The sequence below is a fragment of the Streptomyces sp. NPDC002133 genome (assembly GCF_040296405.1).
Taxonomy (GTDB): domain Bacteria; phylum Actinomycetota; class Actinomycetes; order Streptomycetales; family Streptomycetaceae; genus Streptomyces.
Genome location: NZ_JBEOXF010000002.1, coordinates 114,858 through 215,806, shown reverse-complemented (window position 1 = coordinate 215,806; position 100,949 = coordinate 114,858). Strand labels below are relative to the sequence as shown.

The following is a 100,949-nucleotide window of genomic DNA, read 5'->3' as shown; positions in this document are numbered from 1 at the left end:
GCGGACGCCCGGGCCCGCCGGGCGGTACCGGCTCACTCCGAGCCCGCCCGTCGCTTGGGATACCGGCGTACGGAGCCTGTCCGACGCTTGAGGACGGACGCCCGGGCCCGCCGGGCGGTACCGGCTCACTCCGAGCCCGCCCGTCGCTTGGGATACCGGCGTACGGAGCCTGTCCGACGCTTGAGGACGACGCCCCCGCCCACCGGCAGCACCGGACACACCCCGAGCCCGCCCGGCACGTGAGCTACCGGCATGTGCGGAGCCCGTCCCGCACTTGGGGACGGACACCCCGGCCCGGCGGACGGTGCCGGGCGCCGCCCGGGGGCCCGGTTCTGCCCGCCGCGGGCAGGGGAAGGCCCGTCGCAGGCGGCGGCGCCTCAGGGCGTCGGTGTGAAGCCGATGCGGGTCAGCGTCGTCGCCGCGTCGCGGTCGAGGAGGGTGGCGGAGGCGCAGCCCGCGGGGAGGTGGCCGCGCTCCGCGTCGCGGACGAGCCGGGACACGGCATACCGGTGCCGGCTGAATGCGTACGGCGACACGCCACGGCCCCGGTCCCGCTGACCCGCACGGGCGACCGCAGGGCTGACGTCGAGGAGCAGCAGATGCAGCGCCCGCCCGCGCCGCCGTGCCTCGTGGGCCAGCCAGCGACGCACCCAGGACTGGGTGCCGCAGTCGTGGACGACCACACCCGCGCCGGAACGCAGCGCGCGCCACAGCCCGACGTAGTGGGCGACGCGGACCAGCGGGCGGTACACCGCGTACGGCACGAGCCGCGGCATTCGCTCGTCCCAGCGGTCCCGGGTGTCCTGGGAGTCGATCCCGCCACCCTCGGCGGCGCCCCGGATCAGCGTGGACTTGCCGCTCCCGGGCAGCCCGGAGATCACGACCACGTCGCCGGGGGCGAACATCAGGCTCCGCGGGCCGCGCCCCCCACGCTCCCGCAGGTCACGCACCACGGGCGCGGGCATCCCCAGCAGCCCGCGGGCGGGCACGCCGGTCTGCACGCGCACACCTGATGTTGTCGTCATATAGGCACCTGACCGCTGCAACGTCATCGCTCTCCCCCTTGTCGGGTCATCGGGACCCTGCCCAGGAAGCTTAAAGAAAAGGTAATGACCAACAAGTGATTTGCCGATCGGAGCGCCCGTGCAATGATGTCCGCGCAAACTGCATACCGGCCGCTTGAATCCGCGCGGGAGAGTCCTGGCCACTTTGTGCGCCGGGCGCCGAAGGAGCAAGTACCTCCCTTGAATCTCTCAGGCCCCGTACCGCGCGCGATGAGGCAGATCTGAAAAGCGAGTCGCAGGTCCTGTGACTCCACCCAAGGTGCAAGTCGCGATCACCCGCATACGTGGTCGTGATGAACCTCTCAGGTTTCGATGACAGATGGGGAGGATCGTCCTCGCCAGTCATGCCCTGGGAGCCCTATCCATGAGCACCACCCCCCGTCTGACCGCCCTCGATGCGCTGCACCGCTCACTGGGCGCGACCATGACCGATTTCGCCGGCTGGGACATGCCGCTGCGGTACGGCAGTGAGCGTGACGAGCACACCGCCGTCCGCACCAAGGCCGGTCTCTTCGACCTCTCGCACATGGGTGAGATCACCGTCACGGGACCGCAGGCCGCCGCTCTTCTGGACCACGCGCTCGTCGGCAACATCGGCGGGGTCTCGGTCGGCCGCGCCCGCTACACGATGATCTGCCGCGAGGACGGCGGGATCCTGGACGACCTGATCGTCTACCGCCTCGGCGAGGCGGCGTCCCCCGAGTACCTCGTCGTCGCCAACGCCTCGAACGCGCAGATCGTCCTCGACGCCCTCACCGAGCGTGCCCAGGGCTTCGACGCCGTCGTACGCGACGACCGTGACGCCTATGCGCTCATCGCCGTACAGGGACCCGAGTCACCCGGCATCCTCAAGTCGCTCACCGACGCCGACCTGGACGGACTGAAGTACTACGCCGGCCTGCCCGGCACCGTCGCCGGCGTCCCCGCGCTGATCGCCCGCACCGGCTACACGGGTGAGGACGGCTTCGAGCTCTTCGTCGAGCCGCAGCACGCGGAGAAGCTGTGGCAGGCGCTGACCGAGGCCGGTGCGTCCGCCGGGCTCGTGCCCTGCGGCCTGTCCTGCCGCGACACGCTGCGCCTGGAGGCGGGCATGCCGCTGTACGGGCACGAGCTGACCACGGAGCTCACCCCCTTCGACGCGGGCCTCGGCCGGGTCGTGAAGTTCGAGAAGGAGGGTGACTTCGTCGGCCGTACGGCCCTGGAGGCCGCCGCCGAGCGCGCCGCCACGAACCCGCCGCGCAAGCTGGTCGGCCTGATCGCCGAGGGCCGCCGGGTGCCGCGCGCCGGGATGCCCGTCGTCGCGGGCGGCGAGGTCATCGGCGAGATCACCTCGGGCGCACCCTCCCCGACCCTGGGCAAGCCGATCGCCATGGCCTATGTCGACGCGGCGCACGCCACGCCGGGCGCCGAAGGCGTGGGCGTCGACATCCGCGGTACCCATGAGCCGTACGAGGTCGTGGCGCTGCCCTTCTACAAGCGCCAGAAGTAGCCCTCGTAGTTCACTCCAGCAGCCCCCATCAGCAGCACTCCCCCGCGTACAGGAGAATTCAGGCCATGAGCAACCCCCAGCAGCTGCGCTACAGCAAGGAGCACGAGTGGCTGTCGGCCGCCGAGGACGGCGTGTCGACGGTCGGCATCACGGAGCACGCGGCGAACGCACTCGGCGATGTCGTGTACGTCCAGCTTCCGGAGGTCGGTGACACGGTGACCGCGGGCGAGTCCTGCGGCGAGCTGGAGTCGACCAAGTCCGTCAGCGACCTGTACTCCCCGGTGACCGGCGAGGTCGTCGAGGCCAACCAGGACGTGGTGGACGACCCGTCGCTGGTGAACTCCGCCCCGTTCGAGGGCGGCTGGCTGTTCAAGGTGCGCGTGGCGGAGGAGCCGCAGGAACTGCTCTCCGCGGACGAGTACACCGAGTTCGCCAGCTGACCAGACACCCTTAGGGATCGCGTGATGTCGCTTCTCAACACCCCTCTCCACGAGCTCGACCCGGACGTCGCCGCCGCCGTCGACGCCGAGCTCCACCGCCAGCAGTCCACTCTGGAAATGATCGCCTCGGAGAACTTCGCTCCGGTCGCGGTCATGGAGGCCCAGGGCTCCGTCCTCACCAACAAGTACGCCGAGGGCTACCCGGGCCGCCGCTACTACGGCGGCTGCGAGCACGTCGATGTCGTCGAGCAGATCGCCATCGACCGCATCAAGGAGCTCTTCGGCGCCGAGCACGCCAATGTGCAGCCGCACTCGGGCGCCCAGGCCAACGCCGCCGCGATGTTCGCGCTGCTGAAGCCCGGCGACACGATCATGGGTCTGAACCTCGCGCACGGCGGGCATCTGACCCACGGCATGAAGATCAACTTCTCCGGCAAGCTCTACAACGTGGTCGCGTACCACGTCGACGACGCCACCGGCCAGGTCGACATGGCCGAGGTCGAGCGGCTCGCCAAGGAGTCCAAGCCGAAGCTGATCGTCGCCGGCTGGTCCGCGTACCCGCGCCAGCTGGACTTCGCCGCCTTCCGCCGGATCGCGGACGAGGTCGGCGCGTACCTGATGGTCGACATGGCCCACTTCGCGGGCCTGGTCGCGGCGGGTCTGCACCCGAACCCGGTGCCGCACGCCCATGTCGTGACCACGACCACCCACAAGACGCTGGGCGGCCCGCGCGGCGGTGTGATCCTCTGCACGGCCGAGCTCGCGAAGAAGATCAACTCCGCGGTCTTCCCCGGTCAGCAGGGCGGCCCGCTGGAGCACGTGATCGCGGCCAAGGCGGTCTCCTTCAAGGTCGCGGCCTCCGAGGAGTTCAAGGAGCGCCAGCAGCGCACCCTGGAGGGCGCGAAGATCATCGCCGAGCGCCTGGTCCAGGACGACGTGCAGCAGGTGGGCGTCTCGGTCCTGTCCGGCGGCACGGACGTCCACCTGGTCCTCGTCGACCTGCGACACTCGGAGCTGGACGGCCAGCAGGCCGAGGACCGGCTGCACGAGGTCGGCATCACGGTCAACCGCAACGCGATCCCGAACGACCCTCGCCCGCCGATGGTCACCTCGGGCCTGCGGATCGGCACGCCGGCGCTCGCGACCCGTGGTTTCCGGGCCGAGGACTTCCGTGAGGTCGCCGACATCATCGCCGAGGTGCTCAAGGCGCCCTCTCCCTTCGGGGCGGCCGACGGTGAGGCCCTCAAGGCACGCGTCTCGGCGCTCGCCGCGAAGCACCCGCTTTACCCTGGTCTGTAACAGCCTCTGACGGCTGCCGCACCAGCCCGAAGGAAAACAAACGGGGCACCGCACACACTTACCGGGTGAATGCGGTGCCCCGCACCACGTACCGCCCGTTCGTTCTTCTGCACCACCCTGGCGGACAACGGCGTCTACCACCCCTAGGAGTACCCCCGTGGCCATCTCGGTCTTCGACCTGTTCTCGATCGGCATAGGCCCGTCCAGCTCCCACACGGTCGGCCCGATGCGGGCGGCCGCCCTGTTCGCCCGCCGTCTGAAGAACGAGGGCCTGCTGGCCCACACCACCGCGATCCGGGCCGAGCTGTACGGCTCCCTGGGTGCGACCGGCCACGGCCACGGCACCCCGAAGGCGGTCCTCCTGGGCCTGGAGGGGGAGTCCCCCCGCACGGTCGACGTCGAGACCGCCGACGGCCAGGTCGAGCGGATCAAGAGCAGCAAGCGGATCAGCATCCTCGGTGTGCACGAGATCGACTTCGACTTCGACGAGGACCTGGTCCTGCACCGCCGCAAGGCGCTGCCCTACCACGCGAACGGCATGACCCTCTGGGCTTACGACGCCGAGGGCCAGTCGCTGCTGGAGAAGACGTACTACTCGGTCGGCGGCGGCTTCGTCGTCGACGAGGACGCGGTGGGCGAGGACCGGATCAAGCTCGACGACACCGTGCTGAAGTACCCCTTCCGCACCGGTGACGAGCTGCTGCGGCTCTCCCGCGAGACCGGTCTGTCGATCTCCGCGCTGATGCTGGAGAACGAGAAGGCCTGGCGGACCGAGGAGGAGATCCGCGAGGGGCTGCTGGAGATCTGGCGGGTCATGCAGGCCTGCGTCTCGCGCGGCATGTCCCGCGAGGGCATCCTGCCCGGCGGCCTCAAGGTCCGCCGCCGCGCCGCCACCACCGCGCGCAAGCTGCGCTCCGAGGGCGACCCGCAGGCCCTCGCGATGGAGTGGATCACCCTTTACGCGATGGCGGTGAACGAGGAGAACGCGGCGGGCGGCCGCGTCGTCACCGCCCCGACGAACGGCGCCGCGGGCATCATCCCGGCCGTCCTGCACTACTACATGAACTTCGTGCCCGGCGCGGACGAGGACGGGGTGGTCCGCTTCCTGCTCGCGGCCGGTGCGGTCGGCATGCTCTTCAAGGAGAACGCCTCGATCTCCGGCGCCGAGGTCGGCTGCCAGGGCGAGGTCGGCTCGGCCTGCTCCATGGCCGCGGGTGCGCTCGCCGAGGTGCTGGGCGGCTCCCCGGAGCAGGTGGAGAACGCCGCGGAGATCGGCATGGAGCACAACCTGGGCCTGACCTGCGACCCGGTCGGCGGCCTGGTCCAGATCCCGTGCATCGAGCGCAACGGCATGGCGGCGGTGAAGGCCGTCACGGCGGCGCGGATGGCCATGCGCGGCGACGGCAGCCACAAGGTCTCCCTGGACAAGGTCATCAAGACCATGAAGGAGACCGGCGCGGACATGTCCGTGAAGTACAAGGAAACGGCTCGAGGCGGTCTCGCGGTCAACATCATCGAGTGCTGAGGCCGGTCCCCGGTCCTGGACATGGCACGGCCCCCGGCGTGATCGCCGGGGGCCGTGCCATGTCCGCGGGTGGCGTCAGCCCTTGTTCAGGGACGCCCAGAACTCGTCGAAGGTCAGCAGGCCGTCGCCGTTGCCGTCCTTCGCCTTGATGACGGCCTCGGCGACGGGCTCGGTCACGTGGAAGTCGCCCAGCTGCGCCATGACGCTCTTGTACTCGGCGGCCGAGATCATTCCGTCGCCGTTCAGGTCGTACCGCTCGAAGGCCTTGCGCGCCGACTCGATGTCCGCCACTGGACCCACCCCTTCTTCGTGCATTACTGACGGGAGTCAGGTTATCGGCGCGGGCCGGGCGGCATGTCCTGGGGGCGTTGGGAGACCATGGAGGCATGAACGAGGCGCTGGCACGGATCCTGGAGGCGGCGGCGCGCGGCGAGTTCCCGCCGCCGGACGGTACGACCACGGTGATCCCGCAGCCGAATCCCCGGGACGCCGGCGTGCTGGCCTTCACCGCGCACTCCGTGGTGTTCACCGACGAGGATCCCGGGTGGATCCGCGCCGCCCTGACCGCCACGGCCGGCGACCCGCTCGCGGCGAGCATGAACCCCGCGTTCCTGAGCGCGCTGATGGCCAGGACCGGCCGATCCATGAACACGATCGACCTGCTGACGGTCGCCCCGGCCCGCGCGGGCCGTCCTGAGCTCCCGCTGCGTGAGATCCGGGACCAGGCGCATCCCCGCGTGGCGCGCGCCCTCAAGTTCCGTGACGACGTACGCGTCTGGGCCGCGGACGGCGGCGTGCTGGTCCTGGGCCGCGGGGTCGCCGGCCGCTGGGAGGCCGCGGTCGAGGTGGAGCTGGCGGCGCGCGGCGCCGGACTCGGGGTCGAACTCGCGCTGGCCGCGCGCCATCTGGTCCCGGGCGGCGGACACGTGTGGGCGCAGCAGTCGCCGGGGAACGCCCGCAGTGTGCGGACCTTCCAGCAGGCGGGGTTCCGCCCGGTCGGCTCCGAGGCACTCCTGATGGCCGGGTGACGCGGACGCGGTCCCGTCCCTCCGGGCCGGCGGAACGTCCGGGTCAGCGGAACACACCCGTATGGCCGAGCGAGTACCGCCCGGGCTGCGGATAGACCGCGAGGCCGTGAGGGCCGCCGCCGACCGGGATCCGGGCCAGCTGCTCGCCGGTCGTGGTGTCGATGGCGTACACCTCGGAGTGGTAACGCCCGGACAGCCACAGCACCTTGCCGTCGGCGGAGACGCCGCCCATGTCCGGGGAGCCGCCGTCGGGGAGCCGCCACTTCTTGGTGAGGTCGTCCTCGGCGAAGTCGAAGATGGAGATGGTGCCTTCGCCGCGGTTGGTGATGTACATCTCCTCGGAGTCACGGCTGATGTAGAGGCCGTGGGCGCCCTTGCCGGTGGGCAGCAGGGCCGGGGTGGTGAACCGCTCGCCGTCGAGCACCCACACGCCGTGGGCCGTCATGTCGGCGATGTAGAAGGTCTTTCCGTCCGGCGAGATCTTCACGTCCTGCGGCATCGCGCCGTGGAACGGCAGCTTCTGCTGGGCGACCACCTCCATCCGCTCGGTGTCCACCTTGAGCAGTTCGCCGGAGAACTCGCAGGAGACGATGAAGTACCGGCCGTCGGCGGAGAAGTCGGCGTGGTTGACGCCGTAGCAGGACACCGGCTCGGTCTTGGCGATGGCCATGGTGTGCGGATCGCGGAAGACCAGTTCGCGGTCGAGCGATGCCATGACGACGGCGTACCGGCCGTTGGGCGTGAAGTAGAGGTTGTACGGGTCGTGCACGTCGACCGGCTCGCCGGCCCGGCCGGTGGCAGGGTCGATCGGGGTGAGGCTGTGGCCGCGGTTGTTGTTCACCCACAGGGTCTTGAGGTCCCAGGACGGGACGACGTGCTGCGGCTGGACGCCCACCGGGATGGTGTCGACGACCTTGTACGTCTCGGGATCGATGACCGAGACCGTGTTGGAGAGGGTGTTGGGGACGTACACCCGCGACGGGAAGTCCGCGACCACTGGCGACAGCCTGCCGGGACGGTTGGCGGCGTAGACGTCGCTGGGGTCGACGAGCGGCGGCATGCCGGCCAGCCCGGCCGGCACGGCGGACGTCGTCGACGGGACCGGCGGGGCGAGCTCCGTCTCGCGCCGCTCCGCGGGGCCGGTGCAGGCCGCGGCGAGCACGGCGAGTGCGGCGGCGGCGAGAAGCGCCGTGGATCGCTTGGTGGGGTGCGGCATCAGGTCAGCAGCTCCGTGGTCGTCACCGCACGCAGGCCGCGGCGGTCCAGTTCGTCGAGAAGGGCGGGCAGCGCGGCGACCGTGTCCGGGTAGCCGAAGTGCAGGCTCACCACCGAACCGCGCCGGGCCGCGTCGGTGACGGTGCCCGTGATCGCGGGCGCGCCGGGTGCGGTGTGGTCGAGCGAATCGATGTCGTACGAGAGCGTGTGGGGATAGCCGGCCCGGGCGGCGAGGCGCTGGACGAGCGGGGTGGCGTACCGCGTCCGGGAGGGGCGGAACCAGCTGCCGATCGAGCCGGTCAGCCGCCGCAGCCGCTCCGCGCAGCCGGTGATCTCGGCATACGCGTCGGACTCGGCCATCGACGAGATGTCGAGGTGTCGCAGCGTGTGGTTGCCGAGCTCGTGGCCACCGTCGAGGACACGCCGGGCGAGGTCCGGGTGCTCGTCGAGCCAGGTGCCGACGGCGAGCACGGTGATCCGGGCGTCCGCCCGCTCGGCCTCGGAGAGCAGCGCCCGGGCGGTGCCGGGATCGCCCCCGCCGTGGAAGGTGAGGGCGACGGCGGGGCGGTCGCGCGGGCCGTGGGTGATCTCGGCAGGCTGGCCCGGGATGCGGCGGGGGCCGGGCACGGAGGACGACCGGTGCGCGGAGGGCGACGGTGACGCGGCTTCCTCGGGGGCGGCGGGTGGGTGCGGGGCGGGCGGACGGCCGGTCTCCGTGCATCCGGCGGCGAGCACTCCGGCAAGGGCCGTGCCTGCGTGTGCAGCGGCGCGCAGGGCGTCGCGGCGACCGATCCGATTCACGCGATCACGGTAAGTGCGACCAGGCCGAAAGATAACGATTTGCCCACTTCGGGGCCACCACGGGTCGCGACCCGGGATTCGAGGAATCTCCCGAGTCAACTCATACTTATTCGTCGTTTACTAGGTCGGTGGCTCATTTCACCTTGGATTCACCTTCCCGTTGCACCGATATGTAACGAATTGCTCCAGTAGGGACTTTTGGCAGTAAGGCCACCCGTCTGCCATAGTCGGTGCCACGACCCCCATTGACCCGGGCCAGGTCGTCTCAGCGGTCGTGGATCACACCCCCAAGTCCACGGCCGCACGCATGAAGCCCCCTAGGCGCCGCACGACGGCAACAGGGGGCTTTCGTGCCGGCGCCTCGCGCATCCACCACCTCGACACAAACGTGGCCGGTCCGTGCGTCTTCCGTGACCAGGACCAGCGATGATCACTCTTTGTGATCAGAGACATCCTCGCCATCGTCGGCTTGCCCATCCTCATCTGGGCGGTCTACGACGTCACCCGCAAAACACTGCTCCAGCGCAGGGCCAGGTCCGGTATCGACGCCGCCGCCTATGGGCTCGTACCCCGCGAGGAGCTGGACGCGCGGCGGGCCGGGCCGCCGCGGGAGCACGACGACGAGGTCAGCCGGGTCGTCGAGGCGGCCTGGCAGGGCGCGTGGGAGCCTGCCGCGGCGTACCTCACCGATGCCGGGGAGGACTGGGAGCTGCGCTGGGACCGGCTGCAGCTGCTGGCCGAGGTGGCCGCCGAGGACGAGCAGTGGCTGCGGGCGTGGCGCGCGAACCGGCCGGACGACGCGTCCGCCGTCGCCGTGCACGCGGCGGCACTGCTGGGCCGGGCCTGGGAGGCGCGCGGCACCGCATATGCGAACAAGACCTCCGACCAGCAGATGGCGCTGTTCGCGGAGCTGCTGCCGACCGCGATGCACGCGGCGCAGGAGGCGGCCCGGATGGCGCCCCGCGACCCGTCCCCCTGGGTCACGATGGTCACCGCCGCGCGGGGACTGAACCTGCCGCACAAGCAGTTCAGGGAACTGTGGGACGAGCTGGTGGCGCGGGCTCCCCATCACTACGACGCGCACTGGCAGGCTCTGCAGTACTGGTGCGAGAAGTGGCACGGCTCGCAGCCCGACATGTTCGCGTTCGCCGAGCGGGCGATGGAGTCGGCTCCGCCCGGCAGCCTGCTGCCCGCCATGTATCTGCACGCTCTGGACGAGGCGGCGCGACAGCGGGGCAACGCGGTGTACCAGGGCCGCAAGGTGCGGACCAAGGTCACCGAGGTGCGGCAGCGGCTGGCGCTGGTTTCGGCCGACGACCGCGGGCTTCCCGGCGTGCGGCATCTGCTGGCGGCGGCGCTGGTCAAGGGCGGTCGCCATACGGAGGCACTGGAGCAGTTCCGGCTGATCGGACGCTGGTGCGGGGCCGATCCCTGGGCACGCAGCGCCGATCCCGCAAGGGAATTCGACCACTGGCGCACCGTCGCGGCGCTGGGGGCAGGACGGCCGGGCCGATGAGCTCGCGCGCCGCCCGGGTCTGACTCAGCGGTCGGAGACGCGCATCTCGAACCACGTCGTCTTGCCGCGCGGCAGCAGATCGACGCCCCAGCGGTCGGAGAGCTTGTCGACCAGGAAGAGGCCACGACCGCTGGTGTCCAGCTCGTGCACCGGCATCAGACACGGCAGCCCGCGCGAGGGGTCGCGCACCTCGACGCGGATCCAGCCGCGCCGGCGCAGCAGCCGCAGCCCGAAGACCCGTGCGCCGGTGTGCCGCACCGCGTTGCCGACGAGCTCGGAGACGAGCAGGATCGCGTGTTCGGCGACCTGCGGGGAGAGCGCCCACTGGCGCAGCACCACACACTGCGTCAGCCTGCGGGCGGTGGCCGCCGACTCGGGACGGGACGGCAGCCGGACCTCCTCGTCCGTCGGATTCCCGAACAACTCGAGTGCCTTGAGCGCCTGTTCGTCCTCGACGGCCGGCATCCACCGCGCAGCGGTCACACTTCCGCGCTGCCGCGGTTGCTCCGTACCCTCCAGCCCCGCCATGCCCCCCATCATGGCCGCCCAGAGCACCTCGCGTGACCGTTCCGGAGGAATCGGTACCCCGGAATCGGTGATTCCGGGGTACCGGTTTGGCATATGCCAGCGGCAGAACAGAACCCTCCGCAGCCCAGCTGACCTGCGGTGACGCACCGCTTACAAATGATCGCCAAGCGCAGCGGGCAGGATCGCCTTAAGGTTCTCTTAAGGTGCGCTTAAGCCACCCATCGGGTTGACGCGAAGGCCTGAAGTGTCCAACAGGGCCCGCATCAGGGTGACTTCAGAGGAACTTCGCCTTCCCCGGACCCTCCTCGACGAAGCTGCGCATCCCGCGCTCACGGTCCTCGGTCGCGAACAGCCCCGCAAACCAGTTCCGTTCGATCGCCAGACCCGTGTCGATGTCCGTCTCCAGGCCCGCGTCGACGGACTCCTTCGCCGCACGCAGCGCGAGCGCCGGCCCCTGCGCCAGCTTCGCCGCCCAGGCGTGCGCCTGCTCGTACACCTCGGCGGCTGGCACGACCCGGTCGACCAGGCCGATCGCGAGCGCCTCGTCGGCCTTCACATGGCGGCCCGTGAAGATGAGGTCCTTGGCCTTGGACGGGCCGACCAGCCGGGCGAGCCGCTGGGTGCCGCCCGCGCCCGGGATCAGCCCGAGCAAGATCTCCGGCTGGCCCAGCTTGGCGTTGTCGGCGGCGATCCTGTAGTCGGCGCAGAGCGCCAGCTCGCAGCCGCCACCCAGGGCGTAGCCGGTGACGGCAGCGACCACGGGCTTGGGGATACGGGCGACGGCGGTGAACGAGTCCTGCAGGGCCCGGGACCGCTTGACCATCGCGGCGTGGTCCATCACCTGCATCTCCTTGATGTCCGCGCCGGCCGCGAACACCTTCTCGCCGCCGTACAGGATCACGGCCCGCACGTCGTCGCGGTCCGTCGCCTCGGCGGCGAGCTCGCGCAGCCGGTCCTGCGTGGCGATGTCGAGGGCGTTCATCGGGGGGCGGTCGAGGCGGATCGTGCCGACGCCTTCGGAGACTTCCAGAGAAACGGTCATGGCAAGCAGGTTAGTAGGAGGGGGCCCGGGGACGTCCCCCGAGAAGGCGCAGCACGTGGGAGGGCCCGGTGCCGTCCGTCACAGCACCGGGCCCTCCCAAGGGTGTACGTCCTACTTGGACCACTCCGCCCAGGACATGTTCCAGCCGTTCAGGCCGTTGTCCGGGGCGATCTGCTTGTCCTTGGAGTTCTTCACGACCACCACGTCGCCGATGATCGAGTTGCTGTACATCCAGGCCGCCGGGGCGTTCTTGTCCCAGCCGCCGCGCACGTCCCGCAGCCCCACACAGCCGTGGCTGACGTTCGCCGAGCCGAAGGTTCCGGACGAGGCCCAGTAGTTGCCGTGGATGAAGGTGCCGGAGGTGGACAGGCGCATCGCGTGCGGCACGTCCTTGATGTCGTACTCGCCGCCGAAGCCCACGGTGGCGCCGTTCATCCGGGTCACCCGGTACTTCTCGCTGATGACCATCTGGCCGTTGTACGTCGTCGTCGACGGGGCGCCCGCGGTGATCGGGATGGTCTTGATGAGCTTGCCGTCCCGCACGACCTTCATGGTGTGGGCCTTGGCGTCCACGGTGGAGACCTGGCTGCGGCCGATGGTGAAGGAGAACGACTTGGCCTGCTTGCCGTACACCCCGGGCCGGCCCTCGACGCCGTCCAGGTTGAGCTTGACGGTCACCTTCGTGCCCGCCGCCCAGTACTTCTCCGGGCGGAAGTCGAGCCGGTCGTTGCCGAACCAGTGGCCCTCGACCGGGACCGACGGCTCGGCGGTCACCTCGATGGCGTTCTCGACGGCCTCGGGGTCGGTGATGCCACGGGTGAAGTTGATGGAGACCGGCATGCCGACGCCGACGGTGGAGCCGGCCTCGGGCGTGTAGTGGCCGACGAAGGTGTTCTTCGGGACGAGGGTGGTGAAGGTGGTGTCCTTCGCGGACTCACGGCCCTCCGCGTCCTTGGCGACCGCGTGCACCTTGTACTTGGTGGCCGCGGCGAGGTGCGCCAGCGGCTCCCAGGCGGCCCCGTCCGCGGCCACCTTGCCCTCGACCTTGTTGCCCTTGTCGTCCTGGACGGTGACCGCGGTCAGCTTCCCCTTGTCGGCCGTCACCTTGAGGGCGCCGCTGGTGGCCACCGAGGACGCACCGTCCTTGGGGGCGACGGTCACGACCGCCTGCGACGCGGTGGTGCCGACCTTGCCGCTGTCCTTCCGGCCCTTGTCGTCCGTGCCCTTTTCGGTGTCCCCGCCCCCGCATGCCGTCACCAGCAGCAGCAACGCCCCCAGCAGCAGGGCCAGCACACCGGTGCCGCCGCGCCCGCGTGCGCCGCGCATCCCGACCGATGCCCCCGATATCGGCTGCCCGTTCACGATTGGTTTTCTCCCCTCGCACGGCCTGGCCCCGCCACGGCCCGTGGAGCCCGGCGCACGGCCGGGCCACTACCCCCACGCACGCTCCCTGCGCGCCTGGCGATAGATAATCACACCGCGAGCCGTGGCAACTCCCCACGGATGTCACCGTTCAGTCCCAACATGTCCAGGACGGGTGCGGTCCATGCAGGTCAGCGGGGTCAGCTCAGCACCGAACCGGCTTTCCACTCCGCCCAGTCCATGTTCCAGCCGCTCAGACCGTTCCAGGGATCGACCGTCCGGTCAGGGGAATTGACGACTTCCACCACGTCCCCGATCAGAGTCCGGTCGAAGAACCACCCGGCCGGAGCGTCCTGGCTGCCGCCCTGCGCGTCGCGGAGGCCGACACAGCCGTGGCTGACGTTCTTCGTACCGAAGACGGAAGGGTCCGCCCAGTAGTTCCCGTGCAGGAAGGTACCCGAGGTGGTGAGCCGGATCGCGTGCGGCACGTCCTTGATGTCGTACTCGCTCTTGCCCTTCTTGTTCCGGAAGCCGACCGTGGCCCCGTTCATCCGAGTCACGTCGAACATCTCGCTGACCACCATCTTCCCGTTGTACGTGGTCGTTTTCCTCGCCCCGGCCGTGATCGGCAGGGTCGCCAGCAGCTTGCCGTCGCGGCGCACCTCCATCGTGTGGTTGCGTGCGTCGACCGTGGAGATCTGCGAACGGCCCACGGTGAAGGTGGTGGTCTTGCTCTGGAGGCCGAACACGCCCGGCGCGCCCTCCACGTCGCGCAGCCGCAGATCGACGGAGACCTTGGTGCCCGGCTTCCAGTAGTCGCGCGGGCGGAAGTCGAGCCGCTGCCCGTCGAACCAGTGGCCGACGACCTCCACCGGCGGGTCGGCCTTGATGCCGATGGCGCGCTGGACGGCCGCCCGGTTTTCGATCCGCCGGTTGAAGACGAACGAGACGATCATGCCGGTGCCGACGGTGGACCGGTTCTCCGGATTGAAGTAGCCGATGAAGTGGTGCTCGGGAACCAGGGTCGTGAAGGTGGTGTGCCGGGCCGAGCGGCGGCCGTGGGCGTCGAGAGCGACCGCGTCGATCCGGTACTTCGCCGCCAGCGCGAGGCGGGTGCCGGGATCGGGCCGCCAGCTCAGCCCGTCCACCGCGATCCTGCCGGGAATCTCGGCCGGCTGGGCGTCCTCGATCCGGGTGACCCTGACGCGTTCCAGCCGCCCACTGGGCAGCTTCACCTCCAGCTTCCCGTCGGCCGTCACACGTCTCGCCCCGTTCTCGGGGGTGATCCTGATGACGTCTTCGGCCGATCGCGGCTTACTGCCGAGATCCAGCTCACCGCCGGTGCAGCCGGTCAGCCCGGCCAGGATTCCAGTCCAGACGAGGGCGGCGGCCAGCGTGGCCCTCGTCCGCTTCACCGCGTTGCTCACAGAGTCCACCTCGTGGGGTCGCAGAGACACAGCTCGTCCCGCCCAACGACCATCCCCCTCGCAGGGGTACGTGAGCGCGGGTCATGTTGGGAGTAGCACAGCGCGGGCAGAACAGGTGGGAGGACCACGCGCGGGGCGCCGCGGCCGGGACGCCGCGCGCCGCAGCCCGCGGGGCCCGACGAGCCGCGGGAGGCCGACACGTGTCGAGCGCAGCCGAGCAGGAGGCAGTGCGGGAAGGGGGGTTGTCGTCCCCTGAAGTGGGGCGGCGCCCCGCGCTGAACGGACGGCGCAGGGAGGCCGGCGTCCAGGGGCAGGGCCCCGAGGTCTGGCCGGGGGCGCCGACACCGCTGGGTGCCCGCTTCCGGGTGGGGCCCGACGGGGTCGCGGGCACCAACTTCGCGCTGTGGGCGGGCGGGGCGGAAGCGGTCGAGCTGTGCCTGTTCGACGAGGCGGGCCTCGAGACCCGGGCGCCGCTGACCGAACTGACGCACGAGATCTGGCACGGCTTCGTACCGGGCGTACGGCCCGGCCGGCGGTACGGCTTCCGGGTGCACGGCCGCTGGGACCCCTGGACCGGCGCCCGCTGGAACCCCGCGAAGCTGCTCCTCGACCCGTACGCCCGGGCCGTCGACGGCGACTTCACGCTGCCCCCCGAGGTGTACGGGCATGTGCGCGACTGGCCGCAGCAGCATGTCGCCGACACCGTGCGCGACGACCGCGACTCGGCACCGTTCGTCCCGAAGGGCGTCGTCGTCCACGACGACGCCCCCGACGACGAGTGGGCCGACGACCGGCGGCCCAAGACTCCGTGGGCCGACTCGGTCATCTACGAGCTGCACGTGCGCGGCTTCACGAAGCTGCACCCGGACGTCCCCGAGGAGCTGCGGGGTACGTACGCGGGCCTCGCGCACCCGGCCGCGATCGGCCATCTCGTGCGCCTCGGGGTCACGGCGGTCGAGCTGCTGCCGGTCCATCAGTTCGCCCACGAGGACCATCTGCTGCGGCGCAGGCTGAAGAACTACTGGGGCTACAACTCGATCGGCTACTTCGCACCGCACGCGGCCTACAGTGCGTCGGGGACGGCCGGCCAGCAGGTCGGCGAGTTCAAACGGATGGTGCGGGCGCTGCACGCGGCGGGCATCGAGGTCATCCTCGACGTCGTCTACAACCACACGGCGGAGGCGGGCGAGCTGGGCCCGACGCTGTCGCTGCGGGGCATCGACAACCGCGGCTACTACCGCCTCCAGTCCGACGCCCGCCGGTACGCGGACTACACCGGCTGCGGGAACACGCTGCACGTCGTCCAGCCCCATGTCCTGCGGCTGATCACCGACTCGCTGCGCTACTGGGTCACCGAGATGGGCGTCGACGGCTTCCGCTTCGACCTCGCGGCGGCGCTCGCCCGGTCGATGCACGACGTCGACATGCTCTCGCCCTTCCTCGCGGTGATCGCCCAGGACCCGGTGCTGCGCCGCGTGAAGCTGATCGCCGAGCCGTGGGACGTGGGCAACGGGGGCTACCAGGTCGGTGCGTTCCCGCCGCTGTGGACGGAGTGGAACGACCGCTACCGGGATGCCGTGAGGGACTTCTGGCGCGGCGCGCTGCCCGACGTACGGGACCTCGGCTACCGGCTCTCGGGCTCCAGCGACCTGTACGCGTGGGGCGGGCGGCGGCCGTACGCGTCGGTCAACTTCATCACCGCCCATGACGGCTTCACCCTGCGCGACCTGGTCTCGTACGAGCGCAAGCACAACGAGGCGAACGGCGAGGGCAACAGGGACGGCACGAACGACAACCGGGCCTGGAACTGCGGCGTCGAGGGCGAGACGGACGACCCGCGGATCAACGCGCTGCGGCGCCGGCAGATCCGCAATCTCCTCACGACGCTGCTGCTGTCCACCGGCGTGCCGATGCTCGTCGCGGGCGACGAGATGGGCCGCACGCAGGGCGGCAACAACAACGCGTACTGCCAGGACAACGAGGTCGGCTGGCTCGACTGGTCGCTGCTCGACCGGCCGGGGCCGAGCGGGCTGCTGGCGCTGACGTCCCGGCTGCTGGCACTGCGCAGCGCGCATCCGGTCCTGCGGCGCAGGGCGTTCTTCTCCGGGCGCCCGCAGACGGCCGACGGGCTGCGGGACCTGGCGTGGTTCACCCCTCGGGGTGCGGAGATGACGGAGCAGGACTGGTACGCGCCGGCGTCGACGGTCGCGCTCTATCTCTCGGGCCGGGACATCCCGGGCCGGGACGCGCGGGGGGCACAGGTCACGGACGACAGCTTTCTGACGGTGCTGCACGCGGGGAGCAGACCGGTGCCGTTCCGGCTGCCGGGTCCGCCGTGGGCGGAGGCGTACGAGCTGGTCGTGGACACCTCGCTGGAGGATCAGGCGACCGTGCCGGGCACGCTGCACCGGGGCGGCGAGACGGTGACGGTGCCGGCGCGGGCGGTGTGGCTGCTGCGGGTGTGCGACGAGCCGGAACCGCGCGAACGATGACCGCGCGAGCGGCCGCATCCGGGGAGCGGCCCTCGCGCAGACGGCCCGGCGGACGCGTCGGCGTACGCGGGCCCCTGCTCGCGGGGGCGGACGCCCGCGCGCCCGGTCAGCCCAGGATTCCCCGGTCGTAGCCGGCCGCAACCGCCGCCGCGCGGTCCTTGACCGCCAGCTTGGCGTAGATGTGGGTGAGATGGGTCTTCACCGTGGCCTCGCTGATGAACAGTTCGGCGGCGATCTCCCGGTTCGAGGTGCCCCTGGCGACCAGGGCGAGGACCTCGCGTTCCCGGGCGCTGAGGGGTTCGTCGCGCGGGGCCGGGTTGCGGACGCGGGAGACCAGTCGGGAGGCGACCGCCGGGGAGAGGACCGTACGTCCGTCGGCGGCTGCCCGGACCGCGGTGAACAGCTCCTCGCGTGGGGCGTCCTTGAGGAGATAGCCGGTCGCGCCCGCCTCGATCGCGGGGATGGTGTCCGCGTCGGTGTCGTACGTGGTGAGGACGAGGACCCTGGCGCGGGCACCGCGGCGGGCGAGTTCCGCGATGGCCTCGACCCCGCCGCCGCCGGGCATCCGCAGGTCCATGAGGACGACATCGGGGTCGAGCCGTTCGGCGAGCGCGACCCCGGCGGCGCCGTCGGCGGCCTCGCCGAGCACGGCGAATCCGGGCGCCGACTCGAACATGCCGCGCAGCCCGTCCCGTACGACGGGATGGTCGTCGACGATCAGCACGGAGATGGTCTGTTCAGCCATGGCGCACCAACGGTACGCGAGCCGAGACCGCCGTACCGCCGCCCGGCTCGGATTCGACGGTGACCGAGCCGGCGATACGGGCGGCGCGTGCGCGCATACCGTCCAGGCCGAAACCGCTCGTGCCGGTGCGGGCGGGCAGGGCACGGGGATCGAAGCCGCGCCCGTCGTCGCGGACGTCGAGCGTCACTTCGTCGCCCATGTACGACAGGGTCACCCCGGCCCGGTCCGCGCGGGCGTGCCGGTCGGTGTTGGCGAGCGCTTCCTGCGCGATCCGCAGCAGTGTCGCGGCGACCTCGTCGTGCAGCGGCTCCACGGCCCCGGTGAGGATGAAACGGGCCGCCACCCCGCTGCGCTCCGACCATTCGGCGACGGTCTTCTCCAGCGCCACGGGCAACTCGTCGTGGGCGAGGGCGGACGGGGCGAGGTTCTGCACCGAACGGCGGGCCTCGCCCAGGCTGTGCCGGGCGAGGGCGGCGGCCCGCTCCGCGTGCGTGCGGGCGACATGCGAATCGTCGGTGCCGGTGACCACCTGCAGTTGGGCGATGATGCCGGTCAGTCCCTGCGCGAGGGTGTCGTGGATCTCGGCGGCGAGCCGTCGCCTTTCGTCGGCTACGCCCGCCTCCCTGGCCTGGACGACGAGTTGGGCGTGCAGCCCCGCGTTCTCCTCCAGGGCCTGCTCCAGACGGGCGTTGATGCGCTCCAGCTCGACGATGGTGGCGGCCTTCTGCTGCGCGCTCTCGGCCTCCTCGACCGCGATCCGGGCGAAGACGAGCGAAAGGCAGGCGTTGAGGGCGAACAGCGCGCCGAACGCCACCCAGTTCATCGCCGACGCCGGCGGCAGCCCCCCGGACTGCGAGCCCGCCATCGTCACGGCGGTGGCGACCAGCCCGGCGCGGACCCAGCGGCGCGGCAGCAGGATGCCGGCGTCGAAGTAGCCGAGAACCGCGTAGACGGCGAAGAACGGGTTGAGCCAGGTGAGCGCGAACGCGAGGACGGTACGGACGGCGTAGTAGATCCGCGCGGGTACGGCGAACTCGGGCATCCCGGGCCGGGTTCGGCTCCACCACAGCTCCAGGGCGAGTGCCACCGGCAGCAGGACGAGTGCCACGTACCGTTCGGTGCCGGGCGTCAGCGACGGCGCGGTGGCGGCCGCGATCGGGGCGGAGAGGCCGAGCAGGGCGTACGGACCGTGGCGGAAGAACTGCTCCCAGCGCTGTTCGGCGGTGGTCATGCGCCCAGTGTCCCCCGTGCGCCGGGAAAGGCTCACTCCCATCGGAACCAGCGGACCGCGACACCGGTCAGCAGCGCCGTCCACAGCGCGGTGACCCCGATGGCGGTCCAGCTCGGCCAGCCGCCCGCCGCCGCCCGGTCCAGTGCCTCGGACGCCGCGCCGAACGGGGTGAACCGGACGATGTCCCGGAGCATGTCGGGCATGGCCTGCACCGGCACCCACACCCCGGCGGTGAACATCGCCGGGAAGAAGACGACGGAGCCGATCGCCGTCGCGATCTTCTGTGTGCGGGAGACCGCGCACACGGTCGCGCCGAGCGCCAGCGCCCCCGCCGTGGTGAGGACGAGGGCGAGGAGGTAGCCGCCGGGCTGCCCGGGCAGGGCCACGCCGAAGGCGATCCGCCCGACGGCGACGGCGAGCAGCGCCGAGAGCAGCGCGGCGGCTCCGTGGAGCACGAGCTGCGCGGTGAGCAGCGCGGCCGGCCGCACCGGTGTGACCGACATCCGACGCAGGATGCCGCGTTCCCGGTAGCCGGTGAGGACGGGCGGCATGGCCTGCAGGCCGGCCATGATCATGGCGAGGAGCACGGCGACGGGGACGTACAGATCGACCACGCGGCGGCCGCCGATGTCGTCGGACGCCTCCCGGAAGGAGGGGATGAGGCCGATGACCGTGAGCAGGACGGAGGGGAAGACGAGGATCCAGAAGAGGCTGCCGGGTTCACGGGTGAAGAGCCGGGTCTCGGTCCTCAGGACGGCGGTTGCGGGGGACGGCATGTCAGGTCTTCTCCTCAGTGAGGTCGAGGAACGCGTCGTCGAGCGTGGCCTCGGTGACGCGCAGCTGATGGGCGGTGATGCGGTGGCGTGCGAGGAGCGTGATCACGGCGTTCGCGGTCTCGTCGGTGCCGTGGACGACCACCCGGCCGGCCCGGGTCTCGACGTCGGCCGCCTGGGGCAGCGCGGCCAGCTCGCGTGCGTCGAGCGGCTGTGACGGGGTGAACGAGATGACGGTGGCGCCGCTGGTGCGCCGGATCAGTCCCGACGGGGTGTCGAGCGCTGCGATCCTGCCCTTGTCGATGACGGCGATCCGGTCGCAGAGCCGCTGTGCCTCCTCCATGAAGTGGGTGACGAGAAGGACGGTGACGCCGCCGGCCCGGACCTCCTCGATCAGGCTCCAGGTGTCGCGGCGGGCGCGGGGATCGAGTCCGGTGGTGAGCTCGTCGAGGACGACGACGCGCGGGTTGCCGATCAGCGCGAGCGCGATGAACAGCCGCTGCTTCTGGCCGCCGGAAAGCTTGGCGAAGCAGGTGGTGAGCTTCTCGGTGAGGCCGAGACGTTCCGCGAGGGGCCGCCAGTCGGCGGGCTGCGGGTAGAACGCGGCGTACAGCTCCAGGGCCTCGCGCACCGTCAGCTTCGGCTGCAGTTCGCTCTCCTGGAGCTGCGCGCCGAGGAGGCGTGTGACGCGTTCGTGGTCGGCCGCCGGGTCGAGTCCTGCGACGCGGACCGTGCCCGCGTCGGGCAGCCGCAGCCCCTCGACGCATTCGACGGTCGTGGTCTTGCCCGCGCCGTTGGGGCCGAGGATCCCGAAGATCTCGCCTTCCTCGACGCCGAAGGTCACCCCGTCCACGGCCGCCCGGCCGCCGTAGGACTTGCGCAGTCCGTTCACTTCGACAATCGCCATGCGTACGAGAGTGCTGTCAGGCGCCCCGGCGCGGTATCGGCCGACGCGCTCGAAGGCGCATCGGCCGATCGGTTGACGGACTCGTACGACCCTCGCCGCCGTGGCCACCGTCACCGAAAACTCGGTGGGCCGGTGTCAGTGGTGAACCGTAGGCTCGCCCCTGATGCCCAGAACAGATTCAGTCACCAAGGATGACCGGTCCGCCGTTCGCTCGCTGCTGCGGCTGTGGCCCTATGTCCGGCCCGTACGGGCCCGGCTGTTCACGGCGGCGTTCGTCGCCGTCGTCGCGTCCTGTCTGAGCCTGGTGATCCCCCTGGTCCTGAAGTGGATGGTGGACGGGCCGGTCGCGGAGCGGGACACCGGCGGGGTGTGGCTCGGGGCGCTGTATCTCCTGCTGCTCGGCATCGCGGAGGCGGTGCTGTTCGGGTTCCGGCGCTGGCTGGTGGCGCGACCGCTGGCCGGGGTCGAGGCCGCGATGCGGGCGGATCTGTTCCGGCATCTGCAGCGGATGCCGGTGGCGTTCCACGACCGGTGGGCGTCGGGGCAGCTGCTGTCGCGCGGGACGACGGATCTGATGCTCCTGCGGATGTTCCTCGCGTTTCCGCTGACGTTCCTGCTGGTCAATGGCGTGACGATCCTCGTCGGCGCGGGGATCATGCTGGCCCAGCAGTGGACGCTCGGGCTGATCCTGCTGGCGCCGGTCGCTCCGCTCGTGTTCGTGATCGCCAGGTTCGAGGCGCGCTACTCGACGGTCGCGCGGACGGCACAGGACCAGGTCGGCGATCTGACGACCGTCGTCGAGGAGAGCGTGCTCGGCATCCGCATCATCAAGGGCTTCGGCCGCCACCGCAGCCAGGCGAAGGCCTTCCGCGCACTGACCGAGCGGCTGCGTGGCACGGAGCTGGTCAAGGCCCGACTGCTCGCGGGCATCTTCGGCATCATCATGATCGTCCCCGAACTCGCGATCGGCGCGGCGCTGGTCGCCGGCACGATGCAGGTGGCGGACGGAAGCCTGTCGGCCGGCACGCTCGTCGCCTTCCTCTCGACGGCCCTCGCCCTGCGCTGGCCGGTGGACGCGATGGGATTCCTGCTCGCGATGAGCCAGGAGGCGGCGACGGCGACGGACCGGTACTTCGAGGTCCTGGACGCGGAAGAGGAACGGGAGGAGGGCACCGTCTCCTCCGGAACCCGTCACGCCGGGTCCGCCCCGCGTGGCGACGGGCTGCGGTTCGAGGGCGTCGAGTTCCGCTTCCCCGACGCGCCAGCGGGCGCGGAACCGGTGCTCAAGGGCATCGAGCTGCACATCCGCCGCGGAGAGACCATGGCCCTCGTCGGGGGCACGGGCAGCGGCAAGACGACGCTGACGGCGCTCGTACCCCGGCTGTACGAGGTGACCGGCGGACGGATCACGTTGGACGGGCGGGACATCGCCGCGATGCCCCGCGAGGAGCTGCGCCTGCTGGTGTCGATGGCGTTCGAGGAGCCGACGCTCTTCTCGGCGAGCGTCGGGGAGAACGTGCGGATGGGCGCCGAGAGCTCCGGGGAAGAGGAGGTGCGGCGGGCGCTGGACGTGGCGCAGGCCGGGTTCGTGTCGACGCTGCCGCAGGGCGTCCACACCCAGGTCGGAGAGCAGGGCCTCAGCCTCTCCGGCGGTCAGCGGCAGCGGCTCGCACTCGCCCGCGCGGTCGTCGGACGGCCGCGGTTCCTGGTTCTCGACGACCCGCTGTCCGCGCTCGACGTGCACACGGAAGCGCTCGTGGAGGCCGCGCTGCGTCGTGTCCTGGAGGACACCACCGCCCTCGTCGTGGCGCACCGGCCGTCCACGGTCCTGCTCGCCGACCGGGTCGCACTGCTGTCGGGCGGCCGTATCGCCGCCGTCGGCACCCATCACGAACTGCTGCGGGACAACGCCGAGTACGCCTGGCTGATGTCGGGCGGTCATGCCGAGGAGCGAGCCCGATGACGCCATCGACGGCCACGACACCGCAGCCGGACGCCGAGGACGCCGCGGCCGGCGGTTCCGCCGAGGACGCCCGTGCGGACGCAGGGAGCACCGGCGCGCGACGCACGGACACGGGAGGCGATCCCTTCGACCGCGACGCGCTCCCTGCTGCCGACGGCGCCACCGGAGCGCTGCTGCGGTCCCTGCTGGCACCCCGCCGCGCCCGCGTCGTCCTCGCCGCGCTCCTTCTGCTCCTGCAGCAGGCCGCGGCGCAGGCGGGCCCGCTGCTCGTCGCGTACGCCATCGACAGCGGCGTGCCCGCGCTGCGCCGCGGCGACCACGGGCCGCTCGTGGTGGTCGGCGCGGGGTACGCAGTGTGCGCGATCGCGTCCGGCGCGTTCCAGTACGCGTTCATCCGCGCCGCCGCCCGCGTCAACCAGGACGTCCTGCTCGATCTGCGCGGCCGCATCTTCCGGCATGCCCAGGCGCTCAGCGTGGACTTCCACGAGCGGTACACCTCCGGGCGGCTGATCTCCCGTTCCACCACGGATGTCGAGTCGCTGCGCGAACTCCTCAGTGAGGGGCTCCAGGAGCTCATCGCCGTGATCCTCGCCTTCGTCTACATCTCGGCGATGCTGCTCTGGCTGGATCTGGGCATCGGCGGACTCGCCGTCCTCAGCTTCGTGCCGCTGTACCTGCTCGTACGGCTCTACCAGCGCCGCGCGGGCGTCGTGTTCGCCGAGCGGTCCACCGCGATCGCCGCCGTCATCGTGAAGTTCGCGGAGACGATGAACGGTATCCGGCCGGTGCGCGCCTTCCGCCGTGAGCGCGCGAACGACGAGCGCTTCCGGACGCTGAACGACCGGCACGCCCGCAGCAACGGCGACGCGCTGCTGGAGATGGCACGCTATGTCGTCGGCTCCCGTCTGGTGGCCAACACCGCCGTCGCCGGGATCGTCCTGTGGGGCGCGTACCGGGTGACCGAGGGGACGCTGGCGCTCGGCGTGCTCGCGGCCGCTGTGCTGTATCTGCGGCGGCTGTACGACCCGATCGACCGGCTCGGCATGTTCCTCAACTCGTACCAGTCGGCGGGCGCGTCGCTGGAGAAGATCGCCGGCCTGCTGGCGCAGACGCCGTCCGTGCCGGAGCCCGACCGCCCCGCGCGGCTGCACGCACGCTCCGACGCCGCCGGCCCCGGGCGGGAGGTGGTGTTCCAGGACGTCCGGTTCGCCTACCGCACCGGCGGCGAGGTGCTCCCCCGCTTCGGTCTGACGATCCCGGCAGGCCAGACGGTCGCGGTCGTCGGCTCGACCGGCGCGGGCAAGTCCACGCTCGCGAAGCTGCTGGCCCGCTTCTACGACCCGACGGACGGGCGCGTCCTGCTCGACGGCGTCGACCTGCGCGAGCTGGCCACGCCCGAACTGCGTCGCGGGGTGGTGATGGTGACCCAGGAGGCGTTCCTGTTCTCCGGCACGGTCGCGGAGAACATCGCGATCGGGCGGCCCGACGCGACCCGTGAGGACATCGAGCAGGCCGCCAAGGCGATCGGCGCGCACGACTTCATCCGCGCTCTGCCGGACGGCTACGACACGGACGTGCGCAAACGCGGCGGCCGGATCTCGGCGGGCCAGCGCCAGCTCGTCGCGTTCGCCCGGGCGCTGCTCGCCGACCCGGCGGTGCTGATCCTCGACGAGGCGACGAGCTCGCTGGACATTCCGGGTGAGCGCGCGGTGCAGCGGGCGATGGACACGGTGCTGCGCGGCCGTACGGCGGTGGTCATCGCCCACCGGCTGTCGACGGTGGAGATCGCCGACCGGGTGCTGGTGATGGAGCACGGCCGGATCGTGGAGGACGGCACTCCGGCCGAACTCACCCGCGGCACGGGGCGGTTCGCGGGACTGCACCGGGCGTGGCAGGAGAGCCTGGTCTGACGGGTGACCGCCGCGCCGGCCCGTGCGGGTGAAGGGCTCAGGCTCCGGCCTGTGCCCCTGATGGGCCCGGCGTGGCGAGCCTCGCACCCGGACATCGGCGCGGGGCTCGGCTTCGGACGAGGCGATCATCAGCACCGACGGCACCCCGTCGATCCGTGACGGGGCATCAACGGTTCGCTCCGGGAGGTCCTCGTGCCAGGTGTCGGACGGCGAGCGGCGGCAGGGCTCGCGGGACCGGCGATACCGGCCGTGCCGGCCGGTATCGCCGGCGCGACGGCCCGTCCCGCCCCGGCGCATCCTCGCCACCGGCCCGACGGGCAGTCGCCCGTGGTGTGGTGAGGTGGGGACCATGACGACGAGCGACGCGATCGTGGTGCCGGAGCTGTTCGTGGGCTATCCCGGAGTCGCCTTCGGCGGCTATGTGGCGGGGGTGCTGGCGGAGCGGTCCGGTGCGAAGACGGTACGGGTGGACTTCCGCGGACCGGTGCCGGTGGAGGTGCCCGTGCGGATCGCCGGAACGGTGGGCGGTGGCGCGGAGTTGGGAGACGGTGCGCGGCCGTTGGCGACGGCGGTCCCCGCCGAGCTGCGGGTCGATGCGCCCGGCACGCCGTCGTGGGGCGAGGCGGTGGCCGCGGCCGAGGCGTTCCGGTCGGCGCCGCCCGCCGGTCTCGTCGACTGCTTCGGGTGCGGCCTGGACCGTGCGCCCGACCGCGGTCTGCGCCAGCACTGCACGCCCGTGCCCGGCCGGGCACTGGTGGCCTGCGGCTGGGTGCCGGACCCTGCGCTCGCCGACACGGAAGGGCTCCTGCCGGCCGAGCTGGTGTGGGGCGCGCTGGACTGCCCCGGCAACTGGGCGGGCCGTCTGCTCGGCACCCAGCGCCCGGGCGCCGTCACCGCCGCCCTCACCGGGACGCTGCTGCGCCCCGTGACCGCGGGCGAACCGCACATCTCGTACGCCTGGCTCCAGGACGAGTCGGGGCGCAAGCACACGATGGGCGTCGCCCTGGCCTCGGCGGACGGCGAACTGTGCGCCCTCGCCGAGGCGTTGTGGGTGGACCCCAGGCCCACGGCCTGACCCCGGCCGGACCGCACGCCCCGGGACACGGGCCGTCGGCCGACGGGCGGACGGCACGGATCGAGCCAGAGTCCGCAGCGGTCCTCCCGGGTGGCGCGTACCCTCCGCCCACTTCTCCGCCCGACCGGGACGACGCCGTTCCGGATCCCGGCGCGCCCTTCACCTTCAGGCCCGCCCGCCTCCTCGATGGCGTCACGGTGGCGATCGGCCAAACGTCCGCTCAACGAACATGACTTTTCGGGGAACGGACGGTTTCCGGCCAACTTATTGACGCGCTCCTGACATAGGCGCTCATTGCTGCCACTCTTCCCACGATCCCCGCACCACATGCTCCGCACCCGCTCCGTCGCTCTGCCCGGGTGGCCCACCCAGCTGCCCGTAACCCCCCTCGCAGAAGGAGTCCGTGTGAGACCCACCCCCAGACGTCGCCGTCGTGCCACCGCGACCGGTGCTCTGCTCGCAGCCGCGGCCATGCTCGCCGTCGGAGTCCAGTCCGGTTCCGCCACCGCGGCCGACGACGCCCCGGCCGCCGCACCGAAGAAGCAGGCCGCAACGGCCGCCGACCCGGGCGCGCTGCCCGCGCAGCTCAGCCCCGCGCAGCGGGCCGAGCTGATACGCGAGGCCAACGCCACGAAGGCCGCCACCGCTGCCGAACTCGGCCTCGGAGCCCAGGAGAAGCTCGTCGTCCGCGATGTCGTCCAGGACCGGGACGGCACCACGCACACCCGCTACGAGCGCACCTACGCGGGCCTGCCCGTGCTCGGCGGCGACCTGGTCGTCGCCGAGACGAAGGCCGGGAGCACCGAGTCCGTCACCAAGGCATCCCCCGCCGCGCTCGAGAACGTCGACACCAGTGCCGACGTCGCGCCCGCCGCCGCCGAGCAGCAGGCGGTCGCCGCCGCCAGGGCCGAGGGCTCGAAGAAGAGCGCCGCCGACCGGGCCCCGCGCAAGGTCGTCTGGATGGCCCAGGGCAAGCCGATGCTCGCGTACGAGACCGTCGTCGGAGGCCTCCAGCACGACGGGACCCCGAACGAGCTGCACGTCGTCACCGACGCCACCACCGGCAAGAAGCTCTACGAGTGGCAGGCGATCCACAACGGCACCGGCAACACCATGTACAGCGGCCAGGTCACGCTCGGCACCGCGCCGTCGTACACGCTGACCGACACCGGCCGCGGCAACCACAGGACGTACAACCTCAACCGCGGCACCTCCGGCACCGGCACGCTGTTCGCCGGCTCCGACGACACCTGGGGCGACGGCACCCCGCAGAACCTGGAGACCGCGGGCGCCGACGCACACTACGGCGCGGCCCTCACCTGGGACTACTACAAGAACGTGCACGGCCGCAGCGGCATACGCGGCGACGGCGTCGGCGCGTACTCCCGCGTCCACTACGGCAACGCGTACGTCAACGCCTTCTGGTCCGACAGCTGCTTCTGCATGACCTACGGAGACGGCTCCGGCAACACCAAGCCGCTCACCTCCATCGACGTGGCCGCGCACGAGATGACGCACGGCGTCACCTCCAACACCGCCGGCCTGGTCTACAGCGGCGAGTCGGGCGGCCTCAACGAGGCGACGTCCGACATCTTCGCGGCGGCCGTCGAGTTCTACGCCAACAACCCCCAGGACGTCGGCGACTACCTCGTCGGCGAGAAGATCGACATCCGGGGCAACGGCACCCCGCTGCGCTACATGGACAAGCCGAGCAAGGACGGCTCCTCCAAGGACGCGTGGTACTCGGGCATCGGCGGCATCGACGTGCACTACTCGTCCGGCCCGGCGAACCACTGGTACTACCTGCTCTCCGAGGGCAGCGGCGCCAAGACCGTCAACGGCGTGAACTACGACTCGCCGACGTCGGACGGTCTGCCGGTCACCGGCATCGGCCGTGACAAGGCGTCGCTGATCTGGTTCAAGGCGCTGACGACGAAGTTCAACTCGAGCACGAACTACGCGGGCGCGCGCACCGGCACGCTCGCCGTCGCGAGCGAGCTGTACGGGGCGAGCAGTGCCGAGTACAAGGCCGTCGCGGACGCCTGGGCCGGGGTCAACGTCGGCTCCCGGCCCGGCGGCGACACGGGCACATCGTTCGAGAACGCCGCGGACGTCGCGATCCCGGACAACGGCGCGGCGGTCACGTCGTCGGTCACCGTCTCGGGCCGCACCGGCAATGCGCCGGCCACGCTCAAGGTCGGCGTCGACATCGTCCACACCTGGCGCGGTGACCTGGTCATCGATCTGCTGGCCCCGGACGGCACGGCGTACCGCCTGAAGAACTCCAGCGGCAGCGACTCCGCGGACAACGTCGTGGAGACGTACACGGTGAACGCGTCGAGCGAGGTCGCGAACGGCGTGTGGAAGCTGAAGGTCCAGGATGTGGCGGCGCTGGACACCGGGTACATCAACAGCTTCAAGCTGACGTTCCCGTAAGGCGCACGCGTCACCACGGGCCGCCCTGGGGGATGGAGACGCTCCCCCAGGGCGGCCGCACGTGTCCTCCGGCCCCTCCGCCAGGTTCGCGGGTCCGCTGCCAGGACCCGCCGCGGGGAAGGGATGGGACACGGTGGACGAGCAGCAGCTCGTCGACGAGCCCGTCGCGCAGGTACTGCCGGATGGTGGCCGGGCCTCCGCCGAGGCGCACGTCCTTGCCCTCGGCCGCCTCGAACGCCCGACGGAGAGCGGTCTCGGCGGGCTCGTCGGTGAAGTGGAAGGCCGTCCCGCCCTCCGTCGGCAGCGACGGCCGCAGGTGGTGGGTGTGGACGAACACATCGTGGTGGCAGCGGCGGTTCCCCGTGCACTGATGCCGGTGCGACCCCGAACAGCGGGCGGAGGCGGGAGCGTGACGCCGTCCGTGGAACCCGGGCCCGCTCCATGAACACGGGCCCCCGCCCAACTGCCGCAACGGTGTCAGCGCATCAGCACTCCCGCCCTCTCACCCGTCGTCTCCGTCGGCAGCGCAACGAGCCCGAGATCGGCGCCGGACGGAAGCAGCGGGTGCGAGGGCAGCACCCGGACGGTGTAGCCGAAGGGGCCGGTACGGTCCAGGGCGAGCGGGCCCTCGTAGATCCAGCGGCCCGACTCGTCCGGTCCGTCGTCGGCGGGTTTCAGCGGGAAGGCCTGGGCGTCGGCGATCGCGTCGTCGGAGTCGACGCGGCCGGCCACCGCCTGCACCTCCACGTCGTCCGGCTGGAGTGCGCCGAGCCTGACGCTGACCCGCAGGGCGAGCGTCGAGCCCAGCTCCGCGGTCCCGAGCGCCGCGCCCGCCTCGACATGGTCGACGGCGACGCCCGGCCAGGCCGCGCGCACCCGGGACTTCCAGGCCGCCAGCCCCCGGGCCGCGTCCGCGTCCAGTGCGAGGACGCGGTGGGCGCGGGCGGCCGGGGCGTACAGCCGGTCCACGTACTCCCGCACCATCCGGTCCGCGAGCACCTTCGGGCCGAGCGTCGTGAGGGTACGGCGGACCATCTCGATCCAGCGGCCGGGCAGCCCGTCGCGGTCCTGGTCGTAGAAGAGCGGCGCGATGCGCTCCTCGATCAGCCCGTACAGGGCCGCGGCCTCCAGCTCGTCGCGGCGGTCGTCGTCATGGGCCGCCGAGCCGTCGGCCGTGGGGACGGCCCAGCCGAAGTCGGGCTCGTACCACTCGTCCCACCAGCCGTCCAGGACGGACAGGTTGAGACAGCCGTTGAGCGCCGCCTTCATCCCGCTCGTGCCGCACGCCTCCAGCGGCCTGAGCGGGTTGTTGAGCCACACGTCGCAGCCGGGGTAGAGCGTGCGCGCCATCGCGATCCCGTAGTCGGGGAGGAAGACGATGCGGTGGCGCACCCGCGGATCGTCCGCGAACCGCACCAGCTCCTGGATGAGCCGCTTCCCGCCGTCGTCCGCCGGATGGGCCTTGCCCGCGACGACGATCTGCACCGGCCGGGTGGGGTGCAGCAGCAGCTCCATCAGCCGGTCTCGGTCCCGGAGCATCAGCGTGAGACGTTTGTACGCGGGGACGCGGCGGGCGAAGCCGATGGTGAGGATCCCGGGGTCGAGGACCCCGTCGATCCAGCCGAGCTCCGCGGCGTTCGCCCCGCGCTGCCGCCACGACACGTACAGCCGCTTCCGTACCTCCCGTACCAGCTGTCCGCGCAGCTCGTGGCGCAGCTCCCACAGCTCGGCGTCGGGCGTCACCCCCACGGCGTCCCCCAGGCTGCCGATCTCGGGCGCCACCCAGGTCGGGGCGTGCACCCCGTTGGTGACGGAGGTGATGGGCACCTCGGGCGCGTCGAAGCCCGGCCACAGGCCGGCGAACATCCGGCGGCTGACCGCGCCGTGGAGCGTCGAGACGCCGTTGGCGCGCTGGGCGAGGCGCAGACCCATCACGGCCATGTTGAAGACGTTCGGCTCGCCGCCCGGATAGCTCTCCATGCCGAGCTGCAGCACCCGTGCGGCGTCGACTCCGGGCAGTTCGCCGTCGTCGCCGAAGTGGCGGGCGACGAGCTCGCGGTCGAATCGGTCGATACCGGCCGGGACGGGGGTGTGCGTCGTGAACACGGTCCCGGCCCTGACGGCCTCAAGTGCCGCGTCGAAGTCCAGACCGTACGGGGCCAGTTCCCGGATGCGCTCGAGACCGAGGAATCCGGCGTGGCCCTCGTTGGTGTGGAACACCTCGGGCTCGGGGTGGCCCGTCAGCCGGCAGAATGTGCGGACCGCACGCACTCCCCCGATGCCCAGGAGCATCTCCTGCAGCAGGCGGTGCTCGCTGCCGCCGCCGTAGAGCCGGTCGGTGACGTCGCGCTCGCCCGGGGCGTTCTCCTCGACGTCCGAGTCGAGGAGCAGCAGCGGTACGCGGCCGACCTGGGCCTGCCAGACACGGGCGCGCAGCGAACGGCCGCCGGGGAGGGCGAGGACGACCTGGGCCGGACTGCCGTCGGCCTCGCGGAGGAGGGTCAGGGGCAGCTCGTCGGGGTCGAGGACGGGATAGTGCTCCTGCTGCCAGCCGTCGCGCGAGAGGGACTGGCGGAAGTACCCGTGGCGGTAGAGGAGTCCGACGCCGACGAGGGGGACGCCGAGGTCGCTCGCGGCCTTGAGGTGGTCGCCGGCCAGTATGCCGAGGCCGCCGGAGTACTGCGGCAGTGCGGCGGTGATGCCGAACTCGGGCGAGAAGTAGGCGACGGCGGCGGGCAGCGGCTCGTCGTCGGCCTGCTGCTCCTGGTACCAGCGGCGCCCGCGCAGATAGTGGTCGAGGTCGCCGGCGGCGTCCGCGAGCCGGTGCAGAAATCCGTGGTCGCGGGCGAGCCCGGCGAGCCGCCCGGCGGACACGGCGCCGAGGAGCCGCACCGGGTCGCCCCCGGCCTCGCGCCACCCCTCGGGGTCGACGGCGCGGAAGAGCTCTCGGGTCCCGGAATGCCAGGACCAGCGCAGGTTGCGGGCCAGCTCGCTGAGGGGGGCGAGGGGTTCGGGGAGGACGGGGCGGACGGCGAATCGACGAATGGCCTTCACAGGTCCCACCTTCGCAGCGGAGGTACGCATCCGGGGACGCACAACGCTGGGCGCCGGGCCGGATGTCGCCTTCGCCTCCGACGGTAGTGGGGCGGCGGCATCCTCAACCACGGCGCGAGAAGGGGGCGCACGGGCCCTTGCGCCGTCCTGGGCACGTGCGGCGGGCCCACGCGGCGGAGCCGCAGCGTCGGCACGGCCCCCACCCTGCCCTTCCCGGAGGGGGCGCTTCGCCCTCTGCCCGTACCGGGGCTCCGCCCCGAACCCGCGCTCCTGAGACGCCGGAGGGGCTGAATTCAGGCCGTCCGGCGTTCGAGAACGGACACTCGGGCCCACGGGCCGGTACCGGGGGCTGGGGGTGTGCGCCCCGGGTACGCGCGTCACGTCGTACGGCGAGCCCAGGTTCACCGACTCCGCGTCGAAGGCACCGGTCGCCGCGTGCGCGGCGTGGAAGGCGCGCCACGGCGGAAGGCTGTACGGGACGGAATCGGCGAGGAACGCGTCGTACCGCGGGTCGCTCCGCTCGCTCTGCCACAGCGTCAGATCGACCAGCCAGAGCGGCACCTGGGCGGCGGCCGGGCCGAGGTGGTCGCGGCCGCCGACGGACATCTCCTCGAAGTTGGGGCGGAGCACCTGCGCGAAGAAGACAAGTGCCGACGGACAGCGGTGGTCCGGCCGGTCGTGTCCCACGGGGCCCGGGCGCCTGCGGCGGGCCCCTTCGGCGGAGCCGCGAATCGGCACAGTCCCCGCCCTTCCCCTGGCGAGCGGCGCGAGTCCGCGGCTGATGGCGGACGACGGCGCACACGCTTCCGCTCAAGCCTGCGCCGGTCGACGAGTGGGGGTCGCGCCAACCCCGGCAGATCTGGGCGGACGCCGGGACGAACGCGCCGTCCACGGACTGAGGACACCAGGTCCCGTCACCACCCACCGGCCCGCACCCGGGGGAACGACTCCGGGGCGGGCCGTGCGGGTTCGGGGGCCCGCACCGCGAGAGGGGGGGCGCGCGGGTGGCCGTCCGCCCCGCTACCTCCTAGTAGTTAACCGAGCACCGGATTGCCCCCCGGCACTGCGTGGGAAGGCTCCCCCGGTACCCACCGGCGCGCACGCATCCACACGCAGCTATTCGAGTGAACGCGGACAGGAGCGGCCATGCCCGCAGCCCGCCAGTCGTCGACGGAGCAGTTACAAAGAACACCCACACCCCGCGCAGCGGATCCGCCCGCTCAACCCGCCACGCCCGCACAGCCCTCAGGTGATGCCGTGAACCCGCACATTGGCCGCATTCCCGTCCTGGACCTACGCCCGCTCGTCGACTGCGGCAGAAGGCCCGCGAAAGCCGTGGCCGGCGAAACCCTTCCGATCTCCGCCACCGTCTTCCGAGAAGGCCATGACGCGGTGGCCGCCAACGTCGTCCTGCGCGACCCGAGCGGCAGGCCCGGCCCCTGGACGCCGATGCGCGAGCTCGCGCCCGGCACGGACCGCTGGGGCGCCGATGTGACCCCCGACTCCGAGGGCCACTGGACCTACAGCGTCGAGGCGTGGAGCGATCCGGTGGCCACCTGGCGCCACCACGCCGGGATCAAGGTCCCGGCCGGGATCGACACCGCGCTGGTCCTCGCCGAGGGGGCCGAGCTCCATGAGCGCGCAGCCGCCGGCGTACCGAAGAACGACGGCCGCGAAGCGGTGCTCGCCGCGGCGGACGCGCTCCGCGACGGGACGCGGACGCCCGCCGACCGGCTGGCCTCCGCGCTCGCCCCGGAGACGGTCGCCGCGCTCGACCGCCATCCGCTGCGCGAACTGGTCACCGCCTCGCCGCCGTTGCCGCTCCAGGTCGAGCGCACCCGTGCGCTGTTCGGCTCCTGGTACGAGTTCTTCCCGCGCTCCGAGGGCGCCACGGTCGAGGGCGGAAAACCCGTCTCCGGCACCTTCAGGACCGCGGCGCAGCGGCTGCCCGCTATCGCCGCGATGGGCTTCGACGTGGTGTATCTGCCACCGATCCACCCCATCGGCCGCACCTTCCGCAAGGGCCCCAACAACACGCTCGAGGCGAGCCCGCACGACGTCGGCGTGCCCTGGGCGATCGGCTCGCCCGAGGGCGGCCACGACGCGGTCCACCCGGACCTCGGCACCCTCGACGACTTCGACGCGTTCGTGCACTGCGCGCGGGACCTGCGGATGGAGGTCGCACTCGACTTCGCGCTGCAGTGCTCCCCGGACCACCCATGGGTGGAGAAGCACCCCGAGTGGTTCCACCACCGCGCCGACGGCACCATTGCCTACGCCGAGAACCCGCCGAAGAAGTACCAGGACATCTATCCGATCGCCTTCGACACGGACATGCGAGGGCTGGTCACGGAGACCCTGCGGGTGCTGCGCCACTGGATGGACCACGGTGTGCGGATCTTCCGTGTCGACAATCCGCACACCAAGCCGGTCGTCTTCTGGGAGACGGTGATCGGGGAGATCAACCGCACCGACCCGGATGTGATCTTCCTGGCCGAGGCGTTCACGCGCCCCGCGATGATGCACACGCTCGGCGCGATCGGCTTCCAGCAGTCGTACACGTACTTCACCTGGCGCAACACCAGACACGAGCTGACGGAGTATCTGACGGAGCTGTCCGGCGACGCCGCCGCGTACATGCGCCCCAATCTCTTCGTGAACACGCCCGACATCCTGCACGCCTATCTCCAGGAGGGGGGCCGCCCGGCGTTCGAGGCCCGGGCGGTGCTGGCCGCGACCCTCTCCCCCGCCTGGGGCGTGTACGCGGGGTACGAGCTGTGCGAGAACACCCCGCTGAAGCAGGGCAGTGAGGAGTACCTGGACTCGGAGAAGTACCAACTGCGTCCCCGTGACTGGGAGTCGGCGGAACGCACGGGGCGCAGCATCGCCCCGCTGATCACGGCGCTCAACCGGATCAGGCGCCGCCACCCGGCGCTCCAGCAGCTGCGGAATCTCCATTTCCACCACGTCGACAACGACGCGGTGATCGCGTACAGCAAGCGCTCGGGACCGGATGTCGTCCTGATGGTCGTCAACCTCGACCCCCACCACACCCAGGAGGCCACGGTCTCGTTGGACATGCCGGTGCTCGGCCTGGACCGGCACGAGACCGTACCGGTGCGCGACGAGCTCACCGGCGAGACCTATCACTGGGGCAGGGCCGTGTATGTGCGCCTCGAGCCGGGCGTCACGCCTGCGCACATCGTCGTCCTGCGACCGTCCCCGCCGATCGGAGGGTCACCCACATCATGATCGTCAACGAGCCCGTCCACGACCTCTTCGAGGACACCCCCGCCAAGGACCGGGATCCCGACTGGTTCAAACGCGCCGTGTTCTACGAAGTGCTCGTACGGTCGTTCCAGGACAGCAACGGCGACGGCATCGGTGACCTGAAGGGCATCACCGCCAAGCTGGACTATCTGCAGTGGCTGGGCGTCGACTGCCTGTGGCTTCCGCCGTTCTTCAAGTCCCCGCTCCGCGACGGCGGTTACGACGTGTCCGACTACACGTCCGTGCTCCCCGACTTCGGCGACCTCGCCGACTTCGTGGAGTTCGTCGACGCCGCCCATCAGCGCGGCATGCGGGTCGTCATCGACTTCGTCATGAACCACACCAGCGACCAGCACCCGTGGTTCCAGGAGTCCCGCAAGGATCCGAACGGGCCGTACGGCGACTACTACGTCTGGGCCGACGACGACAAGCAGTTCCAGGACGCGCGGATCATCTTCGTCGACACGGAGACCTCCAACTGGACCTTCGACCCGGTCCGCAAGCAGTACTACTGGCACCGCTTCTTCTCTCACCAGCCGGACCTCAACTACGAGAACCCGGCGGTGCAGGAGGAGATCGTCTCCGCCCTTCGCTTCTGGCTGGACCTCGGCATCGACGGCTTCCGGCTGGACGCCGTGCCCTACCTCTACCAGGAGGAGGGAACCAACTGCGAAAACCTCCCGGCGACACACGAGTTCCTCAAGCGCGTCCGCAAGGAGATCGACACCCACTACCCGGACACGGTGCTGCTGGCCGAGGCCAACCAGTGGCCCGAGGACGTCGTCGACTACTTCGGCGACTTCCCGGCGGGCGGCGACGAGTGCCACATGGCGTTCCACTTCCCGGTGATGCCCAGGATCTTCATGGCGGTTCGGAGGGAGTCCCGCTACCCGGTCTCCGAAATCCTCGCCAAGACCCCGGAGATCCCCCAGAACTGCCAATGGGGCATCTTCCTGCGCAACCATGACGAGCTGACGCTCGAAATGGTCACCGACGAAGAGCGCGACTACATGTACGCGGAGTACGCCAAGGATCCGCGGATGCGCGCCAACATCGGCATCCGGCGCCGGCTCGCACCGCTACTCGACAACGACCGGAACCAGATCGAGCTGTTCACGGCTCTGCTGCTGTCACTGCCGGGCTCGCCGATCCTGTACTACGGCGACGAGATCGGCATGGGCGACAACATCTGGCTGGGCGACCGGGACGCCGTACGGACCCCGATGCAGTGGACCCCGGACCGCAACGCCGGCTTCTCGTCCTGCGATCCGGGCCGACTCTATCTGCCGACCATCATGGACCCGGTCTACGGCTACCAGGTCGCCAATGTCGAGGCGTCGATGGCGTCGCCGTCGTCGCTGCTGCACTGGACCCGGCGGATGATCGAGATCCGCAAGCAGAACCGCGCGTTCGGACTCGGCTCGTTCACCGAACTGCCGTCGTCGAACCCGGCGGTGCTGGCGTTCCTGCGGGAGTACAAGGACGACCTGGTCCTGTGCGTCAACAACTTCTCGCGGTTCGCGCAGCCGACGGAGCTGGATCTGCAGAGCTTCAACGGCCGTCATCCGGTGGAGCTGATCGGCGGGGTGCGCTTCCCGGCGATCGGTGAGTGGCCGTATCTGCTGACGCTGGCGGGGCACGGCTTCTACTGGTTCCGGCTGCGCAAGGAGGCTGTGTCCCCCGAGGCCGTGGTGAACGGCGCCGTGCGGAAGGGCGCCACGGTGAGCTCCGCCATGAGCTCCGCGAAAGCCCCCGCAAAGGCCTCCGCGGGCAACTCGGCGAAGAACTCCGCGAAGGGCCCCACGCCGAAGCGGGCGTGATCCGGCACATGCCATGTCGTGTGCGGGGCGGTTGTGACCGCCCCGCACGGGGCACGCTCACCGTCATATCGAGGCTCATGTCGGGACTCGTACCAAGGCTCGGGTCGAGGATGGCCCGAGGCCGTACGGACCATCCTCACCCGACACTCCCCCTGCCTGCGGCAGGGGGACCCCCACGCACTGCCCGGACAGCTATATTTGCCATAATCCGGGACACTCTTCGCATCCTGTGGTGTGCCCGGGGAAAGGACGCGATGCCATGTCGGAGGCTGCATCCACCCGGACCCCGGTGGCACTGCTTCCCTCGCTCACACCGCTGCTGCACCAATGGCTGCCCCGGCAGCGCTGGTTCGCGGGCAAGGGACGCCCGGTCGCCGGTTTCTCCCTGGTCTCGGCGGCCGAGCTGCTTCCGGTCGACTCGACGGGGCCCGGTCTGCTGCACCTGCTGGTCCGCGTCCAGCAGCCGGGGCCGGCGGGCGGGAAGGGCGGAGGAGGCAAACGGGACGACGGCCGGCCGGCCGACTGCTACCAGCTTCTCCTCGGCGTGCGGACCACACTGCCGCCCCACCTCGCCACCGCGCTGATCGGCCGCGTCACCGACGGCCCGCTGGCCGGCCGGACCGTCTACGAAGGTCTGCACGACCCCCGGCTCGCCGCCCTGCTCCTGGAGCGGCTGCGCACGCCAGGCAGGTTCGGCACCCTCCGCTTCGACCGGACCGAGCCCGTGCGGGGCGGGCTGCAGGCCCGCATCCTGGACGCCGAGCAGTCCAACTCCTCGCTGGTGTTCGGCGATGCGTACATCCTCAAGATCTTCCGTCGGGTGTATCCGGGCACCAATCCCGATCTGGAGCTGCCGCTCGCCCTCGCCAGGGCGGGCTGCGACCGGGTGCCCGCGCCCGTCGCCTGGTACGAGTCGGCCACACCCGAGCCCGCGACACTGGGCGTCCTGCAGCCGTATCTGCGCGGCACACAGGACGGCTGGCAGCTGGCGCTGAAGGCACTCGCCGCGGACCGCGACTTCACCGCGGACGCGCGCGCCCTCGGGCAGGCGACGGCGGAGGTGCACACCGCACTGGCCGCGGCGCTGCCGACGATGACGCTCAGCCGGGCACAGACCGAGCATCTGGCGACCGCCATGAACGAACGGCTCGACGCCGCGGTCCGGGCCGTGCCCGCGCTGCTGCCGTACGTACGCGGACTGCGCACCGCCTTCGACGCGATCGCCGAGGCGGGCCTCGACGGCGGCGGACACGCCCAGCGCATCCACGGCGATCTGCACCTCGGCCAGACCCTGCGCACCCCGGGCGGGGACTGGTCGGTCATCGACTTCGAGGGCGAGCCCGCACGCCCGCTCGTCGAGCGCCGCCGGATGCAGCCGCCCGTCCGTGACATCGCCGGGATACTCCGCTCCTTCGACTACGCCGCCCGCTCGCACCGCCCCTGGAACCCGGCCTGGGCCGCGCGCTGCCGAGCGGCCTACTGCGAGGGGTACGCCGAGGCCTCGGGCAGCGACCCACGGGCCGTGCCGGAGCTGCTGCGCGCCTACGAGACGGACAAGGCGGTGTACGAGGTCGTCTACGAGGCCCGGCACCGCCCGGACTGGCTCCCGGTGCCCATGTCCGCGATCCAGCGCCTCGCAGGCCCGACCGGCTGACACCCACCCCGCCCCTTCCCGAACTGGGGCGAGCCCCAGAGCACCGACCCGCGAACCCACCCGCCAAGGAGGCCGCCCCCGTGACCCCCCGCACCCCGTCCGCACAGCCGCCCGACGACCGCCCCTCGCCCCGCGCCAGGGCCACCCGGGAACCCCACGTACCCGCAGCGGCCCGGAAGGCGCCCGGGGCCACCCATGGCGTACGCCCCGCACGGCCGCTGGACGACACCGACCGCGAGCGGCTGCTCGGCGGCTCGCACCACGATCCGCACGCGCTGCTCGGCGCCCACTCGATGCGCGGCGGGGTCGTGTTCCGGGTACTGCGCCCCCATGCGGAGTCGGTGACGGTGCTGGCCAAGGGACTGCGCGCCGACCTGCACGACGACGGCGACGGGTTCTTCTCGGCCGTGCTGCCGCTGCGCAAGGAGCCGGAGTACTCGCTCCAGGTCGCCTACGAGGACGCGACGATCGAGTTCGCGGATCCGTACCGCTTCCTGCCCTCACTCGGCGAACTCGATCTGCACCTGATCGGCGAGGGCCGGCACGAGGAGCTGTGGCAGGCCCTCGGCGCCCACCCGATGATCCACCAGGGTGTGACCGGCACCCGCTTCACGGTCTGGGCGCCGAACGCCCGCGGGGTCAGGGTCATCGGGGACTTCAACTACTGGGACGGCACCGCCCACCCGCTGCGCTCGCTCGGCTCGTCCGGGGTGTGGGAGCTGTTCGTGCCCGGGGTCGGCGAGGGGGCACTGTACAAGTTCGACATCACCCGCCCCGACGGCTCGCACACGGTCCGCGCCGACCCGATGGCCCGCCGCACCGAGGTGCCGCCCGCGAACGCCTCCGTCGTCGCCGAGTCCCACCATGTGTGGCACGACGGCGAGTGGATGGCGCACCGCGGCGACCGTGCGGTGCACGAGGACCCGTTCTCCGTGTACGAGGTGCATCTGCCGTCGTGGCGACCGGGTCTGACATACCGCCAGCTGGCCGCCCAACTCCCCGCCTACGTCAAGGACCTGGGCTTCACACACGTGGAGCTGATGCCGGTCGCCGAGCATCCCTTCGGCGGCTCGTGGGGCTATCAGGTCACCGGCTTCTACGCACCGACGGCCCGCATGGGCACCCCCGACGACTTCCGCCACCTGATCGACGCCCTGCACCGGGCCGGCATCGGGGTGATCATGGACTGGGTCCCGGCGCACTTCCCGCGCGACGACTGGGCGCTGGCGGAGTTCGACGGGCGCCCGTTGTACGAGCACTCCGACCCGGCCAGGGCCGCGCACCCCGACTGGGGCACCCTCGAATTCGACTACGGCCGCAAGGAGGTCCGCAACTTCCTCGTCGCCAACGCGGTCTACTGGTGCGAGGAGTTCCACATCGACGGGCTGCGGGTGGACGCCGTCGCCTCCATGCTCTATCTCGACTACTCGCGTGAGCACGGCGAATGGAGTCCGAACGAGCACGGCGGCCGTGAGAACCTGGACGCCGTCGCCTTCCTGCAGGAGATGAACGCGACCGTCTACCGGCGCTGCCCGGGGGTCGTGACGATCGCCGAGGAGTCCACGGCCTGGGACGGCGTCACCCGGGCCACCCACCATGTCGGCCCCGGCGGCTTCGGTGGTCTCGGCTTCGGCCTGAAGTGGAACATGGGCTGGATGCACGACTCGCTCGGCTACGTCGAGCACGAGCCGGTGCACCGCAAGTTCCACCACAACGAGATGACCTTCTCGATGGTGTACGCGTACAGCGAGAACTACGTCCTGCCGATCTCGCACGACGAGGTCGTGCACGGCAAGCGGGCACTGGTGTCGAAGATGCCCGGCGACTGGTGGCAGCAGCGCGCCAACCACCGGGCGTACCTCGGCTTCATGTGGGCGCACCCGGGCAAGCAGCTCCTGTTCATGGGGCAGGAGTTCGCCCAGGGCGCCGAGTGGTCCGAGGGCCACGGCCCCGACTGGTGGCTGCTGGACCCGTCGTACGAGGCCGAGCCGGACCACCGGGGTGTGCGGGACCTGGTGCGCGAGCTGAACGGCGTGTACGCGGTGACGCCCGCGCTGTGGCAGCGCGACACCGTCCCCGAGGGCTTCGCCTGGGTCGACGGCGGGGCCGCCGAGGACAACGTCTTCGCCTTCCTGCGCTTCGACGCGCAGGGGGCACCGCTGCTGGCGGTGTCCCACTTCTCTCCGGTGGTGCGGCACGAGTACCGGCTGGGCGTACCGTCCGAGGTGCCCGCCTGGACGGAGGTGCTGAACACGGACGCGGCACGGTACGGCGGCAGCGACGTCCTCAACCCGGACCCGCTGAAGCCGGAGTCCGTCGCCGCCCACGGCCACCGTACGAGCGTCCAGCTCACGTTGCCGCCGCTGGCGACGGTGTGGCTGAAACCGGCCTGACGGCGGGGTTCACCCGGGGCCGGGCCGGGCCACCCGGCCCGGCCCCGGGGTGGCTCAGCCCGTCGGGTCGAGCGCCGCGGGCAGCTCGCCCGTGTGGACGAGGCCCAGGCGCTGGGTGGCCCGGGTCAGCGCCACGTACAGGTCGCTGTCCCCGAACCGGGCGGGCTCGACGACGATCACCGAGTCGAACTCGAGGCCCTTGGCCTGGCGGGGATCGAGCAGGACGACGGGCCGGGTCAGATCGACGGGTCCGCCGCCCAGCGCAGCGAGCGCGCCGTGGAGTTCGCGCGGGGCGATCACGGCCAGTCGGCCTTCCCGCGGGGTCTCACGGGCAACCGCGGCCAGGACCGTACCGGCGAGCTCGCCCTCGCTCGTCCGCTCGGTCCAGGGCCCGACGCCCGTCGAACGCACCGAGCGCGGAGGCCGGAAGCCGGGGTACGTCGCGCGGCGGGCGGCGGCCGCGAGGTCCATGAACTCGGCGGGCGTACGGTAGTTGACGCCGAGTCTGGCGTGCTTCCAGCGATCGCCGACGTGCGGTTCGAGGATCTCCTGCCAGGAGCGGCTGCCGGCCGCGTCACCCGTCTGCGCCGGGTCGCCGACCAGGGTCATCGACCGGGTCGGGACGCGCCGCATCAGCAGCCGCCAGGCCATCGCCGACAGCTCCTGCGCCTCGTCGACGATGATGTGCCCGAAGGCCCAGGTCCGGTCGGCGGCGGCGCGCTCGGCGGCGCTGCGGTGGTCGGCCTCCTCGTGCCGGTCGGCGAACCGCTCGGCGTCGATGATGTCGTGCGCGGCGAGGACCTCCGAGTCGTCGTCCTCCTTGTCCTCGAACTCGTAGGTGCGGGAGGCGTACGAGACGTCGAGGACGCCCTGCGCATACGCGATCCGCCGGGACCGCTCGGCCTCGGCGGCGGCCCGGGCGGCCGAGTCGTCCTCGCCGAGGAGTTCGGCGGCCTCGTCGAGGAGCGGCACGTCGGCCGCGGTCCACGGTCCGCCCACGCGGCGGATCAACTCCGCCTCGTCCTCGGACAGATGCGCCGGCTCGGCCAGGTAGTCCGCGAGGAATTCCTGCGGGGTGAGATGGGGCCACAGCGACGCGATCGCGGCGTGCACGTCGGCGCTGGCGGCGACGCCCTTGCCGAGCTGGGCGATGTCGTCGGGACCGAGGAAGTTCGGGCCGCCGTAGGGGTCCTCGCCGATGCGGTCGGCGAGCTGGGTGGTGAGGTCGTCGATGACGTGGAAGGCGAAGTACGGGCGCGCGAGGTTGTGGGGCAGCCCGGTTTCGCGGGCCTTGTGGCGCGCCTCGACCGCGAGGTCCCAGTCGAGGATCAGCTCCCCGTCGTCGTGCGGGATGACGATCGGTTCGCCCTTCTCGGGCACCTCCTGCCGGTCCCGTACGGCTTCGGCGAGTACGCCCGCCATCCCGGCCCGCCCCTTGACCGCGGCGGCCGCCGGGGTGTCGGTGCCGGTGGCGTGGACGCCGGGGAACAGCTCGCCGACCGTCGCCAGCAGCACGCCCGTCTCGCCGAGCGAGGGCAGCACCTCGCCGATGTACCCCAGGAAGGCGGGGTTCGGCCCCACGATCAGCACGGCCCGCTTGGCCAGCTGCTCCCGGTGCGCGTACAGCAGATACGCGGCCCGGTGCAGCGCGACGGCGGTCTTCCCGGTCCCCGGCCCGCCCTCGACGACGAGGACGCCTTGCTGCGGGGAGCGGATGATGTGGTCCTGCTCGGCCTGGATCGTGGAGACGATGTCCGCCATGCGGCCGGTGCGGGCGCTGTTGAGGGCGGCGAGCAGCACTTCGTCGGCGTCGTGCGACTCGTACCCGGTGCGGGTGGTGTCGTTGAGATCCATGATCTCGTCGTGCAGGGCCGTGACCGTGCGCCCCTGGGTGGTGATGTGCCGGCGCCTGCGCAGCCCCATCGGCTCGTACCCGGTCGCGAGATAGAACGGCCGCGCGACCCGTGCCCGCCAGTCGATGAGGAGCGGCGTCCGCTCGGCGTCGTCGCGCCTGATTCCCGTGCGGCCGATGTGGTACGTCACTCCGTCGCGCCGGTCGATGCGCCCGAAGACCAGTCCGGTGTCGGCGGCGTTCAGCGCGGCGAGCGTCGCCGAGTGCTCGATGACGGCGACATCGCGCTCCACGCGCGCCTGGCGCCCGTTCCCGGTCCGCTCGACCGCGCCCTGGACCGCGGTCTCGGCCTCCGCTCTGAGCTGGTCGAGGCGGTCATGGACGAGGGAGACGAATTGCTGCTCCTTCTGCAATTCCTCGGTTGACAATTCAGCTCCAGGCGCGATAGAGTACTTTTATTGAGCTTTTCCGTGCGATCTTCTACGCTCGAACACGGAACTATTAAATATACGCGAGGAAATACCCCGGCCGTCAATTCGGACCGGGGTTTCTTGTGTTCGCCGGGGCGCCTGGGCGCGGCCTGCGCAGCCGCGTCGGGCACGGCACGCAGCCGTACGGGGATGCTCCGCCGCTCCTCGGCAGCGCCCGCGTCGTCCGCATCGCCCAAGGAGTTCGGCGAGCTCCGACTCCGGCGCGAGGATCCGGTCGATCGCCCGCACACCCAGCGCCGGGAGATCCCCGGGCAGCACCGGAACGGGCTCCTCCGGTCCATGGACGGGATCGACCGGCTGCCCACCCGGCAGCCCGGCCGCGGCGAGCGCCGCGGCGGCCAGGGCCTCGTCCGCATCGGGGGCCTCGACGTGCTCCCCCCTGCGCCACCTGGAGCAGCGCGGCCCGTATGTGCCCCGCCCCGGCCGCCGGCTCCAGGTCGTCCGGTGTACCCCCGCCGCCGCCCCGGCGTCGGGGCGTACGTCTCGCCCGTGAACGGTTCCCGGACGGGAGTTCGCGCGCACGCGGCTCGGAAGTGTGGTGCGAGGCGAGGTGACCAGGGCAGTACCTTCGGGGTGTTCGTGCGCGTACCCGACGGTATGGAAGGTCTCGTACGCAGCAGCGAACCGGGCGGCCGGGAGCCGGGGCCCGACGACGAGGTCGACGTCGAGATCACCGCGATCAACGTCCACCGGCGCCGGGTCACCCGCGAGCTGCGGCCCGATGTGGCGGCCGGCTAGAGCACGTCCTCCAGCTCCTGCAGGAGCTTCCGCTTCGGCCGTGCCCCCACCATCGACTTCACCGGCTCGCCGTCGCGGAACACGATCAGCGTCGGCATCGACAGCACCCCGTACCGCATGGTGACCTCGGGGTTCGTGTCGGCGTCGAGCTGGACGACCTTCAGCCTGCCGGCCTCCTCGGCGGCGACCGCGCTCAGCACGGGCGCGAGCTGGCGGCACGGGCCGCACCAGTCGGCGGTGAACTCCACCAGGACCGGGCGATCCGCCCCCAGCACCTCCGCGTCGAAGTCCGCGTCCGTCACTGCGGCGACGCCTTCTGCCTGAATCATCCGCCTCAACCTCCGAGTTCGCACTGTGGGTCCGGGCCGCCCGGCAGTTCCGCCTCGGCCCTGACGAGCTGCGCACCGACCTGGTCCCGGACGGCCTGGAGCCGGCCGATCAGCTCGTCGAGCTCGGCGAGCTTGCGCCGGTACACGGCGAGGGATGCGGGACAGGCGTCGCCGGCCGGGTGGCCGGCGCGCAGGCACTCCACGAAGGGTCGGGTCTCCTCCAGTTCGAAGCCGAAGTCCTGCAGGGTCCGGATCTGCTGGAGCAGCCGCACATCGCCCTCGTCGTACGTGCGGTAGCCGTTCACCGCACGCCGCGCGGGCAGAAGCCCACGGGACTCGTAGTAGCGCAGAGTGCGGGTCGTCGTCCCGGCCCGCTCCGCCAGCTCGCCGATTCGCATGCGTACGACCGTAAGCCTTGACGCCGACGTCAAGGAAAGCCGCCGGCCCTCGGGCACTTCGGTCGGCCGCGTGCGGACGGAGGACGGGTCCGCTTCATCAGGTCAGCGGCGGGTGAGCGCCGTGATCCAGTTGGTGGTCCAGGCCGTACCTCCGTCAACGGAGAACGCCTGCTCCCAGCGGGCCGTCGTGTCCGTGATGCCCGACCGGACGAAGTGCCCCCGCACCGGCCTGCCCGCACAGGTGTCGTCCCCGTGGAACACACCGCGGCCGTCCGCCTCGAACCGGCCGGTGACCGGCGGGAACAGCACGCCGGTCCGGCTGCTGGACCAGGACAGCGACCACTCCTCGCGCGCGGTGTCGTGGAGCCGCAGGGTCAGGCCCCTGGGACCCGGGGTCGGGAACTCGATCTCGTCGAAGTTGGCGCCGCCGGCGGAGTGACGCGAGGCGTGGGTGTGGCCGGGGAACTCCTCCCAGCCGCTCTCGGGGTCGAGGAAGTCGGTGAGACGGCGGTTGTCGACGTGCCGGCGTCCGGTGAGGAAGGCGCCGGCACCGGTCCGCTGTGAGCCGGGGCCGGACGGGCCCCACATGCCGCCGCCGGTCCGCGCGAACCCGACGCCGGGGCCCGTCCTTCACCACCAGCGCGTGCCGTCAACGCGAGGCGTCGTCACGCCCCTTCGGCGACGGTCCTGTACGTGCTCGCCCAGTCGTCCGCCGCGTGCCCCTTGGCGATCGTCCGGTCCGCGACCGCCTTGATGGACTCCAGGTGGGAGACGTCGAGTCCGCGGTGGCGCGCCGCGTGGAGGATGTGCTCGACGCCCGCGGCCATCATGCCGAGGTTGGCCTGGACGCCCGGGTAGCTGTCCGCGTCGATGTTGGCCGCGAAGGACTCCGCGATGGGCGGGAGGATGTGGACGATGGCGCCGAGGAACGGGGTGATGTCGGCTGCCTTGACCCCGTCGGCCTTGGCCAGCGCGTACGCGTGGACCAGGCCCGAGATGCTTCCGTAGAAGAAGTCCAGCAGGGAGAGGTCGTACAGCGCGGCCAGACCGGGGTCGGTGCCGACGAAGACGGTGTTGCCGCCGAGAGCCTTGAGCGTGGACTCGTGGCGCTCGAAAGCCTGCTGGGAGCCGGAGTGGAAGAGCAGCGCGTCGGGGGTGCCGATCACGGGCGTGGGGACCATGACCGCGCCGTCCAGATAGGCGATGGAGCGCTCGGCCGCCCAGGCCGCGGTCTCGCGGCAGCGCTCGGGGGTGTCCGAGGTCAGGTTGACCAGGACGCGGCCCTGGAGCGCGTCCGCCAGGGGCTCGAGGATCGCGTGCGCGGCGTCGTAGTCGACGACGCAGACGACGGTCAGCTCGCCGGCGCGGACCGCCTCTTCGGCGGTGGCCGCGCGGACCGCGCCGCGGGCGACGAGGTCGTCGCCCTTGCCGGGGGTGCGGTTCCAGACGGTGGTGGGGTGGCCGGCGTCGAGGAGGGCTCCGGCGAGGGCCTGGCCCATCGCGCCGAGGCCGATGACGGTGACGGGGGCGGCGGATGCGGTGGTCGCGGTGTTCTCGGTAGGCATACGGATCATGCTTGTGCGCCGCGCACAACCCCACAAGTACCGACAAAAAAGTCAGGTACTCACCTACAGGTGAACATCGAGGTCAACGACCCGTCGACGGTGGCAGGGGCAGCAACGGCTTCCGCCCCCCGGGTGAGGACAGCACGATCGACGTCGTCGTCCGGCCGAGCGAGGACGTCTGCTCCAGGACGTCCTCCAGATGCTCCGTGTCCGTCACGGCGACCTTCAGGATCCAGCAGTCCTCGCCGACGACGTGGTGCGCCTCGATCACCTCCGGCCGGCCGAGCAGCTCCAGCGTCCTCGGGTGCTTCAGCGTGTAGCCGCCGTGCGGGTTCACGCGGATGTAGGCCTGGATGCCGTAGCCGAGCCTGGCCGGAGCCACCTGGGCGCCGTAGCCCGTGATCGCGCCGCACGCCTCCAGCCGGCGCAGCCGCTCGGTGACGGCGGCCGGGCTCAGTTGCACCCGCCGGCCGAGCTCGCTCAGTTTGATGCGGCCGTCGGTCTGGACGAGTTCGAGAATCCGGCGGTCCACCTGGTCGAATGCGGCTGCCGACGTTTCGTCGGCGGTGGCGCGCAGATGCCGTGGTTCTTTCGGTGCGGCGGCCGGAACTCCCAAGTCTCCCCCTTCAGGACGCGGCCCGTCAACGTAACACTGGTGGTCCCGGCGGGAAACGCCGGAAATTCGAGGGGGTCGGAATGCGGGACGTGTGTGTCATCGGCGGCAATCGCTATTTCGGGAAGCGGCTGATCATGCGGCTGCTGAATTCGGGAGCGCACGTCACCGTCGTCAATCGCGGCTCCTCCGCTCCGCCTGCCGGATCCGTTCATCTCGTCGCGGACCGCGACGACGAGGCGGCCCTGGCGGCGGCTCTCGGCTCGCGCACCTTCGACGTGGTCGTCGACCAGGTCTGCTACACCCCGCGCCAGGCGGCGGTCGCCCGGCGGGTCTTCGCCGGCCGCACCGGCCGCTATGTGATGACGTCGACCGTCGAGGTCTACGAACACGAGGACTCGGCGGAGCCGGTCGGCGAGGAGGCCGTCGACCCCCGCAAGGTGGCGGTGGACCTCGCACTGCCCTGGGACGACGCGGAGTTCCGCGACGCGCACTACGGCGAGGGGAAGCGGCAGGCGGAGGCGGTGTTCGCGTGCGATCCCGCCTTCCCTTACGTGGCCGTGCGCGTCGCCCATGTCCTCGGCGGCGACGACGACTTCACCGGCCGGCTGGACCACTACGCCGAGCACATCCGCAAGGGCGAGCCGATCGCCGTGCCCGTCGTGAACCACTCCGCGACCTATGTGTACGTCGAGGAGATCGCCGCGTTCCTGGAGTGGGCGGCGGGTGCGGAGTTCACGGGTCCGGTGAACGCGGCGGCGCACGGGCGGCTCACGACGGCGGACATCTGTGCGGCGGTGGCCGACGCCGTCGGCGGCGGCGCAGCTGCGGAGTTCCGTGCGGTGGAGTCCGGCGAGGTTTCGCCGTTCTCCTTCGCCCGCTCGTACGGCATGGACAACTCCCGTGCCGAGCGGCTCGGTTTCCGCTTCGGCCGGAGCACACAGTGGCTCGCGCAGGCCGTCACCGAGACCGTGGGCGCGCGCACAGCCGGGACCGGGGAGGTGCGGTGAGGGCGGCCAGGCGTCGGATCGGCAGCGCCGCGGCCGGTGGTGTCGAGGTCGGCGCGATCGGGCTCGGTGCGATGCCGCTCTCGATCGAGGGTCACCCCGACGAGGCGCGGGCGGTGGCCACCATCCATGCGGCGCTCGACGCGGGCACGACGCTGATCGACACGGCCGACTCCTACCACCCGCCCGGCGAGCGGCCGGGCGCCGGTGAGCTGCTGATCGCCCGGGCCCTCGCCGCGTACGGCGGGGACACCGGCGACGTGCTCGTCGCGACCAAGGGAGGGCGCGGGCGCACCGCCGACGGCGACTGGTCGGTCCACGGCGACCCGCGCCATCTCAAGCGGGCCGCCGAAGCCTCCGCCCGGCGGCTGGGTGTCGAGACGATCGGGCTCTATCAGCTCCACAAGCCGGACCCGGCCGTTCCGTACGCCGAGTCGCTCGGTGCGATCGGGGAGTTGCTGAACGCCGGCACGATCCGGCTGGCCGGGATCTCCAACGTCGACGCGGCGCAGATCCGGCAGGCCAGGGAGATCCTCGGCGACCGGCTCGTGTCGGTGCAGAACCGCTACTCGCCCGCGGTGCGCGACAGCGAGGCGGAGCTGCGGCTCTGCGAGGAGCTGGGGCTGGCCTTCATGCCGTGGAGCCCGCTGGGCGGAATCTCGCGCAGCTCGCTGGACGGAGCGTCGGCGCAGGGCGTGGACCCGGAGTTCGCGGGCTTCCACCGGGTGGCCCGGGAGCGGGAAGTGAGTCCTCAGCAGGTGGCACTCGCCTGGCTGCTGGCGAGGTCGCCCGCGGTGATCCCGATCCCCGGGGCGAGCAGGCCACGGTCGGCCAGGGATTCGGCGGCGGCCGCCGGTCTCGTACTGACCGAGGAGGAGGTGCGGCTGCTCGCGGCGGCGTGAGCCGGCGGCCACGCCGCACGCTGCGCGGGCGGGCCGGCGTGTGCACACGAGTGGTCTCTGTGGCAGCAGCGGCCCCACCGGCCGCTGCTGCCAACTGCCGTCCGTGTTCGGGAAGTTAAGGGAGCCAAGCCATTGACGGCTGCCCTGGCTCCATCTACAAAACCTTTGAGAGCGCTCTCAAGCCCCCCTCGGCACCATCCACTCCGGAGGTGTTCCTTGAGCACGAGCCGCATCAGACGCACCCCCCTGTTCAGCGCACTCCTCGCCATGGCTGTCGCACTCGCCGGTCTCCTCGCCGTCAGCGGGGCGGGAACGGCGCGCGGGGCCGTACCACCCGCGCCCGGCTGGAATCTGCAGTGGAGCGACGACTTCACCGGGCCCGACCGGGCCCTGCCGTCCTCCGCCGACTGGCAGATCGACACCGGCCACGCCTATCCCGGCGGCCCCGCCAACTGGGGCACCGGCGAGATCCAGAACTACACCTCCAGCCCCGACAACCTCAGCCTCGACGGCGGCGGCAATCTGCGCATCACCCCGCTGCGGGACGGCGCGGGCAATTGGACCTCCGCCCGGATCGAGACCCGCCGCGCCGACTTCAAGGCCCCGGCCGGCGGCACGCTGCGCATCGAGGGCCGGATCCAGATGCCGAACGTGACCGGTGACGCCGCGCTGGGCTACTGGCCGGCCTTCTGGGCACTCGGCGCGCCCTACCGGGGCAACTACTGGAACTGGCCGGGCATCGGCGAGTTCGACATCATGGAGAACGTCAACGGCATCAACTCCGTGTGGGGCGTCCTGCACTGCGGAGTGAACCCGGGCGGCCCCTGCAACGAGACGACGGGCATCGGCGCCAGCCGCACCTGCCCGGGCGCGAGCTGCCAGTCGGCCTTCCACACGTACCGCTTCGAGTGGGACCGGTCCGTCTCCCCCAACGAGCTGCGCTGGTACGTGGACGACCAGCTCTTCCACAGCGTGAACCAGAGCCGGTTCGACGCCGGCACCTGGGCCGGCATGACCGAGCACGCCGGCTACTTCATCCTCCTCAACGTCGCGATCGGCGGCGCCTTCCCGGACGCGCTGGCCGGAAAGACCCCGACCGCCGCGACGGTCCCCGGCCGCCCGATGCTCGTCGACTACGTCGCCGTCTGGACGCGGGGCGGTGGTGGCACGACCCCGCCGCCGACCGACCCGCCGCCGTCGGGCTCCTCGCAGGTCTATCTGCGCACGGGCGGCGGCGCCGGCGACGCGGCCGCGTCGTCCTCCACGGTCACCCTCACGTCCGCGGGCGGCGCGAACCACGACGGCACTCCGCACAACCCGCAGGTGTTCACGTCCGGCCCCGTCACGCGGACGTACGACGGCGGCTCGACCCAGTTCGACCTGTTCGTGGACGCGGGGACATCGGTCGCCAACGGACAGCAGGTGAAGGTGAGTTACGACCGTACGGGCGACGGGACCTGGGACCGTACGGAGACGTACCACTACTTCGCCACCGATCCCGTGCCCGGATACGAGCACTACACACAGGCGAGAGGCCTGCAGTCGGCCACGGGTACGCACGGCAACCTGACGGGCGGCAAGGTGCGGGTCGAGGTGTGGAGTGCCATCGGCAACGGCGGCAGCACGCTCGGCATCGGCAACCAGTCCGTCGTCGGAATCCCCTTCGGCTGATGAGGAGTCGGCGGTGAATCCTCTGTTACGCCGAGTGCTGGCGGGCGCGGCCGCCGTGCTGTTCCTGGCCACGGCGGGGTGTGCGACGGACCGGGACACCCGCTCCGGGCACACCGGCCGCGCGGCGCACGCCGGACACTCGTACACGTACACCAAGGCCCAGCAGGCGGCGATCGTCGCACAGGCGGCGGCCCCGCTGCGCGGAAGCGAGTTCCGCGCGGACTGCTTCTCCAGCCACCGCCGGGGCGACGACCCGATCGTCTTCCCCGGCCAGGCGGGCCGCTCCCACATCCATGAGTTCTACGGGAACAGAACGGCGAACGCCTCGTCGACGCTCCAGTCGCTGAGCGCGGGCACCACCAACTGCACCCCGCAGACGGATCTCTCCTCCTACTGGACCCCCACCCTCTACCAGAACGGAGTCCCCGTGGCCCCCGAGCGGGTCACCGTCTACTACCAGGGCATCACGGACCACACCCGGGCCGTCGCCCACCCGCGCGGACTGCGGTACGTCGTCGGCAACGCCCTGGCCACATCGCCGGACCAGAATCCGGCCGCCCGCTGGTCCTGCGTCGGCCGGACCGAGTCCAGCCGCGACTTCATGAACTGCCCGCCCGGCACCAAGCTCGAGAACTATCTCGACTTCCCCACCTGCTGGGACGGGAAGAACCTGGACAGCGCCAACCACCGCGACCACATGGCCTACGCGACCGGGCCGACCTGCCCGGCCGGTCACCCCGTGGTCGTGCCCCGCCTGGAACTGCTGATCACCTGGCCGGTGACCGGCGGCGGTCTCACCCTGGCGGGCACCCGGAACGGCACGAACGTGACCGACGCGCCCGGCTACACCTTCCACGGCGACTTCTTCAACGCCTGGGACCAGGCGGAGCTGGAGCGCCGGGTGCGCGACTGCATCGTCGCGGGCTACATCTGCGGGACGGACGGCACACCGATCCAGCAGTGAACCGATGAGCCGTCGGCGTACGCAGCACGGCGCGCGGCGAGGGCCTGTCGATCACGACGCCCTCGCCGCGCGCTCGCGGCACTCGGGGCCGGCTCACGCACCCGGAGGGCGGAATTCGACCGACTTCCTGGCTGCGATGTCGATGTCCTCCACGCTGATCAGCGGGACGACCCTGGACTGCACGGCTCCGGTGGCACGGACGGTCATGGCGGTGGAGACCATGCAGATGTCGTCGGGCATGTCGATGACGCAGTAGAGATCGTCGTCGCCGAAGGCGAAGTACATCCAGTCGAGGGTGCCTCCGCACGAACTGATGGCCTGCTCCACGGCCTGCCGGCGGCCCGTGCCGCCTTCCTTGAGCAGGCCCTTGGTTCCCTCTGCGGTGTAACTGGCCTGGACGAGGTACTTCGGCATGCGCCTCTCCCGTTGTTCCGGTGCGCCGCCGGATGCGGCCACGGTCTCACCTTTGGGCATCCGTGGTCCCGCGGCCATCCAGAAACCCCCGCCCGTGGTCCCCCGGCGCTCGCCCTCACGCCGGAAACCGTATGAGGCACGTCGGATACGACACTCGTCCCGCGCTCGGCCCCGGGGTTGGATGCACGGCATGAGCATGGACATCAGCAGCGAAGAGACCCATCCGCAGCACGTCGGTCGTCCGGAGCACGCCGGGCATCCCGATCCTGCCGGTCGTCGCGATCCCGCCGGACATCCGGAGCCCGCGGGCACCCGCTCCCGTACGCACACCTGGGGCGCGCCGGTGCGGGCGACCGCCGACGTGCCGGGGATGACGGGCCGCGAGATCCTCCGGGCCGCGATCGACGGCCGTTTCCCCGCCGCGCCGATCATGAGCACGCTCGGCTTCCGCTTCGTGGAGGTCGGCGACGGGCTCGCGGTCTTCGAGACCGAGCACGGCGAGCACCTCTACAACCCGATGGGCAGTGTGCACGGCGGCTATCTCGCCGCGGTGATGGACGCCGCACTCGGCTCGGCGGTGATGAGCCGGCTGCCCGCGGGGTCCACGTACACCACGACGCAGCTCAATCTGCATCTGGTCCGGCCGGTCTTCGCGGACACCGCGCCGCTGCGGGTCACAGGAACGGCCCTGCACGTCGGGCGTACGACGGCGACGGCCGAGGCGCGGGTCGTGGGGATCGAGGACGGGAAGCTGTACGCGCACGGGACGACGACCTGCGCCGTGTTCTCGTTCCCGGCCGGCTGAGCACGGGTGCGGGCCCCGGCTCGGTGCCGGGGCCCGCTGGGTGGGGATGGGCGGTCAGACCTTCGTGGCGGCCAGCTCGCCCTTCTGGTCCTCCCGCGGCTCGGGTACGTCCACGGCGCCGCCGGCCGGGGCGTGGTCGTCGACGAGGGTCTGCTCGTCGAACGGCACCCGTCCGGCGAGGACCTCGGCGACCCGCGCCTTGTCGATCTCCTTGGTCCAGGTGCCGACGAGGACGGTCGCGACCGCGTTGCCGGCGAAGTTGGTGAGGGCGCGGGCCTCACTCATGAAGCGGTCGATGCCGACGATGAGGCCGACGCCGTCGACGAGCTCGGGGCGGTGCGACTGCAGGCCGCCCGCCAGGGTCGCCAGACCCGCACCGGTGACGCCTGCGGCACCCTTCGAAGCGATGATCATGAAGACGAGCAGCGAGATCTGCTCGCCGACCGAGAGCGGGGTGCCCATCGCCTCCGCCACGAAGAGCGAGCCCATCGTCAGATAGATCGCGGTGCCGTCCAGGTTGAAGGAATAGCCCGTCGGGACGGTGATGCCGACGACGGGCCTGGAGACGCCCAAGTGCTCCATCTTCGCGATGAGCCGCGGCAGCGCGGACTCGGAGGACGAGGTGGACAGGATGAGCAGGAACTCGCGGCCCAGGTACTTCAGCAGCGCGAACAGATTCACCCCGGCGACCAGACGCAGCAGCGCGCCCAGGATCAGGAAGACGAACAGCGCACACGTGACATAGAAACCGATCATGATGACCGCGAGGGACTTCAGCGCGTCGACCCCGGTCTCTCCGACCACCGCCGCGATCGCACCGAAGGCGCCCACCGGAGCCAGCCACATGATCATCGCGAGGATGCGGAAGACGAGCCGCTGGATGTGCCCGATGCCGCGCAGGATCGGCTCACCGCTCGAGCCCATGGCCTGCAGCGCGAAGCCCGCCAGCAGCGCAACGAGCAGGGTCTGCAGCACCTCGCCCTCGGTGAAGGCCGACACCAGGGTGGTCGGGATGACCCCGAGAAGGAAGTCCACGGTGCTCTCGTGCGCCCCCGCCGCCTGCTTCTCGCCCGCTGCCTTCACGGCCTCGGTGAGGTGGAGACTGGAGCCCGGGTCCAGCAGGTTGCCGACAAGCAGGCCGATGGCGAGCGCCACCGTCGACATGACCAGGAAGTAGCCGAGCGCGAGGCCGCCGACCGCGCCGACCTTGGCGGCCTTGCGGACCGAGCCGACACCGAGCACGATCGTGCAGAAGATGATCGGGGAGATCATCATCTTGATCAGGTTCACGAAGCCGGTGCCGAGCGGTTTGAGCTCGACGGCGACACCGGGTGCGGCGAAGCCCACCACGATGCCGAGGGCGACGGCACCGATGACGGCGAGATACAGATAATGGGTGCGGTCCCGCTTTGCGGCTGCTGGTGGGGTTGCCACGGGGATTCCTCCTCGGCCTGACGAACATCCACGTCCCGGCGGATGCCCTCGATGCGGCGACTATTCATCAGCCTGTGACCCCGGTCACCGTTACGTACGTTTCGTTCACACGAAATCGGCCAGGCAGACTTACGGCATGCACGTTCCCCGCTTCCGCAGCCTCGCCGGCCAGCTCTTCGCGATGCAGGTCGTGCTGGTCGCCGCTGTCGTGGCCGGGTTCGCGTTCTTCACGTACGTCACCGACCGCACGCAGGCCGAGGACACCGCACGGCGGCAGGTGACGGCGGCCGCGACGGCGGTGGCCGACTCCCCGTCGGTGGTGGCGGCGGTGCGGACCCCCGATCCGACGGCGGTGCTGCAGCCGTATGCCGAGAGGGTGCGGAAGGACACGGGGGTCACCTTCGTGGTGATCATGGCGCCGGACGGGACGCGGTGGACCCATCCGGAGCCGGACGAGATCGGCCGCACATATCTGGGCCACATCGACGAGGCGCTGAGCGGGCGCACGTACTCGGAGACGTACACGGGGACGCTGGGGCCTTCGGTGCGGACGGTGGCGCCCGTGCGGGACGGCGGCCGGATCGTCGCGCTCGTGAGCGCGGGCATCACCATCGACAGAATCAGCGAGCAGGTGCGGCAGCAGGTGACCGCGCTGCTCGGGATGGCCGGCGCGGCGCTGGTGCTCGGCGGAGTCGGTACGTACGTGAGCAACGCGCGCCTGCGGCGGCATACGCACGGGATGAACGCGGCGGAGCTGAGCGCCATGCACGACTACCACCAGGCCGCGTTGCACGCGGTGCGCGAGGGACTGGTGATGCTGGACTGGCAGCGCCGGATCGCCCTGATCAACGACGGTGCACGGGAGTTGCTCGGCCTGGACGCGGACGCCGTGGGCAAGGGCGTCGGCGAACTGGGGCTGCCGCCCGGGCTCACGGGCGCGCTGCTGGCAAGCGAGCCGCGCATCGACGAGCTGCATCTGACTGCGGACCGGGTGCTGGTCGTCTCCACGCAGCCGGTGGTCGGCGGCGAACGCCGGGGTACGGTCGTGACCCTGCGGGACCACACCGAGCTCCAGTCCCTCACGGGCGAGCTGGACTCCGAACGCGGCTTCACCCAGGCCCTGCGCGCCCAGGCCCACGAGGCGGCGAACCGCCTCCACACCGTCGTCTCCCTCATCGAACTGGGCCGCGTGGACGAAGCGGTCCAGTTCGCAACGGCCGAGCTGGAGCTGGCCCAGGCCCTCACGGACCGCGTCGTCACGGCGGTCGCCGAACCGGTCCTCGCCGCCCTTCTGCTGGGCAAGGCCGCCCAGGCCAACGAAAGCGGCGTCGAACTCGTCCTCACCGACGACAGCCGCCTCGACGACGGAGTCCTCCCGCCGTGGCTCCCCCAGCGCGATCTCGTCACGATCCTCGGCAACCTGATCGACAACGCGGTCGAGGCGGCGTCGGGCACGGGCGGCGTGCCTGCGCAACGTGCCGCCGGGACGGCCCGTGCCCGGGTCACGGTCACCGTCCGCACCGACGAGGACGAGCTCGTCCTGCGCGTCGCCGACACCGGCCCGGGCGTGCGCGCCGGCGACGTGGACGCCGTGTTCCAGCGGGGGTGGTCGACCAGAGGCCCCGGGCGCGGCCTGGGACTGGCGCTGGTGCGCCAGGCCGCGCATCGTGGCCGGGGGACGGTGGAAGTGGCCCAAGGCCCTGACGGTGGCGCGGAGTTCACGGTGCGGCTGCGGCTGCGTGCCACGGAGGTGAGCATATGAACCGGCCGGGGATCCGGGCTCTGCCCCCCGGAAGACACTGCACCGTGCGGATGCCGCTGCGTGCCACGGAGGTGATCGTGTGACCCCGACCGCCGGACAGCCCCAGGGCCCTGACGACGGCATCCGCGTGCTGGTCGTCGAGGACGACCCCGTCGCCGCCGACGCACACGCTCTCTACGTCGGGCGCGTGCCGGGGTTCGCCGTCGCCGGGGTGGCGCGCTCGCGCGCCGAGGCGCACCGGGCGCTCGAGCGGACGCCAGTCGATCTGATCCTGCTCGATCTGTATCTGCCCGACGGGCACGGGCTCCAGCTGCTGCGAGCGCTGCGCGCCACGGGCCACTCCGCGGACGTCATCGCCGTCACGTCCGCCCGCGACCTGGCGGTCGTCCGCGAGGGCGTGTCGCTCGGGGTCGTCCAGTACGTCCTCAAGCCTTTCACCTTCGCCACGCTCCGTGACCGCCTCACCCGGTACGCCGAGTTCCGCGCGAGCGCCGGCGAGGCGTCGGGCCAGGACGAAGTGGACCGGGCGCTCGCGACGCTCCGTACGCCTCAGCCCGCCGCGCTCCCCAAGGGCCTCAGCGGTCCCACGCTCGAAGCCGTGACCCGCACGCTCCGCGACGCCCCGGCGGGGCTCACCGCGGCCGAGGCCGGGGCGGCCGTCGGGATCTCGCGGATCACCGCGCGCCGCTATCTGGAGCACCTGGTCACCGAGGGCAGGGCGGACCGCAGTCCTCAGTACGGCCAGATAGGCCGCCCCGAGCTCCAGTACCGGTGGGTTCCGTCGGGGCGCTGAAACCATCGGCGGGCGTCCGCCACCGGTACGTACCGATCGGTACGTTACGCGTGTCGACCGGTGCGTCTCCGGGGACGGAATATGCTCGACCGGCTTTCTGGACGTTTCTACGAGTGGTGACGTTGGGTGAACGCACCGTAGTCATCACGTCCTCCCGCCTCTTACCGTGTGCCGGTGCACTCCACCCCGCCCTTCAACGCCCCTGCCGCCCGCCGACTGCGCGAGGCGCTGGGGATGGCTCCCGGCCATGTTGCGTACGGCCTCCAGGCCCAGTACGGACTCCAGATCGCCCCGGACATCGTGGTCGCCTGGGAACGTGGGCTGCTGGCGCCGAACTCACAGGAGCTGACGGCGCTGGCCGGGGTGCTGTGGTGTGCGCCCGGTGACCTGCTGGGACCGGCGAGGACCCTGCGCGAGCACCGGATGGCGCGGGCCATGACCGTGGAGGACCTGGCCCGCCGGGTGGGCGTGGACGTGTCCTCGTACCGGCGGATGGAGGACACGAACCGCTGGCGGGGCAACGAACGCCAGACCGCCGCTCTCGCCGAGAACCTCTCCCTCTCCCCGCGCGAGCTGCTCACCGCCACCGGCCGCGACGACGAGCTCGCGGAGCTGCTGCGGAGCGCGGCGACGACGCGGTGGCAGGCATACGTACGCCCCGTCGCAAAACTGCTGCCGATGCCGAAGCGGGAACTCGAGGACGTCCTGCAACGGCTCCACGAGGACTATCACGCGCGCATGGTGACGACGTCCAGCTGGGGCGCGTCGGGCGGCTCGGGCGAGTCGGGCCGGGAATTCCTCGACGGGGTGGTCGACCACTTCTGGGCCCTGGCCCCGGGGTAGCGCGTGCCGCCGAGCCGAGTCCGGGAACCGCGGCGAGCGTTTCCCGACCCGCAATTCGACCGCCCGGCGTTCGAGGACGGACGGACTCGCGGCCCACCGATTCCATGGGACACGTCACCGGCGGCGGACCACAGATGCGGGCGCACCCCGCACCGGCGTCAGAACACCGACTCCGCCTCGAACACCCGGTCTTCCGGCACCGTCTTCAGCTGTGACACCGCCTCCGCCAGCGGCACCAGCGCGACCTGCGTGCCCCGCAGCGCGGTCATCCTGCCGAACTCGCCGCGGTGCGCCGCCTCCACCGCGTGCCAGCCGAAGCGGGTCGCGAGGACCCGGTCGTACGCGGTGGGGACGCCGCCGCGCTGGACGTGGCCGAGGATGACCGGCCGCGCCTCTTTGCCCAGGCGCCGCTCGAGCTCGACGGCGAGCCGGTTGCCGATGCCGGCGAAGCGCTCATGGCCGTACTGGTCGATCTCGCCCTTCTCGTACGGCATCGACCCCTCGGCCGGGTGCGCACCCTCCGCGACGCAGACGACCGCGAACTTCTTGCCGCGCGCGAAGCGTTCCTCGACCATCTTCACCAGGTCGTCGACCTCGAAGGGGCGCTCCGGCAGACAGATTCCGTGCGCGCCGCCCGCCATTCCGGACTCCAGCGCGATCCAGCCCGCGTGCCGGCCCATCACCTCGACGACCATGACCCGCTGGTGGGACTCGGCGGTGGTCTTGAGTCGGTCGATGGCCTCGGTGGCGACCGTGACCGCGGTGTCGAAGCCGAAGGTGCGGTCGGTGGCGGAGATGTCGTTGTCGATCGTCTTGGGTACGCCGACGACGGGCATACCGGCGTCGGCCAGCATCCGGGCTGCGGTCAGCGTGCCCTCGCCGCCGATGGGGATGAGTGCGTCCAGGTTGTAGCGGCGGGCCAACTCCTCGCAGTTCTCGGCGGCTTCGCGCAGCCGGGCGCGCTCGAGCCGGGCGGAGCCGAGGATCGTGCCGCCGCGGGCGAGGATGCCGCTCACGGCATTGAGGTCGAGCGGGCGGTAGTTGCCGTCGAGCAGGCCCTTGAATCCGTCCTCGAAGCCGATGACTTCGTCGCCGTGGCCCGTCAGGGCACGGTGCACGACCGACCGGATCACGGCGTTCAGGCCGGGGCAGTCGCCGCCTGCGGTGAGCACTCCGATGCGCATCGTGCTGTGTCTCCTGCTCGCTGGTGATACATGTGAGCGATTTCGATTCTCACACGCCAGGTCTGGACCGCGCCCTCCGGGCACCTCCCCTGGACAGCGGGGGCACGCGGCGGGCGCTCTACCCAGCCCCAGAGGTATTGTCAAGGGGGCAACGCCACCCTATCGGGGTTTTTCGAGCTCGCGAGCATGACGCCGAGCGGCGCTCGGGCCCGGAGCCCAGCCCTGGCGGGCGCGCACGCCGCGCCGCATGACCCACCGCACACACCACACACACCACACAGGATGGGAGAGCACGCGTGACGCGCAGCGTGTACGTGACCGGGATCGACCGGGGGGACGGTCGCCAGGTGGTCGAGCTGGGAGTCATGGAACTCCTGACCCGCCAGGTGGACCGGGTGGGCGTGTTCCGGCCACTGGTGCACGACGGACCCGACCGTCTGTTCGATCTGCTGCGCGCCCGCTACCGGCTCTCGCAGGACCCGTCGACCGTCTACGGCATGGACTACCACGACGCCGCGGCGCTCCAGGCCGAGCAGGGCACCGACGAACTGGTGTCCCGCCTCGTCGACCGCTTCCTCGCGGTGGCGCGCGACTACGAGGTCGTCCTCGTCCTCGGCACGGACTTCCACGCGACCCAACTCCCCGACGAGCTGGCCCTGAACGCACGGCTGGCCAACGAGTTCGGCGCCTCCGTCATCCCCGTGGTGGGCGGCAAGGGCCAGGCCGCCGAGTCCGTACGCGCCGAGACCCGCAACGCCCATCGCGCCTATGAAGTGCTGGGCTGCGACATCCTCGCGATGGTCGTGAACCGGGTGGCGCCCGAGGACCGGGAAGTGATCGCCGAGCGGCTCGCGGCCCGCCTGCGGGTCCCCTGCTACGTCCTGCCGGACGAGCCCGCGCTCGCCGCGCCCACGGTCGCCCAGATCTCCCACGCCCTGGGGGCCACCGTGCTGCTCGGGGACGACTCCGGGCTCGCCCGGGACGCGCTGGACTTCGTCTTCGGCGGCGCCATGCTGCCGAACCTCCTGAAGGCCCTGACCCCCGGCTGCATGGTCGTCACCCCAGGTGACCGCGCCGACCTGGTGGTCGGCGCGCTCGCCGCACACTCCGCGGGCACCCCGCCCATCGCGGGCCTGCTGCTCACCCTCGACGAGCGTCCCGCCGACTCGATCCTCACCCTGGCGTCCCGGCTCGCGCCGGGCACCCCGGTGATCTCGGTGCCCGGCGGCTCCTTCCCCACCGCGGCCGAACTCTTCGCGATGGAGGGCAAGCTGAACGCGGCGACCCCGCGCAAGGCGGAGACCGCGCTCGGCCTCTTCGAGCGCCACGTCGACACGGCGGGGCTGCTCGCACGGGTCGAGGTCGCACGTACCGGCCGGGTCACGCCGATGATGTTCGAGCACGACCTGCTGGACCAGGCCCGCGCCGACCGCCGCCGCGTCGTGCTGCCCGAGGGCACGGAGGAGCGGGTGCTGCAGGCCGCCGACGTACTGCTGCGCCGCGACGTCTGCGATCTGACCCTGCTCGGCGACTCCGACGTCATCCGCAAGAAGGCCGCCGACCTCGGCATCGACCTCGCCGCCGTCCAGCTGATCGACCCCGCGACCTCCGAGCTGCGCCAGCGCTTCGCCGAGCGGTACGCCGAGATGCGCGCCCACAAGGGCGTCTCGGTGGAACTGGCGTACGACGTCGTCTCGGACGTGAACTACTTCGGCACGCTGATGGTCCAGGAGGGCCTGGCCGACGGCATGGTGTCCGGCTCGGTGCACTCGACGGCCGCGACGATCCGCCCCGCGTTCGAGATCATCAAGACGAAGCCGGACGCCTCGATCGTGTCGTCCGTCTTCTTCATGTGCCTCGCCGACAAGGTGCTGGTGTACGGCGACTGCGCGGTCAACCCGGACCCGGACGCCGAGCAGCTCGCCGACATCGCCGCGCAGTCGGCGGCCACGGCGGCCCGCTTCGGGGTCGAGCCGCGGATCGCGATGCTGTCGTACTCCACCGGCACCTCGGGCTCCGGCGCGGACGTCGACAAGGTGCGCGAGGCCACGAAGCTGGTGCGTGAGCGGCATCCCGAGTTGAAGATCGAGGGCCCGATCCAGTACGACGCCGCGGTCGCACCGTCCGTCGCGGCGACCAAGATGCCGGACTCGGAGGTGGCGGGCCAGGCGACCGTGCTGATCTTCCCGGACCTCAACACCGGCAACAACACCTACAAGGCCGTGCAGCGTTCGGCCGGCGCCGTGGCCGTCGGACCGGTGCTGCAGGGTCTGCGCAAGCCGGTCAACGACCTGTCGCGCGGCGCGCTGGTCAGCGACATCGTCAACACGGTCGCGATCACCGCGATCCAGTCCCAGGCTCAGGAGCTCCCCGTATGACCGCCACGCGCGTTCTCGTCCTCAACTCCGGCTCCTCCTCGGTGAAGTACCAGCTGCTGGACATGCGCGACAGCGCGCGGCTGGCCGTCGGCCTGGTCGAGCGGATCGGCGAGGAGACGTCCAGGCTCGTGCACACCCCGCTGACCGGTGGGGGCGCGAAGCGGGAGCGTACGGGCCCGATCGCGGACCACGACGCGGCGCTGAAGGCGGTCGCCGAGGAGCTGACGCAGGACGGGCTCGGCCTCGACTCCCCCGAGCTGGCGGCGATCGGCCACCGGGTGGTGCACGGCGGACTGAAGTTCACCGAGCCCACCGTGATCACCGACGAGGTGATGGCGGAGATCGAGCGCCTCGTCCCGGTGGCGCCCCTGCACAACCCGGCGAACATCACGGGCATCCGTACCGCCCAGGCGCTGCGCCCCGACCTTGCCCAGGTCGCGGTGTTCGACACGGCGTTCCACACGACGATGCCGGAGTACGCGGCGCGGTACGCGATCGACGTCGAGACGGCGGACCGGCACCGGATCCGCCGCTACGGCTTCCACGGCACCTCGCACGCGTACGTCTCGCGCCGGACCGCCGCGCTGCTCGGCAGGGCCCCGGAGGACGTCAACGTCATCGTGCTGCACCTGGGCAACGGCGCGTCGGCGTCGGCGGTCGCGGGCGGCCGCTGTGTGGACACGTCGATGGGACTGACCCCGCTTGAGGGGCTGGTCATGGGCACGCGCTCGGGCGACATCGACCCCGCGGTCACCTTCCACCTCAAGCGGGTGGCGGGGATGTCCGAGGACGATGTGGACGTCCTGCTGAACAAGAAGAGCGGCCTGGTGGGGCTGTGCGGTGACAACGACATGCGGGAGATCCGCCGCCGTATCGACGAGGGCGACGAGCGGGCGCGGCTCGCCTTCGAGATCTACGTCCACCGGCTGAAGAAGTACATCGGCGCCTACTACGCGGTTCTCGGCCGGGTCGACGCGGTCGCGTTCACCGCGGGCGTCGGTGAGAACGCGGCTCCGGTGCGGGAGGCCGCCATCGCCGGGCTGGAGGAGCTGGGGCTTGTGGTGGACGCGGACCTCAACGCCGTACGGTCGGACGAGCCACGGATCGTCTCGCCGCGGGGCGCGCGGGTGGCGGTGGCGGTGGTGCCGACGGACGAGGAACTGGAGATCGCGCAGCAGACCTTCGCACTGGTCGGCGAAACCCTCGCCTGAGCGGCGGTCCGCCCATTTGTATTTTCCGCCAGCTGGAATATTCCGCGTAGAAACAAACCGATAGGATCCGCCTTATGCGCCGTTCCAAAATCGTCTGCACACTGGGCCCCGCCGTCGACTCCTACGAGCAGCTGAAAGCGCTCATCGAGGCCGGCATGAACGTGGCCCGATTCAACATGAGCCACGGGACCCAGGCAGAGCACCAGGAGCGGTACGACCGTCTCCGCAGGGCGGTGGCGGAGACCGGCCGCCCCGTGGGTGTGCTCGCCGACCTCCAGGGCCCGAAGATCCGGCTGGAGACCTTCGCCGAGGGGCCGGTCGAGCTGGTCCGCGGGGACGAGTTCACGATCACCACCGAGGACGTCCCCGGTGACAAGTCCATCTGCGGTACGACGTACAAGGGTCTGCCCGGTGATGTCGACAAGGGCGACCAGATCCTCATCAACGACGGCAACGTCGAACTCCGGGTCACCGAGGTCGACGGCACCGGGGTCAGGACCATCGTGATCGAGGGCGGGGTCATCTCCGACCACAAGGGCATCAACCTGCCCGGTACGGCGGTCAATGTCCCGGCCCTGTCCGAGAAGGACGTCGAGGACCTGCGCTTCGCGCTGCGGATGGGCTGCGACATGGTCGCGCTCTCCTTCGTCCGCGACGCCAACGACGTCAAGGACGTCCACAAGGTGATGGACGAGGAGGGCCACCGGGTCCCGGTCATCGCCAAGGTGGAGAAGCCGCAGGCCGTCGCCAACATGGCGGATGTCGTCATGGCCTTCGACGGCGTGATGGTGGCCCGCGGCGACCTGGCAGTCGAGTACCCGCTGGAGCGGGTCCCGATGGTGCAGAAGCGCCTCATCGAGCTGTGCCGCCGCAACGCCAAGCCGGTGATCGTGGCGACCCAGATGATGGAGTCGATGATCACCAACTCCCGCCCGACCCGCGCCGAGGCGTCCGACGTCGCCAACGCGATCCTGGACGGCGCGGACGCGGTCATGCTGTCGGCGGAGTCCAGCGTGGGCGCGTACCCGATCGAGACGGTCAAGACGATGTCCAAGATCGTCTCTGCCGCGGAGGAGGAGCTCCTCTCCAAGGGCCTCCAGCCCCTGGTCCCGGGCAAGAAGCCGCGCACCCAGGGCGGTTCGGTCGCCCGCGCGGCCTGCGAGATCGCCGACTTCCTCGACGGCCGCGCCCTGGTCGCCTTCACCCAGTCCGGCGACACGGCTCGCCGGCTCTCCCGCTACCGGGCCCAGCAGCCGATCGTGGCCTTCACCACGGAGGAGTCGACCCGCAACCAGCTCACCCTGAGCTGGGGCGTCGAGCCCTTCATCGCCCCGTTCGTGGAGACCACGGACGCGATGGTCGACTTCGTCGACGCGGCCCTGCTGAAGCTCCAGCGCTTCAACGGGGGCGACACCATGATCATCACCGCGGGCTCCCCTCCGGGAGTCCCGGGCACCACGAACATGGTGCGGGTGCACCACCTGGGCAGCGGCGACAAGCCCGCCTGAGCCGCGCCCCTTTGAGTCCATGGGCCGTACTCCCTGGGGGAGTACGGCCCATGGTGGTTCGGGCAGCCGGCCGCTCGTTCAGAGTGCGGCGGGGTCGATCTCGCCGCTGGGGTCGATCTCACGGCCCGCCGAGTCCCGGACCCGCATGAAGCCATCGCCTTCCTGGGTCAGGACCAGGGCGTGGCGATGGTGTTCCACCGAGCACGGCTCCTCGGAATCGGCGAACTCGACGTCGATCCGGTCCCCCGCGGCGACGACGTGCACGCCGCCGAGGATTTCGAAGTGGACCGTGAGCTCGTGCTCGCGGCCGGCGTAAAAGCGGATCTTCCGCATCGGACGGTGTCCCGGGGGTCGAGGGCGACGGACGCTGACGGCTTTGCTCACGGCTGCGGGCTGACGGCTGTGGGCCGCACCCCCGTAGCGAGGGTGCGGCCCACAGTCTTTTCCGCGGCTCCCGGAAAATCAGCCGGCGTTGCCACCGGTGAAGTAGTTGTGCAGCCCCGGCACGCTCAGCGTGCCGCCGAACTGGCCGGCCTGCTTGATCTTCACGTCAGTGAAGATCGCGAAGGGAACGTCCAGCGGCGGCGGGGTCTGCGGGCTGAAGGTGACCGGGATGAGCCCGAAGAGGTTGCCCTTCAGCTCCTCCGTGTACATGGTCACCGTGCCGCCCCGGATCGTGGACGTGGAACCCCCGGCCGCCTCGACGTGCGCGGTGGTTCCGTTCGGGCCCTCGACCAGCTGGTGCAGGTCCTTGATGTCCACCGAGGCCGCCGTGAACTTCAGCGCCTTCTTGATCTTGCCGCTGCCGGTCTCGACCTCGACGATGCCGTGGTACTTGAGCCCGCTCAGCGTGAGCCTGGAGCTCTCCAGCCGCCAGGGGGCGTCCGGCAGCAGGGGGATGCCCGGCTCCAGGTCGGCGGCGGCCAGTGCCTCCGGGTCAGGGGTGGGGCACGGGAAGCGCGGCTTGCCGTCCGCGCCTTCCGGGATGTCCTCGTCCTTGACCGGGTCCAGGCCCTTGACCTTGTCGTCGAGCTCCTCGACCTCGGCGCCGGCCTTCTCGGCCGCGTCCTTGATGGCGTCCTTGGTCTTGTCCACCGTGCCGCCGACCGGGTCCTCCGCAGGCTCCGTCGGCTTGGACGGGGTCCCCTCGGCCGGCTTCGACGGCTCCTCGGTGGGCTCCTCGGTGGGCTCCGCCGTGTCGCTCGGCGTCGGCGTGGCCGTCGCGGTGGCCGTCGGCTCCTTGTCCGGGCCGTCGAGCAGGTCCTTGATCGCGTCGCCGACACCCAGCGGGTCGAGCGGGTTCTTGGTCTCGCTCGGCGTGGGGTCGGCGGTCGGCGCCGACTGACCGGCCGGCTCGGACGCCGAGGGGGACGCACCGGGCTCCGGCTCGTCACCGGCATCGCCGGACGGGCTCGCGGACGGCTCCTCCGAAGGCTCGTCGGACGGCTTGTCCGAGGGGTCGGACGCGTCGTCAGAAGGCTTCGGCGACTCCGAGGCGGACGGCGACTCCTCCGTCTCCTGCGGCTCGTCCGAGCGGGTCACGCACGGTCCGGGGGCGAACGGGATGTCCTTCTCGTCGGCGAGCGCCAGCTTGGGCGTGAGTCCCATGCCGACGAAGACCGCCGTGGGCATCGCCGCGATGGCCATGGCCTTGCCCGCGGGTATCTGCAGCTTGGTGAACAGCGACTTCCTCGGGGCCGCGTGACGCGGGCCCTTTCTCAGGCGGGGGTCGCCATCGGCCGCGATCAGTGATTCCTCGTCACCCCGCACTGTTCCTCCCGCCGTCGGCAGTCGTCTTCGTCATCTTCACGGTGTCCGAGAACTGCGGGCCGGGTACCAGCGGACCGTCGGCCTCATGGCCCGGCTCCGGGGCGGGCGAAGCCGGCTCCGCGGTGGCCTCGGCCGGCTCTGCGGGCTTCCCCGGCGCCCAGGAGATGGAGAGTGCGCCACCGATCAGCGAGAACAGGAAGCCGATCCCAAAGCCTCCGAAGTTGGAGACCGGGAGGGAGACCAGCGCCAGCAGAATCGCGGCGACACCGGCGAAGACCCGCACAATATGGTGGAACCACATGGTCAGCCCCAGCGTCACCAGCAGGACGCCGATGATCAGCGAACCCGCACCCGCCGTGGTGGCCATGGCCAGCGTCATGTGGCCGATCTTGAGGCTTGCATACGGCAAGTAGGCAATCGGTACGCCGCCGAGCATGGTGAACAGGCCGGCCCAGAAGGGCCGCTGGCCCCGCCAGTCGCGAAAACGCCGCTTGATGACGCGGAGGTAGTGCTCGTCGTTCTGCCCCGGTGACTCGGCGCTCATGGAAAACAGCTCCCTGGAACCGGTGTTGCTGTGAAAAGGAGTGAGGGTCGGGCGGGCGGGGCCGCGGAAGGCGCTCCCCGCCCGCCCGGGCGGGTGCTTAGTAGCACTCCTTGACGCCCTTGTGCAGCTTCATGCTGAGACCGCTCAGCTTGAAGGTGCCGGCGGTGGTCGCCCACGCCGTCTGCTTGACGTTGGTCAGCTTGGCCTTCTTGGCCCGCTGGGCGAAGCCGTAGGGGTTCGCCTGCGTGCCCGGCTGGATGCCCGGCTTGTTGGCCTTGTCGCCCGCCGCGACGCCGATGTCGATGTTGCTGAACTCGGCGTCGGCCTCGAGCTCTGCGACGTCCAGGTAGAGGTTCGTCGCATCGACGGGCGTACCCTTGCCACCGGCCTTCAGCTCCAGGCTGACGCTGCCGAAGAACGGCACGTCGGGAGTGACGACCGACTGGCACATGTTGGTGATCGTCGCGTGGCTGAACGACGACACCGCGACCGGGTGGGCGGTCTTGTTGCCCTTGAGGTCGGTGCCCGTCGCGAGGCTTCCGTACTGGAAGAAGTCCTCACCGTTCAGCTCACTGGCCGTCACCTTGAAGCTCTGGCCGGAAACGCTGAACGACGCCGCCAGCGCACCCTGGGCCAGGCCGACGCCTATCGCGGCCGTGGCGGCCACGGACGGCACCATGACGACCGCGAACCGCTTCCATCTGGTCCCACCACGAACCTGGGACATATCTGTTCCTCCTTCTCGGACGTACATCTCCGGTACGGACCGAGGAGGTCCGTCCTGGGATGGGAGAAGTGCTACGTCCTCGGGAAGGAGAGCGCCGTGAGAACAGGCGCGAGCCGCGTCCGCATCACCGGCGATCACCCCCGAGCGACAACCACTGGCCACGCCTTCGCGCAACCGCAATGGACAGGCCCTGCCAGGTCGGGCAGGAACCCCCCTGTCCTCGGCCGACGCCTCTGCCGCCGGCCCACTCGGTGGGGACCCAGGACCGCGGACGCGGCTGGCTGCCGGGCTGGTGCGGTAATGGACCGAGCGTCGCCGATCGTGGTGCATTACGCGCCGGGACACAAGGGGGTTCGTTACTGGCTAGTAACGGACGGATAACCACGGCACGACGGGGTGACATCACCCGACGACGCAGGGTGCCCCGAGCCGGGTCGAAAAGTCAGCAGATTGCCGCTGAAAATCGGACAGAACAACGAGGTTGATTTACTCCAAGTAACAGCGGCCGCGTTTACCAAGTTTTGGTAAAGCGCGGCCGCTGTTTGTCACTCTGTCGCCAAATCCGCCGCCTGCACCGGCGACGTGAACCCGTCAGAACAGCACGCGCGCAAGCGCCGTACGCGCAGCCGTCACCCGCGGGTCGTCCGGACCGATCACCTCGAAGAGCTCCAGCAGCCGCAGCCGGGCGGCGTTGCGGTCCTCGCCCGCCGTGCGCCGCACGGTGTCGACGAGCCGGCCGAAAGCGTCCTCGACATGCCCGCCGACCAGATCGAGGTCGGCGGCGGCGATCTGCGCCTGGACGTCGTCGGGCCTGTCGGCGGCCTCCTTGCGCACCGCCGACGGGTCCATGTCCTGGACCCGGGCGAGCAGTTCGGCCTGTGCGAGGCCGAGCTTGGCCTCCGTATTGCCCGGGTCGTCGGAGAGCACGTTCTTGTACGCCTGGACGGCGCCGCCGAGGTCGCCCGCGTCCAGCGCCCGGACGGCCGCTTCGAGCAGCGCGTCGTACGGCCCCGCCGGGACGGGCGCGGGACCCGCGTCCGCCTCCTCGGCGTCCGCGTCGACGGTGATACCGGTGAGGCCGAAGCGCTCCTCGGAGACCTGGATCAGCTGGTCGAGGGTCTCCCGGATCTGCTGTTCCGGCGCCAGGCCCTGGAAGAGCGGCAGCGCCTGGCCGGCGACCACCGCGAAGACAGCCGGGATGCCCTGGATCCCGAACTGCTGCATCAGCATCTGGTTGGCTTCGACGTCGATCTTGGCGAGCACGAAACGGCCGTTGTATTCACGGGCGAGCCGCTCCAGCACGGGGCTCAGCTGCTTGCAGGGCTCGCACCACTCGGCCCAGAAGTCGATGACGACCGGCACTTCGGCCGAGCGCTGGAGGACGTCGCGCTCGAAGCCCGCCTCGTCGACGTCGATCACCAGACTGGAGGGGGGTACGGCACCGCCGCCGCCCTGCCGGGCGGCCTCGGCACGCGCCTGCTCCGCCTTGGCTTTGGCCTCGCCGGCCGCCTTCACCGCGGCAAGGTCGACGACGCCGTTCATGGACATGTTCCTAGGCTGCATGAGTACATCCTCCCCCCTCCGCGCGCACGAGTGAAAAACCCGACGGAAGGACGCCGACCGCGGGTGGTGCGTACTGCGATGCGTACTGTGGCGCCGGGTCCCCACCTGGCACCTGTGGTTGTCGCTCAGCTTCACGCTTTCGCTACGAGTCGTAGCGTAACTCGATTGCCACGGGGGCGGGAAGGAACACCCGGTGAACTGCCTCACAGCGCATCACCTACTGGCCGGTATGGTCGCCGTCATGTGTAGCCGCACGCGTCCGAAATCGACCCGCACCGGCCGCCCCCGCAGCGCCGAGGCGGACGCCGCCATCCTCGACGCGACCAGGGCGGCCCTGGTCGAGCTGGGCTGGTCCAAGCTCACGATGGGCGATGTCGCGACCCGGGCCGGGGTGGCCAAAACCACGCTCTACCGGCGCTGGGCCGGCAAGAACGAACTCGTCGTGGACGCCGTCGCCGTCCTGTTCGACGAACTGGAGCTTCCCGACCGGGGCTCGCTCGCGGCGGACATCGAGGGTGTGGTGCTGCAGTTCGCGGAGCTGCTGCAGCGGCCCGAGGCCAGGACCGCGCTGATGGCGGTGGTCGCCGAGTCGACGCGCGACGAGCCGCTGCGCGAGCGGATCCGGGTCTCGATCGTGGACCGCCAGAAGCGGCTGGTCCTCGAGGGCCGGGCGCGGGCCCAGGCGCGCGGCGAACTGCCGACGGAGACCGACCCGGAGGCGGCCGCCGCCACCGCCGACCTGATCTTCGACGTGATCGCGGGCGCGGTGGTGCACCGGGCGCTGGTGAGCTGCGAACCCGTCGACGAGGACTGGGTCCGCCGCTTCACCGCGGTGCTGCTGGGAGGGCTCGGCGCGAAGGTCGAGGGATGAGCCGCACCCTGGTCGGCGGCGCAGGCGCGGCGGCCGACTCGCCCTTCGGACGGTCTCCGAGGCGCGTCGCTGCAGCCGCGCGGCAGGGGTGCCGGCGCCCGGCACCGCCCGGTGGGCCCGAGCGTCCGTCCGCGAACGCAGGACGGGCTTGCCGGTCAACCGACGGACGGCCCGGAGGCCGAGCGGCGGACAGGTTCGACTTCGCCTCAGCGGGAGGCGGGTTCAGCGGGCTTCGGCTTGCCCGGCCAGGTCACCTTGGGAAGCTTCTCCGCCTCCTCCGGCGGCAGCAGCCCGGCTCCGATGAGCGCGGCGCGGGCCGCCATCCGTCCGGCCGTCTTGAAGCCGTACTCCGACGAGTCCACTTCGTGGTGGCGGCCGTCGGTGAGCCTCACGCGGGCGGCCACACCGTCGAGGCCCTCCCGCAGGCCGGCCCGGATCGCCGGAACGTACTCCGCCGCCAGCAGCTCCTCGGGCACCGTGTTCACGAACTCCGGCTCACCGCTCTCCCCGGGCGGCTCGAAGTCCGCGGTGAGGCGCGCGAAGGGCCCGCAGGCGCCGACGCACTGGATGCGGACGCGTACGTCACGCACGGGAACGGGAAGACCGGCCATCCCGCCACCGTAGGGCTGGGAGGCCGGTCCTTCCACCGGGTTTCGGGTGGACGCCGGGTCAGAAGCCCGGCGGCTCCGTGTAGGTACCCCACTCGTCCCGCAGCGCGCCGCAGATCTCGCCGAGCGTCGCCTCGGCACGCACCGCGTCGAGCATCGGCTCGATCATGTTGGAACCGTCGCGGGCCGCTGCCAGCATCGCGTCCAGCGAGGCCCGTACGCGCGCGTCGTCGCGCCGCGACTTGCGCTCGCCGAGGATGCGGACCTGCTCCCACTCCACCTCGTGGCTGACGCGGAGGATCTCCAGGTCGCCGGTGACCGAGCCGTGGTGGACATTGACACCGACGACCCGCTTGTCGCCCTTCTCCAGCGACTGCTGGTAGCGGAACGCCGACTCGGCGATCTCGCCGGTGAACCAGCCGTCCTCGATGCCGCGCAGAATGCCGGACGTCATCGGCCCGATGGGGTGCTGCCCGTCGGGGTGGGCGCGCAGCCCGCGCTCCTTGATCTGGTCGAAGATCTTCTCGGCGTCGGCCTCGATGCGGTCGGTGAGCTGCTCGATGTACCAGGAACCGCCCAGCGGGTCGGCCACGTTGGCGACGCCGGTCTCCTCCATGAGCACCTGCTGCGTGCGCAGGGCGATCTCGGCGGCCTGCTCGGACGGCAGGGCGAGGGTCTCGTCCAGAGCGTTGGTGTGCAGCGAGTTGGTGCCGCCGAGCACGGCCGCGAGGGCCTCCACGGCGGTCCGTACGACGTTGTTGTACGGCTGCTGGGCCGTCAGCGAGACCCCGGCGGTCTGGGTGTGGAAGCGCAGCCACTGCGCCTTGTCGGTCTTCGCGCCGTACACGTCCTTCATCCAGCGCGCCCAGATGCGGCGGGCCGCACGGAACTTGGCGATCTCCTCGAAGAAGTCGACGTGCGCGTCGAAGAAGAAGGAGAGACCGGGTGCGAAGACATCGACGTCCAGGCCCCGGCTCAGGCCGAGTTCGACGTATCCGAAGCCGTCAGCGAGCGTGTACGCCAGCTCCTGCGCGGCCGTCGCGCCCGCCTCGCGGATGTGGTAGCCGGAGACGGAGAGCGGCTTGTACGCGGGGATGGAGCGGGCGCAGTGCTCCATCAGGTCGCCGATCAGGCGCAGATGGGGCTCGGGCTGGAAGAGCCACTCCTTCTGCGCGATGTACTCCTTGAAGATGTCCGTCTGCAGCGTGCCGTTGAGCACGCCCGGGTCGATGCCCTGCCGCTCGGCGGCGACGAGGTACATGCAGAAGACCGGGACAGCCGGTCCGCTGATGGTCATGGAGGTGGTGACGTCGCCGAGCGGGATGCCCTTGAAGAGGACGTCCATGTCGGCGGCGGAGTCGATGGCGACACCGCAGTGGCCGACCTCGCCGAGCGAGCGCGGCTCGTCGGAGTCGCGGCCCATCAGTGTCGGCATGTCGAAGGCGACACTGAGCCCGCCGCCGCCGGCGGCCAGGATCATCTTGTACCGCTCGTTGGTCTGCTCGGCGTTGCCGAAGCCGGCGAACTGGCGGATGGTCCAGGTGCGGCCGCGGTAGCCCGTCGGGTACAGGCCGCGCGTGAACGGATACTCACCGGGCCAGCCGATCCGCTCGAAGCCCCCGTAGGTGTCGCCGGGCCTGGGCCCGTAGACCGGCTCGACCGGATCACCGGAGAGCGTGGTGAAGTCGGCGTTCCGCTTCTTTGCGGTGTCGTACCGGGCCTGCCAGCGACGGCGGCCCTCCTCGATGGCGTCAGCGTCCATACCTTCGAATTTACTAGGACGTCCTAGTAAATGTCGATGGCAAACCGCCGTACGTACCCGTACGGCGGTGGATTCATGCCTTGGCGACCGCCGGAACCTGCCCGCTGACCAGCGGCTCGACCGTACGTGTGACCTTGCGCTCCACGAGGAAAGCCGCGAAGGGGATCGTCCCGGAGAGCAGCACCCACAGCAGCTTGCCGAACGACCACTTGGCCTTGGAGCCCAGATCGAAGGCGAAGATCAGGTAGATGATGTAGAGGATGCCGTGGGCCTGGGAGACCGCGAAGGTGACGTCCTCGCCCATGTCGAAGCCGTACTTGAACACCATGCAGGTGCACAGCACGAGCAGCATCACGGCGGTGACATAGGCCATCACCCGGTAGCGGGTCAGCACGCTCTTCTTCATGCCGACGAGGTTAACCATCCGGTTTGGGCGATCTTCCGGCGGGTCGGGAGACGTGGGTCACGTCAGCCCGGGCCGCGCCGCACCGGGTCACTTCTCGTCGAAGTCGTGCGCGGCGATGCGCAGGGGCCGCAGCAGCGCGAAGATCTCCCCGCACTCCTCGGAGTCGTACGCCCCGAGCCCGAAGTCCATCTCCATCAGATCGCGGGTGGCCGCCTCGACGACCTCGCGGCCCTTCTCGGTGATCGACGCCAGGGTCCCGCGTCCGTCGTTCGGGTTGGGGCGCTTGGCGACCAGGCCGGACCTCACCAAGCGGTCCACCGTGTTCGTCACGGACGTCGGATGCACCATCAGGCGCTCGCCGATCTTGGACATCGGCAGCTCACCGGCCTTGGAGAAGGTGAGCAGCACCAGCGCCTCGTACCGCGCGAAGGTCAGTCCGTACGGCTTGACGACGGCGTCGACCTCGGCGAGCAGGATCTGTTGCGCCCGCATGATCGAGGTGATCGCGGACATCGAGGGCACGGGGCCCCAACGCTGCCGCCAGAGCTCGTCGGCTCGGGCGATGGGGTCGAAGGGAAGGCTGAGCGGCTTCGGCACGGCACCGACCTTACCCACTGGTCATATACCGGTCAGCCCCGTCTCGAACTTCGGTCCGACGGGAGACGAGGACCCTGCGGAAGTCAGCGGCGGACCGTGCGCCGCAGCCGGTGCCGCACGGCTCGCTGCGCGACCGGTCCCAGCTCGATCAAGCATGACGAAAGAGCCCCCGGCCACGGGCCAGGGGCTCTCCGGTGCTGCGGCTCAGGCGGACAGATGGCGCTCCACCGTCTCGACCTTGCTGGTCAGCCCGTCCGTGACGCCGGGCCTGATGTCCGCCTTCAGGACGAGGGAGACGCGCGGCGCGCGGGCCTCGACGGCGGCGACTGCGCGCTTGACGACGTCCATGACCTCGTCCCACTCGCCCTCCACGGAGGTGAACATGGCGTCCGTGCGATTGGGCAGCCCGGACTCGCGGACGACGCGCACGGCGTCGGCGACGTACTCGCCGACGTCCTCGCCGACGCCCAGCGGGGTGACGGAGAAGGCGACGATCACGCGCTCACCGTGCCCTCGCGGCGGGCGCGGGCGGCGATGACCGCGTCCTCGGCGGCGCGCTTGAGCTTGCGCTCGGCGACGAAGCCGCCGAAGGGCAGCACGGACAGGACCAAGTAGAGCGCGGCCGTCCCGAACGTCCACTTCGTACGGTTCCAGGCGTCCAGCCAGAAGATCACGTACAGGACGAAGAGCACGCCGTGGATCGCGCCCATGACCGGGACGGCGTTGAACTCCGTCGTGCGCTTGAGGACCGAGCAGACGAGCAGCACGAGGAACGACACGGCCTCCGGCGCGGAGACGAGTCGGAGGCGGTGGAGGGAGGAGGCGGTCTTGATGTCCACGAAAGGCACCTTCGGTGGAGGGGCTGGCGGTCTTGTGAACGCACGCACAAGCGCTGCCATTGTGGCACCGCGCTTGCCCTGGTCTTTACCCGGGTGGCTTCGGGGTCGGGTCAGGGTCGGGATCGTTCCGAGGGGCCTGTCCCAAAACGTCCCCCGCCCAGTACCGTCACCCCGTGGCAATGTTCCGACTTCAAGGCAGCAAGGTGCTCGCCGTCGACATGACCGGGGACACCGTCAAGGCGAAGAACGGGTCGATGGTCGCGTACGACGGCCAGATGGCGTTCAAGAAACTGTCCGGCGGCGGTGAGGGCATCCGGGGCATGGTGACCCGCCGCCTCACCGGCGAACAGATGACCATGATGGAGGTGAAGGGCCAGGGCACGTGCTACTTCGCCGACCGCGCGTCCGAGATCAACCTCGTCTCGCTGCACGGCGACAAGCTGTACGTCGAGTCGAGCAATCTCCTGTGCACGGACGGCGGGCTGCGCACGGGCACCAGCTTCACCGGCCTGCGCGGCGGCGCGACCGGCAACGGACTGTTCACGACGACCCTCGAGGGCACGGGCCAGGCGGCGATCATGTCGGACGGGCCTGCCGTGGTGCTGCGCGTCACCCCCCAGTACCCGCTCGCGGTCGACCCCGGCGCGTACATCGCGCACCAGGGCAACGTCCAGCAGAGCTTCCAGTCCGGTGTGACCTTCCGCACGCTGCTCGGCGAGGGCGGCGGTGAGGCGTTCCAGATCCGGTTCGAGGGCGACGGGCTCGTGTACGTACAGCCGAGCGAGCGCAACACGATCGCAGGGGACGTGTGACATGCCCTTCCGTGAGATCAACTCGAAGGTGGTCGAGGCGACGGTCGTCCCCGGCCAGAAGATGTACAGCCAGCGCGGCGCGATGCTCGCGTACAAGGGCGAGGTGTCCTTCACGCCGAACATGGCGGGCGGCCAGGGCGGCCTGATGTCGATGATCGGCCGGCGCGTGGCCGACGAGGCGACCCCGCTGATGACGGTCGAGGGCAGCGGCACGGTGATGTTCGGCCACGGCGGCCACCACATCCAGGTGATCAATCTGACCGGCGACACCCTCTGCGTCGAGGCCGACCGGCTGCTCGCCTTCGACGGCACGCTGCAGCAGGGCACGATGTTCATGGGCTCGCAGGGCGGGGTCATGGGCATGGTGCGCGGCCAGGTCACCGGCCAGGGCCTGTTCACCACGACGCTGAAGGGGCACGGCGCGGTCGCGGTCATGGCGCACGGCGGGGTGATCGAGCTGCCGATCACTCCCGGCCGGCCGGTCCATGTCGACCCGCAGGCGTACGTCGCGCACCACGGCGACGTGCGGAACAAGCTCTCCACCGCGCTGGGCTGGCGCGACATGGTGGGGCGCGGCTCGGGCGAGGCGTTCCAGCTGGAGCTGAGCGGCAGTGGTGCGGTGTACGTCCAGGCGTCGGAGGAGAAGCTGTGAGCACGCCGGTGATTTTCGACCCGATGACCCTGCCGAGCGACGACAACGTCAACGCCTACACCTTCTGCGTGGAGCTCAAGGGCTCCCAGTGGTTCCTGCAGAAGGGCAAGATGATCGCCTACTACGGCCGGATCGAGTTCAACGGCATCGGGCACGGCCGCCTCGACCGGCTGATGCGTACGAGCTTCCACTCGCCGCTGCACGCGAGCGACTGGGTGGTGGCCGAGGGCAGCGGCAAGATGCTGCTCGCCGACCGGGCGTTCGACGTGAACTCGTACGACCTGGAGGACGGCAATCTGACGATCCGGTCAGGGAACCTGCTGGCGTACCAGCCGTCGCTGGCGCTGAAGCAGTCGATCGTGCCGGGCTTTCTGACGCTGATCGGCACGGGCAAGTTCGTGGCGGCGTCGAACGGTCCGGTGGTCTTCATGGAGCCGCCGATCCGGGTGGACCCGCAGGCGCTGGTCGGCTGGGCGGACTGCCCGTCGCCGTGCCACCACTACGACCACGGCTACATGAGCGGCGTCATGGGCGGCCTGCGACAGCTCGCGGGGATCGGCGGGGCATCGGGCGAGGAGCACCAGTTCGAGTTCGTGGGCGCGGGGACGGTACTCCTCCAGTCCACGGAGACGCTCATGCCCGAGCAGGCGACGGGCACCGTCCCGCACGCGGACGGAGTGCCGGGCGGGGGTCACGGAGGTCACGCGACACCCGGTCAGCACGGGTCCTCCCCGCGCCTTCCCGGCCAGCTTGGGGACCTCCAGCGTCGCTTCGGGCTGTGAGCGGTAGTCTGCGGAGTGTGACGTCGAACGTCTGCGCCCTTGCGTGGGGGACCATGGAGACCGTGGGCGCAAGGACGCCGGGCGTCACACCCGATGACTTCGTCCGTCTTTCAACTTCTTAGGGTAGTATCCATATATGGAGACCGAGACGGCCACGCGCTGGCTGAGCGATACGGAGCAGTGCGCCTGGCGCACGTATCTGGACGTCAACAGGTTGTTGACGTACCAGATGGAGAAGGACCTGCAACCGTTCGGCCTGACCATGAACGACTACGAGATCCTCGTGAATCTCTCGGAGTCCGCGGACCGGCGCATGCGCATGAGCGACCTGGCCGCGGCCACACTGCAGTCGAAGAGCCGGCTCTCCCACCAGATCACCCGCATGGAGAACGCGGGCCTGGTCCGCAGGGAGAACTGCGAGTCGGACCGCCGTGGGTTGTACGCCGTCCTGACCGACCACGGCATTCACACGATGCAGAAGGTCGCGCCGCACCACGTCGAGTCCGTGCGCCAGCACTTCATCGGCCTGCTGTCGCCGGAGGCGCTTGCGGATCTGAGCGAGGCCCTCAAGCCGGTGGCCGACCATTTGCGCGGGCGGCGCGGCAAGGTCTGACGGGGAGCCTCCATCGCCCCCGCGCCCCGGCTCCGGGGCATGGGGGCACCCCCTGCCGACGGCTGGGCCGGTGTGTCCGCCCTCGAACTCCCCCAGAGCCTCCCCTGGGAGGAGCCATGGCGGACTGGGTGCGACGGGGTCACCCGTGCCGGATCGGTTGCCGTCCCGGAGCCGCTCCTGGGCTCGTATCCGGGACGGCATCATGTACGGCGCGCGCAACCCGGTACCCCACAGTCACCGGTGGCGCCGCGCGCTGAATCACGCTTCAGTGCCCCGAACACCACCCCTGTGCGTCCGCCGGCTGCGGTTGTCGGTGAGGGCCGACCCGGTGGGCGTGGTCCTGCCACCACCGGCCTGCAGCCGGGAACGGACCGGGGCGGGGCCGTGCAGGGTCGCCCCCGCGGAAATCGGGCGGTGGTGCCGGACGGCGCCGTACCCACCGATTCCGACGAGGCGAGCCCGGAGGGGCCCCGACCCCACCCACCGACAGCAGCCGCATCAAGCCCGTCCGGGGGTCCCCCACGCCGCAGGGCACAGGGAGAGCTCGAGGACGGACACCCCGGGCGCCCACCAGGTACCAACACCGGACAGCCCCAGCCGGATTTACCCGGTGCCGGCCGGGCACACCAGGACCCGGCGGACCCGGACCCGGGGCTGGGGCTGGGGCTGGGGCTGGGGCTGGACGCCGGCGGGGTCAGGAAGTGAGGCCCGCCACCAGTTCGTCCGCCGCCGCGTACGGGTCGAGTTCGCCCGCCACGATGCGGGCCGCCAGCGCGCCCAGGCGGCGGTCGCCGCGCAGGTCGCCGATCCGCTCGCGCAGGGCGGTGACCGCGATCGTCTCGACCTCGTGCGCGGCCCGCCGGGTGCGCCTCTCCGCGAGGACGCCGTGTTCCTCCATCCACGCCCGGTGCTTCTCCAGGGCCTCGACGACCTCGTCGATGCCCTCGCTCCGCGCCGCGACCGTCTTCACGATCGGCGGCCGCCAGTCACCCGGCGCACGGGACTCGCCGAGCCCGAGCATGTGGTTGAGCTCGCGCGCGGTCGCGTCGGCGCCGTCGCGGTCCGCCTTGTTGACGACGTACACGTCGCCGATCTCCAGGATGCCCGCCTTCGCGGCCTGGATGCCGTCGCCCATGCCGGGCGCGAGCAGCACCACCGACGTGTCGGCCTCGGAGGCGATCTCGACCTCCGACTGGCCCACGCCGACCGTCTCCACCAGCACCACGTCGCAGCCGGCCGCGTCCAGGACGCGGATGGCCTGGGGCGCGGCCCAGGCGAGGCCGCCGAGATGGCCGCGGGTGGCCATCGACCGGATGTAGACGCCGGGGTCGGACGCGTGCTCCGACATCCGCACCCGGTCGCCCAGCAGCGCCCCGCCCGAGAAGGGCGAGGACGGGTCGACGGCCAGGACGCCGACCCGCTTCCCTGCCCGCCGGTAGGCCGTCACCAGCGCGGACGTGGACGTCGACTTGCCGACACCCGGCGAACCGGTCAGCCCCACCACGTACGCGCCGCCGGTCAGCGGCGCGAGTGCCGCCATGACCTCTCGGAGCTGCGGGGACGCCCCCTCGACGAGTGAGATCAGCCGGGCCACGGCCCGCGGCCGGCCCTCTCGCGCCTGGGCGACCAGCTGGGCGACGTCCACCATCGTGCGTGCTCCGTTCTCGACAGGACTTACTTGGCCGCTACGCGGACGATCAGCGCGTCACCCTGACCGCCACCGCCGCACAGCGCCGCCGCGCCGATCCCGCCGCCGCGCCGCTTCAGCTCCAGCGCCAGGTGCAGGACGAGCCGCGCGCCGGACATGCCGATGGGGTGCCCCAGGGCAATCGCGCCACCGTTGACGTTCACCTTTTCGGGGGATACCCCGAGGTCCTTCATTGACTGCACGGCAACCGCGGCGAACGCCTCGTTGATCTCGATCAGGTCGAGGTCGGAGACCTCGAGGCCCTCCTTCTTGAGGGCGTGCGCGATCGCGTTGGACGGCTGGGACTGGAGCGAGTTGTCCGGGCCCGCCACATTGCCGTGCGCGCCGATCTCGGCGATCCACTCGAGGCCGAGTTCCTCGGCCTTGGCCTTGCTCATCACGACGACCGCGGCGGCACCGTCGGAGATCTGCGACGACGTACCGGCCGTGATCGTGCCGTCCTTCGCGAAGGCCGGGCGCAGCTTGCCGAGCGACTCGACCGTCGTCTCGGCGCGGATGCCCTCGTCCTTGCTGAAGACGACCGGCTCGCCCTTGCGCTGCGGGATCTCGACGGGCGTGATCTCGGCCTCGAAGAGGCCGTTCTTCTGTGCGGCGGCGGCGCGCTGGTGCGACAGGGCGGCGATCTCGTCCTGCTCGGGCCGGGCGATACCGAGGCGGGTGTTGTGCTTCTCGGTCGACTCGCCCATGGCGATGCCCTCGAAGGCGTCGGTGAGGCCGTCGTACGCCATCGCGTCGAGCATCTCGATCGCGCCGTACTTGAAGCCCTCGCGCGACTTCGGCAGCAGGTGCGGCGCGTTCGTCATGGACTCCTGGCCACCTGCGACGATCACGTCGAACTCACCCGCACGGATGAGCTGGTCCGCCAGGGCGATCGCGTCGAGGCCGGAGAGACACACCTTGTTGACGGTCAGCGCGGGCACGCTCATGGGGATGCCGGCCTTGACCGCGGCCTGGCGGGCCGGGATCTGCCCCGCCCCGGCCTGGAGCACCTGGCCCATGATCACGTACTGCACCTGGTCACCGCCGATCCCGGCGCGGTCCAGCGCGGCCTTGATCGCGAAGCCGCCCAGGTCGGCCCCCGAGAAGGACTTCAGCGAGCCGAGCAGCCGCCCCATGGGGGTACGGGCACCGGCAACGATCACGGAGGTGGTGCTGTTCGTTCCAGACATGAGAGGGGATCCCCTTCCAGCACGGCGGCTGAGGAGTGAACGAGGGTTTACTTGAACTGTACTGAGCGGTTCGTGTCCGGGTCATCGGGCAGCCGGTGTGACGGCGCGCACGTTGCGTAACCATCGCCCGGGCGCTGCACTGGAGCCATGCTGACGCGAATCGACCACATCGGGATCGCCTGCTTCGACCTCGACACGACTGTCGAGTTCTACCGGGCCACGTACGGCTTCGAGGTGTTCCACACCGAGGTCAACGAGGAGCAGGGCGTCCGCGAGGCCATGCTCAAGATCAATGAGACCTCGGACGGCGGCGCCTCGTACCTCCAGCTCCTGGAGCCCACCCGCGAGGACTCCGCGGTCGGGAAGTGGCTGGCCAAGAACGGTGAGGGTGTGCACCACATCGCCTTCGGCACAGCCGACGTCGACGGCGATGCGCAGTCCGTCCGCGACAAGGGCGTACGGGTCCTCTACGACGAGCCGCGCATCGGTTCGATGGGCTCGCGGATCACGTTCCTGCACCCCAAGGACTGCCACGGTGTGCTCACGGAACTCGTCACGTCCGCCGACCCGTCCTCGGCGGAGCACTGACCTCCGGATTCCTGGCCCGGTAGAGTGGGCGGCTCCGGGCCGGGGCCGGAACGGGGCCGCGCCACGTCCTCGACTGTGATCTGACACCATTCCCCGGGGGGCCCGTTCCCGGCGAACGGTGCTCGACTGTAGAGACTTGCGACCAGGGGACGGATGGGACCGCGCAGTGCGGGGCTACGAACGCCAGGAGAGCCACCGAGCTGACGACGACCACCTCTCGCGGTTCGAAGCCGAGATGGACCGGCTGAAGACCGAGCGGGAGAAGGCCGTCCAGCACGCCGAGGACCTCGGATACCAGGTCGAGGTGTTGCGCGCCAAGCTCCACGAGGCGCGCCGCGCTCTCGCGTCCCGTCCCGCGTACGACAGCGCCGACATCGGCTACCAGGCCGAGCAGATGCTGCGTAACGCCCAGACCCAGGCCGACCAGCTCCGCTCGGACGCCGAGCGGGAGTTGCGCGAGGCCCGCGCGCAGACGCAGCGCATCCTCCAGGAGCATGCGGAGCACCAGGCCCGCCTCCAGGCCGAGCTGCACGCCGAGGCCAACCAGCGCCGCCAGCGCCTCGACCAGGAACTCGCCGAGCGCCGCCAGACCGTCGAGGCGCACGTCAACGAGAACGTGGCCTGGGCCGAGCAGCTCCGGGCCCGCACCGAGTCCCAGGCCCGCCGGCTCCTCGACGAGTCGCGCACCGAGGCCGGGCAGGCGCTGGCCGCGGCACGCGCCGAGGCCACCCGCGTCGCCGAGGAGACCCGCCAGCGGCTCGGCTCCGAGGCCGAGTCGGCCCGCGCCGAAGCCGAAGCGACCCTGCTGCGCGCCCGCAAGGACGCCGAGCGGCTGCTGAACGCCGCGTCGACGCAGGCCCACGAGGCCACCACCCACGCCGAGCAGCTGCGCTCCACGACCAGCGCCGAGTCCGACCAGGCCCGCCAGCAGGCGTCGGAACTCAGCCGCGCCGCCGAGCAGCGGCTCCAGGAGGCCGAGGAGAAGCTGCGCGAGGCTCGCGCGGAGGCCGAGAAGGTCGTCACCGAGGCCAAGGACGCCGCGAACAAGACGCTCACGACCGCCGAGTCGGCCAACGAGCAGCGCACCCGCACCGCCAGGTCGGAGATCGCCCGGCTGGTCGGCGAGGCCACGAAGGAGTCCGAGTCCCTCAAGGCCGAGGCCGAGCAGGCGCTCGCGGACGCCCGCGCCGAGGCGGAGAAGGTCCTCGCGGAGGCCGCCGAGAAGGCCCGCACGATCGCCGCCGAGGACTCCGCGGCGCAGCTCGCGAAGGCCGCCCGCACCGCCGAGGAGGTCCTCAACAAGGCCTCCGACGAGGCCAAGGCCACCACGCGCAAGGCCACCGAGGAGGCCGAGCGGATCCGCCACGAGGCCGAGACCGAGGCGGACCGGCTGCGCGCCGAGGCCCATGACACGGCCGAGGAGCTCAAGGGCGCCGCGAAGGACGACACCAAGGAGTACCGGGCCAAGACGGTCGACCTGCAGGAGGAGGCGCGCCGGCTGCGCGGCGAGGCCGAGCAGCTGCGCTCCGAGGCCGTCGGCGAGGGCGAGCGGATCCGCAGCGAGGCGCGCCGCGAGGCCGTCCAGCAGATCGAGGAGGCGGCCAGGACCGCCGAGGAGCTGCTGACCAAGGCGAAGGCCGACGCGGACGACGTCCGTTCAGGCGCCACCGCGGACGGCGAGCGGGTCCGTACGGAGGCGATCGAGCGGGCGACGACGCTGCGCCGGCAGGCCGAGGAGACGCTGGAGCGCACGCGCGCCGAGGCGGACCGGCTGCGCGCCGAGGCCGAGGAGCAGGCCGATCACACCCGTGCCGAGGCGGAGTCCGCGGCACGTGAGACGCGCGAGGAAGCGGCGCGCGCCGCCGTCGCCCGCCGCCGGGAGGCCGACGAGGAGCTGACCCGGCTGCACACGGAGGCGGAGACCCGGGTCGTCTCCGCCGAGCAGGCGCTGTCCGAGGCCCGCACGGAGAGCGAGCGGCTCCGGAGGGAGACCGCGGAGGAGACCGAACGGCTGCGCAGCGAGGCCGCCGAGCGGATCCGTACGCTCCAGGCTCAGGCCGAGCAGGAGGCCCAGCGGCTGCGCGACGAGGCGGCCGCGGACTCTTCGGCCTCGCGTGCCGAGGGCGAAGCCGTCGCCGTACGGCTGCAGACCGAGGCCGCCACCGAGGCGGAGCGGCTGAGGACCGAGGCGCAGGAGAGCGCGGACCGGGTCCGCGGCGAGGCCGCGGCCGCCGCCGAGCGCGTCGGCCAGGAGGCCACCGAGGCGCTGGCCGCCGCGCAGGAGGAGGCGAACCGGCGTCGCCGCGAGGCCGAGGAGATCCTCACCTCTGCCCGTACGGAGGCGGACCAGGAGCGCGAGCGGGCCCGCGAGCAGAGCGAGGAACTGCTGGCCTCCGCCCGCAAGCGGGTCGAGGAGGCGCAGGCCGAGGCGCAGCGCCTGGTCGAGGAGGCGGACCGGCGGGCCACCGAGATGGTGTCGGCCGCCGAGCAGACCGCCCAGCAGGTGCGCGACTCCGTGTCTGGCCTCCAGGAGCAGGCCGAGCAGGAGATCGCCGGGCTGCGCAGCGCCGCCGAGCACGCCGCGGAGCGTACGAGGACCGAGGCGCAGGAGGAGGCGGACCGGGTCCGAGCCGACGCCTACGCGGAGCGGGAGCGCTCCACCGAGGACGCGAACCGGATCCGGGCCCGCGCCGACGAGGAGTCGGAGGCCGCCAGGTCGCTGGCCGAGCGGACCATGAACGAGGCCATCGAGGAGTCGGATCGGCTGCGTTCGGACACCGCGGAGTACGTCCAGCGGATGCGTACGGAGGCGTCGGACTCGGTCGCCTCCGCGGAGCAGGACGCGGCGCGGACCCGTGCGGAGGCCCGCGAGGACGCCAACCGCATCCGCTCCGAAGCAGCGGCGCAGGCCGACCGGCTCACGACCGAGGCGGCGGAGCTGCTGTCGGAGACCGAGCAGGACGCGGCGCGGCTGCGCACCGAGGCCGAGCAGGTCAAGATGGACGGCGAGGCGGAGGCCGAGGGCCTGCGTGCGGCCGCCCGCTCCGACGCCGAGCAGATGCTGGACGAGGCCCGGCAGGCCGCCGACAAGCGCCGTGGCGACGCGGCCGAGCAGGCCGACCAGCTCATCGCGGAGGGGACCGCCGAGGCCGAGCGGATCCGTGCCGAGGCGGCCGAGACCGTCGGCTCCGCCCAGCAGGCCGCGGAGCGCATCCGGGCCGAGGCGGAGCGGGTGCGCGCCGACGCCGAGAGCGCGGCGGAGCAGATGCGCGCCGAGGCCCGGGACGAGGCGGACCGTACGCTCGACGCGGCCCGTGGGGACGCGGCGAAGAGGCGTGCGGACGCCGCCGGGCAGGCGGACCAGCTCATGGCCAAGGCCCAGGAGGAGGCGCTGCGCGCCACCACCGAGGCCGAGGAGCAGGCCGACACGATGGTGGGCGCAGCCCGCAAGGAGGCCGAGCGGCTGGTCGCCGAGGCGACCGTCGAGGGCAACTCCCTGGTGGAGAAGGCCCGCACGGACGCCGACGAACTGCTGGTGGGGGCGCGCAGCGACGCGACCGCCATCCGGGAGCGCGCGGAGGAGCTGCGCGCCCGTGTCGAGAGCGAGATCGAGGTGCTGCACGAGCGGGCCCGCCGGGAGTCCGCCGAGCAGATGAAGGCCGCGGGCGAACGCTGCGACCAGCTGATCAAGGCCGCGAACGAACAGCAGGCCGAGGCCGACGCGAAGGCGAAGGAGCTCGTGTCCGACGCCAATTCGGAGGCCGGCAAGGTGCGGATCGCCGCGGTGAAGAAGGCCGAGGCGCTCCTCAAGGAGGCCGAGCAGAAGAAGGCCGAGCTGACCCGCGCCGCCGAGCAGGTGAAGGCGGAGGCGGACCGCGAGGCCGACCGCATGATCGCGGACGGCAAGCGGGAGCTCGATGTGCTCGTGCGCAGACGCGAGGACATCCAGGCGGAGATCTCCCGTGTCCAGGACGTGCTGGAGGCGTTGGAGTCGTTCGAGGCGCCCACCGGCAAGGGCGGAGCCGGGGGCGGCTCCGGCGCGGGCGGGGTCAAGGCGGGCGCGGCAGCAGGGATTACACGTTCGAGTAGCAAGCCTTCCGAGGGCTAGCCACTCAAAAGGCTGGACATTCTCCATATCAAACGGGCATCCGCTCGATGACACGCCGCTTCGGCGCCTAGGATTCCCCCTAACACCTCACCGGTCTCATTCGACAGGAACCCCATGAGCGACACTTCCTCCCCCTTCGGCTTCGAGCTCGTGCGGCGTGGGTACGACCGCGGTCAGGTGGATGACCGCATTACCAAACTCGTCGCCGATCGTGACAGTGCTCTTGCACGGATCAACTCTCTGGAAAAGCGCATCGAGGAGCTCCATCTCGAGACGCAGAATGCCCAGGCCCAGGTCAACGACGCGGAGCCGTCGTACGCCGGACTCGGTGCACGTGTCGAGAAGATCCTCCGCCTCGCCGAGGAGGAGGCGAAGGACCTGCGCGAGGAGGCCCGTCGCGCCGCCGAGCAGCACCGCGAGCTCGCCGAGTCGGCGGCCCAGCAGGTGCGCAACGACGCGGAGGCGTTCGCTTCCGAGCGCAAGCAGAAGGCCGAGGACGAGGGCGTCCGGATCGTCGATAAGGCCCAGAGCGAGGCGAACTCCCTGCGCGCCGACGCGCAGAAGGACGCGCAGTCGAAGCGCGAGGAGGCGGACGCGCTCTTCGAGGAGACCCGCGCGAAGGCCGCGCAGGCGGCGGCCGACTTCGAGACGAACCTGGCCAAGCGCCGCGAGCAGTCCGAGCGTGACCTGGCGTCGCGTCAGGCGAAGGCCGAGAAGCGGCTGGCGGAGATCGAGCACCGCGCGGAGCAGCTGCGCCTGGAGGCGGAGAAGCTGCGCACGGACGCGGAGCGCCGCGCGCGCCAGACGGTGGAGACCGCGCAGCGTCAGGCCGAGGACATCGTCGCGGACGCGAACGCGAAGGCGGACCGGATCCGCTCGGAATCGGAGCGCGAGCTGGCGGCGCTGACGAACCGTCGCGACTCGATCAACGCGCAGCTGACCAACGTCCGCGAGATGCTCGCGACGCTGACGGGTGCGGCGGTCGCCGCCGCGGGTTCGCCCGCGGACGACGAGCCGATCTCGCGGGGCGTGCCGGCCCAGCAGACCCGCTAGTCGCCTTCCCGCGCAGGCGGTACGCGTCGCCCGTGCCCGGTGCCTTCACGGCGCCGGGCACGGGCGTTTGCGTTCGCGGGTGCCGTTGCCGGTGTCTGCGGCTGCCGTTGCCCGTGCGTGCCCGTCGTACGGACCCGTCGGCACACCAGCGGTGTCCGCCGTCATCAGCACCTGGTAACCGAAAGCGGTGGCGGCGGACACCCCCCGCCCGTAGCGTGAACGCATGATCGAGCTCGAGGGTCTCACCAAGCGCTTCGGCGCCAAGGTCGCGGTCGACCACCTCTCGTTCCAGGTGCGCCCCGGCGTCGTGACCGGCTTCCTCGGGCCCAACGGCGCGGGCAAGTCGACGACCATGCGGATGATGCTGGACCTGGACAATCCCACCAGCGGCACGGTCCGGATCGACGGCAAGCACTACCGGGACCTCAGTGAACCGCTCAAGTACATCGGCGCGCTGCTGGACGCCAAGGCGATGCACGGCGGCCGCAGTGCGTACAACAACCTGCTCTGCCTCGCGCAGGCGAACCGGATTCCGGAGCGGCGGGTCGCCGAGGTCCTCGATCTCGTCGGACTGACGCCGGTCGCGAAGAAGAAGTCCAAGAGTTTCTCGCTCGGCATGGGGCAGCGGCTGGGAATCGCTTCCGCGCTGCTCGGAGATCCTCGGGTGCTGCTCTTCGACGAGCCGGTCAACGGTCTCGACCCCGAGGGAATTCACTGGATCCGCAATCTGATGAAACTGCTCGCGTCCGAGGGGCGGACGATCTTCGTCTCCTCGCATCTGATGAGTGAAATGGCCCTCACCGCCGAGCACTTGATCGTGATCGGCCAGGGCAAGCTCCTGGCGGATACGTCGATGGCCGATTTCATCCACCAGAACTCACGCAGTTATGTGCGGCTCCGCTCCCCGCAGCAGGAGCGGCTGCGCGATGTCCTCCACAAGGAGGGTCTGACCGCTGTCGAGTCGGGCAACGGCACCCTGGAGATCGACGGCGCCACCACCGAGCAGATCGGTGAGCTGGCCGCCGAGCACCGCGTCGTGCTGCATGAACTGAGCGCCCAGCGAGCCTCGCTGGAGGAGGCCTTCATGCAGATGACGGCGGGCGCGGTCGAGTACCACGCGCACTCCACCGACACCGGAACGACCGCCCCGCAGTGGGCCCCGCGCAACGAGGGAGCCTGACCCATGGCATCGGTACCCGCCGTCCTCCAGTCCGAGTGGACCAAGATCCGTACGGTCTCCTCCACCACCTGGACCCTCGTGAGCGCGTTCGTCGTGACGGTCGCCCTCAGTGCAGCGCTCTGCGCACTGATGTCCGCGACCTTCGACGATCTGCCGGAACCGGAGCGGGCCACCTTCGACCCGACGCTGATCAGCTTCTCCGGCATGGTGCTGGGCCAGCTCGCGATGGTCGTCTTCGGCGTGCTCGTGGTCGGCACGGAGTACAGCTCCGGAATGATCCGTACGTCGCTGGCGGCCGTACCGCAGCGCGCCACGTTCCTCTTCAGCAAGATCGCGGTCGCCGGACTGCTGGCGCTGGTGGTGGGGATGGCGACGAGCTTCCTCTCCTTCTTCCTCGGACAGGCCCTGCTCGGCGATTACGGCACGACCATCGGCGAGGAGAACGTCCTGCGCGCCGTGATCGGCGCCGGGCTCTACATGGGCCTGATCGCGATCTTCTCGATGGGCGTCGCGGCGATGCTGCGCAGCTCGATGCTGTCGCTCGGCATCCTGATGCCGTTCTTCTTCCTGGTCTCGCAGATCCTGTCGGCCGTGCCCTACGCGAAGGACGTCGCCCGGTACTTCCCGGACCAGGCCGGAGCGAAGATCATGCAGGTGGTCCCGGACGCCATGAACAGCGACCCGGCGCCGTACGGCCCGTGGGGCGGCCTCGGCATCATGCTGATCTGGGTGGCTGTGGCGCTGCTCGGCGGTTACGCGGTCATCAAGAAGCGAGACGCATGACGCATTCGCTCGTCTTGGCCGGAACCGTCAAGGGCTGGATATCCTCCTAACTCTTACGGGGGCGTGCGGTCCTGTTCGGTCCGTGCCCCGACGACCTGACCTGTCGATGGGGCTGGAGAATGATCGAGGCAGTCGGCCTGACGAAGCGCTACGGCGCCAAGACGGCCGTGGACAACCTTTCCTTCCATGTGCGGCCCGGTGCCGTCACCGGCTTCCTCGGACCCAACGGCTCCGGCAAGTCGACGACCATGCGCATGATCCTCGGCCTCGACCAGCCGACTTCCGGACATGTCACGGTCGGCGGTCACCCGTTCCGGCAGCTGCCGAACGCACCCCGGCAGGTGGGCGCGCTGCTGGACGCCAAGGCCGTGCACGGCGGGCGGAGCGCGCGAAACCACCTGCTGTCGCTCGCACAGCTCTCCGGCATCCCGGCCCGCCGGGTGGACGAGGTGCTCGGTGTCGTGGGGCTGCAGGACGTCGCGAAGCGCCGCTCCAGCGGCTTCTCGCTGGGCATGGGGCAGCGGCTCGGCATCGCCGCCGCGCTGCTCGGCGACCCGAAGGTGCTGCTCTTCGACGAGCCGGTCAACGGTCTCGACCCCGAGGGCATCCTGTGGGTGCGCAATCTGATGAAGTCGCTGGCGGCCGAGGGCCGTACGGTCTTCGTGTCCTCGCATCTGATGAGCGAGATGGCGCTCACCGCGGACCGTCTGATCGTGATCGGGCGGGGCCGGCTGCTCGCCGACATGAGCGTCAAGGACTTCATCGCGGCCAACTCGGCCGGCTTCGCCCGGGTGCGTACGCCGCAGCCCGATCCCCAGCAGCGGGAGAAGCTCACGGCCGTCCTCACCGAGGCGGGCGGGCAGGTCATGCCGGAGCAGGACGGGGCACTGCGGGTGACCGGTCTCACTCTGCCCCGGATCAGTGATCTGGCTCATGAGGCCGATGTCCGGCTCTGGGAGCTGTCGCCGCACCAGGCCTCGCTCGAGGAGGCGTACATGCGAATGACGCAGGGCGCCGTTGACTACCGCTCGACGGACGACCAGAAGTCCGGGCTGATGCAGGAACCGCCGGTGGGGTACGCCCCGCCGCTGCAGCATGCCGTCATCCCCGACGTGCCGCAGCAGGGCTGGTACGCCCCGCCGCCGCCCGCGCAGCCCCACTCGGCCGGGCCCGTGGCGGCCACGGTCCGGTCCGCGCCCGCAGCGCCCGCACCCGCGCCCGCAGACGACCCGAACGAGCCCGAGGACGCCCGATGACCGCCCCCACCTCCTACGAGCAGCCGGACGCCGCCTACGCCTCGCCGATCCCGGTGCGCAGGGCCCACCTGGGTGACGCCCTCGCCTCCGAGTGGACCAAGATCCGTTCCGTGCGCTCCACGATGTGGACGCTCGGCGTCATGATCGTGCTCATGGTCGGCATCGGTTCGGCCATCGCCGCGATCGTCGCGGCCTCCGGTGTCGACACACAGGGTGAGTCGGCTCTCACCCTCGGCTTCTTCGGTGTGCTCCTCGGATCGATCTGTGTCATCACCCTCGGCGTGCTGACGATCGCTTCCGAGTACGGCACGGGCATGATCCGTACGACGCTGACGGCGTGCCCGAGCCGCGCCAGGGTCCTGACCGCCAAGGCGATCGTCTTCTTCGTGCTGGTCTTCACGATCACCACGGTGACCGCCACGCTCGTCGCCGCCCTCCAGACGGCACTCGTGGACGCCTCTCCCGCGTCGGGCTCGGACTGGCTGCGCGCGACCGTCGGCATCGGACTGTTCCTCGCCCTGCTCGGGCTGCTGGCGCTCGCCGTCGGGGCGATGATCCGTCACTCGGCCGGCGCGATCACGATCATGATCGGGCTGATGCTGCTGCCGCTGGTGGCCGCCATGTTCATGTTCTCCGAGTCGCTGGCGGGGCTCCAGGAAGCCCTGCTGGAGTACTCGATCCCGAGCGAGATCATCGCTCTCTACGGCGAATCCGCGACGGGCACGAGCGGCCCCTCGGGCTGGGAGCCCCTGCTGATCATGCTCGGGGTGACGGCGGTCGCGATGGGCGGCGCGTACCTCACGCTCCACCAGCGCGACGTCTGAGCGACGGCCGGCGCTGTCCGAGCGGCGCCTGAGCGACTGATCCGGCTCAGTACCTGGGCGCGTTACGGGACCGCTGCACCCGCGAGGTGCGGCGGTCCTTCGCGTTCCAGCACGCCTTGTGCCAGTGGCGCCGGTCGTCGACGCCGCCGTGCTCCGGCCAGGCCACCACATGTGGCATACCGGACGCGATCTCCTGGTCGCAGCCCGGGCAGCGGTAGCGCTTGCCGACGGAGCTCGCCCCGGCGACATGGCGTACCGCCCAGTCCTCGCCCTGCCAGCTCTCGGTCCGCTGCACGCCTCCGTAGCGGTCGCCCGCCCCCAGAGCTTCGCCTGGGAGGGACCCCCGGCTCGCGCGATCGGTCGGCTTCTCGCCGCCACGGGGGCGGTTGCGGCGCGGGGACACGTGACACCTCACGGGGCGGCGGACCGGACAGATTCCCCTCAAGCCTACGGGCCCCGGTCGTGGGTAGGCGTCCTGCACCCGGCGGTACTCCGGCACCCACAGGGGCCAGTTACCGGAAAATCGCAACAACTTCTCGCGCGGCCGTGCCTTTGGCACGTGTCAGACGTTGTTGCCTGTGTGGGGGAGTGCCGCGTCGGCCGCAAGGAGGCAGAAGACGATGCGCGTTGGAGCTTTTGTACTGGCGGCCCAGTTCCCGGGCCAGGGCCAGGGGGAGGCGCTGCACCGGGCGGTGCGGTCCGCCGAGGCCGCGGAGGCGGCCGGACTCGACTCGGTCTGGCTGGCCGAGCACCACTTCGTACCGTATGGGGTGTGCCCGTCGGCCGTGACCCTTGCCGCGCTTCTGCTCGGTCGCACCGAGCGGATCCGGGTGGGCACAGCGGTGAGCGTCCTGCCGACCGCCCATCCCGTCGCACTCGGCGAGCAGGCGGCGCTGCTGCATCTCACCTCCGGAGGGCGGTTCTCCCTCGGGGTGGGCCGTGGCGGGCCATGGGTCGATCTGGAGGTCTTCGGCTCCGGGCTCGCGGCGTACGAGAAGGGGTTCCCCGAATCGCTGGACCTGCTGCTGCGGTGGCTGCGCGAACCCCGGGTGTCGGCCGAGGGCGAACGCTTCCGATTCCGTGAAGTCGCCGTCGTACCAAGGGCGGACGAGCTGCTCGACGGAAGTGCCGAGGGCCCGGAGGTCATCGTGGCCTGCACGTCCCCCGCGAGCGTCAGGCTCGCCGCCGAGCGCGGGCTGCCGATGCTCCTCGGTATGCACTGCGGCGACGAGGACAAGGCGGAGATGGTCGCGCTGTGGCGCAGGCACGCGCTCGGCGCGGGCCACCCGCCGGACCTCGTCGCGGGTGCCGGGCATGTGTCGGCCGGTGTGGCCCAGATCGCCGACGGCCGCGCGGAGGCCGAGGAGACCCTGGTCAAGGCGATGCCGGGCTGGCTGAAGAAGGGCCTCGACGCCCATGTCACGGTCGACGGACGCCTGCGCTCGATGCGCGACCCCGTGGCGTACACGGAGCTGCTGTGCGGGCTGCATCCGGTGGGCCCGCCCCGGCTGGCGGCCGACCGGCTCGCGGCGACCTCGGAGCGTACGGGCATCACGCGCTTCGCGCTGCTCGTCGAGGGCTCCGGCGATCTGGCCGCGACGGAGGAGAATGTCCGGCGGCTGGGCGCCGAGGTGCTGCCGCAGCTGTTCTGAGCGTGCGGGCCGCACGTCTCGTACGGCCCGCACCCCCCGCGCCGGCCCGTCGTTCCGGCGAAGGCTGCCGCCCCGGCATCCGTGCTCAAGTGGATGGTTCCGGTGATGCGGAGCGGCAGCAAAAGACATCAGCAGTCGCGCAGTTCGGGCGACTGATTGAGCAGCTGGGCCCGTACGGAAGTGAAGCGGGCGAGCCGCTCGTCCACCGAGGGGTCCAGCGGGAACACCGCGACGCGGTGGCAGTTCTGGAATGCGAGCCGTACACCGAAGTGCCGCTGCAGGGCCCCCCGGATGGCGTCACTCGCGAGCGCGCGCAACAGCTGACCACGTGCCTGCTCGTCCGGCGGCGGCGTCTGGTTGTCGGCGAAGTCCCCGCCGTCCACCTTCAGCTGAGCCACCAGAGAACTGATCATCTCCCATGCGTAGGGCAGGGAGGTCCGGACGCAGTCGACGAATTCAGCTTCGTCGACCTCGCCTCGCTCGGCCTGTTCCAACAGCGCCGGTGAGACGTCGAGCGACATGGGTTCTCCTCTCGCGACCCCGGGGAGACCGGGGCCTTACGGGCAGGGAAAGAGGACGACGGCGCATGACTGAGCAGCGTCGATCACGACGACGCAGAGTGCACGGCCGACAACCTCCTGCTTCCACGTTAGGCGTGCTGTCTGGTCGGCACCAGGAGAATGGGAACACAACCGGCCAATAACGATTGCGGACAAGAGGGGCGACCCGAAGGGTCTCGGCCAAGGTCGGTCGCGTACGAAGGCGCGAATCGCGCGGACCCCGGTCCGTCGAGTAGCGTTGCGGACCATGCGTCTCGTCATCGCCCGCTGTTCCGTGGATTACGCGGGCCGGCTCACCGCCCACCTGCCCTCCGCCCCCCGGCTGATCCTGGTCAAGGCCGACGGCAGTGTCTCCATCCACGCAGACGACCGGGCGTACAAACCGCTGAACTGGATGTCCCCTCCCTGCACGCTGAAGGAGGGGGACGACAACGTCTGGACCGTGGTGAACAAGGCGGGCGAGAAACTGATCATCACGATGGAGGAAGTCCTCCACGACTCGTCCCACGAACTGGGCGTCGACCCGGGCCTCATCAAGGACGGCGTGGAAGCACACCTCCAGGAGCTCCTGGCGGACCGGATCGAGACACTCGGCAACGGCTACAGCCTGATCCGCCGCGAATACCCCACAGCGATCGGCCCGGTGGACATCCTGTGCCGCGACGCCGACGGTGCGACGGTGGCGGTCGAGATCAAGCGGCGCGGTGAGATCGACGGTGTCGAGCAGCTCACGCGCTACCTGGAGCTGCTGAACCGGGACCCTCATCTCGCCCCGGTCCGCGGTGTCTTCGCCGCGCAGGAGATCAAGCCTCAGGCCCGGGTGCTGGCGACGGACCGCGGCATCGGCTGTGTGGTCCTGGACTACGACGCCCTCCGCGGCATCGAGGACGACAAGCTGCGCCTGTTCTGACGGGTACCCCCGTCAGAACCCGGGGGCGCACGGCCCGCACGGACCGACGAGTGGCCCTGACGCCTCCGGGTGCGCGTGCCCGTCTGGGACCGATGGGCGGTCCGCGCCCACCCCCCACAGCCCTTCGGGCATGAGAGGTACCCCACCTCCGCAGGACTTCGCCCTCAGGGCATCCTGGGGCACCTGCCGGGCGAAGCTCTGGGGACGACTGCCGACGAACCAGGGGGTCCGGCCGCGCGGGGCAATGCTCCCGCAGCCCTCACGGGGCTGGGAGCAGCCCTCGTGAACGACTCGTCCGCCCCCGTGGGTACGGGGCGGCGGAGCCCTCAGTCCCCCGCCCGGTCGAGGGTCGAGACCATCAGGCCGCGAACCGCTGCCCGCCCCGGGGGGTGCTGGGGCAGAGCCCTCGCACAGCCTCCGGGGCCGCCACGGATGTCAGCCCGGTGGCCGCTCCCCACCCGCGCCGAGGGAGCGGGGGCGGGGTAGTGGACAACCGCCGGTCAGGCCGGTGAGCTGCTCGTGGTCGTGCCGCCCGACGTCGTGCCGCCGCCCGCGCCGTCCGATGTGCCGCCCTCGGTGCCGCCCGTCGTCGTACCGCCGCCGGTTCCGTTCGTCGTGGTGCCGCCCGTGGACGTCGTGCCGGTGGACGAAGTCGTCGCACCCGTGGTCGTCGGCGACGAACTGCCACTGGTCGAGGGACTCGGCGACGAACTGCCACTGGTCGAAGGGCTGGGCGACGAACTGCCACTGGTCGAGGGACTCGGCGACGAACTGCCGCCGCCCGTCGACGACGAACTGCCGCCCGACGACGTCGAGGACCCGCCCGTGGTCGAGCCCGTCGTGCCCGACGTGCCCGAGCCGCCTCCCGTCGTCGACCCGTCGCCGCCCGGCGCGGACGGTTCGCCCGCCGAACCGCTCTCGCCCGGTCGCGCATCTCCCGTCGGGTCCGGGTCGTCCGGTTCGGGCGCGTCGCTGTCCTTCGTGTCGGGGCGGCGCGTGGAGTCCTCGGTGGGCTCGTCGGCGTTGAGGCCGTCCCCGCCGTCGTCCTCGTTCGCCGACTGCTCGTTCGTCACCCGGTCCGCGGGGTCTTCGGGGTTGGACGTCGCGCCCAGGGTCACCACCGTGCCCAGGACCGCGGCCAGCAGCGCTCCCGCGCCGGCGGCGACCATGTTGCGGCGTGCCCCCGTCAGGATCGTGCGGCGGACATTGGCGATCAGCGAGGCCGGGGTGGTGTCGCGACGGGTGACGAGTGGCTCCTCCTGCGGGACCACCGCCGGGATGCCCCCGGACAGGGACGCCGACTCCTCGTGGCGCGCGGCCGGCACCTCCTCGCCCGCGGGTGAGCGCCCGTCGGCTGCGAGGCCTCCCGCGCGGTCGGATACGAGCGCAAGGGCCCGCCGCCCGGCGACCGTTCCGCGCTTGTCGGCGAGTGCGCCGCGCAGCGCGATGGACGCCTCCAGCTCGGCGCGCGCCCGGTCCAGGTTCCCCGCACACAGCGCGAGCACGCCGAGCTCGTGGTGGAAGTACGCCTCCTCGGCGACCTCGCCCGCGACGCGGGCCGCCTCCTGACCGCTCCGCAGGACCCGCTCCCAGGCGGCCCAGTGCAGCCCCGCCGCGAACGCGGGAGCCGCGCTGCGTGCGAGCAGGACAGCGGCGCTCGGGTGCCCCGCCTCGCGCCCCGGCGCGATCGCGGCCAGCGCGGCGAGGACGGCATCCGCCTCGGCCGAGGCCCGCGGCGGCGAGACCGAGGGGTGGCCGGCCCACCAGGCGTAGTGCTGGGCGGCGGTGTGGGCGCGGTCGAGCGCGGCCTCGCCGTATCCCGCGGCCTCCAGCTGCGCGGCGACGCCTGCCGCGAGCCGGTAGCGGGAACCGACGGGCGTGAGCAGCCCACAGCCCGTCAGCTCGCCGAGCGCGGCATCGGCATGGGTGTCACCGACGAGCGCCGGCAGATGGGCCTGGTGCGGCACTTCGCCGCCGAGCGCGACGGCGAACCGGAGGGCGTCGCGCGCGGACTCGCTGAGCCGGGACGCGAGGAGCGCCGCAGGCGCCGCCCCCTCCCCCAGCGTGGGCAGCGGGGCGTCGTGGCTGTCGGCGAAGACGTTCTCGCCGTCCTCGTCCTCGTCCCTCTCCGTGTCCGGAACGCGCAGCGCGTCGCGCTGCCGCAGCAGCGCTCCCGCCTGCACGAAGCGCAGCGGCAGTCCCTCGGACTCGAACCAGAGGTCGCCGGCCCAGTTCGCCTCGTCGTCCGTGAGCGGCCGCTCCACGGCCCGCTCCAGCAGTTGGAGCGCGGCGCTGCGGCTCAGCCCCTTGAGGAACACCTCTTCGAGATGGGAGTCCGGCGACGGCGCGCTGACATCGGGCGCCGCGGCGAGCAGGAAGGCGCATTCGGGCGTCGCGCCGAGCAGTTCGTCGAGCGCGCTGCCGCCGAATTCGAGGTCGTCGACGACGACGACGGCACCGATCCCACGGACCAGTTCGAGCAGCCGGGCCCGGTCGGGTCGGTGCTGCGGCGCGCTGTGCACGGTGGCGAAGAGCTCGTACAGCAGCTCGGTGGGCGTGCGGTGGTAGCCGGAGAGGCGCACGACGCCGTCGGGTGCGAGGTCCGCGCAGTCGCCGGAAACGATGTCAAGAAGGGTGGTACGGCCGGAACCCGCGGGCCCGGTCAGCCGGACCGAGCGGCCACGCCCGAGCAGCCGTACGAGCCGCTCACGCTCCTCGTCGCGCTCCAGGATCGGCAGCGGAGGTGCTGCGGGCCCCGGCGGCACCGGCGGCTGGGCGGCGCGCCGCAGCTCCTCGCGCTCCCTGGTGTTGTGCCGGGTCGGCGCGGTGGGCTGCTGTCCCGGCGGGCAGGGCTCTATCTCGCTGCCGTCGACGGGGTTGACGGTGAGCAGGAGGTCGCCGGAGACGAGACGGGCGGTGCGCGCGAGCGCGGGTGTCTTCTGGGCGAACTCGGGAGGCACCGCGTCGCGCGGCGGGCGCTGCGGGCCGGCGCCGGCGCGGTCGTGCTCGCGCTCGGCGTCGTCGAAGCGGTCGTTGTCGTGGCCGTTTTCTTCCGGCCCCCGGTTCATCGGGTCCATAGGTCAAAGCCCCCCAGATGGCGTCTCGTGCGGAAGCCCCTCCCGGCCGGTCTGCACGCTCCGCTGTCGCTTCTGGTCCGGTGCCCGCCGCAATGGGTACGTGAATCGGCAGGCGACCGCACCCTAGACCGTCGCCGAGTATCCAGGAACAGCCGGGGTGCCGGGCCGCCCAGGACGTCACAATCTCGTGAGGATTGTGCGTCCCTGGCGGAGTGTGGGCCGATCAGACCCGCGGCAGGGACTCTGCGGCGATTCCACCCTCGATGGCCAGGATCCGGTGCAGTCGGGTGGCCACCAGAAGGCGCTGCATCTGCGGCGGCACGCCGCGCAGGACGAGCCGTCGGCCGCAGCGGCCCGCCCGTCGGTGGGCGCCCATGATGACGCCGAGTCCGGTGGCGTCCCAGGAGTCGAGGTCGGTCAGGTCGAGCACCAGGTCGCCGACTCCGTCGTCGACGGCCGAGTGCAGGACGGTGCGGGCGTCCGCCGCGCTGCGTACGTCGAGGCGGCCCCCGACGACCAGCTCGGCGTGGTCGCCCCTGATGTGCATATGCGCTCCCTGAGAGTGCTTTTGTCCGTCAGGTCTGTCTACAGCTTCCGTCTGCCGTCCGCTGTCCGCGTCAGCCGTCTGCCGTGTTCGTGCGGTCTCTTTGTGCAACAACTGACTGCCGTACGGGCGGAGAAGTTGCCGCCCGTAAGCGAACCGATACCGAATTCACCCTGTGGGGTGATGGTGCGCAGACCCGTGCGGTCGACACGGGTCCACGCGTGGTCAATGGCGCGGTCAGTGCTTGTAGAAGCCCTGCCCGCTCTTGCGCCCGATGTCACCGGCGTCAACCATCCGGCGCATCAGCTCCGGCGGGGCGAACTTCTCGTCCTGCGACTCGGTGTAGATGTTGCTGGTGGCGTGCAGCAGGATGTCGACGCCGGTCAGATCGGCGGTGGCCAGCGGGCCCATGGCGTGGCCGAAGCCGAGCTTGCAGGCGATGTCGATGTCCTCGGCGGTCGCGACGCCCGATTCGTACAGCTTGGCCGCCTCGACGACGAGCGCCGAGATGAGGCGCGTGGTGACGAAGCCGGCGACGTCGCGGTTGACGACGATGCAGGTCTTGCCGACGGACTCGGCAAACTCGCGGGTGACGGCGAGGGTTTCGTCGCTGGTCTTGTAGCCGCGGACGAGCTCGCAGAGCTGCATCATCGGGACCGGCGAGAAGAAGTGGGCGCCCACGACACGCTCCGGACGCTCCGTCACGGCCGCGATCTTCGTGATCGGGATGGCGGAGGTGTTGGAGGCGAGGACCGCGTCGTCCCGTACGAGCTTGTCGAGCGCCCGGAAGATCTCGTGCTTGACCTCGAGCTTCTCGAAGACCGCCTCGACGACGATGTCCGCGTCGGCGACCGCGTCGAGGTCGGTGGTCGTGGTGATGCGCGCCAACGCCGCCTCGGCGTCGGCGGCTTCGAGCTTGCCCTTGGCGACGAACTTGTCGTACGACGCCTTGATCCCGTCGGTGCCGCGCGTCAAGGCCGCGTCGGTGACATCACGCAGGACGACGTCCCAGCCCGCCTGGGCGGACACCTGCGCGATGCCGGACCCCATGAGTCCGGCCCCGATGACGGCGAGCTTCCCGGCCACTGCTGCACCCCTTAACACACGTTTACATATCGGATCTCTGCCGGAGGTTAGCGTCCGTGAGCGGCCGTGTGGCGGTGAAGAGATGCGCGTCACGCCCACCGGTCACCCGACCACCGCCCCTCAACGAGGCTCTTCAGGCCGCAGCGCCCGACTTCCATGACGGACATCACACCGCTGCGGGCCGTCAGGTGAGCCGTACCGCGTAGCCGAGTACGCGCTCGCTGAGCAGATCCTCCATCTCGTCGATAAGACCGAGGACCTCACGGGAGACCTCGGCGGGCCGGCGGCCGGCCATCATCTCCCGGCCGATGGCGCCCATGGCGGTCTCGTACACCCAGTCGATCTGTCCCGCCATCAGAAACGGCATCGGGTCGTCGGGGGCCGCCCCGGTCTCCTCGCGCAGGGCCTGCGCGAGCTTGGTGACCGTCTCCCGCTGAAAGGTCAGCACCCGGGACTGGAGGGACGGAGCATGGTGGATGACGCGGAGGAATCGGTCATAACCATCCATCAGTCCGACCGATGGCGAGACCGCCTCCACCTCGCCGCGCAGCTCGCGCAGTACGGCCGCGGCCGCCGACTCGCCCGCGTCCCGCGCGCGAACCCAGCGTGCGAGCCGCTCGACGAGCCCGGGTTCGCGATCGAAGAAGAGGTCCTCCTTGGCCGGGAAGTAGTTGTAGACGGTGTTGACTGAGACGTCCGCGGCCTGCGCGACCTCCGCGATCGTCACCGCGTCGAAGCCGCGCTCCATAAACAGGCCCGTGGCCACATCCGAGATGTGCTGCCTGCTCCGGCGCTTCTTCCGCTCCCTGAGCCCCTCAGCCATGCGTTCATCGTAGCCCTCGATGGGGGTCCTTGATTTTTGGTGGCATTGCAAAATTTAAGTTGCTCTGTTTTCTGGCGCATGGCGGCCATCGCAACCTCCGGCCTGGCCCGGACGTCCACCACCAAGAGCGGACCCGTCGAGGCGGTCCGCGGTATCGACCTCACCGCCGAGCGGGGCGAGATCCTCGGATTCCTCGGACCGAACGGCGCGGGCAGGACCACGACCCTGCGCATGCTCACGACGCTGCTCGCGCCGACGGGCGGCACCGCCACCGTCGCGGGCCGCGATCTGACGACCGACCCCGCGGGCAGGCGCGAGAGGATCGGGTACGTCGGCACACGGGTCTTCCGGACCGCGGGCGCGTGATCGGGCGGCCGCGTAACTAGGCTGGCCGCATGGTCAATCTGACGCGCATCTACACGCGCACCGGCGACAAGGGCACGACGGCACTCGGCGACATGAGCCGCACGGCCAAGACCGATCTGCGCATCTCGGCGTACGCCGACGCCAACGAGGCCAACGCGGTCATCGGCACGGCCGTCGCCCTCGGGCGGCTGCCGGAGGAGGTCGTGAAGGTCCTCGTCCGGGTCCAGAACGACCTCTTCGACGTCGGCGCCGACCTGTCGACGCCGGTCGTGCCGGATCCGAAGTACCCGCCGCTGCGGGTGGAGCAGTCGTACGTCGACAAGCTGGAGACGGACTGCGACCGCTTCCTGGAGGACCTGGACAAGCTCCGCTCCTTCATCCTGCCCGGAGGTACGCCTGGTGCGGCACTGCTGCACCAGGCGTGCACGGTGGTGAGGCGGGCGGAGCGCTCGACATGGGCGGCGCTGGAGGTGCACGGCGAGACGATGAACCCGCTGACCGCGACGTACCTCAACCGGCTATCCGATCTGCTGTTCATTCTGGCGAGGACGGCGAACAAGGAGGTCGGGGACGTCCTCTGGGTCCCCGGTGGGGAGCGCTGAGGCGATCCCGACCGCGCCCCTGCCGGGGGCCCGGGGGTCGCCCCCGGAAGGTGCGCCATCCTGGCGAGGACGGCGGACAAGGAGGTCGGGGGCGTCCCCCGGGTTCCCGGCCAGGAGCGCCGACGACTCCGGGGAGCCCTTCTTCGGCCAGATCGCGTAGCTGAGCGCGATCAGGCCGTGGATGGCCGCCGCCCGCCAGGCGACGTACATCCAGCTCTGAAGCGGGCCGGTCCTCGACGCGTCGCCCACGTACCGGATCGCGATCAGGAGCAGCACGGAGGCGACGGCCGCGGCGACCACCGTGCCCAGCCACACCCCGCCCTCGTGCCGGGCACGGGCCATGCCGTGGCGCGGTGGCCTCACCGGCGGCGGGCCGCCGCCGAAGCGGTGTGCGGCGTGGCCGTCGAGCCACTTGATGGTGCGATGGCCGTGGCCGACGGTGTAGCCGATGTAGAGCGCGGCGAGGCCGTGCTTCCAGCTCGGCTCGCCGCCGTTCTTGAGGTCGAGGGCGGTGACGACCAGCAGCAGGACCTCGAGCAGCGGCTCGCAGAGCAGCAGCGCGAGTCCCGCCCGCGGCATTTTCAGCAGATAGCGCACGGCCAGCCCGGCGGCCAGCAGCACCCAGAAGCCGATCTCACAGATCACGATCAGCGCGACGATCACGGCGACGCTCCCTTCGTTGCTTCCAGGCTCCCGGCCGCACCGCCGGGGATCGTCGTCATCAGTGACGAACCGTGACTGCATCGTTCGATGTAGTTCCGTATCGGCCGGTACGAGGAGGTCTCGCCCCGCCGCACCGTGTTGGATGAGGACGTGAGCCTTCCCCGACCCCACCACGACGACGTCCTGATCGCAGCCGCCGGGCTCGCCGGCGGCCTGCTCCTGTGGTCGCTCGGGGTGCACACCAAGGACGACGGCCGCCCGCTCTCCGGGCCGTGGCTGACGCTGGTGCCGCTCGTCGTGATGGCCGCGATGGAACTCCTGCGGCGGACCAGGCCGCAGACGGCGCTGGTGGTGGGCACGGCCGCGATCGTGGTGGACCAGCTGACGCCCGGCAGCATCGCGACGGTCCTGATGTTCACGGACGTCGTGTACGCCGCCGTCGTGTACGGGACGCCCGCCGCGGCCCGTCGTATCCCGTACACGACCGGGATGGTCACGGTCGCGGCGACGATCGGGTTCCTGGTGTGGATACGACAGCCCGTCGCGCTGCTGCTCGGGGTGGTCGTCGGGCTGGTGTCGTTCGGCCCCGCCGCGACCGGCGCCCTCGTCCGCAACCACCGCGACGCCGCCGACGCGGCCCGGCTGCGGGCCGAACAGACCGCGCTGCTGGCCGAGATGGACCGCACGCAGGCGGTGACCGCCGAACGCGCCCGGATGGCCCGGGAACTGCACGACATGGTCGCGAACCATCTGTCGGCGATCGCGATCCACTCGACCGCCGCGCTCTCCCTCGACGAGCCGGCGACCACGCGGCAGGCGCTCACGGTCATCCGGGAGAACAGCGTGGCCGGCCTGTCCGAGATGCGCCGGCTGATCGGGCTGCTCCGCGACAGCAGCGGCCACGACGAACCGGCCGCCGCGCCCACCCTCGCGGGCCTCGACGCGCTGATCGCGAAGGCCCGCACGAACGGCGAGGCCAGCGGGCTTCGCTTCGTACTGGACGACGCCCCGGACCGGGGCGAGGCGGCCGCCCTGCCCACGCCGGTCGAGCTCGCGGCGTACCGGATCGTTCAGGAGTCGCTGACGAACGCGCTCAAGCACGCGGATCCCGGCGAGGTCGCCGTGCGCCTCTCGGGGACGGCCGGGGGTGCGCTGACGGTGACGGTGACCAGCCCGTTCGGCAGCCGCCCGGGGCCGCGCGCCCCCGGTTCCGGCGCCGGTCTGGTGGGTATGCGGGAGCGGGTGGCGCTGCTCGGCGGGGAGTTCGAAGCAGGTCCCGTGGAGGGACCGCCGGGTGGACCGGCAAAGGTGTGGCGGGTGCGGGCACTCCTGCCCACGGAGCGGGACAGGGAGCCGTCGGCATGAGCAGCGTGATCCGCGTCCTGGTCGCGGAGGACCAGAGCGCCGTACGGGCGGGGCTGGTCCTCATCCTGGGCAGCGCCCCCGACATCGAGGTGGCAGGCGAGGCCGCGGACGGCGAGGAGGCGGTGCGCCTGGCCCGGGAGCTGCGCCCGGATCTGGTGCTGATGGACGTGCAGATGCCGCGTCTCGACGGGGTGTCGGCGACACGGCAGGTGGTCGGCGAAGGCCTCGCCGACGTCCTCGTACTGACGACGTTCGATCTCGACGAGTACGTCTTCGGGGCGCTGCGCGCCGGGGCCGCGGGCTTTCTGCTGAAGAACACGGACGCGAGGGATCTGATCGAGGCGGTACGGACGGTGGCGCGCGGTGAGGGAGTGATCGCCCCGGCGGTGACGCGGCGGCTGATCGCGGAGTTCGCGGCGCCGACGTCCGTACGCTCCCCGGACGCGCCGGACCCCGCCCTGCTCGACGCGCTGACGCGGCGTGAGCGCGAGGTGCTGGCCTGTCTGGGGCAGGGGTTGTCGAACGCCGAGATCGCGGTGCGGCTGGAGATGGCGGAGGCCACCGTGAAGACGCATGTGAGCCGGCTACTGGGGAAGCTCGCCCTGCGCAGCAGGGTTCAAGCGGCCGTGCTGGCACAGGAGTTGGGGATCTGAGTCCGCCCGGCACACACCTCCGTTCGACTTTGGTCTGGACCTATTGACGATTGGTCCAGACCTTCCTAGTCTCACCGCACGGCATGCCGCGGTGAGCCCCGCGGAGTGCCGT

At 71.1% G+C, this 100,949-nt stretch carries 86 protein-coding genes, 4 pseudogenes and 1 riboswitch; of the genes and pseudogenes, 45 read left to right on the top strand and 45 right to left on the bottom strand.

The annotated features are described in order from the left end of the window. Positions 1–377 precede the first annotated feature (377 nt). Positions 378–1,052, bottom strand: coding sequence for an AAA family ATPase (locus tag ABT078_RS03340; RefSeq protein ID WP_351223286.1), 675 nt, complete (start codon positions 1,050–1,052; stop codon positions 378–380). A gap of 128 nt (positions 1,053–1,180) precedes the next feature. Beyond that, positions 1,181–1,278: riboswitch (glycine riboswitch) on the top strand. 150 nt (positions 1,279–1,428) lie between these two features. Between ABT078_RS03340 and gcvT the strand changes: the two genes are divergently transcribed. The 4 genes from gcvT (at position 1,429) to ABT078_RS03320 (ending at position 5,817) form a co-directional block, all read left to right on the top strand. Continuing rightward, positions 1,429–2,553, top strand: a complete 1,125-nt coding sequence (gene gcvT / locus ABT078_RS03335; protein ID WP_351223284.1) for a glycine cleavage system aminomethyltransferase GcvT — start codon at positions 1,429–1,431, stop codon at positions 2,551–2,553. A gap of 65 nt (positions 2,554–2,618) precedes the next feature. Further along, positions 2,619–2,993 carry a glycine cleavage system protein GcvH gene (gene gcvH / locus ABT078_RS03330; protein WP_351223282.1) on the top strand — a complete coding sequence of 125 codons (375 nt, stop codon included), beginning with the start codon at positions 2,619–2,621 and terminating at the stop codon, positions 2,991–2,993. 24 nt (positions 2,994–3,017) lie between these two features. After that, positions 3,018–4,292, top strand: coding sequence for a serine hydroxymethyltransferase (gene glyA, locus ABT078_RS03325; protein WP_351223280.1), 1,275 nt, complete (start codon positions 3,018–3,020; stop codon positions 4,290–4,292). Positions 4,293–4,449: 157 nt separating this feature from the next. After that, the gene (locus ABT078_RS03320; RefSeq protein WP_351223278.1) at positions 4,450–5,817 is read left to right on the top strand and encodes an L-serine ammonia-lyase; all 1,368 of its coding nucleotides are present in this window, start codon (positions 4,450–4,452) and stop codon (positions 5,815–5,817) included. Positions 5,818–5,892: 75 nt separating this feature from the next. Here the strand turns inward: ABT078_RS03320 and ABT078_RS03315 are convergent, their stop codons facing one another. Then, positions 5,893–6,108 (bottom strand): EF-hand domain-containing protein, encoded by a 216-nt coding sequence (locus tag ABT078_RS03315; RefSeq protein ID WP_351223276.1) that lies wholly within the window; start codon positions 6,106–6,108, stop codon positions 5,893–5,895. Between the two features lie 95 nt (positions 6,109–6,203). Here ABT078_RS03315 and ABT078_RS03310 point away from each other — a divergent pair, with 95 nt between their 5' ends. After that, complete coding sequence (locus tag ABT078_RS03310; RefSeq protein ID WP_351223274.1) at positions 6,204–6,845, top strand: GNAT family N-acetyltransferase; 642 nt, start codon at positions 6,204–6,206, stop codon at positions 6,843–6,845. Between the two features lie 43 nt (positions 6,846–6,888). On the opposite strand, the gene ABT078_RS03305 is transcribed toward ABT078_RS03310, so the two are convergent. Together ABT078_RS03305 and ABT078_RS03300 are read right to left on the bottom strand one after the other, a co-directional pair. Continuing rightward, the gene (locus tag ABT078_RS03305) at positions 6,889–8,061 is read right to left on the bottom strand and encodes a YncE family protein (protein WP_351223273.1); all 1,173 of its coding nucleotides are present in this window, start codon (positions 8,059–8,061) and stop codon (positions 6,889–6,891) included. Then, positions 8,061–8,861 carry a polysaccharide deacetylase family protein gene (locus ABT078_RS03300; RefSeq protein ID WP_502981149.1) on the bottom strand — a complete coding sequence of 267 codons (801 nt, stop codon included), beginning with the start codon at positions 8,859–8,861 and terminating at the stop codon, positions 8,061–8,063. The genes ABT078_RS03305 and ABT078_RS03300 overlap by 1 nt, the downstream gene beginning before the upstream one ends. 439 nt (positions 8,862–9,300) lie before the next feature. Here ABT078_RS03300 and ABT078_RS03295 point away from each other — a divergent pair, with 439 nt between their 5' ends. Next, complete coding sequence (locus ABT078_RS03295; RefSeq protein WP_351223271.1) at positions 9,301–10,377, top strand: hypothetical protein; 1,077 nt, start codon at positions 9,301–9,303, stop codon at positions 10,375–10,377. A gap of 24 nt (positions 10,378–10,401) precedes the next feature. Here the strand turns inward: ABT078_RS03295 and ABT078_RS03290 are convergent, their stop codons facing one another. The 4 genes from ABT078_RS03290 to ABT078_RS03275 all read right to left on the bottom strand — a co-directional run bounded on the left by ABT078_RS03290 (position 10,402) and on the right by ABT078_RS03275 (position 14,736). Then, positions 10,402–10,917: an ATP-binding protein gene (locus ABT078_RS03290; RefSeq protein WP_351223269.1), complete on the bottom strand. Its 516-nt coding sequence runs from the start codon at positions 10,915–10,917 to the stop codon at positions 10,402–10,404. A gap of 262 nt (positions 10,918–11,179) precedes the next feature. After that, positions 11,180–11,947, bottom strand: coding sequence for an enoyl-CoA hydratase/isomerase family protein (locus ABT078_RS03285; protein ID WP_242329964.1), 768 nt, complete (start codon positions 11,945–11,947; stop codon positions 11,180–11,182). 111 nt (positions 11,948–12,058) lie between these two features. Further along, positions 12,059–13,309 (bottom strand): L,D-transpeptidase, encoded by a 1,251-nt coding sequence (locus ABT078_RS03280; protein ID WP_351223266.1) that lies wholly within the window; start codon positions 13,307–13,309, stop codon positions 12,059–12,061. A 200-nt stretch (positions 13,310–13,509) separates the two neighbouring features. Next, positions 13,510–14,736: a L,D-transpeptidase gene (locus ABT078_RS03275; RefSeq protein WP_351223264.1), complete on the bottom strand. Its 1,227-nt coding sequence runs from the start codon at positions 14,734–14,736 to the stop codon at positions 13,510–13,512. A gap of 200 nt (positions 14,737–14,936) precedes the next feature. Between ABT078_RS03275 and glgX the strand changes: the two genes are divergently transcribed. Further along, a complete protein-coding gene (gene glgX, locus ABT078_RS03270) occupies positions 14,937–17,228 on the top strand; it encodes a glycogen debranching protein GlgX (protein WP_351223262.1) in 2,292 nt (763 codons plus the stop codon). 106 nt (positions 17,229–17,334) lie between these two features. Here the strand turns inward: glgX and ABT078_RS03265 are convergent, their stop codons facing one another. From ABT078_RS03265 to ABT078_RS03250, 4 genes are read right to left on the bottom strand one after another with little or no spacing between them, the layout of a single operon-like run. Beyond that, positions 17,335–17,973 carry a response regulator gene (locus ABT078_RS03265; RefSeq protein WP_351223260.1) on the bottom strand — a complete coding sequence of 213 codons (639 nt, stop codon included), beginning with the start codon at positions 17,971–17,973 and terminating at the stop codon, positions 17,335–17,337. After that, positions 17,966–19,204 carry a sensor histidine kinase gene (locus ABT078_RS03260; RefSeq protein WP_351223258.1) on the bottom strand — a complete coding sequence of 413 codons (1,239 nt, stop codon included), beginning with the start codon at positions 19,202–19,204 and terminating at the stop codon, positions 17,966–17,968. The genes ABT078_RS03265 and ABT078_RS03260 overlap by 8 nt, the downstream gene beginning before the upstream one ends. Before the next feature lie 32 nt (positions 19,205–19,236). Beyond that, the gene (locus ABT078_RS03255) at positions 19,237–19,980 is read right to left on the bottom strand and encodes an ABC transporter permease (RefSeq protein WP_351223257.1); all 744 of its coding nucleotides are present in this window, start codon (positions 19,978–19,980) and stop codon (positions 19,237–19,239) included. A 1-nt stretch (position 19,981) separates the two neighbouring features. Then, positions 19,982–20,884, bottom strand: a complete 903-nt coding sequence (locus ABT078_RS03250) for an ABC transporter ATP-binding protein (RefSeq protein WP_351223255.1) — start codon at positions 20,882–20,884, stop codon at positions 19,982–19,984. Between the two features lie 163 nt (positions 20,885–21,047). Between ABT078_RS03250 and ABT078_RS03245 the strand changes: the two genes are divergently transcribed. The 4 genes from ABT078_RS03245 (at position 21,048) to ABT078_RS03230 (ending at position 28,268) form a co-directional block, all read left to right on the top strand. After that, positions 21,048–22,847 (top strand): ABC transporter ATP-binding protein, encoded by a 1,800-nt coding sequence (locus ABT078_RS03245; protein ID WP_351223253.1) that lies wholly within the window; start codon positions 21,048–21,050, stop codon positions 22,845–22,847. After that, on the top strand, positions 22,844–24,757 hold the full coding sequence (locus ABT078_RS03240; protein WP_351223251.1) for an ABC transporter ATP-binding protein: 1,914 nt from the start codon (positions 22,844–22,846) through the stop codon (positions 24,755–24,757). The genes ABT078_RS03245 and ABT078_RS03240 overlap by 4 nt, the downstream gene beginning before the upstream one ends. Positions 24,758–25,106: 349 nt before the next feature. Continuing rightward, positions 25,107–25,832: a hotdog fold domain-containing protein gene (locus ABT078_RS03235; RefSeq protein WP_351223249.1), complete on the top strand. Its 726-nt coding sequence runs from the start codon at positions 25,107–25,109 to the stop codon at positions 25,830–25,832. A 405-nt stretch (positions 25,833–26,237) separates the two neighbouring features. Next, positions 26,238–28,268 carry a M4 family metallopeptidase gene (locus ABT078_RS03230; RefSeq protein ID WP_351223247.1) on the top strand — a complete coding sequence of 677 codons (2,031 nt, stop codon included), beginning with the start codon at positions 26,238–26,240 and terminating at the stop codon, positions 28,266–28,268. 10 nt (positions 28,269–28,278) lie between these two features. Here ABT078_RS03230 and ABT078_RS03225 read toward each other — a convergent pair whose 3' ends face one another. The 3 genes and pseudogenes from ABT078_RS03225 to ABT078_RS03215 form a co-directional block, all read right to left on the bottom strand. Then, on the bottom strand, positions 28,279–28,605 hold the full coding sequence (locus ABT078_RS03225) for a dihydrofolate reductase family protein (protein WP_351223245.1): 327 nt from the start codon (positions 28,603–28,605) through the stop codon (positions 28,279–28,281). 140 nt (positions 28,606–28,745) lie between these two features. Beyond that, the gene (gene glgP / locus ABT078_RS03220; protein ID WP_351223729.1) at positions 28,746–31,322 is read right to left on the bottom strand and encodes an alpha-glucan family phosphorylase; all 2,577 of its coding nucleotides are present in this window, start codon (positions 31,320–31,322) and stop codon (positions 28,746–28,748) included. Between the two features lie 453 nt (positions 31,323–31,775). Continuing rightward, positions 31,776–31,952: pseudogene (locus tag ABT078_RS03215) on the bottom strand (monodechloroaminopyrrolnitrin synthase PrnB family protein); the annotation flags it as partial. Positions 31,953–32,468: 516 nt separating this feature from the next. Here ABT078_RS03215 and ABT078_RS03210 point away from each other — a divergent pair. From ABT078_RS03210 to glgB, 4 genes and pseudogenes are all read left to right on the top strand, one after another. Next, positions 32,469–34,574 carry an alpha-1,4-glucan--maltose-1-phosphate maltosyltransferase gene (locus ABT078_RS03210; protein ID WP_351223243.1) on the top strand — a complete coding sequence of 702 codons (2,106 nt, stop codon included), beginning with the start codon at positions 32,469–32,471 and terminating at the stop codon, positions 34,572–34,574. Beyond that, positions 34,571–36,265 (top strand): annotated as a pseudogene (treS, locus tag ABT078_RS03205) (maltose alpha-D-glucosyltransferase); the annotation flags it as partial. The gene ABT078_RS03210 and the pseudogene treS, both read left to right, overlap by 4 nt. 406 nt (positions 36,266–36,671) lie before the next feature. Continuing rightward, complete coding sequence (locus ABT078_RS03200) at positions 36,672–38,066, top strand: maltokinase N-terminal cap-like domain-containing protein (RefSeq protein WP_351223241.1); 1,395 nt, start codon at positions 36,672–36,674, stop codon at positions 38,064–38,066. Between the two features lie 218 nt (positions 38,067–38,284). Next, positions 38,285–40,459 (top strand): 1,4-alpha-glucan branching enzyme, encoded by a 2,175-nt coding sequence (gene glgB, locus ABT078_RS03195; protein ID WP_351223727.1) that lies wholly within the window; start codon positions 38,285–38,287, stop codon positions 40,457–40,459. Positions 40,460–40,513: 54 nt separating this feature from the next. On the opposite strand, the gene ABT078_RS03190 is transcribed toward glgB, so the two are convergent. After that, positions 40,514–42,739 carry a HelD family protein gene (locus tag ABT078_RS03190; protein ID WP_351223239.1) on the bottom strand — a complete coding sequence of 742 codons (2,226 nt, stop codon included), beginning with the start codon at positions 42,737–42,739 and terminating at the stop codon, positions 40,514–40,516. A gap of 27 nt (positions 42,740–42,766) precedes the next feature. Then, on the bottom strand, positions 42,767–43,324 hold the full coding sequence (locus tag ABT078_RS03185; RefSeq protein WP_351223237.1) for a DUF4259 domain-containing protein: 558 nt from the start codon (positions 43,322–43,324) through the stop codon (positions 42,767–42,769). 57 nt (positions 43,325–43,381) lie between these two features. Here ABT078_RS03185 and ABT078_RS03180 point away from each other — a divergent pair, with 57 nt between their 5' ends. Continuing rightward, on the top strand, positions 43,382–43,540 hold the full coding sequence (locus tag ABT078_RS03180) for a hypothetical protein (protein ID WP_351223235.1): 159 nt from the start codon (positions 43,382–43,384) through the stop codon (positions 43,538–43,540). Here the strand turns inward: ABT078_RS03180 and trxA are convergent. From trxA to ABT078_RS03155, 5 genes are all read right to left on the bottom strand, one after another. Then, complete coding sequence (trxA, locus tag ABT078_RS03175; RefSeq protein ID WP_351223233.1) at positions 43,537–43,869, bottom strand: thioredoxin; 333 nt, start codon at positions 43,867–43,869, stop codon at positions 43,537–43,539. The two genes, ABT078_RS03180 and trxA, sit on opposite strands and share 4 nt — an antisense overlap. A 5-nt stretch (positions 43,870–43,874) precedes the next feature. Continuing rightward, complete coding sequence (locus ABT078_RS03170) at positions 43,875–44,267, bottom strand: MerR family transcriptional regulator (RefSeq protein WP_351223231.1); 393 nt, start codon at positions 44,265–44,267, stop codon at positions 43,875–43,877. Positions 44,268–44,369: 102 nt separating this feature from the next. Then, entirely contained in the window at positions 44,370–44,855 is a 486-nt protein-coding gene (locus ABT078_RS03165) for a hypothetical protein (RefSeq protein ID WP_351223229.1), read from the bottom strand. A gap of 77 nt (positions 44,856–44,932) precedes the next feature. Further along, entirely contained in the window at positions 44,933–45,841 is a 909-nt protein-coding gene (locus ABT078_RS03160; protein WP_502981148.1) for an NAD(P)-dependent oxidoreductase, read from the bottom strand. A 73-nt stretch (positions 45,842–45,914) separates the two neighbouring features. Further along, entirely contained in the window at positions 45,915–46,448 is a 534-nt protein-coding gene (locus tag ABT078_RS03155) for an Lrp/AsnC family transcriptional regulator (RefSeq protein WP_351223225.1), read from the bottom strand. Positions 46,449–46,528: 80 nt separating this feature from the next. Here ABT078_RS03155 and ABT078_RS03150 point away from each other — a divergent pair, with 80 nt between their 5' ends. From ABT078_RS03150 to ABT078_RS03135, 4 genes are all read left to right on the top strand, one after another. Beyond that, entirely contained in the window at positions 46,529–47,455 is a 927-nt protein-coding gene (locus ABT078_RS03150) for an NAD-dependent epimerase/dehydratase family protein (RefSeq protein WP_351223223.1), read from the top strand. Beyond that, complete coding sequence (locus ABT078_RS03145) at positions 47,452–48,354, top strand: aldo/keto reductase (RefSeq protein WP_351223221.1); 903 nt, start codon at positions 47,452–47,454, stop codon at positions 48,352–48,354. The genes ABT078_RS03150 and ABT078_RS03145 overlap by 4 nt, the downstream gene beginning before the upstream one ends. Before the next feature lie 267 nt (positions 48,355–48,621). After that, a complete protein-coding gene (locus ABT078_RS03140; protein WP_351223725.1) occupies positions 48,622–50,025 on the top strand; it encodes a glycoside hydrolase family 16 protein in 1,404 nt (467 codons plus the stop codon). Between the two features lie 13 nt (positions 50,026–50,038). After that, positions 50,039–50,989: a DUF1996 domain-containing protein gene (locus tag ABT078_RS03135; RefSeq protein WP_351223219.1), complete on the top strand. Its 951-nt coding sequence runs from the start codon at positions 50,039–50,041 to the stop codon at positions 50,987–50,989. 93 nt (positions 50,990–51,082) lie between these two features. On the opposite strand, the gene ABT078_RS03130 is transcribed toward ABT078_RS03135, so the two are convergent. Then, positions 51,083–51,403 carry a GYD domain-containing protein gene (locus ABT078_RS03130; protein ID WP_351223217.1) on the bottom strand — a complete coding sequence of 107 codons (321 nt, stop codon included), beginning with the start codon at positions 51,401–51,403 and terminating at the stop codon, positions 51,083–51,085. Between the two features lie 190 nt (positions 51,404–51,593). Between ABT078_RS03130 and ABT078_RS03125 the strand changes: the two genes are divergently transcribed. Beyond that, positions 51,594–52,208, top strand: coding sequence for a PaaI family thioesterase (locus ABT078_RS03125; protein WP_351223215.1), 615 nt, complete (start codon positions 51,594–51,596; stop codon positions 52,206–52,208). A gap of 54 nt (positions 52,209–52,262) precedes the next feature. Here the strand turns inward: ABT078_RS03125 and ABT078_RS03120 are convergent, their stop codons facing one another. Next, positions 52,263–53,642: a cation:dicarboxylate symporter family transporter gene (locus tag ABT078_RS03120; RefSeq protein WP_351223213.1), complete on the bottom strand. Its 1,380-nt coding sequence runs from the start codon at positions 53,640–53,642 to the stop codon at positions 52,263–52,265. A 136-nt stretch (positions 53,643–53,778) separates the two neighbouring features. Between ABT078_RS03120 and ABT078_RS03115 the strand changes: the two genes are divergently transcribed. The 3 genes from ABT078_RS03115 (at position 53,779) to ABT078_RS03105 (ending at position 57,040) form a co-directional block, all read left to right on the top strand. Further along, complete coding sequence (locus tag ABT078_RS03115; protein WP_351223211.1) at positions 53,779–55,404, top strand: sensor histidine kinase; 1,626 nt, start codon at positions 53,779–53,781, stop codon at positions 55,402–55,404. 79 nt (positions 55,405–55,483) lie between these two features. Next, positions 55,484–56,197, top strand: a complete 714-nt coding sequence (locus ABT078_RS03110; protein WP_351223209.1) for a response regulator — start codon at positions 55,484–55,486, stop codon at positions 56,195–56,197. 168 nt (positions 56,198–56,365) lie between these two features. After that, on the top strand, positions 56,366–57,040 hold the full coding sequence (locus ABT078_RS03105) for a helix-turn-helix domain-containing protein (RefSeq protein ID WP_502981145.1): 675 nt from the start codon (positions 56,366–56,368) through the stop codon (positions 57,038–57,040). A gap of 158 nt (positions 57,041–57,198) precedes the next feature. Here the strand turns inward: ABT078_RS03105 and ABT078_RS03100 are convergent, their stop codons facing one another. After that, the gene (locus tag ABT078_RS03100) at positions 57,199–58,224 is read right to left on the bottom strand and encodes an ATP-dependent 6-phosphofructokinase (RefSeq protein WP_351223207.1); all 1,026 of its coding nucleotides are present in this window, start codon (positions 58,222–58,224) and stop codon (positions 57,199–57,201) included. A gap of 296 nt (positions 58,225–58,520) precedes the next feature. Between ABT078_RS03100 and pta the strand changes: the two genes are divergently transcribed. The 3 genes from pta to pyk all read left to right on the top strand — a co-directional run bounded on the left by pta (position 58,521) and on the right by pyk (position 63,321). Beyond that, on the top strand, positions 58,521–60,602 hold the full coding sequence (pta, locus tag ABT078_RS03095; protein WP_351223205.1) for a phosphate acetyltransferase: 2,082 nt from the start codon (positions 58,521–58,523) through the stop codon (positions 60,600–60,602). Beyond that, the gene (locus tag ABT078_RS03090) at positions 60,599–61,813 is read left to right on the top strand and encodes an acetate kinase (RefSeq protein ID WP_351223203.1); all 1,215 of its coding nucleotides are present in this window, start codon (positions 60,599–60,601) and stop codon (positions 61,811–61,813) included. The genes pta and ABT078_RS03090 overlap by 4 nt, the downstream gene beginning before the upstream one ends. A gap of 74 nt (positions 61,814–61,887) precedes the next feature. Then, positions 61,888–63,321 carry a pyruvate kinase gene (gene pyk, locus ABT078_RS03085; RefSeq protein ID WP_351223201.1) on the top strand — a complete coding sequence of 478 codons (1,434 nt, stop codon included), beginning with the start codon at positions 61,888–61,890 and terminating at the stop codon, positions 63,319–63,321. A 78-nt stretch (positions 63,322–63,399) separates the two neighbouring features. Here the strand turns inward: pyk and ABT078_RS03080 are convergent, their stop codons facing one another. From ABT078_RS03080 to ABT078_RS03060, 5 genes are all read right to left on the bottom strand, one after another. Next, complete coding sequence (locus ABT078_RS03080; protein WP_351223199.1) at positions 63,400–63,654, bottom strand: hypothetical protein; 255 nt, start codon at positions 63,652–63,654, stop codon at positions 63,400–63,402. Positions 63,655–63,783: 129 nt separating this feature from the next. Continuing rightward, complete coding sequence (locus ABT078_RS03075) at positions 63,784–65,091, bottom strand: hypothetical protein (RefSeq protein ID WP_351223197.1); 1,308 nt, start codon at positions 65,089–65,091, stop codon at positions 63,784–63,786. Continuing rightward, positions 65,081–65,635 carry a DUF6114 domain-containing protein gene (locus tag ABT078_RS03070; protein WP_351223195.1) on the bottom strand — a complete coding sequence of 185 codons (555 nt, stop codon included), beginning with the start codon at positions 65,633–65,635 and terminating at the stop codon, positions 65,081–65,083. Before ABT078_RS03070 ends, ABT078_RS03075 begins: the two co-directional genes overlap by 11 nt. Before the next feature lie 97 nt (positions 65,636–65,732). Continuing rightward, complete coding sequence (locus ABT078_RS03065; RefSeq protein ID WP_351223193.1) at positions 65,733–66,362, bottom strand: DUF6230 family protein; 630 nt, start codon at positions 66,360–66,362, stop codon at positions 65,733–65,735. Positions 66,363–66,953: 591 nt separating this feature from the next. Next, positions 66,954–67,925, bottom strand: a complete 972-nt coding sequence (locus ABT078_RS03060) for a tetratricopeptide repeat protein (RefSeq protein ID WP_351223191.1) — start codon at positions 67,923–67,925, stop codon at positions 66,954–66,956. 241 nt (positions 67,926–68,166) lie between these two features. Here ABT078_RS03060 and ABT078_RS03055 point away from each other — a divergent pair, with 241 nt between their 5' ends. Then, a complete protein-coding gene (locus tag ABT078_RS03055) occupies positions 68,167–68,796 on the top strand; it encodes a TetR/AcrR family transcriptional regulator (protein WP_351223189.1) in 630 nt (209 codons plus the stop codon). Positions 68,797–69,002: 206 nt separating this feature from the next. Here ABT078_RS03055 and ABT078_RS03050 read toward each other — a convergent pair whose 3' ends face one another. The 6 genes from ABT078_RS03050 to ABT078_RS03025 all read right to left on the bottom strand — a co-directional run bounded on the left by ABT078_RS03050 (position 69,003) and on the right by ABT078_RS03025 (position 73,008). Beyond that, positions 69,003–69,407 (bottom strand): hypothetical protein, encoded by a 405-nt coding sequence (locus ABT078_RS03050; protein ID WP_351223187.1) that lies wholly within the window; start codon positions 69,405–69,407, stop codon positions 69,003–69,005. A 58-nt stretch (positions 69,408–69,465) separates the two neighbouring features. Next, positions 69,466–71,166 (bottom strand): coenzyme B12-dependent isobutyryl-CoA mutase large subunit, encoded by a 1,701-nt coding sequence (gene icmA, locus ABT078_RS03045; RefSeq protein WP_351223185.1) that lies wholly within the window; start codon positions 71,164–71,166, stop codon positions 69,466–69,468. Between the two features lie 73 nt (positions 71,167–71,239). Then, complete coding sequence (locus ABT078_RS03040; protein WP_351223183.1) at positions 71,240–71,572, bottom strand: DUF3817 domain-containing protein; 333 nt, start codon at positions 71,570–71,572, stop codon at positions 71,240–71,242. An 87-nt stretch (positions 71,573–71,659) separates the two neighbouring features. Further along, positions 71,660–72,169, bottom strand: coding sequence for a MarR family winged helix-turn-helix transcriptional regulator (locus ABT078_RS03035; RefSeq protein WP_351223181.1), 510 nt, complete (start codon positions 72,167–72,169; stop codon positions 71,660–71,662). A gap of 204 nt (positions 72,170–72,373) precedes the next feature. After that, a complete protein-coding gene (locus ABT078_RS03030; RefSeq protein ID WP_351223179.1) occupies positions 72,374–72,667 on the bottom strand; it encodes an MTH1187 family thiamine-binding protein in 294 nt (97 codons plus the stop codon). Continuing rightward, positions 72,664–73,008 carry a DUF3817 domain-containing protein gene (locus ABT078_RS03025; protein WP_351223177.1) on the bottom strand — a complete coding sequence of 115 codons (345 nt, stop codon included), beginning with the start codon at positions 73,006–73,008 and terminating at the stop codon, positions 72,664–72,666. The genes ABT078_RS03030 and ABT078_RS03025 overlap by 4 nt, the downstream gene beginning before the upstream one ends. A 179-nt stretch (positions 73,009–73,187) precedes the next feature. Between ABT078_RS03025 and ABT078_RS03020 the strand changes: the two genes are divergently transcribed. The 4 genes from ABT078_RS03020 to ABT078_RS03005 all read left to right on the top strand — a co-directional run bounded on the left by ABT078_RS03020 (position 73,188) and on the right by ABT078_RS03005 (position 75,867). After that, on the top strand, positions 73,188–73,820 hold the full coding sequence (locus tag ABT078_RS03020; RefSeq protein ID WP_351223721.1) for an AIM24 family protein: 633 nt from the start codon (positions 73,188–73,190) through the stop codon (positions 73,818–73,820). A gap of 1 nt (position 73,821) precedes the next feature. Further along, positions 73,822–74,472 (top strand): AIM24 family protein, encoded by a 651-nt coding sequence (locus ABT078_RS03015; RefSeq protein WP_351223175.1) that lies wholly within the window; start codon positions 73,822–73,824, stop codon positions 74,470–74,472. Further along, entirely contained in the window at positions 74,469–75,254 is a 786-nt protein-coding gene (locus tag ABT078_RS03010; RefSeq protein ID WP_351223173.1) for an AIM24 family protein, read from the top strand. Before ABT078_RS03015 ends, ABT078_RS03010 begins: the two co-directional genes overlap by 4 nt. Before the next feature lie 136 nt (positions 75,255–75,390). Next, the gene (locus tag ABT078_RS03005) at positions 75,391–75,867 is read left to right on the top strand and encodes a MarR family winged helix-turn-helix transcriptional regulator (protein ID WP_351223171.1); all 477 of its coding nucleotides are present in this window, start codon (positions 75,391–75,393) and stop codon (positions 75,865–75,867) included. Positions 75,868–76,561: 694 nt separating this feature from the next. On the opposite strand, the gene meaB is transcribed toward ABT078_RS03005, so the two are convergent. Next, positions 76,562–77,515: a methylmalonyl Co-A mutase-associated GTPase MeaB gene (meaB, locus tag ABT078_RS03000; RefSeq protein WP_351223169.1), complete on the bottom strand. Its 954-nt coding sequence runs from the start codon at positions 77,513–77,515 to the stop codon at positions 76,562–76,564. 26 nt (positions 77,516–77,541) lie between these two features. Next, entirely contained in the window at positions 77,542–78,744 is a 1,203-nt protein-coding gene (locus ABT078_RS02995; protein WP_351223167.1) for an acetyl-CoA C-acetyltransferase, read from the bottom strand. 147 nt (positions 78,745–78,891) lie between these two features. Between ABT078_RS02995 and mce the strand changes: the two genes are divergently transcribed. The 7 genes from mce (at position 78,892) to ABT078_RS02960 (ending at position 88,536) form a co-directional block, all read left to right on the top strand. Continuing rightward, entirely contained in the window at positions 78,892–79,332 is a 441-nt protein-coding gene (gene mce, locus ABT078_RS02990) for a methylmalonyl-CoA epimerase (RefSeq protein WP_351223165.1), read from the top strand. 166 nt (positions 79,333–79,498) lie between these two features. After that, complete coding sequence (scy, locus tag ABT078_RS02985) at positions 79,499–83,440, top strand: polarized growth protein Scy (RefSeq protein ID WP_351223163.1); 3,942 nt, start codon at positions 79,499–79,501, stop codon at positions 83,438–83,440. A gap of 114 nt (positions 83,441–83,554) precedes the next feature. Further along, positions 83,555–84,493 (top strand): coiled-coil domain-containing protein, encoded by a 939-nt coding sequence (locus ABT078_RS02980; RefSeq protein WP_351223161.1) that lies wholly within the window; start codon positions 83,555–83,557, stop codon positions 84,491–84,493. 223 nt (positions 84,494–84,716) lie between these two features. After that, positions 84,717–85,673: an ABC transporter ATP-binding protein gene (locus ABT078_RS02975; RefSeq protein WP_351223159.1), complete on the top strand. Its 957-nt coding sequence runs from the start codon at positions 84,717–84,719 to the stop codon at positions 85,671–85,673. A gap of 3 nt (positions 85,674–85,676) precedes the next feature. Next, a complete protein-coding gene (locus ABT078_RS02970) occupies positions 85,677–86,456 on the top strand; it encodes an ABC transporter permease (protein ID WP_351223157.1) in 780 nt (259 codons plus the stop codon). Between the two features lie 119 nt (positions 86,457–86,575). Then, positions 86,576–87,712 carry an ABC transporter ATP-binding protein gene (locus tag ABT078_RS02965; protein ID WP_351223155.1) on the top strand — a complete coding sequence of 379 codons (1,137 nt, stop codon included), beginning with the start codon at positions 86,576–86,578 and terminating at the stop codon, positions 87,710–87,712. After that, a complete protein-coding gene (locus ABT078_RS02960) occupies positions 87,709–88,536 on the top strand; it encodes an ABC transporter permease (protein WP_351223153.1) in 828 nt (275 codons plus the stop codon). Before ABT078_RS02965 ends, ABT078_RS02960 begins: the two co-directional genes overlap by 4 nt. 46 nt (positions 88,537–88,582) lie before the next feature. On the opposite strand, the gene ABT078_RS02955 is transcribed toward ABT078_RS02960, so the two are convergent. Then, positions 88,583–88,939: an Rv1322 family protein gene (locus ABT078_RS02955; protein ID WP_351223151.1), complete on the bottom strand. Its 357-nt coding sequence runs from the start codon at positions 88,937–88,939 to the stop codon at positions 88,583–88,585. A 217-nt stretch (positions 88,940–89,156) separates the two neighbouring features. On the opposite strand from ABT078_RS02955, the gene ABT078_RS02950 reads away from it, so the two are divergent. Beyond that, positions 89,157–90,188: an LLM class flavin-dependent oxidoreductase gene (locus ABT078_RS02950; protein WP_351223149.1), complete on the top strand. Its 1,032-nt coding sequence runs from the start codon at positions 89,157–89,159 to the stop codon at positions 90,186–90,188. A 128-nt stretch (positions 90,189–90,316) separates the two neighbouring features. Here ABT078_RS02950 and ABT078_RS02945 read toward each other — a convergent pair whose 3' ends face one another. Continuing rightward, positions 90,317–90,709 (bottom strand): SCO5389 family protein, encoded by a 393-nt coding sequence (locus ABT078_RS02945; protein WP_351223147.1) that lies wholly within the window; start codon positions 90,707–90,709, stop codon positions 90,317–90,319. 286 nt (positions 90,710–90,995) lie between these two features. Here ABT078_RS02945 and nucS point away from each other — a divergent pair, with 286 nt between their 5' ends. Beyond that, positions 90,996–91,658 carry an endonuclease NucS gene (gene nucS, locus ABT078_RS02940; RefSeq protein ID WP_351223145.1) on the top strand — a complete coding sequence of 221 codons (663 nt, stop codon included), beginning with the start codon at positions 90,996–90,998 and terminating at the stop codon, positions 91,656–91,658. A 500-nt stretch (positions 91,659–92,158) separates the two neighbouring features. Here nucS and ABT078_RS02935 read toward each other — a convergent pair whose 3' ends face one another. The 4 genes from ABT078_RS02935 to ABT078_RS02920 form a co-directional block, all read right to left on the bottom strand. After that, positions 92,159–94,735, bottom strand: coding sequence for an ATP-binding protein (locus ABT078_RS02935; RefSeq protein WP_351223143.1), 2,577 nt, complete (start codon positions 94,733–94,735; stop codon positions 92,159–92,161). Between the two features lie 223 nt (positions 94,736–94,958). Then, positions 94,959–95,282: an STAS domain-containing protein gene (locus ABT078_RS02930; protein ID WP_041984301.1), complete on the bottom strand. Its 324-nt coding sequence runs from the start codon at positions 95,280–95,282 to the stop codon at positions 94,959–94,961. Positions 95,283–95,516: 234 nt separating this feature from the next. Then, entirely contained in the window at positions 95,517–96,365 is an 849-nt protein-coding gene (locus ABT078_RS02925) for a 3-hydroxyacyl-CoA dehydrogenase family protein (RefSeq protein WP_351223142.1), read from the bottom strand. A 184-nt stretch (positions 96,366–96,549) separates the two neighbouring features. Next, complete coding sequence (locus ABT078_RS02920) at positions 96,550–97,188, bottom strand: TetR/AcrR family transcriptional regulator (RefSeq protein ID WP_351223140.1); 639 nt, start codon at positions 97,186–97,188, stop codon at positions 96,550–96,552. A 78-nt stretch (positions 97,189–97,266) separates the two neighbouring features. Between ABT078_RS02920 and ABT078_RS02915 the strand changes: the two are divergent. Further along, positions 97,267–97,521 (top strand): annotated as a pseudogene (locus ABT078_RS02915) (ATP-binding cassette domain-containing protein); the annotation flags it as partial. Between the two features lie 62 nt (positions 97,522–97,583). After that, entirely contained in the window at positions 97,584–98,156 is a 573-nt protein-coding gene (locus ABT078_RS02910; RefSeq protein WP_351223138.1) for a cob(I)yrinic acid a,c-diamide adenosyltransferase, read from the top strand. 60 nt (positions 98,157–98,216) lie between these two features. Here ABT078_RS02910 and ABT078_RS02905 read toward each other — a convergent pair. Then, positions 98,217–98,819: pseudogene (locus ABT078_RS02905) on the bottom strand (hypothetical protein); the annotation flags it as partial. Positions 98,820–98,969: 150 nt separating this feature from the next. Between ABT078_RS02905 and ABT078_RS02900 the strand changes: the two are divergent. Both ABT078_RS02900 and ABT078_RS02895 read left to right on the top strand, forming a co-directional pair. Beyond that, complete coding sequence (locus ABT078_RS02900; RefSeq protein WP_351223134.1) at positions 98,970–100,184, top strand: sensor histidine kinase; 1,215 nt, start codon at positions 98,970–98,972, stop codon at positions 100,182–100,184. Further along, positions 100,181–100,837, top strand: coding sequence for a response regulator (locus ABT078_RS02895; protein WP_351223132.1), 657 nt, complete (start codon positions 100,181–100,183; stop codon positions 100,835–100,837). The genes ABT078_RS02900 and ABT078_RS02895 overlap by 4 nt, the downstream gene beginning before the upstream one ends. Positions 100,838–100,949 lie beyond the last annotated feature (112 nt).

Coding starts and splice junctions, on each gene's coding strand:
- ABT078_RS03260 (WP_351223258.1), bottom strand. CDS start 19,204: ATGACCACCGCCGAACAGCGCTGGGAGCAGTTCTTCCGCCACGGTCCG.
- icmA (WP_351223185.1), bottom strand. CDS start 71,166: ATGGACGCTGACGCCATCGAGGAGGGCCGCCGTCGCTGGCAGGCCCGG.
- ABT078_RS03285 (WP_242329964.1), bottom strand. CDS start 11,947: ATGACCGTTTCTCTGGAAGTCTCCGAAGGCGTCGGCACGATCCGCCTC.
- ABT078_RS03115 (WP_351223211.1), top strand. CDS start 53,779: ATGCACGTTCCCCGCTTCCGCAGCCTCGCCGGCCAGCTCTTCGCGATG.
- ABT078_RS02960 (WP_351223153.1), top strand. CDS start 87,709: ATGACCGCCCCCACCTCCTACGAGCAGCCGGACGCCGCCTACGCCTCG.
- gcvH (WP_351223282.1), top strand. CDS start 2,619: ATGAGCAACCCCCAGCAGCTGCGCTACAGCAAGGAGCACGAGTGGCTG.
- mce (WP_351223165.1), top strand. CDS start 78,892: ATGCTGACGCGAATCGACCACATCGGGATCGCCTGCTTCGACCTCGAC.
- ABT078_RS02895 (WP_351223132.1), top strand. CDS start 100,181: ATGAGCAGCGTGATCCGCGTCCTGGTCGCGGAGGACCAGAGCGCCGTA.
- ABT078_RS03055 (WP_351223189.1), top strand. CDS start 68,167: ATGTGTAGCCGCACGCGTCCGAAATCGACCCGCACCGGCCGCCCCCGC.
- ABT078_RS03140 (WP_351223725.1), top strand. CDS start 48,622: ATGGCTGTCGCACTCGCCGGTCTCCTCGCCGTCAGCGGGGCGGGAACG.
- ABT078_RS02970 (WP_351223157.1), top strand. CDS start 85,677: ATGGCATCGGTACCCGCCGTCCTCCAGTCCGAGTGGACCAAGATCCGT.
- ABT078_RS03005 (WP_351223171.1), top strand. CDS start 75,391: ATGGAGACCGAGACGGCCACGCGCTGGCTGAGCGATACGGAGCAGTGC.
- ABT078_RS03060 (WP_351223191.1), bottom strand. CDS start 67,925: ATGCAGCCTAGGAACATGTCCATGAACGGCGTCGTCGACCTTGCCGCG.
- ABT078_RS02945 (WP_351223147.1), bottom strand. CDS start 90,709: ATGTCGCTCGACGTCTCACCGGCGCTGTTGGAACAGGCCGAGCGAGGC.
- ABT078_RS02935 (WP_351223143.1), bottom strand. CDS start 94,735: ATGGACCCGATGAACCGGGGGCCGGAAGAAAACGGCCACGACAACGAC.
- nucS (WP_351223145.1), top strand. CDS start 90,996: ATGCGTCTCGTCATCGCCCGCTGTTCCGTGGATTACGCGGGCCGGCTC.
- ABT078_RS02965 (WP_351223155.1), top strand. CDS start 86,576: ATGATCGAGGCAGTCGGCCTGACGAAGCGCTACGGCGCCAAGACGGCC.
- ABT078_RS03070 (WP_351223195.1), bottom strand. CDS start 65,635: ATGAGCGCCGAGTCACCGGGGCAGAACGACGAGCACTACCTCCGCGTC.
- ABT078_RS02980 (WP_351223161.1), top strand. CDS start 83,555: ATGAGCGACACTTCCTCCCCCTTCGGCTTCGAGCTCGTGCGGCGTGGG.
- ABT078_RS03015 (WP_351223175.1), top strand. CDS start 73,822: ATGCCCTTCCGTGAGATCAACTCGAAGGTGGTCGAGGCGACGGTCGTC.
- ABT078_RS03240 (WP_351223251.1), top strand. CDS start 22,844: ATGACGCCATCGACGGCCACGACACCGCAGCCGGACGCCGAGGACGCC.
- ABT078_RS03065 (WP_351223193.1), bottom strand. CDS start 66,362: ATGTCCCAGGTTCGTGGTGGGACCAGATGGAAGCGGTTCGCGGTCGTC.
- ABT078_RS03125 (WP_351223215.1), top strand. CDS start 51,594: ATGAGCATGGACATCAGCAGCGAAGAGACCCATCCGCAGCACGTCGGT.
- ABT078_RS02995 (WP_351223167.1), bottom strand. CDS start 78,744: ATGTCTGGAACGAACAGCACCACCTCCGTGATCGTTGCCGGTGCCCGT.
- ABT078_RS03100 (WP_351223207.1), bottom strand. CDS start 58,224: ATGCGCATCGGAGTGCTCACCGCAGGCGGCGACTGCCCCGGCCTGAAC.
- ABT078_RS02950 (WP_351223149.1), top strand. CDS start 89,157: ATGCGCGTTGGAGCTTTTGTACTGGCGGCCCAGTTCCCGGGCCAGGGC.
- ABT078_RS03235 (WP_351223249.1), top strand. CDS start 25,107: ATGACGACGAGCGACGCGATCGTGGTGCCGGAGCTGTTCGTGGGCTAT.
- ABT078_RS03170 (WP_351223231.1), bottom strand. CDS start 44,267: ATGCGAATCGGCGAGCTGGCGGAGCGGGCCGGGACGACGACCCGCACT.
- ABT078_RS03160 (WP_502981148.1), bottom strand. CDS start 45,841: ATGATCCGTATGCCTACCGAGAACACCGCGACCACCGCATCCGCCGCC.
- ABT078_RS03040 (WP_351223183.1), bottom strand. CDS start 71,572: ATGAAGAAGAGCGTGCTGACCCGCTACCGGGTGATGGCCTATGTCACC.
- ABT078_RS03200 (WP_351223241.1), top strand. CDS start 36,672: ATGTCGGAGGCTGCATCCACCCGGACCCCGGTGGCACTGCTTCCCTCG.
- glyA (WP_351223280.1), top strand. CDS start 3,018: ATGTCGCTTCTCAACACCCCTCTCCACGAGCTCGACCCGGACGTCGCC.
- ABT078_RS03080 (WP_351223199.1), bottom strand. CDS start 63,654: ATGCGGAAGATCCGCTTTTACGCCGGCCGCGAGCACGAGCTCACGGTC.
- ABT078_RS03130 (WP_351223217.1), bottom strand. CDS start 51,403: ATGCCGAAGTACCTCGTCCAGGCCAGTTACACCGCAGAGGGAACCAAG.
- ABT078_RS02975 (WP_351223159.1), top strand. CDS start 84,717: ATGATCGAGCTCGAGGGTCTCACCAAGCGCTTCGGCGCCAAGGTCGCG.
- trxA (WP_351223233.1), bottom strand. CDS start 43,869: ATGATTCAGGCAGAAGGCGTCGCCGCAGTGACGGACGCGGACTTCGAC.
- pyk (WP_351223201.1), top strand. CDS start 61,888: ATGCGCCGTTCCAAAATCGTCTGCACACTGGGCCCCGCCGTCGACTCC.
- ABT078_RS03050 (WP_351223187.1), bottom strand. CDS start 69,407: ATGGCCGGTCTTCCCGTTCCCGTGCGTGACGTACGCGTCCGCATCCAG.
- ABT078_RS03305 (WP_351223273.1), bottom strand. CDS start 8,061: ATGCCGCACCCCACCAAGCGATCCACGGCGCTTCTCGCCGCCGCCGCA.
- ABT078_RS03250 (WP_351223255.1), bottom strand. CDS start 20,884: ATGGCGATTGTCGAAGTGAACGGACTGCGCAAGTCCTACGGCGGCCGG.
- ABT078_RS03255 (WP_351223257.1), bottom strand. CDS start 19,980: ATGCCGTCCCCCGCAACCGCCGTCCTGAGGACCGAGACCCGGCTCTTC.
- ABT078_RS03090 (WP_351223203.1), top strand. CDS start 60,599: ATGACCGCCACGCGCGTTCTCGTCCTCAACTCCGGCTCCTCCTCGGTG.
- ABT078_RS03165 (WP_351223229.1), bottom strand. CDS start 44,855: ATGTGGGGCCCGTCCGGCCCCGGCTCACAGCGGACCGGTGCCGGCGCC.
- ABT078_RS03265 (WP_351223260.1), bottom strand. CDS start 17,973: ATGGCTGAACAGACCATCTCCGTGCTGATCGTCGACGACCATCCCGTC.
- ABT078_RS03340 (WP_351223286.1), bottom strand. CDS start 1,052: ATGACGTTGCAGCGGTCAGGTGCCTATATGACGACAACATCAGGTGTG.
- ABT078_RS03310 (WP_351223274.1), top strand. CDS start 6,204: ATGAACGAGGCGCTGGCACGGATCCTGGAGGCGGCGGCGCGCGGCGAG.
- ABT078_RS03020 (WP_351223721.1), top strand. CDS start 73,188: ATGTTCCGACTTCAAGGCAGCAAGGTGCTCGCCGTCGACATGACCGGG.
- ABT078_RS02920 (WP_351223140.1), bottom strand. CDS start 97,188: ATGGCTGAGGGGCTCAGGGAGCGGAAGAAGCGCCGGAGCAGGCAGCAC.
- ABT078_RS03290 (WP_351223269.1), bottom strand. CDS start 10,917: ATGATGGGGGGCATGGCGGGGCTGGAGGGTACGGAGCAACCGCGGCAG.
- ABT078_RS02930 (WP_041984301.1), bottom strand. CDS start 95,282: ATGCACATCAGGGGCGACCACGCCGAGCTGGTCGTCGGGGGCCGCCTC.
- ABT078_RS03245 (WP_351223253.1), top strand. CDS start 21,048: ATGCCCAGAACAGATTCAGTCACCAAGGATGACCGGTCCGCCGTTCGC.
- meaB (WP_351223169.1), bottom strand. CDS start 77,515: ATGGTGGACGTCGCCCAGCTGGTCGCCCAGGCGCGAGAGGGCCGGCCG.
- ABT078_RS03150 (WP_351223223.1), top strand. CDS start 46,529: ATGCGGGACGTGTGTGTCATCGGCGGCAATCGCTATTTCGGGAAGCGG.
- gcvT (WP_351223284.1), top strand. CDS start 1,429: ATGAGCACCACCCCCCGTCTGACCGCCCTCGATGCGCTGCACCGCTCA.
- ABT078_RS03210 (WP_351223243.1), top strand. CDS start 32,469: ATGCCCGCAGCCCGCCAGTCGTCGACGGAGCAGTTACAAAGAACACCC.
- ABT078_RS02910 (WP_351223138.1), top strand. CDS start 97,584: ATGGTCAATCTGACGCGCATCTACACGCGCACCGGCGACAAGGGCACG.